Source organism: Flavobacterium sp. AED (assembly GCF_000812945.1).
Classification (GTDB): Bacteria; Bacteroidota; Bacteroidia; order Flavobacteriales; family Flavobacteriaceae; genus Flavobacterium.
In genome coordinates this window covers 288,358-403,700 of record NZ_JSYM01000002.1, presented here as the reverse complement: position 1 = coordinate 403,700, position 115,343 = coordinate 288,358, and the positions used below count along the sequence as shown (strand labels likewise).

The window sequence follows — 115,343 nt, the reverse complement described above, 5'->3', positions numbered from 1 at the left end:
GAAATTAGTCGCTACTGATTGCTCAATATTCTCCCCTGTAAAACGTTGTGCTTTTTTACCATTGTACACTTTTGCACCACTAGTACCGTAGCCATCAACAGAAAAATCAAAGTTTTTATAGTTTAACCCTAAGCTTACACCATAATTAGATGTAGGTAAAATAGAACCAACATATTTTTTATCAGCTGTAGCAGACAAAGCATCTTGAGTCACTTTGGCACCACTGGCATTATAATATAGCATTTTGCCGTTTGAAGGATCTATTCCAGCATATTGATATAAATAAAAACTACCTAACGGTTGACCTATAGAAGAATTATCAAGTAATTTAGTATCTTGACCATTCCCTAAGTTTCCACCTACTTCTGGAGAAAGATTTACACCTTTTAAGCGTGAAAGTTCATTTTTATTATTAGAGAAATTTCCACCTACCCAGTAACTTAAATTATCCGATATTTTATCATCCCAACGTATAGAAATTTCATATCCTTTATTTGAAACTTCACCTACATGCGCTGGTGTAGCTACACTGATACCTGATGTTGAATAAGGTCTTACATATAAAATAACATTATCTGTTTTTTTATTATATACATCAAAAGATCCTTTTAATTTGTTGTCCAATAATTCAAAATCAAGACCTAAAGAAGTTTCCTCTGTAACTTCCCAAGATAAACTTGGATCAATTTGTGAATTAATAGTCGTTCCTTCATTCAAGATAGAACCACCTAAATAACTGTTAAGTCCAGATGCATATGCTTGATTATTAAGAGGTACATTTTGATTTCCTAATTTACCCCAACCACCTCTTAATTTCAATACGTTGATTGTTTTAACATTAGCCATAAAATCCTCTTTGGTAATAACCCAACCTAAACCAAAAGCAGGAAAAGTACCCCAACGATAATCTTTAGCAAAATTAGATGAACCATCACGTCTAATTGTTCCTGTAAATAAGTATTTGTCCATTAATTTATATTGGAAACGACCAAAATAGGAAGCTAATTTCGTTTGATCATAAGTTACATCTAACAAACTAGTAATGTTTCCTACATAATCAACACCTTCAAGTGACCAATAATTAGAACTTGCATTAACATTTTTTCTAACAATGGTAAGTTTTTCTCTTGGTCCTTTTACAGATGTTTCCATACCAGCAGTTAACTCAATATCATGAATTTCACCAAATATTTTGTTGTAAGTAAAATAGTTTGATAAATTCCAATTGAAATATTGCTCTCTACCTCTAGTCAATAAATTGATATTTGTTGGTAAAGTATTTCCTGGGCTTGGATCTCCAGCGATATCAATCGCTCTTGTATCTTCAAAATTATATTGTTTCCAAGAATAAAATTCACCATTAAACTGTGAAGTAAATTTTAATCCTTTCAGAATTTCATAATCTAATTTCAAACCACCTTGCAAAGTTACACTGCGTTGTTGCTCATTGTAAAAATCCAATTGAGCTACAGGATTCCCAACGTTATTAAATGAAGAACCGCTTGTACTTGCAACTCCATTAGCATCAACAAAAGGAACACCATATTGTCCTGATGCAAAACGAACTGGAACAATTGGAGACTGCTTGTACGCATTTGTAAAAGCACCTAATGGTTTTGGGGATGAATTAGCTGATGTAAAACTAAGGTTTTGATTTAATGTTAATTTTTTAGAAATTTTATATTCATTGTTATTTCTAAAAGTAAAACGACTATAATCAAGACCATTCAAAATTGCTTTTTCTTCATAGTTACCTACACTAAAAAAGTATTTTATATTCTCCGTTGCCCCAGAAATAGAAACATTATTTTGAGTATAAGATCCTGTTCTTGTAATTGCATCAAGCCAGTTCGTATTCACTGGTTGATTTTCAGAAAAAGTCGAAGTCCCTAAAGCAGCATTAGAATAACGTGCATACGCATCACTTCCCGCCATTTTAACTGTTCGTAATGGCTTTCTAAAACCAGCAAAACTCTCTACTTCAACAGTCACTCTATCGCCTTTCCCTTTTTTAGTAGTAACGATAATTACCCCATTGGCAGCTCTAGTACCGTAAATAGCTAATGCAGAAGCATCCTTCAAAATCTCGTAAGAGGTAATATCATTAGTATTAATGTTATTGATATTCTCAGTAGGCATACCATCAACAATATACAAAGGAGATCTACCACCAATAGCAGTACCTAAACCTCTAATAACTACAGAAGGTGAACTTCCTGGTAAATCAGAAGAAATTACTTGAACCCCCGCTGCTTTACCTTGGATAGCTTGAGAAGCATTTAAAACTTTAGTTTTAGATATTTCCTCCGCTTTCAATGAAGTAATTGAAGTGGTATTATCAATCTTTTTTCTCGATCCATAACCTATGACAACTACTTCTTTCAGTTCAGTGTCTTTAGATTCATTTAAAGTGATGCTCATAGTTCCAGAAGTTACTTTTACTGATAAAGCATCAAAACCTACCATACTTATTTTTAATACCTCTCCTATTTTGGCATTGATATTAAAATTACCGTCAAAATCAGTATCTGCTGAAGTTTTAGAATCGGCAGCAACAATCATTGCAGCAGGAATTCCAATTCCATTCTTATCCGATACTTTTCCTTTAATTACTTGACCAGACATATATGCCGGAAGTAGAATGAGTGCTAAAAAGCTAAAAATAAAATTTCTCATATATTAATAATTTGTTAAAGTTAGTGGGACCAAATTAGATAATTACAACGTTATAGTATCCATAATGGAGTTACTACATAAATACATCAAAATATTAAAACACAACAAGAAATCTATGTTTTAAAGCGGCTATGAGAGGTACACGAGTACCTTACTACATCGGTATGATGTAGTAATGATGTATTGTAATTTCGTAAAAAATTGATTGAAATAATATAGTATCTATAAAAATAGAACTTATTTTATATCGTTAATAAAAATTTAGAAAGGTTTTCGTCCTGAACTAGGTTCAATTTCTTTCTTAATCGATAGCGATGCAGTTCAACACCTCTGAATGAAATATTCATCATTGGTGCAATTTCTTTGGAAGAAAGATTCATTTTTAAGTAAATGCAAAGCTTAATATCCTTTGAAGTAAGGTTTGGATATTTTTTAGAAAGATTAATTATGAATTCATTATGAATTTGATTCAAATTTGTTTCAAATGTTTCCCATTCATGCTTGTTAACTGCATTGATTTTTATAGCTTTTTTTATCTCACTTTTTAGTTTATTGAAATCGGTTTCAGAATCTAAAATTCCTTGGATATTCTCTATCATTTCACTTTGCTTGGCAATAGAAAGTGATTTACCCGCAACTTCTGATGATTTAGATTGCAATTCCAATTCAAGAATGTGTTTTTCATATTCCTGAATGTTCAACTCATTTTCGGCTTTTAATTCCATTTCCAGAATTTTCTTTTGATGCTTTAATTCTTCTTCCTGTAATTTCAGTTTCTGAATATATTTCATCTTATTCCATTTATAATAAAGGTATAATATCAAACCAATAACAATCAGGTACACCAAAATCATCCAAAAAGAAAAATACCATGCCTTTGCAACGATAAATTGAAAACTGGAAACTTTATTATAATGCAATCCATCGTTACCATAAATAGTCAACTCATGAGAACCACTAATGAGGTTATTCAAAATAATCAATCCTTCATTTATAGGAATGAATTCTTTGGTACCATTAATTTTATAAAATAAATCCGGTTTTGTGGCTCCATAAATTCCAGATATCACATGTATTCTAAGCTCTGAATTATGCTTGATTTTTGATGTATTTTCTACTAAAACACCATCATTAAAAGCTTCAATCTTTATATTAGTTGTTTGCTTATTTTTGGATTTTAATTGAAGTGAAATAAAACCATCATCTAGATTTAACAGATAACTGTCATTATTTTTAAATACTTTTAAATTATCATTGATGATTTTTCCTTTATAATATTTCTCCTGAATACTATTTTTAATAAATTGATTATCATTAGCATAAACATGGTACAAAAGTCCTCCTTGAAGCACCATAAAGTTATTTTCATCAATGGTAACAATATCTGAGACGTTTTTGAAATTGCTGTTAAACAATTCATTTCCTTCTAATTGATTCGTTATTGAATTGTAGGTATACCACGATTTATTAATCAAAAAAAGAATTTCATTTCTGAACTCAAATATTTTTACACCAAAATCATTACTTATTTTACTGCGCTGGGTAATATTATCAACACGTACTGTTTCATAGGCATCATTATAAAGAATTCGATACAAACCCCTATTATTATCCGCTGCCCAAATTTCATTTTTCCTGTTTTGAGCAACATATTTTATAGGTTTCAAAATCTTTTTTAAAACAATATTTTGCTTTAAGTCATTAGCATTATTATAGATAATTACACCGCTGTATGTTGCTTGCAAATAGGAATTATTAATACTGCTTTTTGCTAAATTCCAACCTCCATTTACCGTACTTAATTTATAAAATAATCCATCATCATAAACAAAAGTTCCTTCGTTATGACCTATAAGATATTTGTTATTTATTTTACTGATATTCCAGGCTTGTCCTTGTGTATTTGGAATCAATGAAAGTTGTTTGTCTTCATATTTAAAAACACCATGATTTGAAGCCATTAAATAACCTTTTGGAGTGCTGGCAACAGAATAAACAGAACCTAAAATACCGGAACTGTCATAAAAAATTGAAGTAGGAGAATTGACTTCAATATGAGCAATTCCATTATCGAGTCCCAACCATAAATCATTCTCTTTGTCCTGACCGATACTTAAAATAGAATTGTTCATCAAGACATTATTTCTATTGATGTTTTTATAAGAACCGTCATTCAAATCTAGGATATAAACTCCTTTATTTGCAGTTCCTATTACTAGTTTATTGCTTTTTATAAACTGGGCAACATTGATGTTTGCAGCTTTCAAAATGTCATTTAATGGATTTCCCCAAGGAATCAAAGTGCCGTTTTCCAAAACATAAACCCCATTTTTTTTAGTAAAAAAATACGTTTTATCTTGGTATTTTTGAATGGCATGAATAACATTGTTTTCTAAAACCGCCCATTCCTTTACTTTTTCGATATTTGAATTCTTTATTTTATAAATTCCTTTCTCAACTGAAGCAACTAGCAATTCATTGCCAACAGGGAAACAGTAAGAGATGAGAAAATCAAATTTGAATTCCTTAATTAGTTTTCCATCATACAGAAAAAGCCCATTAAAGGACTGAAAGTAAATTTTGTTATTAAACTTAAATATCTTCCAAATTTCTTCATTGTTGTTTTCATCAAAAACCTTATTGCCTTTGGAAATAGAAACATAATGCATCTTTCCATCTTTTCGAAACCAATACCCAAATTCTTTATACGAACCCGAATAAATCTTGTCTCCATCGACCATTATGGAACGAATGATTGTTTTGTTAGGCAACGTATATTTCTCCCATTTTACGCCATCATATCGCAACAAATAATAATTATTTGCAAAATACATGGCATCATCATTTCCTTGTGCTACGTTCCAAATCTGGTTATCGCCCTGATAATTAGACTTGCTGTAATTTTCGACAAAAGGAAGTAACTCTTGAGAATAAAGTTGGAACGAAAAAAAATATAATAGGATTATTACTGTAATTCTTGCTTTCAAAATGTGGCGTTTTATGCCCAAATATAAACAGATTTCTTAAATAAAAAGTATAAAAAAAGCTTCCCTGATGAGAAGCTTTTTTAGAAAAGGACATTTTTTAATTGGTAAGTAATTCAAATACCTGATTTGCAATTTCAATTTCTTCATTAGTTGGAATAACCAATATTTTAGTTTTCGAATCAGGAGTGCTAATTTCTCGAATTTCCTTCGAACGGATTTCATTTTTGGAATCATCTAATTCAATTCCGAAATAATCCATATCCGTACAGACTAATTTTCGAATATAAGAGGAATTCTCCCCGATTCCTGCCGTAAAAACTATCGCATCAAGTCCATTTAAAACTGCTGTATAAGAACCAATATATTTTTTAATTCGATACGCATTCATATCTAAAGCCAGCTGACAATCAACATTTCCGTTCTCCGCATTCGCTTCAATATCCCTCAAATCGCTGTAACCGGTAAGACCTAGCATTCCGCTTTGCTTTTGCAACATCGTATTCACCGCCTCAAGCGAATAGCCTAATGAATTAACCAGATAAAAAATCACAGATTGATCTACATCTCCGCTTCGGGTTCCCATAATCAAGCCATTCATTGGACCGAAACCTAACGTATGATCGATACTTTTTCCATCTTTTATAGCAGTCATACTACACCCATTCCCTAAATGTATCGTAATAATTTTCGAGGCTTTATTTATAGAATTCTGTTTCAAATAATGAATCGCATTTTCCGAAACGTATTTGTGACTCGTTCCATGAAAACCATATACGCGTATTTTATTTTCTGTCAAAAGGTAATTTGGCAACGCATATTTGTGCGCCACGACAGGAATCGTTTGATGAAAAGCCGTATCAAAAACAGCCACTTGTTTTGCCAAATTGAAAATTTCCTCGGCAACATTTATTCCTTCTAAATTCGCAGGATTATGCAAAGGTGCCAAATCAAAAAGCTGCCTGATTTTATCTTTTACCTCACTGGTAATAATTACCGTATTCGAAAAAGCACTGCCGCCATGCACCACGCGATGCCCGACAGCTTCAATCTCATCTGTACTTTTAATCACTCCAACTGTCTCGTCCATCAGTAATTTGGCAATTTTTTCCAAACCAATTTTATGGTTTGCAATAGGCAACGTTTCTTCTAATTTAGTGTTATTGGTTACGTAGCTTAAATTTGAAGTTTCCAATCCTATTCTGTCAATCATCCCCGAACAAATGACTTCATTAGTCGGCATATTGATTAATTGGTATTTTATGGATGAACTCCCCGAGTTTATAATTACTATTTTCATTTTATAATCCTTGAGCTTGAATAGCCGTAATCACGACTGTATTTATAATATCATCTACTGTACAACCTCGGCTTAAATCATTTACGGGTTTGTTTAATCCTTGTAACATCGGACCAATTGCCAGTGCTCCAGTTTCTCTTTGCACTGCTTTATAGGTGTTATTTCCCGTGTTTAAATCTGGGAAAATCAGAACACTGGCTTGTCCTGCCACTTCTGAATTTGGCATTTTACTTTTTCCAACAGCCATATCGACTGCTGCATCATATTGAATGGGTCCTTCAATTTTTAAATCAGGACGTTTTTTCCTAACTATCTCGGTTGCAGTTCTCACTTTATCTACTTCATCTCCTTTTCCGGAAGAACCGGACGAATAGGAAAGCATGGCAATTTTTGGTTCTATTCCAAAAGCTAAACTGGAATCAGCAGAGGAAATGGCTATTTCTGCCAGTTGTTCCGCTGTTGGATTTGGATTGATGGCACAATCCCCAAAAACAGAAACCCTATCTTCCAAACACATGAAAAATATTGAGGAAACTACTGATGAATTGGGTTTCGTTTTAATGAATTGCAAAGCCGGTAAAATAGTGTGTTGTGTCGTGTGTGCCGCTCCTGAAACCATTCCGTCAGCATCGCCTTTATAGACCATCATTGTTCCAAAATATGAAACATCTTCCATTAAATCTTTGGCCATTCCTAAAGTTACGTTTTTAGCTTTTCGTAACTCATAATAGGTATTTACATAATCTTCATAATGCTCCGATTCTATTGGATTGATAATTTTTATTTTAGAAAAATCAAAATCTAATCCCAATTCCGAAACTTTACTTTCTATTTGCTTTTTGTTTCCAATAATCGAAATATCAACCACATCCATCGCTAATAATCGCGAAGCTGCAATAATAATTCTTTCATCATTTCCTTCTGGTAAAACAATGTGTTTTCTATGTTTTTTAGCTCTTTTTACCAAATTGTATTGGAACATTTTTGGCGTCATTCCTTCCGCTTCAAAAGTAATTAGCTTTTCAGCCAAATTATCCAAGTCGACATACTTTTCGAAAGTGTTTATAGAAGTTTCAATCTTCTGTTTGTTATTGGCGTAAATTTTGGATTTAATAGAACCTATTTTATTGGTAATATAATACGTCCCTTCCTCTACTGCAAAAATGGGAACAACAGGAGAAAGTCCTTCAATTAATTTTAGAATACTCTGTTCAGGCAATATATTTCCTGTAAGCAGTATTCCTGAAATTGTTGGATAATTCACCGATTCATTCGCCTGAAGAGCGCCAAGAATAATATCAGCTCTATCTCCTGGAGTTATCACCAGACTATTTTCTTTCAAATGCAAAAGATAATTACAGAGTTGCATCGCGCCCACGCTAAAATTACCCGTTTGATTGTTTAAATAGGCGGCTCCAAATAACACTTTAGCATCTAATTTGTTTACAATTTCCTGAATTGTGGGATTGTTCAAATTAGAGATTAAAGGAATTGAATTCACTAATATACTGTCAGGCAGACTTTTTTTCAAACCGGTAGTTACTAATTCAATGTTTTGAGGTTGCACTTTATTGGCGATTACAGCCAAAACTTCCACTTCTTTTACTTTGAATGAATCATAGGCAAGATAAAGGCTATCAATTAATTCTTCTAATGTTTTCCCTACACCGGAACCCACAATAATAGTTGGAATCCCTAGATTTTTGGCAATCAAAACATTCATATCTAATTCGATAACAGTTCCTTCTCCCGTAAAACTGGTTCCTTCAACTAAAACAAAATCGAAACGTTCTTCTAATTTCTTGTATTTTTCAATGATTAAATCGAGGACCTCCCCTATTTTTCCTTTGTTCTTCTTTTTGATTAATTTACTTTTTGTAATGGCAAAAGCATCCTCAAATTGAATATCCATTCCAAAATGACCAATCACCGTTTCAATGTGATTGTCAAATCCACCTTCTTCAAAATCTTCTACAATGGGTCTAAAATAGCCAACTTTGGCAGTTTTACCAATAAGCATACTCATCAACCCTAAAGTTATAATAGACTTGCCGCTATTTTGTTCGCTTGTTGCTATATATATGGCCTTGTTCATCTTTTTATTTTTATATTTAATTCCAATATTAATTGGATTTACAGCATCTTAATTCTTAAAACCAACGGCGTTTTTTAAAATAAAAAATCATTCCAATTACAATTAAAATCATAATTCCGATGATTGAATAATACCCATTACGATAATGCAATTCAGGCATAAACTCAAAATTCATTCCGTAAACTCCAACAATAAATGTAAGTGGAATAAATATGGCTGATACGATGGTCAGGGTTTTCATAATCTCATTCATCTTGTGCGTTTGTGCCGAAAAAAAGAAATTAGAAGCACTTTCCAGTGAACCCATATCGGATTCAATTTGTTCTAAAAGTTCCAAACTCTTTTGATGTAATCGAGTAAAAAAACTAAAATTCTCCATTTCCATTGCATTAAATACATTATCGTCTTTGATGCTTTTTATATCATACAAAGAATCCCGTAGCGGAATAATAGATCGTTTCAGAAAATTGAAATTATCGCGATGCTTTTCAATTCTTTCTAAAATTATGGGATCGGCACTTTTCTTCGAAAGATTAATTAATTCTTCTACTTTATCTTCTTCATTTTCAATGGTAACATAAAAATTTTCCATGATAGCGTCCAAAAGTATGTACAACAAATAATCTACTTTTTTTGTTCTAACAATTCCTGAATGTGTACGAATACGCTCCCGAATATGGGTGAAGAAATCACTACGTTTCTCCTGAAATGAAATCAAAATACCATCTTTTATCAGAAAACTAATTTGCTCCACACTAATATTATCTGAATCTCCAGCTGGCAAAAGTGATTTTATATTAAAGAATAAAATATCCGATAGTTCCTCCAGTTTTGTTCTCCTAGTAGTATTTAAAATATCGGCAAGCATGAAATTGTCTATTTCAAAATAATTGCCAATTGATTTTATTAATTCAATATTATTTAAACCATGAATATTCAGCCAATTCGTTTTTTGAGTATTGATGTATTTATCCAGATCCGAAACTTTAAAATCTTCAAACTCTATCAAATCAAAATTATCATAAACGAACAACTGCATTTCTGACTCATGACTTCTATGAATCCCTGTATATTCAAGATTATAAGGTTGCAGTTTCCTGCCTTTCTTGTATTTAATTTTTCTCATTCCAACTCATTTATATAGTAATATTACGAAAAACTTTCACAAAAAAATGGGTTCTCCTTGCTTTTGATATTTCTAAAAATAAAACTCTCTTTTTTATTTATTATTTTGAAAAAACAAAGATAAGCCGAAATAATAATCCTTATTATGAGATTAATCATGTTTCATTTATAAAATTCCACAAAAAAACCGAGCTATCACTAACTCGGTTTATTAATTTAAAAATTATATTTTTTATTTACCATCAACATAATCCTGTAAATAACTGAATCTTGGAGTCAATTTTCCTTTTTCGGTAATTTTGGCTCTTTGTAAAATCCCATCTTTGTCTCCGTTGAAAAATGCAGGAATTACATGTTCCATAAACATTTCGCCAAAACCTTCGCTGGCATCCTTTGGCAATTCACAAGGTAAATTATCCACAGCCATAACTACAATTGCTGCAGGATGAAAAACATCTACTTCTTTATTTTCATTTGGCCAGTATCCGTATAAAGGCTCCGCAATTGTTGATGATTTCAAAGTACATGCTATTGGACCATTGACATCACAAGAAATATCTGCAACAACTTTTATTTTACAATCTTTCGACTGAAGCATTTCGGACGTAAGAATTACCGGAGCTTCATTGGCATGAAAATGTCCTGTGACATAGATGTCTGAAAATTTAGTAAATCGTTCAAAATTAGATACATAATCTTGTGGATTTTTATAAAAATCAGTAAAATCCAGTACTTGTCCGTCTTTGCGTTTATTGTATTCCAAAACATCGATTTGAGTATAAACGGGTTGTGCATAGTTCTTCGTCAAATAATTTTCGACAGAAACTTCCTTTACTTTAATAGCATCCAAAATTTCTTTAGCACCATTACCCACTTTACCGGTACCGGTAATTACAAATTTTAAAGGAGGTAATACCAATCTTTTTAGATGCGCAATCAAGGCCTCTTTTCCTGAAAGTGTTTCTGCTTTTGGTAATTTGAATAATTCGAATTTTATTCCAAAAGCACGGATACTATTATAAGTCCCTACAATTCCCGCATATTTCCCAAAACCAATTAACCTGCGATTATGAGAATCTACAATAGTTTCATGATCGTATAAATCAATATTTTTTTCTAAAATTGCTTGTAATAATTTTCTATTATAAGGCTGTTTTTTAATCGTGTGCGAAAAAAAGAAATACGCTTTATTAGGAATTAAATCTTCTGCAGGAACTTCTTTCACACCAAATAAAACATCACAATCGCTAATGTCATTTGTAACTTCGATTCCTGAATTTTTATATTGTTCATCAGTAAAAATTCGAATATCGGAGCTTTCTACTTTAATAGAAGCATCTTGATACAATTGTTTTACTCTTGCTAATTCATCTGGAGAAAAAACAACTCTTCTATCTGGCGGGTTTTTTCTTTCTTTTATAATTCCGAACTTCATTTTCTATATTTTTATACCTATTTAATATAACTTTTTATGTATTATTTGTTACAAATATAACAATTTTAAACAAACTGACTTAATTTTTAAAATAAATTTACAAGCCTAAAACCAATTAAAAGCTGATGTCCAAAATGATACAAAACTGCAACTTCAAAACGTTGATAAAATAGTGTTAAGGTTTCGAAAAAAAGAAGAATCAAAAGGGATTGATTCTATATATTTGTCGTTCTAGTACAATGAAAATGATATTTATAAAAAAAGCAAATATACTACAATTACTCTTCCTACTATTCGTTTTGAGTTCTTGTACCAAAGAGAAAAAGAAAATAGAATTAAGTGATGCTCAACTCCCAAAGAGTACATTGCCTAAAATGAAACCTTTAACGAATGAAAGCCCTAAACTAACTGCTGCCTATATTGAGTCTAAAAAAAGATCAATCGAGGCTTTTTATAATAGAACTTGGCCTAATCATAGTGCAAACGGAAGTTTTCTTGTAGCTCAAAATGGACAAATCATTTATGAGAATTATGAAGGTTATGCCAATTTTAGAGAGAAACGATTAATAACAAGCACTACTCCACTTCATTTAGCCTCAGTGAGCAAAGTATTAACTGCAACTGCAGTCTTGAAGTTAATAAATGCCAAAAGAATAGATTTGGACCAAAAGGTTAATACCATTCTAAAAGAATTCCCTTTTCCTGATGTTACTATAAAAACATTGCTAAACCATAGAAGTGGCATGCGTAATTATGCTTATTTTACAGATCGTGACAAAACGGTGTGGGACAGGCATAACAGGTTAACCAATCAAGATATTTTAACCATTATGGCTACTAAGAATATTGGATTAGAATCTAAAACGGACACCCGATTTAGCTATTGCAATACTAATTATGCCATGTTGGCATTGATAATTGAAAAAATAACTAAGCTTTCCTATAAAGAAGCAATGAAACAAATTATTTTCAAGCCACTTGGAATGAAAAATACTTTTGTTTTTGACTATGAAGAAGATAAAGATTCTATTGCTCCATCTTATAAAGGGAATGGTGTTGAAATAGGTAAAGATTATTTGGATGCCGTTTATGGTGACAAAAATATTTATTCTACACCGCGAGATTTATTAAAATTTGACCGAGCTAGAAATTCTCCTGCTTTCTTATCCCCAAAACTGTTTAAACAAGTATTTACAGGGTATAGCAATGAACGCAAAGGAGAAAAAAATTATGGACTTGGTATTCGAATGATCAATTGGGAAACCGGACAAAATTTCTATTTCCACAATGGTTGGTGGCATGGTAATACTTCATCCTATGTCACTTTGCAAAAAGAAAAGGTCACTATAATTGCTTTGTCTAATAAATTTACAACAAGAACCTACAAAGTCAGAAAATTGGCTATGCTATTTGGGGATTATCCATTTCATCTAGACAAAGGTGAAAAAGAGGAATGATTTTTGTAATAGAGTTAAAAGTTTTGCAATAGTAATTCAGGTTTTAAATTGTATCTTTGCAAACTCAAAATAAAAGGGGTCGACTGGTTTTGACAGCAAGTCGAATTGAAAAGTAAGCACGTCGAGAACTGGGACAATTCTCGTTAATAAAAGGTTTCAAAACACATACACGGCGAAGGAAACTACGCTCTTGCTGCATAATCTGAATCATAGTAAGATTAGCCTCGTTCCTATCAGATAGGAAAGCAGGATTTACCTCGAAAGCTTTGGTTTATAGCGGTCGATAAAGGTGAATCGTAAATTTAAACCTAGATTTCCATGAGCTTCGGGTGGATTTCGAAATTAAGAAGATAAGTCTTGTGCGACTGTTTCTGGTCAAACACAAGATCGAAAATCTAATCAGGAAATAAGCGTGTAGAAAGCCTTTTAGTTGCTTGTTTGGACCCGGGTTCGATTCCCGGCGACTCCACTAATTCATTTTCAATTGAAACCAAAAGCCTGTAAATCATAAGATTTACAGGCTTTCTCGTTTTTATTAATTTCAAAAATCATCATTAAATCACTAGAAAAACATTTTTTATTTCGGTAGAATTTCTTCTCAATTTCACAACAAAATTCACTCCACTACCTTGTACCTCCTGCTTTTAGGAAAACCAAAATAGCTTCTGTAAACTAATATTTACTCTATTTTGCTTTATGCATAAACTCTTCTACTTTCTCAACCATGTTATAGCTACCACAAAAGAAAGGAGTCCTCTCATGTAAGGCAGTTGGCAAAATTTCCATTACTCTAGAAAATCCATCAGAAGCTTTTCCTCCTGCCTGTTCTACAATAAATGCCATAGGGTTACATTCATATAACAATCGTAATTTACCTTTGGATGCCTTAAAACTCGTTGGGTACAGATAAATTCCTCCTTTGATCATATTCCTATGGATATCAGAAACAAGACTGCCGATATATCTCGAAGTGTAAGGCCGATCCTCTTCTTCTGATTGGCAATATTTAATATAGTCCTTAACACCTTGTGGGAAATGAATATAATTACCCTCATTTACCGAATAAATAGTACCATCAACCGGGAATTTCATATTGGGATGAGAAAGATAAAAAGTACCAATAGCAGGATTTAATGTAAATCCGTTTACGCCATGACCCGTAGTATATACAAGCATAGTTGAAGTCCCGTAAATCACATAACCGGCTGCAACCTGATTGATTCCAGGTTGCAAAAAATCTTCTAAGGTTACTGGTGTTCCATTTGGTGTTATTCTCCTATAAACAGAAAAAATGGTACCTACAGAAACATTAACATCAATATTTGATGAACCGTCAAGCGGATCTATTAATACGATATATTTATTGTTGTGATCATTATCTACACCTCCAACAGTAATGAAATCATCGTTTTCTTCAGAAGCAATCCCGCAAACAATCTCTCTGTTTATTAGCGTTTGAATAAAAGTCTCATTAGCATAAACGTCTAATTTCTGCTGGTCTTCACCTTGTATGTTTTTCTCCCCTACAGCTCCAACGATATCTACCAGCCCCGCTTTATTAACTTTATAACTAACCACTTTTGCGGCCAGTCGAATAGAATTAAAAATTCGCGATAATTCACCCGACGAATATTTAAAATCATTTTGATTTTCAATAATAAATTCTCCTAAAGTTTTGTTGCTTTCGTTCATTTTATAAGTCTTTATGACCTTTTTTATTAACAATTAGTAGTCTGGCTTTTCTATATTAGGTCTAACCGTAAAAAATAAAAGCGGCTTAAAAAACCGCTTTTATACTAACAAAACATAAAACCAAACCAAACATCAATTTTAACCTTTCTATTAGTTTAACCTATTTATACAAACCTTATTCTTATTCTCAAACCTATTTAATGACGGGTATAAATTTTCATTTTCTAATAATACAAAGATTAATACCCTAACCCTTCATTAAACTTAAATAATGCGTAACCATTTGGTTTTAAATATCCTGGGACATCAGATTGATTATCCAATACAGCCTGACGCGATATTGGAGTAGTAAAAGGCATTTTTCCGGTTGGATTATATTTCCCCGTTAAAACATCCAATAAGGCATCTGAAGAAGTTCCAAAAGTAGCCAATACAGTTTGTAAATTTTTAGTGTCGATTTCATCAATCACCCATGGATTCGAATAATTTATAACGACTACTGTAGGTTTGCTGGAAGAAACTTCATTGATATACGGGACATCAATTTTATTATCTGATAATTGTAATTTTATTTCACCACCAGTACTACTAAAAAGACTGCCAGCAGTAGGTGTAAGCCATAGGACAACCAAATCAGCATCTTTTTTATCTTTGACAAATTCAATACCCAATTCATTAGCCAGACTAGCTAAAACAGGAATGTTTGTTTTACTATTATTATATAGTGATTCTAAATATACTTTAGTGTCTTTTTTAATTGGCAGTAATTTTGCATTATTTCTTAATAATACAATAGACTTTCTAAAGGCAAGATCTCCTTTCTTCTGAAATTCACTGTTTCCAACGGTTTTTTCGGCATAAGAAACATCAACATACGGATTTTCAAATAAACCCAATTCAAATTTTTCAGTTAAAAGCCTTTCTATTGATTGATTGATTCTTGATTCAGTAACCATACCCTTTTTAACAGTCTCTAACAATAAAGTAGGATCTCCCGTACCTGAAAATAGATCTACACCACAATCAATTGCTTTTTGATAACGCTCTAAAACACTTAAATTCTCCACACCCCAAGGCATCATTTCTATAGGTCCAGTATCCGAATTGATAATCCCTTTGAAGCCCATTTTAACTCTTAAAAGATTACTAATAATAGCTTTATTATAAGCAAAAGCAACCGCTTCATATTTTGTATTGATAGGCTTTGCATAATAAGGCATAATCGCGGAAGTACCCGCATCAATAGCCGCCTGAAAAGGTTTTAAATGATATTCAAACATATTCCCCGGATAATGTTGATCTTGCCCCCAAACAAAATGAGGGTCTTGGCCGTCTACTTGTGGGCCTCCTCCTGGAAAATGCTTTATCGTCAAGGCTACAGAACCTGTTTCTAATTTATTCTTTTGAAAACCTAACGTTATTTCTCGTATCATTGAAGCTGCCAAATCAGCATTTTCACCAAAGGTTCCTTCTACTCTTTGCCAGCGTGGCTCAGTAGCAAGATCAGCCATATACATATATCCTTTACGAAGACCAACCGCAGCCCATTCTTGTCTCGCAATATCTGCAAACTCTCTTGTCAATTCTAAATCCCGCATGGCAGCAAGTCCCAATTCTCCAGGCCATTTTGAAAAAATTGTGGTTCCTACACTTAGACCTACAGAGGCATCCACAGTAATGTTGTTTCTTGGATTTGAAGCAACTATAGCCGGAATTCCCAATCTTGAAGATTCACATAGTCGTTGCAGATTATTACTCCATTCCGCCATGTTTTTTGCGCTAGTATTAGCTCTAAGAATAAAATGCCTAAGGTTATATTGCGTTACTGCCTTGGTAGTCCCTACAGCTGACATTACTGGCACTGGTAATGGTTTTTTGGAAAACATATTAATGTTTTGAACCAAGTCCTCTTCATTAAATCCACTTTTTATTTCTGCTTTTGGAGCATCTTGTTGAAATGCGTAATCACCTTCCATTCTTGTGGTACTGATTAGCATAAAACCAATTTTTTCTTCCAAAGTCATTTGAGAAATCAAATCTTTAACTCTGGTTTCATTTGGTAAACGCCAATCTTCATATTTATCCAGTTTCCCGTTTTTATTCAAATCTTTAAATTCATACCCTTGTGATTTAATGATTTGAACCCCTTGGTTTCCTAATTTTGGTTGCACAGGACTTTGAGCAAAAGTGACAAAAGAAACCAAAGTAAAGGATAAAATTCTCGTAATGTTTGTGTGATAATTAGTCATAATCGTATTTTATGAAATTAATGTCTTTAACAAAATTGAAATACTGTTTTAATTTCAATCTTTTAATATAATGGTTCTACCGGAAATGATGTGAAACATTTTTAGTGTAGTATCTTTTTTTTAACATGTTAGGAATTTATAGGCATGTGTTATTAAAGCATAAAAATGATTTTATTTTCACAAAAAAACCAGAAGAACCAATATAATATTAAGGGTTACAGGGCATATTTTATAAGATCGTTTTTAAATTTATTGCTTGTCCGCAATAACACCTATTTTTTTTTAGCCACGAATTATCACCAATTTTAAATAAAAATAATCAAAAAAATTTGTGCTAATTCGTTTAATCTGTATAATCTGTGTGCTATTTTTTATTGCTAGGTAACATTGCGGATAAGCATATTAAATTTACATCCCTGTTATTTTTTATCTTCCGGCTTTTTAGTCCATCTTTCTCTTAAATAATGAGCTGCCATTTTGGGTTTTCTGTCTCTTGTGAACACTCCTTTATAATTCATCCCTCCAAATCGTATAACCGATTGTCCTGTTTTAAAATCAGCAAAAGCCCATACATGCATACCTGCCACAAAATCTTTTGTATCGGCTACATCAAGATAAGCCTTAATAAATTGTACTTGATATTCCTCGGTAAACATCTCTGCCTGATCTGCATGCATTCCTGGAAAGGTGTCTGCTCCAAACTCAGTAATAACGATTGGTTTTTTCAATTTACTGTATAAATCATCTAACTCGTCGCTAAGCATTTTAGCTCCGGTTTTAATATCACCTTGATTCGTATACCAGCCCCAATAGCGATTAATACATACTACATCTGATAATGCCAACCATTCTACTGGTCCACCCATTACTCCAACAAGTGTTTTTAGTCTCGTAGGATCTAATTTTTTTACAAGGTCAAACAATTCTTTAAACAAAACTACTGATTGTGGATCTGCTTTTTTTACATCGTTAGGAGATAAATTAATACCTTCTGGAAAAGGTTCATTAGCAACACTCCACATCACTACTGACGGATGATTTTTGTCTCTGGTAATCAATTCCTCAATATACTTTTTACAGGCAATTTGTCTCAATTTTAATTCTTCCTTGTCCCCATGGAAATATAAACCAACTGCTGGAATTTCATTGATGATTAATATCCCTTCTCTATCGGCCATATTCATATATTCTTCATCGTATGGATAATGTGATGTTCTGTAAGAGTTAGCGCCTACCCATTTCAACAAAGAATAATCTTTTATAATTACTGGGTTTGCCGTAGCTCTTCCAAAAACAGGAAAATCTTCATGTTTTCCAAATCCTTTTAGGAATACTGGTTTTCCATTTAAAAGTATTTGTTTATCATTCGTCGAAATAGTTCTTACCCCTGTTTCCAATTCATAAGTATCTATTATACGACTGGCATCACTGATACTAACGGAGACTTTATAAAGAAATGGATCTTCTATTGACCATAGTCTCACCTCAGGAATTTTAACAAGCACATTTGCAGTGTTGCCTTTTAAATCAAATTCTGATTCGTATACTTTGTTATTTCCAGAAATAGTAACTTTTCCTTTGGTCGCTTTTCCTTCAGTCTCTACTTTTAGATTAACGGAACCAGTAGTGTTTTCAAATCCAGTTACTACCGTTAAATCTTTAATATTAGCAGCAGACTGAACGCTATATAACAATACATCACGCTGTAAACCTGCATACGGGAAGAAGTCAAAATTAGCTTTTGGATTACTCGAGAACATTCCTCCAGCTACACCCCCACCAGTGGGAACACGCGTTGGTTTTAGTATGTTTTCCAATTGAATTGTTATTCTGTTGGCTACATTCCAATTTATAAGTGCAGATATGTCAAAAGCAAAGGGCAAATTTCCTCCTTCATGTGCGCCTACCGGTTTTCCATTGAGATACACTTTAGAAGCATAATTAGCAGAACCAATTCTAACATAAATTTTTTGACCTTTCCAAGAACTAGGTATAAATATTTCTTTTTCGTACCAAGCAGTCCCTAGATAATCTCTACTATCCGTAAACTGATCATTCCAGCTTCCCGGAACCGCTATCGAACGGGTATTAGGCAAACCATTCTTCCAATTTTGAGCTTCACCAACATCGAGTGAATCTTTCTGAAATTTCCAAATACCGGAAAGATTCTCTTTATTTCTGAACTCATTTTGTTGCGGAAATAAAGCAATATCTTTAGTTTCTGCTGTTTTAAAATCCTGGCCTACCGCCTTAATGAACGAGACAAACAGAATCGCTGCTATCAAAATTTTATTTTTCATAAATAATTTAATTTTTATTAATTTAATAATTGTTCATTTTATTGTTTTACACACCGCTATTAATTGTAAATCCTCCGTCAACACCAATATCCATTCCGGTTACGAATTTAGAGGCATCACTTAACAACCATACCAAAGCTCCAGATAATTCTTCCGGTTTCCCAAAACGCTTAAATGGTGTTTGCCTTAAAATTGAATCCGCTCTACTGGTATAAGACCCATCAGGATTAGTTAGTAAGGAACGATTTTGTTCCGACAAAAAGAATCCCGGCGCTATGGAATTTATCCTGATAGTATCTCCATATCTATTAGCCATCTCAACCGCAAACCATTTCGTATAGTAATCTATAGATGCCTTACCCATACTATATCCCAAAACCCTAGTTAAAGCTCTTTTAGAACCTACTGAGGATATATTGACAATAGCGCCATTTCCAGTCTTAGCCAGAGCAGGTCCAAAAACTTGATTCGGTATAATAGTGCCCCACAAATTAAGTTCCATAGCTTCCTTCATCCCATCAATATTCAAATTGAAAACATCATCGTCTGGATTTAGGATCCCTTCCGGGACATTACCTCCTGCTGCGTTAACTAGACCGTCAATCTTACCGTATTTTTGAATTATTCTTTCTTTTGCTCTCACTAGTTGCCATTCGTCTAACACATTAACCTTTAAAAATATAGCTTCTCCACCATTTAGCTTTATTTCTTCAGCTTGAGCATTTCCTCTTTCTTCATTTAATCCCAATATAATTACTATACCTCCGGCTTGAACAATTGCATTTACAAAGTGCCCTCCCAAAACTCCCGTACCTCCTGTAACAACAATCACTTTATTGTCAAGCGAAAAAATATTTTTTTTAATCATTTTATTAGATTTTTGATAATTAAAACGAAACAGCTATAAACTGTTTCGTTTTAATTAAATAACTTTTAGTATCCAGAATTTTGATCTAAAACGGCATCTTTATTCAAATCAATTTCCGTTTGAGGAATCGGCAATAATAAATTAGTGGCACTAATTCCCGTAATTTTTTGACCTCTCCCACTTACTCTATTTACAAGTTGACCGGTACGCATCAAAGTCATTCTACGATTTTCTTCAGCCAGAAGTTCTCGTGCTCTTTCATCAAGAATAAAATCTATCGTAATATCGGCAGCAGTAACTGGAGCGGCATTCGCACGGCTTCTCAAAATATTGATTGTTGTGGCTGCTTCAGGAAGTTTTCCTTGTTTAAACTGAGCTTCTGCTTTTAGCAAGTAAGTCTCTCCCAATCGCATGATAATGATATCTTTTATCATAGCTGATCCAAAAGGATCCTTAGGATCAAATTGATTCCACTTATTTGTTTGAGGCACAATTAATCGCTCTGTATTCACTGATGGATCATTGATATCTACTTTTTGTCCAAACTTTGCAAATGTCGGGTCGTTATAATAATAATCTCTTCTTAGATTGTATTTTGAATTTCTCATATCACCAGGTGCATAAAGACTGTTCAATACCCAATCCGTCAAGGCAATCCTGCTGATTCCTCTTCCTCCTAAAGAATCACAAAGCAACATCCCTTTTTGTTGGTGGTAACGAGATCCCCAAACTCTTCGGTGTTGTGGAGATCCTATTTCATCGACTGCTCCTACAGGCAAATTTGATCCTGTACCCCCTACTACTGACGATGGGTTTTCAATCTCTAATACCCAGATTGCTTCTTTGTTTCCTTGAGATCTTCTTTGGTTACCATAGATAAACATATCGGCAAATGCATCTCCAGGCTGATTTGCTTTGCTACCATATCTTTGGTTTATCAAACTAAAATCACCACTATTTATAATCGCATCACAGGCTGCCTCAGCAAGATCATTTTTTCCCATCCTAAGATAAGCTTCTGCTAATACTTGGGAAGCCATTGCTGAATGAGCTCTTGAATACATTTTTCCTTTTACATTACTGCTAACATTATTGACAGTAGGTAAATTTGTTTTTGCAAATACTAAATCATCTACAATGAGTTTGTTCAAATCAGTTAGCTCTGCTCGTACAAAATCAGTCTTTGGTCCACTAACCGGAACGGTAATCAACGGTACTTTCCCAAAAAGAGTTACCAGCGTATTATAAGCCAATCCTCTGTAAAACTTAGCCTCTGCTGCTATTTTATCTTTAGTAGGCTGGGCCAAAATAGTTTTAGGATTATCAACAGCTGCAATAATTGAATTTGAATTATTAATAATTTTATAAGCCCATTTCCATGCATACAATACTGCCGGATCTGTAGAAGTAAGATTCGCATAATTAGTAAAAGGAACAGCCCATGGGTCCATATCAGCAGGAGCTTTATTATAAGCAACATCAGTACCTATTTGCCAGCAGGCTAACCAGCCTTGACCGGTTGCATTAGGTAGAGATATAAATGTGTGCCAGGCAGAATATTGGTTTTGCAAACCAACCAGAGCCGCATTTAATCCCAACTCATCATTGAGTTCTGCAGGATTATAACTTGAATATAATTTTTCATCTAAATAATCATTCTGACAAGAGCTAACTCCCATTACAATCAGAAGACTAACCATATATATTTTATTTTTCATTTTAAAAGTTATTAAAAGTTATTACTTATTTTAGAGTGATATTAGTACCAATTGTAAACACAGAAGTCAAAGGATAACTATTCGTGTCTAATGCTTGACCTTTATCAAAATCAGCCTCTGGATCCCATCCAAACCATTTGGTCCAGGTTACCAAGTTTCTGCCACTCATATATATCGTTAACCCTCCTAAATGTAATTTATCAAGTACTTTGGCATTGGCTACATAACTTAGCGTTACATCTTTTAGCCTGGTATAACTGGCATCTTTTGGATAATTATAGTCTCTTGAATTGGTATAAGCAAGTGAAGGTCTTGTATTATTTTGATTTGCTGCTGTCCAATATCCAACTCCCGCAGGTAAATTTTGTCTGCCTCCATAATCTCTGTAATCCAACACGTTATTGCTTTTAGTCATTCCTTGTGCTGTTTGTATGAAAACATTTAAATGGAAATCTTTATAATGGAACGTATTGGTAATCCCTCCTGTCCATTTTGGAGCAGTCTGGCCTAAAACAACTCTATCCGCCGGAGTAATCGTTCCGCTTTTATCTGTATCCGCAAATTTTAAATCTCCCGGTTTAGCTGAAGGATCTACTCCTGATGGGTCTTCTCCTACCTGCCATACTCCTACTTGTTTGTAATCATACACCACACCTATTGGTTTACCTATGAACCATCTATTACCAATGTCATCTTTTTTATCGCCGTATAAATCAACAATTTTGTTTTTATTAGTCGCAAAATTGGCGCTGGCTTCCCATCTAAAATTTCCTTTATTAAGAACCGTAGTTTTTAGCGAAATCTCCAACCCTTTATTAGATACCTCTCCCAAATTTTGTAATACCTGACTATAACCTGTTATAACTGGTATAGCACGTAACAACAATAAATCTTTGGTATCTGTACTGTAGGCATCAATAGTACCGGAAATCCTTTTGTTGAACAATTCAAAATCTACCCCAACATTAGTCCCAAGGGTACTTTCCCAAGTAAGATCTTTATTACCCAATACATTAGCCACAACACCTACAGTACTAACACCATTGAAAGGCAATCTCACAGTACTGGCAGTTGATGAAGTCACGTTTGGATTAATTGCCTGATTTCCTGAAAGTCCATAAGAAGCTCTTAATTTCAAATTACTAACGAAATCCGAATTTTCTAAAAACTTTTCTTTCGAGATATTCCAACCCAATGCTACCGAAGGGAACAAACCATATTTTGAAGAATTAGATCCAAAAGCGGAGTAACCATCTCTCCTTGCTGTAGCCGTAAAAAGATACTTACTGGCATAGGAGTAATTTAATCGTAACATTTGTGACAATAGATTTGACTTATATCCCTGAGAACTTGCAGACGTAGAAGAAGCTGTCGAAAGGTTATTGAAAGACAACTGGTCATTAATAAATCCTGACGCAGATGTAGTAGACGAAAAGAAATCAGTTTGTTGTGCACTATAAAGTCCAGTTACCCCTACAGTATGATTTTTCCAGCTTTTGTTGTAATTAAATATATTCTCAACAGTCATACTTCTGGTTTCGCTATTTGCTACAAGAGCAGTACCTAATAAATCTCCTGTATCTCTGCCTAAATAACTTTGAAACTGAGACGGAACCAAAGTATAACCTACATTTAATTTGTATTTAAAACCCGGTAAAAAATCCGGAGTTAAATCAAAAAAAGCATTCGCTGTAATATTTTGATTTCTGTCGTTACGTGGGCTATTCAACCTAGCCATTGGGCTTCTGAATACCAATTCTCCAAACATTGGATACACTTCATAATCTCCATTTGCATCATAAAGACTACCATAAGGACTCATTCTGCCTGCCAACGTTAAATTAGTATGACCTCCATCATAATTATTATTTGTCAAAAATAAATTTACTCCTCCATCTAAATAAGGGGTTATTTTTGCATTAATATTTGATCGAAGACTTCCACGTTGAAAATTATACCCTTTCAAAACTCCTTTTTGCTCCAATAAATCCCCTGAAATATAGTACTTAACACTTTCGCTACCTCCAGAGATACTTACATTATAATTTTGGATTTTCCCTAGTTGATCCACCTGATCAATCCAATCAGTAACTACACCATTTGCATAGTTTTGTTGCTCAAAAAGATTCGGTAAAACATTCGTATCCCTAGATCCTGACTGTGTCTTCCAGTCTGCATATTTTTGCACATATTCAGCAGGCCCCATAGGATTTATTCGATTAGAGAACTGTTCAATACCTGTATAAGTGTTGAATTTTATTACTGGTTTTCCTGATTTTCCTTTTTTAGTAGTAATCAAAATAACACCATTTGCACCTCTGGTTCCATAAATTGCTACTGCCGAAGCATCTTTCAATATTTCCAATGATTCAATATCATTAGGATTAATATCATTTAAAGATCCACCTGTAGTACTAAATGGCATACCATCCAAAACGATAAAAGGCCCTGTAGAAGCACTAATTGAACTCGCCCCACGAATTTGAGCAGAAGTTCCACTTCCAGGAGCAGATGAACTCTGTGTTACAGTTACTCCGGCAACTGCCCCTTGTACAGATTGTAGCACATTAGTAACGGGAAGTTGAGAAAGTCGCTCTTTTGATAAAGAAGTAACAGACCCTGTCACATCCGATTTTTTCTGTGTACCATACCCTACAACAACTACTTCATTTAAAGTGTTATTAGTAGGAGTTAGTTTTACATTAACAGTAGTTTGATTACCCACTGCAATTTCTTTTTGGTCGTAACCAATATAGGTAAAAGTCAGCGTGGAACTTGCATTACCCACAAGTATAGAATATGACCCCTCAAAGTCGGTAACGGCTCCACTATTTGTACCTTTTACAAGTACAGAGGCCCCAGGCAGTGGTTGATTATTCTCATCTACTAATTTCCCTGAAATTTTTATTTTTTCAGATTGTCCATAAATAATAGACGAGAAAACTAGGAACAACATTAAAATTGTTTTTTTCATAATTTTTTGGGTTTAATATTTTTTTTGGTTTTTTGTGGAATTAAATTTATTTTTTTAACTTTTCGTGTGGGCACACGAAATTTTTTAAAAAAAAGTAAAATCAAAACCGTGTGCGCAAACATAAGTCTAATTTTTTGATATAAAAAATAAAAACATTAATTATTCAAAAAATAAAAACAAAAAATTAATTATATTTAATTTTACGTACAATTATATAGATATAAGTCATTTTTATATCTTAAAAAAGATATTTAGTACCAATATCACAACAAAAAACACTTTTTTACTTTCTTAAAAAGTGTTAATTTTTAAGAATTAATTCTTAAAATGATAATTTTATAGTCATAAACTTATATTTTTTACATTGAAAATTAATATTCAAACTTTATTTTCTACTAAACAATTACGACTCAATAAAAAGGAGGCATTTTAACTCCAAATTCAAAAAGAAAGAGGGTCAAATATCTTCCCCTAAAATCTAATATTAAGGAATAAACAAACATAATATTGTTGTTATTTCTAAAAAGAAAACCTTAAAACTACCATCTAGATATATATCTGAAAATAGAACAACGATTGAAAAGATTTGATGATAATATAATAGGACTGTCCGCTAAGCGGACTAAATTTATAAAAGAGAAATATTTCTAAAAAAGTTAGCCACGAATTACACTAATTTTCACTAATTTTCACTAATTTTTTAAAAATTAAAATAGAAATTCGGGGTAATTCGTGTAATTCGTGGCTGGAATAATTGATTGGTATTAGTTACAGACAGTCATCTAATATAAAAAGACAGCCACGAATTTCATTAATTTTCACGAAACAATTCGAGTAAATTAGTGAAATTCGTGGCTAAAATTTCGTCTGAATATTATATCCAGACGATAGCCTTTTAAGGGCTTCTTTTTTTATTAAAATCAATAATTATAAAATTATAAATTCTGTATAGGAGCATATTTAGGAACCAACATCTTCATTATTGACCAAGCCAACAGATAAGCTATTGCACAAAAAACAAACACAAGGGTATAACCTGTTTTAATTTCTCCTAAAACCTCATAATGATCAATTAATGCACCTGCCGTTTTGGTAACTAGAACCCCTCCGATTCCACCAGCCATTCCTCCAATTCCAACTACAGAACCTATCGTTTTTTTAGGAAACATGTCAGATACTGTAGTATAAACATTTGCTGACCAAGCCTGATGAGCCGAAGCTCCAAAACCTATCAGAATTACTGGGATCCAATAACTAATATAACCTAACGGCTGTGCCAATAATACCACCAGCGGCATTAAGGCAATGATTAACATCGCTTTCATTCTTCCATCATAAGGCGTAAAACCTTTTTTTATAAAATAAACAGGAAACCAACCTCCACCAATGCTACCAACCATTGTCATACTGTATAGAACCGCTAAAGGCAAAACGATAGCAGTACCCTCCATATTAAACTCAGCTTGAAGATATTTAGGTAACCAAAATAAAAAGAACCACCAAACACCATCTGTCAAAAATTTTCCAGCTACAAAAGCCCAAGTTTGACGGTACCCTAATAATTTAATCCAAGCAACCTTTTCCTCTGTTTCGACTATCTGAATGATAGTAGCGTCATTTTCACTAGTTATATAATCATATTCTTCTTTGGACAACTTCTTTTGATTTTCAGGTTTTTCATACAAAGCATTCCAAAATAAAATCCACATAAAACCTATTGCGCCAACTGCCATAAAGGCACTTTGCCAACCCCAATGCACCGCAATCCACGGAACCGTTAGTGGTGCTAATATAGCACCAACATTTGAACCTGAATTGAATATACCTGTTGCCAAAGCACGTTCTTTTTTTGGAAAATATTCAGCTGTTACTTTAATTGCCGCAGGAAAATTTCCCGATTCACCAAAACCTAAAACCGCTCTGGAAACCATAAATCCCGCAATCGATATAGGAACTGCGCTTAGTCCAACCCAAGCCAAAACATTGGTAAAAACACCTCCAATAGCGATTGAATACGCATGCATTATAGCTCCGATTGACCAAATAGAAATTGCCAAAATATAACCCCATTTTGTTCCTAATTTATCGATAATCCTACCTGCAAAAAGCATGGATATGGCATAAACAAATTGAAATACTGCGGTAATATTAGCATAATCAGTATTAGACCAATTGAATTCTTTCGATAAGGCTGGAGCCAATAAACTAAGTACTTGCCTGTCTAAATAATTGACTGTCGTAGCAAAAAATAAGAGTCCACAAATTGTCCAACGATAATTTTTAATTTTAGTGTTCATTTGTGGTTATTTTTAAATAGTTTAAAGCATTATTAAAACAAATATTTTCAACCATTTTACCAATAAAAACAGCGTCATCCGGAAGCAATCCTTTTTCCATTTCATCCCCAAGCATATTACATACAATGCGACGGAAATAATCATGACGAGAAAAGGACATAAAACTTCTTGAATCAGTAACCATTCCGACAAATCGGCTCAGTAACCCAAAATTAGATAACACATTTAACTGATTTTCCATTCCTTGCTTTTGATCTAAAAACCACCAAGCAGCTCCATATTGCATTTTTCCGGGAATTGGTCCCTCATTGAAGTTAGCCACCATTGCGGCCACCATCTCGCTTTCACTCGAATTGAGATTGTAAACAATAGTTTTTGTTAATCCATTAGCCAGATTAAGTGTATCGAAAAATCGAGACATTTTTTCGGCAGTATTTGGAGATCCAACAGAATCAAAACCGTTATCAGGACCTAATTCCTGATTCATCCTACTATTATTATTTCGAATAGCACCTACGTGAAACTGTTGTGTCCAGGATTTTTCATTATTCATTAATGCCAGTTTCAAAAGCATAGCTGATTTGTATTTGTCTATTTCTAAATCATTAAGCTTTTTCCCTTCCCTTGCTTTATCAAAAATTACTGCAACCTCATCTGCTGTAAAATCTTCGGCATAATAAGTTCCATGTCCGTGATCAGATATACGACCTCCCATTTCGTGAAAGAAATCATGACGAAGCTGGATAGCATTCACAAAAGATTCAAAATTATTGATAACATAGCCTACGCTTTTTTCAAGTTTAGCAATCCATCCCAAAAATTCTGTTCTATTTTCAATATTAACAGCTTTATCAGGTCTAAAAGTAGGAACAACCGTTATCTCAAATTTATCGTCCTGAATTTTTTTATGATAGCGTAAATCATCTGTGGGATCATCAGTTGTTCCTACTACTTTTACATTCATTTTACGCAATAAGTTTTTGACGCTAAAATTTGGAGTCTGCAATAAGGCTGAACAGGTATTAAAAATAGTTTCGGCATTTTCACCATTTAAAAGTTCCTCAATTCCAAAATAAATTTTTAACTCCATATGTGTCCAATGGTACAAAGGATTTCTTAAAGTATATGGAACTGTTTCTGCCCACTTTTTAAATTTCTCCAAATCAGTAGCATCTCCTGTAATGTATTTTTCATCAATTCCGTTTGCCCGCATGGCTCTCCATTTGTAATGATCCCCTTCAATCCACATCTGGGTGATATTTTCAAACTGGCGGTCTTCTGCTATGTCTTTTGGAGACAAATGATTATGAAAGTCTAAAATAGGTTGCGTTTTAGCATACTCTTTATAAAGCGTAATTGCTGTCGGACTATTTAACAAAAAATCGTCTGAAATAAATGGTTTTTTAGACATAATTATTTTAATTAAATAGACTTTTTTCAATTCCCATTTCTAGACCTCGCAACTCGGCAAGACCTCTCAAACGACCAATTCCTGAATAGCCCGGATTTGTTTTTTTATTTAAATCATCCAACATTTGATGTCCATGGTCAGGACGCATTGGAATTACTCTTTTTGTTTCTTTTTGTTTTTTTAGAATAGATTTTACCACTTCGTACATATCTACATCACCTTCTAAATGATTGGCTTCATAGAAATTTCCTTCTGCATCACGTTGGGTACTTCTAAGATGAATAAAATTCATTTTATCTCCATGACGATCTATAATACCCGGCAAATCATTTTTAGCAATAACTCCGTAAGAACCCGTACACATACAAAATCCATTTGATGGTGAATCAATTGAATTTAGTAATTGTATCAAATCTGCTTCGGTACTTACTACTCGAGGCAAACCTAAAATTGGATAAGGAGGATCATCCGGATGAATAGCCATTAAAACGCCAACACTCTCTGCTACTGGAATGATTTCACGCAAGAAATAATATAAATTTTCTTTCAATTTATTGGCATCAATACCATCATACCCTTGTAGTACTTTTAAGAAATCTTCAACAGTATAGGATTCTTCTGCACCTGGCAAACCCGCAATAATGTTTTGTTGTAATTTTACTTTATCAGCATCGGTTAACTTTTCGAAAGTAGCTTTCGCTTTTACTTGCTGTGCTTCAGAATAAGTAGTTTCTGCTCCAGGTCTTTTTAAAATAAACAACTCAAAAGCAGCAAATTCATTAATGTCAAAACGCAAGGCTTTAGAGCCGTCTGGCATTTCATAAGATAAATCGGTTCTAGACCAATCTAAAACGGGCATAAAATTATAACAAACTATATTAATTCCACATACCGCTAAGTTTTTAATACTTTGCTTGTAGTTTTCTATATATTTCAAATAATCACCCGATTGTTTTTTGATATCCTCGTGAACTGGAATACTTTCTACCACTGAAAAAGTTAATCCTGCAGCTTCCACTTCATTTTTTCTTTTCATGATTTCATCCACTTCCCACACTTGTCCATTTTTAATATGGTGTAAGGCAGTAACAATTCCGGTTGCACCGGCTTGTCTAGCGTCAGATAATTTCACAGGATCATTTGGTCCGTACCATCTCCATGTTTGTTCCATAACTTATAACGTTTTAATTTTATTAAATACTTGTAGCTGCAAAACCACCATCAACATGAACAACGATTCCAGTTACGAATTTGGACATGTCACTACATAAAAACAATAGAACTCCATCTAAATCTTCTGGAACACCAAATCTTCCCATTGGAGTGTGTTCTATTATTTTTTCTCCTCTTGGTGTCAAATCACCCTCTGGAGAAAGTAATAATGCCCTGTTTTGTTCACCAATAAAAAATCCTGGCGCAATGGCATTTACACGAAGTCCTTCGCCGTATTTTCCTGCTAATTCAACTGACATCCATTTAGTAAAGTTATCAATGGCTGCTTTTGAAGCCGAATAACCCACCACTCTAGACAAAGGTCTTTGAGCAGATGCAGATGAAATATTGATGATAATTCCTGATTTTTGTTTAGCAAAAATTTCTGAAAACACTTGAGAAGGCAGCATGGTTCCAATGATATTCAAATCCAATACCTTTTGCAAATGAGCCAATTGCATATCATAAATCGCTTGATCTGGACCAATCGTTGCTCCAGGCATATTTCCCCCTGCTGCATTAATTAAAATATCCAAACGACCGTATTTTTTCATAACAAAATCTCTTGTTGCTTCCAGGTCTTCTTTGTTCAGCACATTAGATTTTACTGCAAAGGCTTCACCTCCTAGTGCAACTACTCTAGCAACGGTAGCTTCAGCTTCTTCTAATGTGAGCCCCATGATCCCTGTTATAACCCCTTGTTTAGCTAATACAATAGCCATATTACTTCCTAGAACACCACCACCACCGGTGATAAGTGCCACTTTTCCTTTTAGATTAAATAAATCATTCATGCTTATATTATTTATTTGTTTTTTATTGTTTGAATTAAATTCAAAACTACAATGGTATTATTTTCAATAGATTGATAATCCTTTCTATCCATTAATGTTTTACTGATTAGTTTACTACCCATGCCCACCGCACAAACTCCTGCCTCATACCAAGCTCCAATACTTTCTCTAGTTGCATCAACTCCTCCTGTAGGCATGAATAAAAGATTTGGAAAAACATCTTTGACACTATTCAAAAACTCTATTCCTAGTATGTTGCCAGGAAATAATTTAACGAATCGTATTCCTGCATTTTCAGCGGCAATTATATCCGAAGGTGTCATACAACCTGGCCCATAAAAAATATCATTACTTAGTGTATAGCTTGCAATTTCATAAACAAAACCTGGGCTTATTATAAAATCAGCTCCTGCTTGAAGATATTCTTTAGCTTGGTTTAAATTTTTGATTGTACCAATACCAAGTAACAAATCAGGCATTTCTAAATTTCTTAATTGAACAAGTGCTTTAAAGTTATTTAAGGCTGTATCTCCTCTGTGCGTATATTCGACTGCTTTTATTCCTGCTCTATAGATTGCTTTAAGCACTTCTATACTTACTGTTTCATCTGCATTAAAATACAAAGGCAGTACTCCCTGTTGAATAATAGTATCTGTTACTTGTTGGATAGTTTTCATTTCCTTCTGTTTATATCTTAATTTTTAGTACTAATTTTTTAATTTCTCCTTCTCCAATCATGGGAGCGTGAACATCCTCTGGAAAAAAAACGACAAATTGACCCTCAGTTAGTTCGAAAAACAGATCAGGTGCATCACTAAAAAATCGTACATCTTTTTCCGGATTATAATCGCCATTAGGCAGTACACATTTCTGTCTGGGCTTCCAGCCAAAAGTTTCTTTTCCTTTGATACAATACTGAATATCAATATTCTTATCATGACATTCAACCTTTGACAAAGCAGTTTCTTTAGACACTCCTTGGAATGTTGCCACAAATGCTTTTAGGTTTTCAAAATCACCAACTGTACCATCTTCTGCTTTTTCAAGATTACTTTGGCCCATGATAAATTCAAATGCTTCCCTAAAACAAGGATGTACATTAAAATATTTTGAAGCATTTTCTAAAGTATCTATAATCATAAAATGTATTTTTTATCGTTGAACCCTAACACTTCCTTCTCCTCTCATTAAATCTAACACTTCATTTAAAGATGCGTGATTAAAATCCCCGGGAATAGTATGTTTAATTACGCTAGCAGCAACTGCAAACTCAGCAGTATCCTGCGTTGACATACCCGTTACCAGACCATAAATTAAACCGCTTGCAAAAGAGTCTCCTGTACCCACGCGATCTACAATTCTGACATCATATTTCTTGGTCTCGTAAAACTCCGTACCATCATAAACCAAAGCACTAAAACTATTATCACTCGCGCTATGGCTTTCTCTCAATGAAGTGGCTATAAATTTGAATCCAAACTTTTCTTTCATTTGTTTGAAAATATCCTTAAAACCGGCAATGGTTATTCTACCCTCTATGATATCGCTTTCTTTTGGTTCTAAACCCAAAGTTGTATCAGCTCCAATGCAAACATCCACATATTGGCAAATTCTTCCCAATACCTCAGCAGCTTTTTCTTTACTCCATATTTTTTTTCTATAATTAATATCGATGCTAGTCGTAATTCCCTTTGCTTTTGCAGCTTTCAAAACAGCTTCGGTTAATGCTGCAGTCTTATCACTCAAGGCGGGAGTAATCCCACTGGTATGAAACCATTCGGCACCTTCTAAAACAGCATCAATGTCAAACTCTTCTATATTAAAATCAGTAATGGAAGATCCAGCACGATCATAAATAACCTGGGAGGCTCGCAAAGAAGCGCCTGGTTCCAAAAAATAAATTCCCAAACGATTTCCTCCTTTAACTATAAATTGAGTGTCTACACCAAAACGTCGTAAATGATTAATTGCCGATTGACCAATAGCGTTATCAGGCACTTTTGTAATAAAAGTCCCTTGCAGCCCATAATTACACATAGCAGCTGCAACATTAGCTTCTGCTCCACCATAAGTGGCATCAAATGTTTCCGATTGAACAAAACGTTTATGATCTTGTGTTGACAATCTCAACATAATTTCACCTAGAGTTACAACTTTCTTAATCATCTTATTTAATTTTTTATTTGATCTGTAAAGCGATTATTTTAAATTACATTTAAACCTATTATGACTAAAAAACTATAGAAATAATTAAATACGTGTCCGTACACGTATTTTTAATATATTTGTCTACTTTTAAAAGAGAAAAATAAAAGTATTCTCTTTTAAATTAATCATCAAGAAGGTAAAATTAATTCGTGTACGGACACGGAACATGGCAAATATATAATAAAATTTCAATCATGCAAAAAAATATTATATTATGTTAAAGAAATAAAAAATATTTATGCATTGATAAGTATAGATTTTTTTGCTAACCAATGATACAATTAAGACTTTTGTAAATTACAAAAAAAACATTATTTTTGATTTCACTTATGAAAAGTGAAATTTTATCATAACCTTAAACTAAACGATTATTATTACAATTAAAAAAATTGCTCAACTTGCTGCTGTTTCTGAGGGAACAGTAGATAGGATTATACATAATCGAGGACAAGTTACACAAGAGAACATTGATAAAGTTAATGCCATTATAAAAGAATACGGCTATAAAAAAAATATATTTGCCAGCAGTCTCGCTTTTAACAAAAAATTCAAATTTGCAGTTTTCTTGCCTAAAAATGAAGGACTTGAATATTGGGAAATCCCAATTAATGGTATTGAAAGAGCAGAAAATGAATTTGAAAAATTTGGAGTTACTCTAGATTATTATTATTACAAATACAACTCAAATTCATTCAAAAAAATAGCTTCGAAATTATTAGAGCAAAAATATGATGGTATTTTATTAGCTCCTATCTTTCATGAGGAATCAATTCTATTTTTAAATCAATGTAAAAAGAAAAATATTCCGGTAGTCATGATTGACTCTAATATAAAAGAAGTTGACAGTTTTGCCTATATAGGTCAAGATGCTTTTCAAAGTGGGTATCTAGCAGGAAGACTCGTGTGTTATAATGCGACTTTGGAAAATAATGTTTTGATAATAAAAGTTACTCGCGAAATAGAAAGTACCTCCGTATATCTGCAACGAATTAAGGGATTCTATTCATTTTTTGAAGATCATAAAGAATTTGCAAACTTTAAGTTTTCAGAAATTAGATTGAAAGACTCCGGTCAAAAACAACTAAACCTAAAAATGTTTGAAGGAATTGATACCATTTTTATTCCAAATTCAAGATCTTATATTGTTGCTGAATTTTTGAGTAAAAACAAACTAAATCACATTAAATTAGTTGGTTATGATTTATTGCAGGAAAATGTAAAATACCTAAAAGATGGAGTTATTGATTTTTTAATAAATCAAAAACCAGAACAACAAGGTTATTTGGGTGTTGAATATTTATATAAAAAAATTATACTCAAAGAAAATGTTGAAAATACTTATTATATGCCTTTGGAAATAATTATAAAGGAAAATTTTTCCAAGAGCCATGAAACTATTTAAAAAAATCAATTTTAATAATCTATAAAGCCTCAAAATTTCAATAAACCCTTAAAGTCATCGTTTTTAAGGGTTTGTCTTTTAAAGAAATTTTATATTATAATAGCATTGATTTTCAAAAACATAAAGATTATTATTCCTTTCGATTACTTATCATTTTAATCATACTCCATCACATTTAAAATCAATACATAACTACTTAATTTTACCTATAAAACGTAATAGAATTCATTGGTCACTTCAAATTGGAATTAAATGATCAACGACATTGGAATTTGTAATAATTTGGATTATGACATGTTCAAAAAGGACTCTTTTGAAAAAAAATGAAAAAAATATCGATTCTGAAACGCTTGTTTCAAAAATAGTTTTACATTTGCACAGTAAAATTTAATCTTATGGCTCGCTGTATAGAATTTAACGAAGTTGAAAAAATTGAAAAAGCAATGAATGTCTTTTGGGAAAAAGGATATAATGCTACTTCAATGCAAGACCTCGTGGATGCAATGCAGATCAATAGAAGTAGTTTATATAATACAATTGGCGACAAACACCAATTATTCATGAAATGCATCAGCAATTATTTTGAAACAGCAATGTGCGAAGTAAAGCAAAAAGTGGCCAATGAAAAATCTGCCAAGCAAGCTCTTATCAACATTATTAATGATAAAGCATCTTGGATAGTAGATTGTGAAAAAGGTTGTCTTGGTATTAAAACTATTTTTGAATTAGCACCTGAAGACCTTGTAGTTCGCAACTTAATGAGTAAAAACAATGATATTTTTATTGATTTTTTAGCTGAAACGGTTCAAAAAGCAATGGATAATAAGGAAATGGATGACACCGAAGATGCTGCTTTAATGGCAGAGTATATTATGACATCATTTACTGGTTGGAAACAATCCTATATTCTCCATAGAAATCCAATCAAAATAAAAAAAATGTCAGAATTCCTGATTAAAAATATCTTTAAATAAAATCTTTTTTTTTATCTAAATTCTGGAACGTTTATTTCAGAAAATAATATACAATAAGCATACACATTTTTAAATTATAGCATTGATTCTGAAACGATTATTCCAGAATTATCGCTGCAATAAATTATTAACCTTTAAATAAAAAACAGCATGAATTCTGAAACGTTTATTCCAAAAACAACTGCAATATCTAAGACCAATTTAAATCCAATTTCAATCATGAAAAAAATTACAATTTTAAGTATAATGGCTGTGTTTTTAATCAGCTGTGCAGATAAATCGCAAGCACCTGCCGCTGCGCCAGCTCCGCTCCTGCCCGTTATGGCAATTAAAAATTCAAATGCTATTACTGATGCCGAATATCCTGCTTCCATACAAGGAACGGTTGATGTAGAAATCCGCCCACAAGTAAGCGGTAATCTAGACCGCGTTTTTATCGATGAAGGTGCTTACGTTTCAAAAGGACAATCTTTATTCAAAATAAACGAACGTCCTTTCCGTGAACAGCTTAACAATGCATTGGCAAACCTTCACGGTGCCGAAGCGGCATTAATAAACGCGCAATTAGAAATTGATAAATTGACTCCACTTGTACAAAACAAAGTAGTTTCTGACTATCAATTAAAAACGGCTAAAGCCTCTCACAGAATTGCAGCTTCGAATATAGAGCAAGCCAAAGCAATGGTAGAATCTGCAAGAATTAATTTGAGTTACACGACAATAAAAGCTCCAGTAAGCGGTTACATCGGAAGACTGCCAAAAAAACAAGGAAGTTTAGTATCTGCAAGCGATATTGAACCATTAACCAACCTTTCTGATGTTCACGAAGTATATGCTTATTTCTCATTAGGAGAAACGGATTTTATCAACTTCAAAAGTCAATATTCAGGGAATACAATTGGAGATAAAATCAAACAATTACCTCCTGTTTCTTTACTATTAGCCGATGGTAATGTCTATTCTCAATTAGGAAAAATCGATATGGTCGACGGACAATTCGATAAAAATACCGGTGCAATAACGCTTAGAGCAACTTTCCCTAATGCGAGCGGTACTTTACGCTCTGGAAATACAGGGAAAATTCGTTTAGGTATTCAACATAATGATGCCATTTTGGTTCCTCAATCAGCTACGATAGAAATGCAGGATAAAGTTTTCGTTTTCACCCTAAACAAAGGAAACAAGGTTAACAAAATGCCAATTACGGTTATCGGGAAAAGCGGGACTGACTATCTTATCAAAGACGGTGTAAAATCAGGTGACCAAATCGTATTAAGCGGTATCGACAAACTTCAAGAGGGACAAGTTATTCAGCCAGAGAAATCAACCGCTAAAGTTGCCCTAGTAATTAACAAAAAATAATTTTACGAAAATGTTCAAAATATTTATACAAAGACCCGTACTGGCAACTGTTATCTCCATATTATTGGTGATATTGGGTATACTTGGGCTTACGAAATTGCCTTTACAACAGTTCCCTGATATTGCACCGCCATCGGTTTTAGTAACGGCAGTTTATCCGGGAGCCAACGCAGAAACGGTTTTACGTTCCGTTGCACCATCACTGGAAGAATCTATAAACGGTGTGGAGAACATGACATACATGAGCTCAACAGCCAGTAACGACGGTACTTTAGCGATTACAGTTTTCTTTAAATTAGGAACGAATGCCGATCAGGCTGCAGTAAACGTGCAAAATAGAGTGGCGCAAGCTACAAGTCAATTGCCTGCAGAAGTTGTTCAACAAGGTGTAACCACCGCGAAGCAACAAAATAGTTTCATCATGGCGATTGGTATGTACACCGAGGATGAATCGAAATACGATCAGACTTTTATTGCTAATTACGCCCAAATCAATATCATCCCTGAAATCAAACGTATTCCAGGTGTAGGTTCAGCAAGTATTTTTGGAGGTGTCAAAGATTATTCGATGCGTGTTTGGTTAAATCCATCTCAAATGGCGACCTATAAAATTACGCCAAATGAGGTAATGTCAGCTATTCAAGATAAAAGTTTGGAAGCTGCTCCAGGGAAATTTGGAGAGCGAAGTAAAGAGGTTTTTGAATACGTTATCAAGTACAAAGGAAAACTAACCAAACCCGAAGAATATCAAAATATTGCGATACGTTCTAATGCCGATGGTTCTATACTTCGCTTAAAAGATGTTGCCAGAATCGAACTTGGGGCTTACTCCTATAACAGTTTAACGCGTTTGAACGGTAAAAAAGGAGTCGTAATCGGTATCATTCAGTTGGCGGGTTCAAATTCCAATGACATTCAGGTTGCGATTAACAAACTGATGGTAAAATCAGCTAAAGATTTTCCCGCAGGCATAAAACACAATATTTTTTATAGTACCAAAGTTTCTTTGGACCAATCGATAGAACAGGTTGAACATACTTTAATAGAAGCTTTTATATTGGTTTTCATTGTAGTATTTATCTTCTTACAGGATTTTAGATCAACTTTGATTCCGGCCATTGCAGTTCCAGTAGCTATTTTGGGTACGTTTTTCTTCATGCAGTTATTCGGATTTTCGATAAATCTGTTAACATTGTTTGCCTTAATTCTGGCAATTGGTATTGTTGTCGATGATGCGATCGTCGTCGTCGAGGCCGTGCATGCAAAAATGGAACACAAACATTTGTCTCCTAAAGTTGCTACGCACGAAGCGATGCACGAAATCACAGGTGCTATTATTTCCATCACGTTAGTAATGGCCGCGGTATTCTTGCCAGTTGGTTTCATGGAAGGTTCTACTGGAGTTTTCTATCGTCAGTTTGCTTTCACAATGGCAATTGCAATTGTAATTTCAGCAGTTAATGCTTTAACCTTAAGCCCTGCGCTAGCTGCTTTGTTCTTAAAAGACAATCATGCTGCAAACGGCGATACTCCATATGAGAAAAAAGGATTCAAGGAGAAATTCTTTAACGGATTCAATAATAGTTTCAATTCTTTAACAAACCGTTACGTGGGCAGTTTGAGATTTTTGGTTCGCCATAAATGGGTTAGTTTAGGAGGTTTAGCGGTAATTACTTTTGCTACGATTATAATGGTAAAAACTACGCCTTCAGGATTTATCCCAACTGAAGATCAAGGTTTTATTGCTATTGCAGTGAATACCCCATCGGGAACCTCTTTAGACGGAACTCAAAAAATAATGACTCAGGCAGAAAATACGTTGCGAGGTTTAGATGCATCCCGATTTGTAACTGCGATTTCAGGTTTCAACCTATTAACGAATTCGACAAGTCCATCTTCGGCAGTTGTTTTTGTTTTGCTTAAACCAAATGAAGAGCGCGGAAAAATAAAAAATATCGATGAAATAATGAACGAGGTTCGTGGTAAATTAGGCGCTATTTCTGGCGGTAGTTTCTTCGTATTTAGTTTCCCGACTGTTCCTGGTTTCAGTAACGTGGAAGCATTAGATTTGGTACTTCAGGATAAAACTGGCGGTAAACTGGATAAGTTTAGTGGCATTTCTCAAAACTTCATCGGAGAATTGATGAAACGACCTGAAATTGCGGTAGCCTTTACCAGTTTCAAAGCTGATTATCCTCAATTACAATTGGATATTGATGACGCAAAAGCCGATCAATTGGGTGTGAAAGTAAAAGACATTTTGCAAACCATGCAGGCTTATTTTGGTAGTGCACAAGCATCAGACTTTAATCGATTTGGTAAATACTACAGAGTGGTTGTTCAGGCAGATATTGCTGATAGAGCTGATCCGTCATCAATAGATCGTGTTTTTGTAAAAAACAAAAATGGCGAAATGGTTCCGTTAAATACTTTGGTAAAACTGACTCGTATTTATGGTTCTGAAACAGCTTCGAGATACAATTTATTTAATTCAATTTCGATTAATGCGATTCCGAAACCTGGTTTTAGTTCCGGTGACGCCATCAAAGCAATCGAGGAAGTGGCTGCTCAACAATTGCCAGCAGGTTATAGTTACGAATTTTCAGGACAAACACGTGAGGAGATTTCTTCCGGAGGTCAATCAGCAACAATTTTCCTTCTGTGTCTGATATTCATTTATTTTTTGCTTGCCGCACAATATGAGAGTTACATTTTGCCTTTAGCGGTAATTTTATCTATCCCTGCCGGAATATTTGGAGTGTTTGTAGCCATTGGCTTGACCGGAATCGAAAACAACATTTACGTACAAGTTGCTCTTGTCATGCTAATCGGATTGCTGGCCAAAAATGCCATCTTGATTGTCGAGTTTGCTTCGCAGAGAAGAAAAGCAGGAAAATCATTAGTAGCAGCATCAATCGAAGCTGCAAAATTGAGACTTCGTCCAATTATTATGACATCTCTAGCCTTTGTCGTGGGGTTAATCCCAATGATGAGTGCCACAGGACCATCAGCTCAAGGAAATCACTCAATTAGTATTGGTGCTGCCGGAGGAATGGTTTCAGGAGTAATCCTTGGGTTGTTAATCATCCCCGTTTTATTCATCGTATTCCAGCATTTACAAGAAAAGGTTACTGGAAAACCACTAGCCGTAATTCATAACGAAGAAAAATAAAAAATGGAAAATTATATAACCACAATTCTGATAACGGTTTTTGTTATTATCGCATACATATCCTATAGAGTTTCGAAAGATCTTGAAACTAGAAAAGATGCTTGTTCAGAAATTTAATGCCAAAAAAGTAAAATGAAAAATCATACAACCAAAATTGTTGCGATAGTAATTTTTATCACAACATTCCTATCCTGTAAAGTTTCGAAGGATATTGAAGTTCCAAAAGATGCATTTCCTGATAATTTCAGGAGTGCATCCGCTTCCGGCGATACCACAAGTATTGCCAATATAGAATGGAAAAATTTCTTTACTGAGAAAGACATCGTAAAACTGATAGACAGTGCTATTACAAAAAATAACGATTTGCAGATTGCAAGCAAAAATATTGAAATTGCACACTATCAATTAACGCAGGCAAAATGGGGAAATATTCCAGAAGCAAATCTTTTTGTGAATGTAAGTTCCAATCGTCCTTCTGAAAATAGTTTTAACGGAATTAACTTAAATCAGGCTTTAAATGAAAAGCATATTGAAGATTATTCGGCTGGAATAGGGCTTTCGTGGGAAGCAGATATCTGGGGTAAAATTCGCAGTCAGAAAAAAGGTGCTTATGCAGGATATCTTCAATCAGAAGAGGTAAAAAAAGCGTTACAAACTACTATTGTTTCAAATGTTTCCAAAGGATATTACAATCTTTTGATGCTGGACTCTCAATTAGAAATAGCAAAAAAGAACCTGCAACTAAATGATAGTACAACCAATATCATCAAATTAAAATACGATGCTGGTCAGGTTTCATCATTGGCCATTCAGCAATCGGAAGCACAAAAACTAACTGCGGCACAATTAATTCCGTTATTGGAACAAAATATTGCTATTCAAGAAAATGCGCTAAGTGTATTGACCGGTTCGTTTCCAAGTTCAAAAGAAAGAACAATTACACTAAATTCAATTCAGCTGAAAGAGAATATAACAACAGGAATTCCATCTTCATTAGTAAGACAAAGACCTGATGTAAAAAATGCAGAATTGTCTTTGCTTAAAGCTAATGCAAACGTAGGAATTACAAAAGCTAGCTTATATCCTTCCCTTAAAATTACGGCAAGCGGAGGTTTAAATTCTTTTGCAACAAGCAACTGGTTTAATATTCCTGCTTCGTTATTTGGAACTGCACTTGGCGGATTAACACAACCGTTGCTAAACAGCAAAAAGATAAGAACACAATACAATATTGCTAAAGCCGAAAGAGAAAAAGCAGTATTAAACTTCCGACAATCGGTTCTGGTTGCCGTTAGTGAAGTATCAGATGCTTTGATAAAAATCGAAAAGCTGGAAAGACAACATTTTTTTATTAAAGAACGTGTAAAAACGTTACAACAAGCGATAAAAAATTCGAATATGTTGTTTAAAAACGGAATGGCAGATTATCTCGAAGTAATTACAGCGCAAGCTAATATGTTACAAAGTGAGTTGGAACTAGCCAACATTAAAAGAGAACAATTATCAGCCAATACCGAATTATATCGCGCATTAGGTGGTGGTTGGAAATAAGATTATTTTAAAACCAATGTCATGGAGTTCTACTATAGTCCCAGTAACTCTACAAAAAGGATGATTAGCAAATCATCCTTTTTTTTTTATAAATCAGATGTCATTTACCCTTTATTTACAAGTAATTAGAATAAAACATATTTGACATAGTAGGTGTTTGTACAAGATTTCATTTAGGAAACTTCCATTACTTAATTGAGATTCTTATATTTCTGTTGTAGTAGTTTTGTCAAAGCAGTTTCGGTTTTGGAATCCAATTGTTGTGAAGCAAAATGTTTCCACATTCCATCGATATAAATCAGTAGCAATTCAGCTTCTAAAGTTGGATTTTCATACTTCAATTTCGAAAAAGCTACTGTTAATTTTTCGTAACAAGGCTTCATAAAAATGTCGTGGTATCTTTGAGAAAGAGAATTTAATGCAATGATTTTATGTTGCATTTTCCAAAAATCGGGATGCGAATCTACCAAAATTCTTGGAACCTCAACGATTTTTAAAATATATTGCAATCCGTTTTCGCTATTCAAATAATTGGAAATTATTTTTGCTGCCTCTTGATAGCCATGCTTGATTATATCCTCCAATAATTTTTCTTTCGTACCAAAATGTCTAAAAATCAATGCTTCTGAAGTTTCCGCCTCAGAAGCTATCGATTTTGTAGATGTGGCTCGCTCCCCATTTTCTGTGAACAGTTTGAGAGCAGCGTCAAGTATATCCTTTTTTTTGCTCATCTGGAAATTATTTAGATTGCGAGCGTTTTATAATTTAAACCCGTTCAATGATTACCGCATACCCTTGTCCAACACCAATGCACATGGTCGCCAAAGCATATCGTTTTTGTAAACGTTGCAACGATAAAGCAGCACTGTAAACGATTCTGGTTCCTGACATTCCCAATGGATGTCCCAAGGCAATTGCGCCTCCATTGACATTAACTCTGGAATCATTGTCTTGAAGTCCCATAGCTCTGGTACAGGCCAAACTTTGCGCTGCAAAGGCTTCGTTCAATTCAATAATATCAATATCATTCAATGTTAATCCGGCTTTCGCCAATGCTTTTTGCGTTGCCGTAACAGGACCAATTCCCATAATTCGAGGTTCAACACCTACAACCGCTGAACTCACGATTCGGGCTAACGGTTTTAAATTGTACTTTTTTACTGCCTTCGCAGAAGCAATAAAAGTGGCCGCTGCACCATCATTCAATCCCGAAGCATTTCCTGCAGTAACCGTTCCATCTGCTTTGAAAGCCGGTTTTAATTTGGCCAAAGTTTCCAATGTTGTACTGGCTCTGACGAATTCATCTTCGGAAAAAACAATTGGTTCGCCTTTTCGCTGTGGAATGCTAACGGGAATAATTTCTTGCGCCAACACTCCATTTTCTTGTGCTTTTGCCGCTTTCATTTGTGAATTATAAGCGAAAAAATCTTGGTCTTCCCGACTGATATCGTACAAATCCACTAAATTTTCAGCTGTGATTCCCATAGGATCTACGCCATACATTTGCTTCATTTTTGGATTTACAAAACGCCATCCAAAACTGGAATCTTCCATTTTAGAATCGGTTCCAAATGCTTTTGATGCTTTCGAAATCACCAATGGACCGTGAGTCATATGCTCTACTCCACCGGCAATAAAAATATCGCCATCCCCAGCTTTAATTGCACGTGATGCTCCTATAATTGCAGACATTCCTGATGCACACAATCTATTAACCGTTTCTCCGGGAACTATAACCGGCAATCCCGCCAGCAACGACGCCATTCGAGCCACGTTGCGATTGTCTTCTCCAGCTTGATTGTGACACCCTAAGATGACATCATCAATTGCAGCGGGTGGAATATTTGGATTTCTATTTACTAATGCTGCAATGACAATTGCCGCCAAATCATCTGCTCTAACAGCAGAAAGTGTTCCTCCAAAGCTTCCTATTGGCGTTCTGATTCCATCAATTATATATGCTTCTGTATTCATTTTTATTCCTTTTAAATTATAATTCTTCCTGTGGAAGGTTTGCTTTTTTTCTCCAATAATTAATTACTGCCGATGTGATAATGGTAATAGATAATCCAATGAAACATCCGGTAGTCACTGATATAAACCGTTCCACAGCTCCTATCCATGACATTTGCGTCTGTTCATGAATCAATACAATGATGAGTGCTACAATTGCGGTTCGCGCCACATTCATCAGATTAAACAAATAACAAGTGGCTATTGAAAGTATAATACCTGATACTAACATATAAACATTTGGCGCATGAATAAAAAAACAAAGCAATCCTATTCCAGAACCAATTAAATTTGATTTAAACCGTTCAATAGACAAACGACGCGCATCTTTTGCTTCGGGCGAAATAACCAAAATAATAGAAAGCAGTGTCCAATACAGTTCATATTCGGGAAAGCTCAGATACAATTGATAGCCGATTAAAAACCCAATGATGCATTTGAACCCATAAATAATTAAATCAGATCCGATACTGTATCGTATTAATTTGTTTACCATTCGATTAGTATTAAAATTAAAAGACTAAGATAATCCTATTCTAACTGTCTTTTTATGATAATTGTTCTACGAATTTTGCTTCCGTTTTTTCTCGAACTTCTTCTAATGTCGCTCCCGGCATTAATTCTATTAAAGTCAATTTGCCATCAATATATTTGAAAACAGCCAATTCCGTAATCACCATATCAACAGACCCTAAAGTTGTTAAAGGCAATGTGCAAGTAGGTACAATTTTAGAACTTCCGTCTCTATTATTATGATTCATTGTAATAATCAGCGTTTTGGCACCCGAAGCTAAATCCATTGCTCCGCCAACTCCTAATAAAGGTTGACCCGGCACAGCCCAATTCGCCAGATTTGCATGTTCATCCACTTCTAAACCGCCCATTACAGCAATATCAACATGTTTTCCACGAATCATGGCAAAAGAATCTGCACTGTCAAAATAACTGCTTCCCGGTACTGCCGTAACTGGAATTTTTCCAGCGTTAACCGGGTAATTCATTGCTCCTCCTCCATCTACAGGTTCTGGACCAACGCCTAACATTCCGTTTTCAGTGTGTAAAATAACACCGTGTTTGGGTGTAATTAAATCTGCAACTAAGGTTGGAATTCCGATTCCTAAATTGACTACATCTCCTTTTTTTAATTCCTGTAACGCGCGTTTGGCCATATTCATGCGGTCTTCACTCACTTTTTTCCCTTTGCTAACTGATGCCGATGAACCTAAGTCTTCCAGAGTAAGTGTCGCTTGAACTAAGTAATCAACGTAACATCCCGGTGTGTGAATGTAATTAGGATCTAAACTGCCTTCCGGTACTATTTCTTCTACTTCAGCAATAACCAAATCAGCTGCTGTTGCCATAGCGCGATTAAAATTTTGCTCTGTCATACGATAGATTAAATTTCCTGCCGTATCCGCTTTCCACGCTCTGATAAAAGCTACGTTTCCACGAATTCCTTTCACAAAAACCTGTTCAACACCATCAATTATTTTAGTCTCTTTTCCTTCTGCAATAGGCGTTCCAGCGGCAGTTGGCGTGTAAAAACCTCCTATTCCTGCCCCTCCGGCTCTTAAGGCTTCCGCCAAAGTTCCTTGTGGTACTAATTCATATGCTACAATTCCATCTTGAGCAGCTTTCACCGCTTCGGGATTACTGGTAAAAAAAGAACCAATCATTTTTTTCAATTGTCCGTTTCGCAACAAACGTCCGCCCCCAATTCCCGCTTCGCCAACATTATTTCCAATAAAAGTGATGTTTTTAGTTTCCGTTTTCGATAAAGCATCCATTAAATGAACTGGATTTCCCGTCATCCCAAAACCTCCTTGCAATAAGGTATCACCATCTTTTACGAATGCTGCGGCTTGTTCGGTTGTTATTTGTGGAACTGTTTTCATAGTTTAATTTTTAATAAATTCAATAAGTAGTTTTGTAAAATCATCAGCCTTTTCAATATTTGAAATATGAGCCGTTTTTAAGGCCGCCAAAATCGAATTTGGGATTTTTTCCATTAGAAAATCACCGTCTTTTATGGTTGTCACCAAATCCTCTGTGCCGGAAATAATTAAGGTTGGCGCTAAAATTTTGGAAACTTCATCTGTAAAATCAGCATCCCGAACGGCAGCACAACAAGAAATATATCCTGCTAATGGGGTTTGTACAAACTTTGCTAAAACCGAATCAACCTTCACTTTATTTTCTCTGACAAATTCAGGAGTAAACCAGCGTTCTTGCGTTCCTGAAACGATACTGTTCAAACCATTCTTTTGAACGGTTTCAATACGGCTATTCCAGCCTTCAGCGTTTCCAATTTTTACGGCAGTATTACAAAGTATTAGTTTAATCAACCGTTCCGGCGCATGTATTCCCAGCCATTGTCCGGTCAATCCACCAATAGATAATCCACAGAAATTTACTTTTTCGATTTTCAGATAATCCAATAAATCCAATACATCGTTCCCTAACATTTCAATGGAATATTCCCCTTCGGCAACTTCGCTTTTTCCATGACCACGAGTGTCGTACCGCAGGATATTAAATTCCTGTCCAAGCAACTCTATTTGTTTATCCCACATCGTCAAATCAGTTCCTAATGAATTAGAAAAAACCAATGTTTGTTCTTTCTTGAAATCATCAAACACATAATTTAATGTTGTATGCTGCATTTTTATTTTTGACATTATTTCATTTTTTTATTAACCCAAATCGCCACCGGCTACCGGAATGGTAACTCCTGTGATATAGGAAGCTTCATCGGATGCCAGAAAAAGTATGGCCGAGGCTTGCTCTTCAATGGTTCCGTAGCGTTTCATTAAACTCGATTCGGTGGTTTGATCTGCCACTTCTTGTCTCCATTTTTTTTCCTGTTCCGAATCTGGAGTTTCATTACGGGGAATCAAACGTTCGGGAGCTTCGGTTCCGCCTGGTGCAACCGCATTCACCCGAATATTTTTTTCAGCATATTCGAAAGCCATGGCGGCTGTAAGGGCATTTACTCCCCCTTTTGCAGCAGCATAAGGAACACGATTAATTCCTCTGGTTGCAACCGAGGAAACATTCACGATTACACCTCCTTTTTGATCCAACATCACCGGAAGAACTGCACGACAGCCCCATAAAGTTGGAAAAAGTGAACGACGGATTTCTTTTTCTATTTGATCTTCTTCATAGGTTGCAAAAGGTTTCATCCAGATGGTTCCTCCCACGTTGTTAATCAAAATGTCTATTCTGCCAAACTTTGCAACAGCTTGTTCTACTACCGACTGAAAGCCTGAAAACTGTTCCAAATCGGCAATAACTGCGAGTGCTTTATTTTTTTGGTCTTCACTCAATTGTGAAGCTATTTCGTTTACTATTGGAGAACGATCAATTAATACAACCGAACCGCCTTCGGCTAAAAGCTGCAATGCAACCGTTTTTCCTATTCCTTGAGCGGCACCAGTAACAAGGACCACTTTTCCTAAAAATCTATTGGGGTGAAGCATTTTTACTGTTTAAAAATTATAATTGTACATTTTCCTGACCCGTTGGAACAAATTTTTCCATGTAAAAATTAACATGTTGAATCGCCTCTTTGTCAAGCGTCGTTTTTACCGCTTCCACCATCGCATTTGGTCCGCAGATATAAATATCATAGGCTTTATCGCCAAGAAGTCCTTTGTTAATCCATTGGGTAACAAATCCTTTATCATGCCCTTCGGCTTGTTCGTCAGACGTACAGGTGAATATGTTCAATGGCATAATTTCACTAAACGCTTTCAAACGTTCCAATTCCACTACATTCTCACCAGTAGTTGCTCCGTAAAACAAATGAATCGGTGTGGTATTATTTTCTGCTTTTAGTTTTTCTAGCATGGCCATAAAAGGAGCAATCCCAGTACCGCCTGCAATAAAAATTAATTCGCGTTGTACATCTCTCAGATAAAAACTTCCCAAAGGAGTTACAATATTTAGTTCAGTTCCCTCGGTTGCCAAATCTTTCAGATAACTACTCATCAATCCTCCTGGCACTAATTTGATTAAAAACTCTCCTTCTGAAGCATCAGGTTGTGAACTAAACGAATACGATCTGGTTTGTGAAGTTCCCGGAACCTCAATATTTACATATTGTCCCGGAAGAAATTGAAAAGAACTCCCGTCAGCAGCACGCAATTTTAATTGATAGATTTCTGAAGACAAGCGATTCAATTCCTTAATTTCAGTAGTGATAGCCGTAGATTTAACTTTACAGGCAGCAGAACTCGCCAAAATATCAACCACAAGGTCAGTTTTTGGCCTCACTTGACAAGCAAGCGCAAAACCTGCCGCGGCTTCTTCATCTGATAAGGCTTCTTCGATATAGTCTCCTGCATCGAAATTTCCTGATCTCATTTTACATTTACAAGTACCACAAGCGCCATCAGCGCAATCTAACGGAATGTTTATCCCAACACGATATGCAGTTTCTGCTACAGTTTCATTGGGTAAACTATCTATAAATCGGGTAACTCCATCCTCAAAGTTTAATGCTATTTTTGCCATAACTTTTTGTATTAAATATGATAAATGTCAAGAATCTGACGAATGTAATCGTTCTTCAGTATGACTTTTTTATTAGTGATTAAAAATGAGTCTGCTGTTTTTTTCAAAGTGTAGAAGGAAACGCCAAAAAACTGATCCAATTTATTGTATCGAAAGCTTAATGTATTCCAGTTAAAACGTATTTTAACTTCATCATCATTTTCTTCCAGAATTTCAATATTTGAAATCATGTGACCTGTTCTGGTATCTGGTAAAGTAGCACTGGAACGTTCGGTTCTAATTCTAAAAATACGGTCTTCCAGACCATAACGATTCGGGTAGTAAATCAGTGAAACTTCCGTTTCGTGATTGGTCGTTAACTTATCCTCATCATCCCAACATGGCATCCAAAATTCTACTTTTTCATCATATAACTGAAGCCATTCATCCCATTGTTTGTCATCTAAGTATCTCGCTTCCTGATAAACAAATGCTTGTATTTTATCGAAATTAGTCATCTTACAAATTGTTTTCTAGGTTAATCAATTCCTCACTATTCAAGGCTTTTTTCATCTCATCCGCCCAATATTCATGTTGCATCAGGAATAATCCTTCATCTTCACTTCTATTTCCACTTAATTTTGGATTGATTCCCATGGCCGTAGCATGTTCATCTGGACCATAAACCCAATGCTCTGCACCACGGCTAACATCGTTCCAAGCCATTCCTTTTGACAAATAACTTTCCTGACACGATCTGAATTCTTCCAAATCATCAGGGGTTCCCATTCCGGTCACATTGAAGAAGTCTTCATATTGACGAAGACGTAAAGCTCGATCTGCCGCAGGTTCGTTTTTGGGTGCAAAACAATAAATAGTTACTTCTGTTTTATCGACAGCAATAGGACGAAGTACACGAATTTGAGTCGAGAACTGATCCATCAAATACACATTTGGATAAATAGCCAAATTGCGGGTTTCGTTTATAATAAAATTTGTTTTTTCTTCACCAAGTGTAGTATTCAATCGATCCAACTGACTGTAAAGAGGGCGCACTTCCGGATTCAGCATTTTGGTCCAAAGTAACATGTGACCGTTTTCAAAACCATAAACACCGCCTACACTTTTTGACCATCCGTTTGGATCTACAGCTTGTACTCCCTCTTCTTTACGGTTCCCCATTGTAGCCACATAGTTCCAGTGCACGGAGCTTACGTGGTATCCATCGGCACCGTTTTCCATTTGCAATTTCCAGTTGGCGTCGTAAGTATACGTAGAACTTCCATTGAGTACTTCCAATCCAAATTCAGACTGGTCTACCATCTGATCTATAATCTTAACGGTGTCACCAAGATATTCTTCCAACGAAGAAGAATCTGGATTTAAGCTACCGAATAAGAATCCCTTATAAGATTCAAATCGTGCCACTTTTTTCAAATCATGCGAACCATTAGTATTGAACTGCTCTGGATATCCTGCCCCTTTTCCGTCTTTTACTTTTAATAATTTTCCCGAATTATTAAAAGTCCAACCGTGAAACGGACATGTATAAGTAGATTTATTTCCTTTTTTATAACGACAAAGCTGCGCTCCTCTATGACTGCATGCATTGATAAAAGCATTCAGTTCGCCTTCTTTATTACGTGAAATAAAGATAGATTGTCTACCAATGTAGGTGGTGAAATAATCGTTCAATTCTGTTATTTGACTTTCATGTGCCAAATAAATCCAATTCTTTTCGAAAATATATTTCATTTCCAATTCGAACAACTCCGGATTGGTAAAGGATTCTCTTTTATGACGATACAAACCTTCTGCAACATCATGCTGAAGTAGGCTTTCTACATATTCTTTATTTAATTTTTCCATTAGTGTTGTTGTTTAGTAGTCATAATCCACCCGCTCCGGAGTTATTTTTGGGTAAAACCATCATGAGAATAGTTAAGAAAATCGATTCGATTTGTTCCTTCTCACAGAGATTATACATGTCCAAAAGATTTCGGAAAATAGTAATAGACCGTTCTTTTTTATATTATGCTATAGATTCAGCTCTCAATCGTTCTACATCTGCATCGTGAATTCCTTCCACTTCTTTGTGCAAAGTGAAGTCGAAATCGATTGAGGAAAAAGGCTTGTCTAATCCTTTTTCTTTGATTTTTTCCACATCAGTAATTACAGTAAGATCCGGAATCAAACCTTCACGTGTTGCGAAAGCAAAATCATCCCATAAGTATGGATCACCAGCAAAGTTAATTTGTGTCGTTAATTTTCTGCAGCCTGGCGTTGAAACAAAGAAATGAACGTGAGATGGACGATTTCCGTGACGACCAACGGCATTTAAAAGTTCTTCTGTTGATCCACCTGGAGGAACTCCGTAGCCAGAAGGAAGGATACTGCGGAATTGATAGTTTCCGTTTTCATCCGTTTCTATCGTTCCGCGTAAATTGAAATCACTTTGTGATTGATCAAAATAAGAATAATTCCCTTTTAAATTAGCATGCCAAACTTCAACAATTGCATTTGGAATTGGATTGTTTTTATCATCCAAAACTTTTCCCTGCATGAAAAAAATCTCTCCTTGTTCTACTTCAGTTCCGTCGTCAATACGCGCAAATCCTTTTGATTTTGGTGCTCCTGTAACATAAAGTGGTCCTTCAATAGTTCTTGGTGTCCCACCAGTCATTCCTGCTTTTTCTTCTTCTTCATCCATACGCAAGTCTAAGAAATGTTCTATTCCTAAACCTGCAGCAATCAAACCGTATTCTTCATTTTGACCTGCTTGTGTCAAGTAATTTACTGCCGTCCAAACTTCATCCGGTTGGATATCTAAATCTTCGATCGTGTAAAACAAATCGCGAAGGATTCTGTTTACAATTGCTTTTGCTCTTTCGCTTCCAGCTTCTATTTTTTCAGTACTTTCAATTTTTTGAAGTAATCCGTCTATTTGTGCTCTTGTCATGATATTGATTTTTTTGATTAATTATAGTTTTTTTTTGATTATTTAAAAGAGTTACAATTCTCCTTCTTTAATGGAAGAATAATGTTTGCATAATGATTTTACTTCGATTTCCATAAAAGGAAAAAGGGGTAAATTGCTCAGGATGTCATGAAGTTCAGCTGGACTTTCTACATTGAAAATACTGATGTTCGAATACTTCCCGACGATTCTCCAAATGTCAACCCATTTTCCGCTGCGTTGCAAATCTTGGGACATTGCTTTTTCTTTTGCTTTTAATTCGTTTACAAAATTCACATCGGAATCATGTGGAATTTTTACGGTCATTTCTACGTGGAATAACATAATGCTAATTTTTATTTACGTTTATAATGGTTGAATTTATCTAAATCTAATTCCAAGCCTAAACCCGGACCTTGTGGGATTTTCATCGAAGCATTCGAAAATGCTACTTTGGTTTTAACAATATCATCCGTTAATAATAATGGTCCGAAAAGTTCCGTTCCCCATGACATTGTTTTCAGCGTACTAAAAGCATGAGCCGAAGCCACTGAACCAATTGTTCCTTCCAATAAGGTACCTCCATACAAACTGATATCAGCAGCTTCTGCAATCGCAGCTACTTTTAAAACATTATACAATCCGCCTGATTTTCCGATTTTTAAAGCAAAAACATCACCACCTCTTATTTTCGCTAATTTGAAAGCATCTGTACTATCGTTCAATGCTTCATCTGCCATAATTGGTACGGTAAACATTTTGGTTAAACGAGCCAAACCTTCAAAATTTTCTTTAACTATCGGTTGCTCAATCAAATCAATTCCTGCATCCTGAAGTTTTGCAATACTTATTTTTGCGGTACTTTCATCCCAAGCCTGATTCACATCCACCGTTATTTTTGCTCTGTCTCCCATTGCTTTTTTAATAGCGGCAACGTGAGCGATTGAAATTTCCGGCGCTTGCCATCCAATTTTTAATTTAAAAGTATTGTGTCTTCCAATAGCTAAAAGATGCTCCGCTTCTTCAATATCTTGTTGTGTATTTCCGCTTGCCAAGGTCCATAAAACAGGCAAAGTTTCAGTTATCGCTCCTCCAAATAAAGTAGCGACAGAAACACCTAATCTTTTTCCATGCGCATCTAGAAGTGCTGTTTCAATTCCTGATTTTGCAATTCGGTTGCCTTTGATGTTTTTTTCTATCCAAAACATGGCTTTGTGAATATTGGTCGCATCCTGACCCACTAACAAAGGAGCAAAATAAGTGTCAATATTGAGTTTCATACTTTCCGGAGATTCCTCCCCATAACTCAATCCACCGATTGTTGTCGCTTCTCCGATTCCTTCAATTCCATCACTGCAAAACAAACGAATGATAACCATAGTTTGTTTTTTCATTACGGTCATTGAGAGATGATGCGGGCGAATTGTTGGCAAATCAACCAGAATAGCTTCAATTTTTTCAATAATAGGATTATTCATTTCTTAGTATCTAAATTTATTTGATTTCGACAGGAGTGAGTACTCACTCACAAATAATTGAGTGCTCACTTACTGTTTGCTTATCACAAATTTATAGCTAAAAGCAGGGTCTAAAATTGGATTAATTTGCTATTAATGAGACAAATCAAACAAATCGATAAAAACATAACCATTTGTTTGTAATACCTTTAAATGGAATAACAGATAGAAAAATCTTTAATTTCCTCTAAAAAGCAGGACAAACCATACTTTCTGCAGTAAAATTGGAAATAAGGGAGTAATAAACGCCTATTTAATAAGGTTGACGGCTATCGCATTTTTATAATTGGAATGGTAAAAGACGAATGGAGTGATTACTTACGTCCTAATTGACTTCTGAATTCTTTGGGAGTGAGTCCGGTTTTTTTCTTAAACAAACGCGTAAAATAAGCGGGATCTTCAATATCTAATTCATAGGATATTTCGGCAATTGACATATCAAAATTGCGCAAGTAAATTTTAGCTTCGTCAATAAAAAAATTAATCACAACATCTTTTGGCGACAAGCCGGAAACATCTTTACAAATTCGGTTGAGATGTCCGCTAGAAATAGCTAAACGGGCCGCATAATCTTCAACGCTTACTTTAAAAGATTTTTGTTCCTTAATTAATTGAATAAAACGCCTGTAATACATTTTATTCTTATTATCGGAAAAAGGAACAGCAGCAGAAGTTACAAATACCCTGTATAAACGCAACAACATCATTCCCACTAGGTACTGTAAAGCATGCTGTTTACCCGGTAATTCAGAGTAATATTCATCTATGCATTTACGAATCGTTGTCAAAGCATCATTGATTAATTTATCATCTTCGGATAATTTTGAAATGTGTATTTCGTCTATCTTATTGATGATGTCGGTATCAAGCTTCAACATATTCTCCAAGGATTTGTCATAAAGCGAGATTACCCATCCTTTAGTATCCGGATTCATGCGCAGACCATGACTCATATTTTTTGGAATAGAAAAAAAAGAGACACTATCCACAACTTGACTTTCGCCATTAATTATCAATTCAAGATATCCGCTTTCTACGACAAAAATTTGAAAAAGATCACTATGTGCATGAGGTTTAATATACCATTCGTGGCGTTTACCGGTCATTTCCATTGGAGTAATATGAATAATATCCCTAACCATATCAATAGAGTTATCACCATAAATCCCCTTAAAAAATAATTTACTTCTCATGTATTATTTAGCTCAAAAACTATTTTGAAACCTATCAAAGATACTACAAATACAACTATATCGTTTGAGTACTATTTGCATTTTTTAGATAAAAGAAAAAGTTTTTATACTATTCTAAAACACTTCCCCTGTGACTTAAAAGACACAAAATCCCAAAAGATAAGAACTGATGGTTTCCTTCCTATTCACAAAAAAATTGGGTGTAGCTATCTTTCGATAATCACACCCAATCCATTAAAAAAATTAAAATTTTAGCACTGTAGCAAATACAACTCTCCAAGTTCCTATCAAATTCAGATTACTTACTGCTCTTCCGCTGTTATCCGCATTCCCCCATTCGGCAGCTGAATATTCCGCTTCCAAACCAAATTTTAAATTTTTAATAGGCACTTCAATTCGTGGTGCCAATCGATAAATATAATTAATAGTTCTGGTCGTTGCATTTCCTGAAGCCGCTATACCTCCTACCATGTTTGAAAATCCATAAGCTACTGCTTTTCCAGAAATTGGATTAGTAGCGCCATCGTTTTGGCTAAAGCCTGCAAAAAATCCAGGAATTATTTTTTTAGTTTTTCCGGTTAAGTCAATCCAAAAAGATTGTGTCGCCATTGTCGAATAGGTTTCTAAACCTGAACCAGTAGTTGGTGTATATCCTACATATCCTCCGAGCATTATGAATGAAGTGGCGTTTTCACCATACATTGCTTCAGCTTTTATAGTCATAGGTTTCGTTTCAAAACGGCCATATGCCATAACGGAAACACTATTGAGTCTTTCATTTGAAAAATCATTGGTCAATCCAGAACCTGTTTTAGGACGAATTTGCTCAAAATGACCCGCCAAACCTACAAGAACATCTTTGTTTTTATAATTTACCTGAACATGTCCGGAAGGAATTGAACTGTTTCTGTACGGAGCCGTATTCGAAGTAAAATCCCTTTGTGAAACAGCTGCTATCATAAGATTAAAATGAGTATTCAACTTTTGGGTAAACCGAATCTGGGGATTTCTGTTGTACGGCATATAAGGCGCGCCTCCACTAAAATTAACTACTCCGGGAAACATTTCCGGAATGGTTAGCGGATGCCAAAATTGACCTATTCCCAACTGGCTTTTTCTCCAGTCTAATGTAATCCAAGCATGTCTCAAACGAAATTCATTGATTCCTCCTTCGGCATTACCAAAAAAATCACCTTCAAGGAATCCGAAAGTTTTTGCACCCAAAACATCCGGTGCATTTACTTTGACTCCGGCTCTGGATAATACATCCAGCATTTGAAACTTGGAAGCAGAGTTTCTATCTTTCCCCTTGGAATCAAAATCAGCATCTTTTCCCCAAAGTACCACTGCCGCTTCTCTTACATCAACAGTCTGGCGGGAATCAAACACCGCATCATGTCGAATAAATCCAAAAAACTTAACATCAAAAAGCGGTTCTTTTTTCTCTGGTTTCATAACAACAATACTATCCTTTTTTTTAATGGTTTCTTGAGCATTAAGTAATACTGTCGTAAGTAATAAACCAGTTATTGCAACTATTTTTTTTAACTTCATTTCGTTATTTTTTCTGTTCTATAAATCCTAACTATTTAGGAATAATCTTGATTTTACTTGTCTATTCTTCGGCAACAATAGTATTTAGTGCAGCCGTTTCCTGTTGCTGTACTTGTGCTTTTTTCTCTTGACTGTGCTTTACATTAATAAAACAAACAGCCAAAGCGCCTATAGCTCCCGGAATAGCAAATGCTACAAAATTGAATTGGAAAGGCAATTCTAAACCCATTAAAGCCCCACCTAAAATAGGCCCAAGTATAGCACCCAATCTCCCTATTCCGGATGCCCAGCCAATACCGGAAGATCTAATGTTTATAGGATAAAACTGTGCGACATACGTGTAACACAATATTTGTGTACCAATAGTAGTTGCTCCTGCAATAGCGATTAAAACATACAATACCAGAGTAGAATTTTTGAAACCAAGCAAGCTTAAAGAGATTGCAGCGACGGCAAAAAATGAAATCAACACTGTTTTCAAATTAAATTTATCACCAAGCCAGCCTCCGCCAATAGCCCCTGCCATGGCACCAACATTTAAAACCAATAAAAAAGTAAGGCTAGAACCTAATTCGTAACCTGCTTTAGTCATTAATTTAGGCAACCAAGAATTTAATCCATAAACCATCAAAAGACAGGTGAAAAAAGCAACCCAAAACATAATTGTACTTACGGTTCTGTTCTGTTTAAATAGTTGGTTGACACTCGCTCCGGCAGCTTTTGCTTCTCCAGAGTCTAAAATATCGCCTTGTTTAGGAACGTAAGTTGGCTCAATAAGCGAAAGTATTTTTTTAGCCTCATCTGTTCTTTTTTGCTTCGCTAAAAACCCAACAGAATCCGGTAAAAATTTAATAATCAAAGGCAATAAAAGTATGGGCACTAATCCGACATAAAATACGGATTGCCATCCAAAATTAGGGATCAAAAATATTCCCAATCCGGCAGAAAGCATCCCTCCTACAGAATAGCCGCTAAACATCAATGTTACTAAAGTACTTCTGACTTTTTTTGGAGCATATTCAGTCATTAAAGCCACTGCATTTGGCATTACCCCACCAATTCCAAGTCCTGCAAGAAAACGCAAAATTCCAAATTGTAACGGTGTTTGTGCAAATCCATTGATAAAAGTGAATCCGCTGAATAAGAAAATACAAAAAATAATTGCTTTTTTTCGTCCAATACGATCCGAAAGTGTTCCAAATATCAGTGCTCCAAACATCATCCCAAAAAGTGCGTAACTCCCCAATGTGCCCGCTTCTAATGGAGTTAAATGCCATTTATCCATCAATAAAGGCAAAACTACCCCATAAATAACCAAGTCGTAACCATCAAAAATGATGATTAGTGCACACCAGAATATCACCGTCCAATGAAATCGGTTCAGCTTTGCGTTGTCTATCAAATTATGAATATCTATTTTTCGCATAATTTTTTGTTTTTTAGTTAAAAATTTAATGGTTATTGGTTAATAGGTATTACAGGCTGTTATATGGTTGAGCCCGTTTTAACAAATTTCTCCATATAAAAATTTGTATGTTTAATAGGATTTATACCAAGGTTTATTTTGGTCCATTCCTTATAGGTGATGCAATCATTTATAGATGCCGTTTCTCATTGTAAGCACAATTTAATTGGTATTCATTTAAGAATATAGTGGTCAATCACTATAATCTATTATGTAATACATTTACACAATTATTGACTTATTAGTGATTAAAATCAATTTAAATTAAATAAAACACAATTATTAGTTGATTTTTATATTGATATGCAAATATTGAAATTATTCAAGGTGAAAAATTGTTCTTTTAAATCAAAAACAGGACAAATCAAATGTTTAAAAGAAATTGAAGATGAAAAAAGAATATTTAAATCCTTTTTTTACCAATAACGAAAAGGTAGAATGCAAAAAATAGGAATTTGTAAATCAGACTTATAAGTATAATCTAAACCAGTTTCCCATGATTGTGGCAGCAAAAGGAATACCATTACAAATTGAAAGCAAGTGGAGTATTTATGCCTCTTTATAAATACAAAGATTGTAGCGTAAGATACAGTATTAAAGGTGGAATAATATTTAAAGACTAACATGCATCGCTATCTTAGGATGTGACAAGACCCCAATAAAAAAGAGCCAGTCAAAATTGACTGGCTCTCTAAATTTGAAATATTTCTTATTTCCAACCTCCTCCTAAATCCCTGTAAACATGGACTACGGCATTGAGTTGTTCTTTTTTGGTTTCAATCAGTTCGAGGTTGGATTCCAATGCATCTCGTTGCGTCATCAGAACTTCAAAATAGTCAACTCTGGCAGACTTAAACAAGTCATTAGAAACATCTATCGAACGGTTCAATGCAGCTACTTGTTGCGATTTCAAGTCATAGCTTTTTCCAATATTAGTGATCTTAGAAAGCTGGTTAGAAACTTCGAGATAGGCATTTAAAATGGTACGTTCATAGTTATACAAAGCCTGAAGTTGTCGTGCATTGGCAGAACTATACTCAGCTTTGATTGCATTTCTGTTAATCAGTGGCCCAGCAATATCTCCAGCCAGCGAATACATTATCGATTCTGGAAGCGTAAACAAGTAGGATGGTTTAAAAGCATTTAATCCTATTGCTGCTGAAATATCTAATGAAGGATAAAACTCGGCTCTAGCCACTTTTACATCCAGCTTTGCAGCAGCCAGTTCTAATTCTGCTTGTTTGATATCGGGACGATTCGACAATAATTGCGAAGGAATTCCGGAATTGACAGCAGAAGGAAGTAAACTTAAAAAATTACTTTTATCCCTCGCTATTTCCTGCGGATAACGCCCGAGTAAAAAGTTGATTTTATTCTCCGTTTCTTTTATATTTTGAAGAATATCAAACTCCATACTTTTGGAAGCCATTACCTCTGCCTGAAACTTTTGAACGGCCAATTCTGTTGCTCTAGCAGCTTCTTTCTGAATTTTTACGATTTCTAAAGCGTTGGATTGCAATGTGATGTTCTGTCTTACAATATCCAATTGGCTATCTAAAGCCCGCAATTCATAATAAGAATCGGCAACTTCAGCAATAAGGTTCGTAATCACGAAGTTTTTACCCTCAACAGTCGATAAATACCGGCTCACTGCTGCTTTCTTAGAATTGCGCAGTTTTTTCCAAATATCAACTTCCCAATGGGCATAGGCTGCCAGTTTATAATCTTGTAATACTTCTGGAACAATAAGACCTGATGTAATCTCCGCAGATGCATCCCCAGCTCCTTGACTGGTATACTTTCCTACTTTTTCAACTCCTGCACCCGCTCCTATACCAACTGATGGTAAGAGCAATCCCTTTTTTACACGAATCTCATTCTTTGCAATCTCAATTTCCTGCAAAGTAATCATCAATTCCTGATTGTTTTTTAAGGCTACATCGATCAAATTTACCAGATTCTGATCCTTAAAATAGGTACGCCAAGGAGTCGCTGAAATATTGGTCGTATCAGTACTTTTATCGAATGATTCAGGAACAGGTTTACTTGCTGTCAACGGTGCGATAGCCGGAGTACAACTTACCACCGCCAGGCAAATGCCCAGCGGGATAATATATTTATGCAACTTGATTTTATACATGGTTATTATCAATTTCTTCGGTTAATGGATTGTTATTTTGTTTTTTTACCATCTTGATTTTTGCAGCTATACTTCCGAAGATATAATACAATCCCGGAATAAGCAATACTCCAATAACAGTTCCTAAAAGCATTCCTCCAAGTGCAGCAGAACCAATAGTTCTATTACCAATTTTACCTGGACCACTTGCAAATACCAATGGAACTAATCCCGCAATAAAAGCAAATGAAGTCATCAAAATAGGACGAAATCTTACTTTGGCACCTTCCATGGCGGCTTCTAAAATGGTGGCTCCAGCTTCGTGTTTTTGAACAGCAAACTCGACAATCAAAACCGCATTTTTACCTAGCAAACCTATAAGCATAACAAAGGCAACCTGAGCATAAATGTTGTTTTCTAAACCGCATATTGAAAGCAATAAAAACGATCCAAAAATCCCTGCCGGAAGTGATAAAATCACAGCAAAAGGCAACACAAAACTTTCGTATTGAGCGGCTAAAACCAAATAAACAAAGAGCAAACAGATTAAAAAGATGTAAATCGCCTCGTTACCACGACCCACTTCATCTTTGGAAATACCAGCCCAGTCTATACCAAATCCTCTTGGTAAAGTTTTTTCGGCAACTTCTTGAATGGCTTTGATAGATTCTCCACTACTAAATCCTGCTGCTGATTGTCCACTGATCTCAGAGGCATTGTACATATTATGTCTTGTGATTTCAGACAATCCATATACTTTTTCCATTTTCATAAAAGCCGAAAAAGGCACCATTTCGTCACGATCGTTTTTGACATACAATTTCATAATATCTTCTGGCAAAGCTCTGTATTCTGGCGATGTTTGAACGATTACCTTGTATTGTCGGTCGTATTTGATAAAACTAATTTCATAATTACTACCTACCAATGTCGAAAGTGTATTCATGGCATTATCAATCGAAACTCCTTTTTGTTGGGCAATATCATTGTCAATTTTCATCATATACTGCGGAAAACTGGCACTATAAAAACTAAATACTGATGATAATTCTGGTCGTTTATTCAATTCTTTTACAAAATCGTTATTTACGGTTTCCATTTTTTTATAATCACCAGAACCTGCTTTGTCCAGCAAACGCAATTCAAATCCACCTGCTGCACCATAACCGGGCACGGCTGGCGGTTGGAAAAACTCAATTGTAGCTCCCGTAATATCTTTGGATTTTTCCTCGAGCTCTTTCATAATCTCATTAGCTGAATGCTCACGATCTTCCCAACTTTTTAGGTTAACCAAACAAGTTCCAGAATTAGAACCTGTTCCTTCTGTCAAGATTTCAAATCCAGCCAAAGCCGATACCGATTGCACTCCTTCGATTTTTTCTGCAATTTTTTGCAATTTTAAAGCCACATCATTGGTTCTTTCTAATGAAGAGCCCGGAGGAGTTTGTATAATGGCATAGAACATTCCTTGGTCTTCGTTTGGAATAAATCCTGTTGGAAGACTGTTGTTCAAGAAAAAGATTCCGATACAAAAGGAGATGAAGGCAATAAAGGTGATAGACCTTTTGTTAACGATTTTCCCAAGTATTCCTTGATATTTCCCTGTAAGTTGGTTGAATTTGTTATTAAAACCGTCCAAGAAATTGTTCAAAGGCGTTTTCTTTCTAGGTACACCGTGAGCGTTTTTGAGCATCATAGCACAAAGTGCAGGTGTCAGTGTAAGTGCCACAACACCAGACAATATAATACCTGTTGCCATTGTGATAGAAAACTGACGGTAAAAAATACCTACTGGTCCCGACATAAAAGCAACTGGAATAAACACTGCTGCCATCAAAAACGTAATGGCTATAATGGCACCACTAATTTCGTGCATTGCTTTTTTTGTAGCCTTCAGTGGGCCTATATGATCTTCTTCCATCTTGGCGTGTACTGCCTCGATGACCACAATAGCATCATCGACAACGACACCAATAGCCAAAACAAGGGCGAATAACGTAACTAAATTGATGGTGATCCCAAAAAACTGCATGAAAGCAAATGTTCCAATAAGCGAAACAGGTACTGCAATGGCAGGAATAATTGTAGAACGCCAATCTCCTAAAAATAAGAAAACTACCAATCCTACCAGAATAAAGGCTTCCACCAAGGTATGAATTACTTTTTCGATAGAAGCATCAAGAAATTTAGAAGCGTCATAACTTATTTCATAATCAACTCCTTTAGGAAATGATGATTTCTTGATTTCGGCTAATTTTGCTTTTACATCTTTAATAACCTGACTTGCATTACTTCCGTACGATTGTTTTATTGTAATTGCCGCTGATGGACTTCCATTCAGGTTCGAATAAATATCGTACATCGAACTTCCAAATTCTATATTGGCAACATCTTTCAGACGAAGTATTTCTCCGTTTGGATTCGATTTTAGAATAATATTTCCGTACTGTTCCTGAGTAGTAAAACGTCCTGAATATTTCAGCACATATTCAAAGGCTTGTGAGCGTTTTCCAGAACTTTCTCCTGTTTTTCCTGGCGATGCTTCCAAACTTTGTTCTTCTAAAGCCTTCATGACCTCATCAGCAGAAATTTTGTAAGCCAGCATTCTGTCTGGTTTCAACCAAACTCGCATCGCATAATCTCTATTACCTACAATATCTGCATCACCAACGCCATCGACTCTTTTAAGTTCCGAAAGAATGTTGATATCTGCAAAGTTGTATAAGAACTTTTGATCCATCTTTGGATCTTTGCTATACAAGTTAACATACATTAAATTATTCGATTCTTCTCTAGTAATTTTCACCCCTTCTCGAACTACAAGCGGTGGCAGTTTATTTACAACAGATGCAACTCTATTCTGAATGTTTATAGAGGCTTGATTAGGATCTGTTCCTAAATTAAATACTACTTGTATAGATGCCTCTCCGTCATTACCAGCATCCGATGCAATATATTTCATTCCAGGAACACCATTAATGGCTCTTTCTAAAGGAATCACAACAGATTTAATCAATAACTCATTATTTGCTCCAGGATATTCTGCTGTTACATTTACTTTTGGGGGCGAAATAGAAGGCAATTGGGTAACGGGCAAATGGGTCATTGCCAAAATACCAAGCAAGACAATCATCAGCGATATTACTATCGACAGTACGGGTCTTTCTATAAATTTATTAAACATTTTTTATGATTTAAGATTACGTCTATTCTGCTTTTAATTTCAAATGATTCAGCACTTCTTCTGGTTTCTCAAAATCGTATTTGATTTTGTCATCATCCTTCACTTTCTGAACGCCTTCAAGTAATATCTTATCAGTTGCTGCAAGACCACTTTTTACTACATATAAATCGGGCATTTCGCCAGTAATGGTAATTTCTCTTGATCTCACAACATTCTTTTTATCCACCACAAAAACGTATTTTTTATCTTGAATTTCGTAAGTTGTTTTTTGAGGAATTACCAAAGCATTCTTAACAGGAACGGTCATCAAAACTTTACCAGTTTCTCCGTTTTTCAATAATTTATCAGGATTTGGGAAGCTGGATCTAAAAGCAACATTACCAGTTTCGCTATCGAACTCGCTTTCTATAAGTTCTACTTTTCCTTTGTATTTCAAAGGTTTTCCGTTTGCCAAAAGCAAGCTTACATGACTATCGCCACGACCTTTTATATTGTCTTGATATTCTAAATACTCGGGTTCAGAAACGTTGAAATAAGCAAACATCTTGCTATTGTCAGAAAGGCTAGTCAATAATTCTCCTTCTTCAACTAAACTTCCTATTTTTTTTGGGAGTCTATCGATAATTCCTGCAAATGGTGCCCTGATTTCGGTAAATGATAAATGGAGCTTTGCCATGGCTACTTCGGCTCTCGCTTGTGCGAGCTTAGCTTGTGCAATAGCTTGTTCATTTTTGGAAATTACATTTTTGTCGGCAAGTGTTTTAGCATTTAAAAGTTCTATTTCGGCACTTTTTGCCTCGGCTTGTGCTTTTAGTAATTCGGCCTCATACATTTTGGGCATAATTCGGAACAATAACTGCCCTGCTTTTACAGCTTGCCCTTCGTCAACATAAATGTTTTGCAGAAACCCTTTTTCTTGTGTTCGGATTTCAATATTTCGTACAGATTTTATCTGCGAAACATATTCTTTGGTAAACGAAGTGTCGATTACGGCAGGATTGGTTACCGTGAATTTAACTGTTTCTTCTTTTTCTTCTTTTTTAGTTGTACAGCTTATTAAGCACAACAGGGCGATAAAGCCTGTAAAAAGGGCATTTTTCTTCATGGTTTTAAATAAAATTGGTGCGATTTAACGCAGTGAATTCGGAAATTTATTTGGATGGAAAAAGGCATCAGTTGTCAGGGCGAGACCTAAACTGTCGTGCAAAAGGTAATTTGGTTACTATACATCCACATTTAGGTATTCATAAACATACCTTTTGTAACCGATGTATGATATATCAAATTCTTAAAACGCTGTTTATAATATAAATAGCAGATGAATTGCCGCAAAAAGGCATGAAGATTTTAAAACGCTTGAAGTAATAATTTGAAATAAAACATTGAGAGACCGGCAAATACCAGCTATGAAGCAAACTGTCTTTTTCAGCAAAAAATTTATTCGCAACTCCGTCTTTAATATCATTACCGCTGGAGTATTCCTCATCTAAATCTAAATCAGTATACTCAATTACGAGACTACCTTGATTTTTATTTGTAAGTTTTGCTTGCTGATTTTGTACAAGATTCGGAGTTGAAAAATGGCTGATATGGCTATGATTTGTATCTGCATGAAGATAACTCCCTCCGCCTAGCAGATGGAAACACAGATATACAAAAAATACAACTACTCTCATTTGGGAGCCAAAAGTAATAAAAGAATTGAAAAAATTGAAAGGAAAGGAAGAAATTGTGTTGGATTTAACAAGTAAAAGTAACGAAAACGTTTTCAGTAATTAATCTGAAATACATTTTCTCTGAAATAAATAATTGAGCACAAAACAATTAATAAATTTAAACCTATTAAACTCTTCAGAACATTAAACTCCTTTTCTGGATTTTTAAAATACTTTGTATATCAATATTTTAAAAATGGGCTAGTTTATTCAAATCTTACTTAAAATGGTTTGAAAAACACCAAAATAAAACTCTAAAATCATGATTTTCAAAATAGTTTTTCTAGACTAAACGATTAGTTGGCGAAAATGTTCATTGGTGCTATCTCTTAAAAATATCCTAAATAAACTTCTTTAAATAGATATATCGGGAAAAGTCGATATATTTGCAACATGGATCACATAGAAATATTTAAAGCCTTATCAAACAAGTCCAGATTACAAATGCTGGAATGGCTAAAAGAACCTGAAATAAATTTTCCGGAACAACTGGCTGCAGGTTTTGAGCATGGTGTTTGCGTAGGACAAATTCAGGCCAAAGCAGGACTAACCCAATCGACGGTTTCAGAATATTTAGCAATACTACAACGTGCCGGGTTCATCGAGTCTACTCGTGTTGGGCAATGGACATATTACAAACGCAACGAGAAAGCATTCACAGCACTCAGCAAAATAATCGAATCTAATCTATAAATAATTATGAATACAAATAGTTTGTTTAAGCCCTTCCATTTGAAGACGCTAAATCTTAAAAATAGAATTGTAATGGCGCCTATGACGCGCTCTTTTTCTCCAAATGGAGTACCTACAAATGAAGTCGCAGCTTATTATCAAAAAAGAGCTGAAGGCGAAGTAGGTTTGATATTATCTGAAGGAACGGTTATCAATAGACCTTCTTCATCAAACGATGCTAATGTGCCTCACTTTTATGGTGATAAATCCTTGGCAGGATGGAAACAAGTAATTGATAGCGTTCATTCAGCAGGTGGACAGATGGGACCGCAGATATGGCACATGGGCATCATGGATAATCATCATTCCGGTTGGGTTCCTCCAGTCCCTTTTGAAGGGCCATCTGGATTAAACAGACCTGATTTTAATAACGGTAATACTATGTCTGAAAAAGATATTGAAGATACCATTATTGCTTTCGGAAAAGCAGCTGCTGATGCCAAAAGATTAGGTTTTGATACTATAGAAATTCACGGTGCTCACGGTTACTTAATTGACCAGTTCTTTAGAGCTGAAACTAATTTGCGTACTGATATTTATGGTGGAAAAACAGTATCGGAACGTAATCGTTTTGCTATTGAAGTCGTGAAAGAAATAAGAAAACAAGTAGGAAACGATTTTGCTGTGATTATGAGATTTTCTCAATTTAAACCTTCTGATTACAATTATAAATTGGCAAAAAATCCTCAAGAATTAGAAGCTTGGCTTACGCCTCTTGTTGATGCCGGAGTTGATCTTTTGCATTGTTCACAACGTCGTTTCTGGGAACCTGAATTCGAAAATTCTGATTTGAATTTTGCCGGATGGGCGAAAAAAGTAACTGGAGCTCCAACTATTACTGTAGGTTCTGTTGGGCTTTCCGGAGATTTCTTTGGTGCTTTTGCAGGAGAAAGTTCACAGCCTACTTCGTTAGAAGAATTAAACAGACGTTTCGACAGAGGAGATTTTGACCTCGTAGCGGTTGGAAGACCACTTTTATCAGATCCGAATTGGGTTGCCAAAATAAAAGAAGGAAAAAATGACCAATTAAAAGGCTTTAGCAAAGAAGCTTTGGGTGAATTAGTATTGGAATAAACATTTAAAAATACAAATCAGTTTATAAAAAAGTTATCTTATAATAGTCAAACCAAAAAGAGAGAAATTCCTAAAATTTCTCTCTTTTTTTATAAAATTATTTAATTTTTCAATCGATCAGACAATTCTCTTTTATACGTAATGCCAATAGGCAATCTTTCTTTTTTAATGATGACAAAATCTTTTTCGGTAGATTCAATTTTGTCCAATGCCACGATATACGATTTATGAATACGCATGAAATTCTTTTCGGGAAGGCATTTCTCGAATTCGGTGGTAGTAATCGAAGCTAAATAGGTCTTTTTTAAGGTGTGCAATTTCACATAATTACCAAAACTTTGTGCAAATAAAAGCTGGTCTAATTCGATTTCCATAAAATAACCATCTATTTTCACGTTTACCGAATTGACTATTACTTCCTCTGTTTTGATTTTATTGTTTTCTGTAGTAAAAAAACGTTCAACAGCTTTTAAAAAACGAGGGAAATAAATGGGTTTCAACAAATAATCAATAACGCCATAATCATAACTTTCAAGAGCAAATTCAGAATAAGCTGTCGTTAAAATCGTTTTAGGATGTGTTGGAATAATCTTTAGCAATTCCATTCCGGTAATTTCAGGCATATTAATATCTAAAAACATCAAATCGACTTTATTCTCTCGAAGATAATCCATGGCTTCAATACCATTATACCCTTGGAAAACCAATTCTAATTGTGGATTCTGTTTGATATAATTCACCAAAACATAATGTGCTGCTGGCTCATCATCAACAATAATGCATTTTTTGGTTTCTTTCATTATACAAACTTTTTCAGCTGCAATTTCAAATCTACAATATACGTATTTTTATCATCTTGAATATCTAGTTTATAGTCTTTTCCATAAATTAGGTTCAACCGCTCAATAGTATTTTTTAAGCCAATTTTAGTCGAAACAACCCCAGTTTTTTTCTTTGGAATTGAATTGACTACATGTAAGTGTAACAACCCATTTTCGACAGTAATAATAATCCGAACGAAACATTTCTCTATAGCACAAGTTCCGTGTTTGAATGCATTTTCAATAAAGGCAATCAATAACATTGGAGATACTTTGTAAGCATTTTCATTATCTATCTTACAATCATACGTAATGTCGCAACGGTAACCAACTCGTTCTTTTTCAAGTTGTATGTAACTGTTGATAAAATCAAGTTCGTCTTCAAGAGAGACACATTGTTTGCTATTACTTTCGAGTTGATACCGCATTAATTGTGACACTTTCATAATCAAATCAGGCGTTCTTTCAGGAAATTCTAAGCTAATTCCGTAGAGTGTATTGAATGTATTAAACAAAAAATGAGGATTCAATTGCCCTTTAAGGGCATTCAATTGCATTTGATTAAACAGCAAAGTTTCGTCAGTTTGTTTTTTATGAATTCTATAGAATTTAAAAACAATAATCGGACTCAAAATACAAACTAATGTTCCTAAAATACTGGCCAATTGGTAGACATAACTTCTTTGATGCGAGGTTTGATACAAATACGAATTATTAAATATCTCGAAAGTGGAAAATTCATATAAAAGGACTGAAAAAACAAACACTGTTAGGGCCGATACCAGTAAATATGCTAAAGGACGTTGCGCCTTAAATAATATTGGCAGAAGAAAAAAACGGTTGAATTGCGCGTGAAAATATAAGATGAAATAGTAAAAAACACCCAAAGAAATAGAGCTCAACGAGCTGAATAACATCCAATCATTTTTTAAGGTAAAAAGTGTAAATGAAAAGGCAACAACAGCAATTTCTTGCCACCATTGGTTATCCATTATGTTATCAATTTTTTTACTCATTTTTAATACTTAAATAGTATGCAAATTAAGCACAAATATTTAATTTATATTTGCAATAAATGACCAATTGAATTGGTCATTTATTATTGCATTACATCATTTAACAAGACATATATCGACTCAAGAGAAATAATTTTGTTAATAATTTTATACTTTAAAATTTATGCATTTGAAAAAAATTACATTATTATTTTTATTGATTTTTGCCAACATTAGTTTTGCACAAACCTTGTCTTTAAAAGAAGCAATAAAAACAGGTTTAGAAAACTATGGTTCAATAAAAGCAAAAAGCAACTACGCCAATGCTTCGCGAGAGACTCTCAAACAATCACAGCGTGATTACTTGCCCAATCTTAATCTGTCCGCACAACAAGATTACGGAACAATTAATGGGCAAAATGGTGCTTTATACGGATTTAATGGATTAGGAACCGCTTCTTCCGGACCTGCATTACCGGAACAAAACTGGAATGCTGCCTTTGGCGCTCTATATTTGGTCAACATGAACTGGGACTTTTTTACTTTTGGAAGAACACAGCAAAAAATTAATCTGGCCAAAATTGATGTTCAGAGTCGTGAAAACGATTTGCAACAGGAAAAATTTCAACAAGAAATCAAAATCTCAGCGGCTTATCTGAATTTATTAGCGAGTCAAAGATTATTGATTTCACAGCGAAAGAATTTAGATCGTGCTAACGTTTTCAAAAGAACAGCTGCTGCAAGGGTGAAAAACGGTTTACTCGCCGGAGTGGATTCTACTTTAGCAACTGCCGAAGTTTCGAAAGCCAAAATTGCTTTGAATCTGGCTAAAAATTTTGTAAAGGAACAAAACAATAAATTAGTTGATTTGATGGGAGTTGCCCCGCAAGATTTTGTTGTGGATACTCTTTTTGTAAATCAAATTCCGAAAGAATTATTAACTGGAATTGCTTCTGATAGCTTGCATCCGCTACTTCAATATTATAAAACGAAGATTGATTACAGCAACCAACAAGTTAAATTGTACAAACGTTTTTACTACCCAACCATGAGTATGTTTGGCGTTTTACAAACAAGAGCTTCTGGATTTAATTCGGATTACGGAACTAATCAAGCGTCTTTTAACAGAAATTATTTAGATGGTGTAAGTCCAGATCGTACTAATTATTTAGTTGGAGTCGGGATTAGCTGGAATTTAACTACTCCGCTCCGAATGAGCAAACAAGTTAGCGCCCAAAAGTTTGTTTCGCAAGGTTTGCAAGAAGAGTACAACCAGATTGATCGAGAACTAAAATCACAATTGAGTTTAGCCGATGATAAAATAAAAATTACGTTAGACAATTATGCAGAAGCACCAGTTCAAGTCAATGCTGCCGCACAAGCTTATTTGCAAAAATCGACTTTATATAAAAACGGATTAACCACTTTGACCGATTTGACGCAAACTATATACACTTTGAACCGTGCCGAAATTGATCGTGATATCGTCAATAATAATGTTTGGCAATCCTTTTTGCTTAAAGCAGCAGCCACAGGCAATTTTGACTTATTTATAAATGAATTTTAATTAAAGATCCTAATGAATTTAATACGTTTTGCACTCCGCAAACCCATTTCGATACTGGTATTGGTTGCAGGTTTATTTTTCTTCGGAATTGGCGCCATCAAAGACATTAAGGTAGATATTCTTCCTAAAATGAATTTGCCAGTAATTTATATTGCACATCCATTTGGTGGATACACTCCAGACCAAATGGAGGCTTATTTTGCTAAAAATTATGTCAACATCCTTCCTTTTGCCAATGGCGTAAAATCAGTCGAAACCAAGAATATTCAGGGTTTGATGATCATGAAATTGACCTATTATGAAAACACCAATATGGCGCAAGCAGCTGCCGAATTGAGTGCACTATCCAATAGAATTCAAGCGGCATTTCCTCCGGGTACACAACCGCCTTTCATCATTCGTTTTGATGCTTCTTCTTTGCCAATCGGACAATTGGTTTTAAGCAGTAAAATTAGGTCTAACAACGAATTACAGGATTTGGCCAATGTGTATGTGCGTGCTTCCTTTACTTCAATTCCAGGTTTATTATCTCCGGCTCCCTTTGGCGGAAGCCCAAGAACAATTGAGGTCAACGTAGATCCAGATTTATTGCGTTCGCATAATATGACACCAGATCAAATTGTGGAAGCTATAAAATTGAACAACCAAACAGCTCCTTCCGGAAACGTAAGAATTGGTGATAAAAACTACATTACCCCTACTAATAATACGATTAAAGAAGTTAAGGATTTTGAGAAAATTCCGTTGTTTAAAGGTAGCGTTCAAAACTTGACATTAGGCGATGTCGCGACCGTAAAAGATGGAGCTGATATTACGGCAGGATATGCTTTAGTAAACGGAAAACGTTCGGTTTACATTAGTATTGCCAAAGCGGGAGATGCTTCGACTTGGGATGTAGTTCAAAAATTAAAATCTGAATTGCCAAAAATTCAAAGTACATTACCTGAAGATGTAAAATTATCGTACGAATTTGACCAATCGGTTTATGTTATCAATTCGGTTAAAAGTTTAGTTACTGAGGGAATTATAGGAGCTGTCTTGACTGGATTAATGGTTTTATTATTCTTGGGAGACAGACGCGCCGCATTAATCGTAATTTTAACGATTCCAATATCCATTATTGCTGGTGTTTTATTTTTGAAATTATTCGGACAAACCATCAACTTGATGTCCTTGAGCGGACTGGCTTTGGCTATAGGAATTTTAGTGGATGAAAGTACGGTAACCATTGAAAACATTCACCAACATCTCGATATGGGAAAACCCAAGGCACTCGCCATTTGGGATGCTTGTAAAGAAATTGCATTGCCAAAATTGCTGATTCTACTTTGTATTTTAGCCGTTTTTGCTCCTGCTTTTACCATGGTTGGAATTCCTGGCGCTTTGTTTTTACCTTTAGCATTAGCGATTGGGTTTTCAATGATTATTTCGTTTTTACTGTCCCAAACTTTTGTGCCCGTTATGGCGAATTGGTTGATGAAAGAACATCCAAAAACAGAACATGCCCCGAATATTACTGATGATGAAGCCGAGTTTAATGCTTGTGGATTAACACCTGAATCTGAAAGGGATCTTATCGGTCAGAAAAAAGTAATGGTTGAAAGAGAGGATTTTGATAAAGATGGAAAAATAAGTCGTTTTGAAAGATTCAGAACCCGATTTATGAAAACCTTAGATCGTCTTTTTCCACACAAAAAGGCAACCAGTCTGGTATATCTTTTCGGAATTACACTTCTAGCTGTTGTGTTCCTTACTTATATTGGAAAAGATGTTTTCCCAAAGGTAAATTCGAGTCAGTTTCAGCTTAGAATGAGAGCTCCTACAGGAACACGCTTAGAACGCACCGAAGAAAAAGCAGTTTTAGTCCTCAAAGAATTAAAGAAAATGGTAGGCCAAGAACATATCGGAATTTCATCCGTATATGTGGGACAACACCCATCGTTGTTCTCTATTAATCCCATTTATTTATTTATGGCTGGCTCGCACGAGGCCGTTTTTCAAGTTAGTTTGAAAGATTACAATGCAGATATGGATGATTTTAAAGATGATTTCAGAGCTCGAATTAAAAAGATTCTTCCTGATGTAAAAATTTCGTTTGAACCCATCGAGCTTACCGATAAAGTTTTGAGTCAAGGTTCCCCTACTCCAATTGAAGTTAGAATTGCCGGAAAAGACAAAAAACGAAATGAAGCTTACGCCAATAAAATCGTCGAAAAGCTACAGCACATTGCTTATTTAAGAGATGTACAAATTGGGCAACCGATTCATTATCCTGCAATGAATATTACTATCGATAGAACACGCGCCGCTGAATTAGGTGTGGATATGAACGACATTTCGCGCTCGTTAATTGCTTCGACATCCTCTTCGAGGTATACGGAGAAAAATACTTGGGTGGATGAAAAAGCGGGATTATCCTATAATGTTCAAGTGCAAGTGCCTTTAAATAAAATGAAAAGCAAAACAGATATTGGTGAAATTCCAGTATTAAAAAATTCGTTACGTCCTGTTTTAAGCGATGTAGCCTCCATTACACCTTCATTTGTAAGTGGTGAAAATGACAATTTAGGAGCTATGCCCTACATTACCGTTACAGCAAACATTTACCAAACTGATTTAGGGACGGCAACAAAAGATGTGGCTGCAACAATAAACTCATTTGGCGAGTTGCCTCGTGGTTTATTCATCGAACCTATTGGTATGAGTAAAGTATTGAGCGAAACATTAAGCAGTTTACAAGTCGGATTATTGATTGCCATATTTGTAATCTTCTTAATGCTAGCTGCTAATTTTCAATCGTTCAAAGTTTCTTTGGTAATTTTAACAACGGTTCCTGCAGTAGTTTTAGGCTCGTTATTAATGTTATCGATTACAGGTTCTACCCTAAATTTACAATCGTATATGGGAATCATCATGTCCGTTGGGGTTTCGATAGCCAATGCCGTTTTACTGGTTACCAATGCCGAGCAATTGCGTAAAATAAATGGTAACGCTTTAGAATCGGCACGAGAAGCAGCCGCTTTACGACTTCGACCAATTATTATGACCAGTGTGGCTATGATTGCAGGAATGTTACCTATGGCTATTGGTGAAGGTGAAGGTGGCGGTCAAGTTTCGCCATTAGGAAGAGCCGTTATTGGAGGGTTATTATTTTCGACCTTTGCCGTTTTACTAATATTGCCTTTAATTTTTGCCTGGGCACAAGAAAAAACAACCACACAATCTATTTCTTTAGATCCTGAAGATGAAGAAAGTGTACATTATATATCCTCATTAAAATCAGAAAATGAAAAGTAAAATACTACAATCGACCACGCTATTTTTTGTAGCACTATTTTTTTTAAACAGTTGTAATTCGAATAAAAAAGAAGAACCAGTTGTGGAAATAGAACCTAAAACGGAAACCTTTCTTTTAGAAAAAGAAAAACTAAGCACCGAGTTGCGTTTACCAGCTGAATTGTCTGGTTTTCAACAAGTAGATTTGTACGCTAAAGTGAGTAGTTTTGTTAAAATTTTAAAAGTAGACATTGGATCAAAAGTAACCAAAGGACAACTTTTGATTGTTTTAGAAGCTCCTGAAATTAGCTCTCAATTGGCTGCAGCCGAATCGAAATTAAAATCGATGGAAGCTATTTATGCAACGAGTAAAAGTACCTACAACCGTTTGTATGAAACGAGTAAAGTAGAAGGAACGATTTCTAAAAATGATTTAGAATTGGCTAACGGAAAGAAAAATTCGGATTATGCCCAATACCAAGCTGCAATTGCAGGACATAAAGAAGTTGCGATTATGAGAGGTTATCTTGAAATTCGCGCTCCTTTTGATGGAATTGTAACTGCCAGAAACGTCAATTTAGGAACTTATGTAGGCCCATCAGGAAAAGGCTCAGATTTGCCTTTGTTGACGATTCAACAACAAAATAAATTGCGTTTAGCAGTTTCTATTCCAGAACTGTACACGGGTTATTTGCACCAAGGTGATGAAATGAGTTTTAGTGTAAAATCGTTACCGGATACCTTTAAAGCCACGATTCAAAGAATGTCTGGTGCTTTAGATTTAAAACTGCGTTCCGAACGTGTTGAAATGGACGTAAACAACACTCATGGTAATTTATTACCTGGAATGGTTGCTGAAGTTTTATTGCCGCTGAATGCAAAAGACAGCACTTTTGTAGTACCAAAATCGGCTGTGATTAATGCTGCCGAAGGTACTTTTGTTATTAAAGTAATAAACCATAAAGCATCAAGAATTACCATTAAAAAAGGAAGAGAAATTGATGATAAAATTGAAATTTTTGGTGATTTAAACCTAAAAGACAAACTGGTTAAAATTGCTAGTGAAGAGACTAAAGAAGGTGATGTTATAAATGAATAGCCACTGATATTTGGTGCACTGTTAGATTCCTGCCTCTTCTGCTCCTCACTTATAAAAAAATCCATTTTGCATCCTGTAAAGTGGATTTTTTTATAGGTACTATACCCTTATTTTCCATTCATTACAAATTTAAAAAATATTCAGTTCCATTAGCAGTTTAATTGTACTTTTTGGTTTGAATTTTGTAAATTTGTTTTATGAGTAAAGGGGAATCAATACAAGAATTTTACGAGAATAAATACGATTTTATGCCCGATAATCTGCGTAAGGAAATTGGTCATTTCAATGTGTTTAAACTAGAACCTTATGTAGGAAAGGGAGCCAAACCCGCACCTTACAAACGAAGAGATTATTTTAAAATAACACTTGTTAAAGGAAATGGAAAATTTCATTATGCCGATAAAGTTGTTGAAGTACAAAAGAGTGCAATCGTATTTTCTAATCCTCAAATACCATATAGTTGGGAACAAAGAGATCGAATAATCGGTGGATACTTTTGCATTTTTGATCAAGCCTTTTTTCATCACTATGGAAACCTCAATCAGTATTCCCTTTTTCAGCCGGATGGCAACCACGTTTTTGAAATAACAGATGAGCAATTAAAAACGTTAAGCGCAACCTATGAACGTATGTTTGAGGAAATTAATTCTGATTACATCCATAAATATGATGTACTTAGAACCATTGTTTTTGAAATAGTTCACTTTGCTTTGAAAATGGCTCCTTCAGATAATTTAACTAAACATCCACTCAATGCTGCCCAACGCATTTCTACATTATTTTTAGAATTGTTAGAACGTCAATTCCCTATTGATGATCCGCACCAAATAATATCCCTTCGCTCTGCTTCAGATTATGCCGAAAAGTTGAACGTACACGTTAATCATTTAAATAGGGCTATAAAAGAAACCACCGATAAAACAACTTCACAGATTATTGGGGAACGTATCGTACAGGAAGCAAAAATCCTATTGAGAGAAACTGCATGGTCAGTATCCGAAATCGCTTATGCATTAGGTTTTACCGAAGTAACCCACTTTAATAATTTTTTTAAAAAGCATATTCAGCTAAGTCCTATGAAGTTCAGGAATATTTGATTTTCGTAATTTATCGTTTCTTTTTCGTTATTCTATGCCCTAACCCTATTCTACCTTTGTAATGTAATTTATTAATTTAATTATTAAGAATATGGAAATGCAAAAAAGAAAACTTGGAAACAGTGGTTTAGAAGTCTCTGCTTTAGGAATGGGCTGTATGAATCTAAGTTTCGGTACTGGTAAAGCAGTTGACATCAATGATGGTATTCGTATCATCCGTACAGCGTTTGAAAAAGGCATCACCTTTTTTGACACTGCCGAAGCCTATGGTCCACTGAGTAATGAACTTTTGGTTGGACAAGCTTTGGAACCCATTAGAAAACAAGTAATCATCGCTACTAAATTTGGGATGATTTCAGACACAGGAATCAATAGCCGCCCGGAACATATCCGCAAAGTAGCTGATGAATCTTTGAAAAGACTGAAAACAGATTATATTGATTTATTTTACCAACACCGTGTTGATCCTAACGTGCCTATTGAAGATGTTGCAGGTACGCTAAAAGATTTAATACAGGAGGGCAAAATCAGACATTACGGACTTTCGGAAGTGGGTGCTGAGACCATTCGTCGTGCACACGCTATACATCCAGTAGCGGCTGTTCAAAATCAGTATTCTATCTGGACGAGAGAACCGGAAACATTAGTATTGCCAGTCTGCGAAGAACTTGGTATTGGCATCGTGCCTTGGGGGCCACTTGGAACAGGATTTCTTGCAGGCAATATAACAACCGAAACCAAATTTGACAGTGCCACCGACTTACGTGCCAGTTTTCCACGCTTTACATCAGAAGCCATAAAAGCCAATATGCCTGTTGTTGAATTGTTGCGAAATATAGCGAGCAAAAAAGATGCGACACCTGTTCAGATTGCTTTGGCTTGGTTACTGGCACAAAAACCTTGGATTGTTCCCATTCCAGGAATGGACAAAGTGGAATACATCGAGGACAACTTAAAATCTGTAAACGTTGAATTAACCAAAGAAGATCTTCTGGAAATTGATACTGAAATGTCAAAAATCAATGTGCAGGGTGCAAGACTTAGCGAAGGTCTGCTTTCTATGTCGGAAGATTAAAAAGTAAAAAGGCTTCCCTAAAAATCAGGATAAGCCTTTTTAGAATTTCACATTAAATAACAAAACTCCGAGAATTAAACCTAAATAAAAATTAACCAGACATTCAAATTATTATGAAAAATATACTAACGATTGCCTTTTTTTTGCTCGCAAGTAATGTATTTGCACAATCCCAGACAGAAGCCGAGATTCTCAAATTGTCTAACCAAATATTTAAATGGGAAGTTGAAAATAAAATAGATTCTCTTGAAAACCTGTTTGATGATAAATTTATGGTTGTTAGCAGTAATGGTGAGTTTAAAACTAAAGAACAATACATAAACACCTTAAAAAGCGGAGATTTTATACATAACCGTATTGATGTAGAAGAAAATACTGCAACAGTTATAAACAATACAGCCACAGTTGTAGGGAAAGTGAGTTTTACAGTTACCATTTCTGGAAAAGTTGTCACCCTACATCTTTCCTACATGGAAGTGTTTACAAGACCTAATCCTAAAAAATCATGGAAAATAATGGCAATGCACGCTAGCGTACTACCTAATTAATTCATCCTATATACCCTTGGAGAAATATGAAACTCCTCATCAAATTATTTATTCTAATCTCAATTTTTACATAAATGAACGCATTGGCACAATCTAAAGTTGAAACTGAAATCCTCTATTTATCTCTGGACAAATTTCGTTGGAAAACAGAAGGAAGAATAGACTTAGTCAAAGATTTGTTTGATGATGACTTGGTTTTCATTCACATCACAGGACATATCACGACCAAAGCCGAATGGATCAAACAATTGAAATCAGGAAGTTTTGTTTATAACAAAATTGAACAAAAAGAAGCCGCTGTCAAAGTGTATGGAGATACTGCAGTTTTGGTGGGAAAAGCCTACTTCACGGTCAATGGTGGCAGCTTATATAAACTGGTTTATACCGAAGTGTACACCAAGAAAAACGAAAAGTGGAAATTAGTTAATCTCCACACTACATCAGGGAATTTTTAATTTAAAATAAAAGAAATCATGCAAAAAAGAAAACTAGGAAATGACGGATTAGAAGTTTCCGCACTTGGATTAGGTTGTATGGGACTCAGTTTTGGATATGGTCCGGCAACTAATAAAGAAGAAGCAATACAATTAATTAGAGCAGCGTATGAGCAAGGGGTTACTTTTTTTGATACCGCAGAAGCCTATGGTGCTGATAACGAAAAATTGCTGGGAGAAGCCTTAGCTCCCTTTCGTAAAGAAGTAGTTATAGCGACTAAATTCGGATTTAGAGAAGGTGATTCCAGTAAAGGTCAAGACAGTAGACCAGAACGAATTAGAGCCGTAGCTGAAAAATCATTACAATACTTAAAAACTGATGTAATCGACTTGTTTTACCAACACCGTGTTGATACAAATGTACCTATCGAAGAGGTTGCAGGCACCATACAAGATTTAATCAAAGAAGGTAAAATTAAGCATTGGGGACTTTCGGAAGCGGGTGCAGCGACTATTCGTAAAGCACATGCCGTTCAGCCAGTTGCGGCACTGCAAAGTGAATACTCTTTATGGTGGAGAGAACCGGAACTAGAAATCATTCCGACTCTTGAAGAATTAGGTATTGGTTTTGTTCCGTTTAGTCCGTTAGGAAAAGGTTTCTTGACTGGAAAAATCGACGAAAACACTACATTCGACAGTACTGATTTTAGAAATATCGTACCTCGTTTTTCTCCAGATGCCCGTAAAGCCAATCAGATAATGGTTGATTTACTAAACACTATAGCGACACAAAAAAATGCAACACCTGCCCAAATAGCATTGGCTTGGTTGTTAGCACAAAAGCCATGGATTGTTCCAATTCCTGGTACTACAAAACTACACCGATTGACAGAAAATATCGGAGCGGCAAATGTAGTGCTTACCTCTTCTGATTTACAAAAAATAGAAGCAGCAGCTAGCCAAATACAAATAGAAGGAGCGCGCTATCCGGAACACTTGCAAAAAAGAGTAGGCAAATAATTTGTTTGAAATTAGCACTATTAAAAAGATGAACGACGTAGAAACCATAGCCGATTTTTATAAGCGAAAATACGATTGGTTGCCCGAAAATATCAGCAATGAAATAGGGCATTTCAATGTATTTAAGTTAGAAAACTATCTAGGCAAACAGGCAAAGCCCGTACCTTATAAACGCAGAGACTATTTTAAAATAACGTTGCTCATTGGTGAAAGTAAAATTGAGTATGCCGATAAAGCAATTGAACTAAAAAAACAGGCTTTGGTATTTTCCAATCCGCAAATTCCTTACCGTTGGGAACATACTGAAGGCATTCGTAGTGGTTTCTTTTGTGTGTTCGATCAGGCATTTTTTCATCAATACGGCAATCTGAACCAGTATTCCATTTTTCAGCCCGATGGCAATCATGTTTTTGAACTCAACGATGAACAGGTAAAACTATTGAACGAAGTATATCTTCGTATGTTTGATGAAATCGATTCTGATTATATTCATAAGTATGATGTACTTCGTACGGTTATAAGCGAAATCATTCATTTTGCAATGAAAATGCAGCCTGCTTCACCACTCAATAAACAGTCCTTTAATGCTTCGCAAAGGATTTTGACATTGTTTTTGGAACTCTTGGAACGACAATTTCCTATCGATGAAACCCATCAAAGTGTAAACCTGCGTTCGGCTTCTGATTTTGCAGAAAAACTGAATGTACACGTTAATCATTTGAACCGTGCCATAAAAGAAACTACCGACAAAACTACTTCGCGAATTATTGCCGAACGTCTATTGCAGGAAGCCAAAATTCTTTTGAAACAAACTTCATGGACAGTAACCGAAGTTGCTTTTGCCTTAGGTTTCAATGAAGTAACCCACTTCAATAATTTTTTTAAAAAACACGTTCAAGCAAGCCCCATAAAATTTAGAAATGTTTGATTTTTAGCAACTAAATTTCACAATTAACACATTAATAACCAATTATTTAATACATTTATTCCATAATCGAGTCAAACAAAAAATTAAACATATTTTAATTAAAACAGCTATAAAATGAATACAAATACAACAACAAATGTAAAAGCTTACGGTACAGTAGCAGCTGATGTTCCTTTAAAACAAATGGATATCCAACGCAGAAACATTACGGCAAAAGATATTGAAATCGAAATTTTGTATTGCGGTGTTTGTCACTCTGACTTACACACTGCCAGAAATGATTGGGGATTTACGACTTATCCTGCTGTTCCTGGCCACGAAATTGTGGGGAAAGTAACCCAAGTAGGAAGTGACGTTACCAAACTGAAAGTGGGAGATTTTGCTGCAGTAGGCTGTTTGGTAGATTCTTGCCACACCTGCGATAACTGCAAAAAAGACTTGGAACAATATTGTACAACCGGGTGGATTGGGACCTACGGCAGCCCTGACAAGCATTTGGGTGGAATGACTCTTGGAGGTTATTCGGAAAAAATTGTGGTAGATGAACACTTCGTTTTAAAAGTACCTGCTAATCTTGATTTGGCTGCTACAGCACCTTTGCTATGTGCAGGAATTACCACTTGGTCACCACTTCGCCACTGGAAAGTTGGGAAAGGGAGTAAAGTTGCCGTTATTGGTTTAGGCGGATTGGGACACATGGCCATAAAACTAGCTAAAGGTTTGGGTGCTGAAGTTACCCTTTTCTCCAGATCACTTGATAAAGAAAAAGACGCTTTGGAATTGGGTGCAGATGCCGTAATTATCTCAACTGACGAAACTCAAATGAGTGCTGTAAACGGAAAATTTGATTTAATTATTGACACTGTTCCATATGTTCATGATGTAAATCCTTATGTAGGAACTTTAAATACTAACGGAACTTTAGTTTTGGTAGGTTATTTGGGTGGTTTGGAACCTATTTTAAATACGGTACCGATGATAATGGGAAGGAAATCAGTTGCAGGCTCTTTAATTGGTGGAATTGCCGAAACACAGGAAATGTTAGATTTTTGTGGGGAGCACAATATTGTATCCGAAATTGAAATAATTAAAATGCAGGATATTAATGAAGCGTATGAAAGAATGCTAAAAAGTGATGTTCGGTACCGTTTTGTAATTGATATGGCGTCGCTTAAAAGCTAAAAAATATGAACACAACAGATGATAACGAACAAAAACCAATTTTCGCTCAAGGTGATAAAGCAAATCCTGATTATTTTACGGGAAATGCCTGGGTTAAATTATTAGTAAATGAAAATGAGTTTAATAGCGTAATTGGTAACGTAACTTTTGATGCGGGAGCCAGAAACAATTGGCACACTCATCCGGGAGGTCAAATTCTCATAGTAACCGATGGAACTGGTTATTATCAGGAAAAAGGCAAACCGATACAATTGATTCAAAGAGGTGATGTTATTAAAATACCAGCCGATGTTAAACATTGGCATGGTGCTGCAACTGATAGTGCATTAACTCATATCGCTATTACCGCTGTTACTCCAAAAGGAGCTGTAGACTGGTTGGAAAGAGTAACCGATGAAGAATACAATAGTTACAAACAGTAAGGATGACTTTTAAGGAAAGGTATTCGATTGCTGTCCCAGTGACTACATAATTCTTTTCAATTGAAAATAAAACCCTGTAAATCGTATTATTTACAGGGTTTTTAGTTTTTACTAATCCCATTTTTACCTTTAACCTGAGTTCGATTATTAACTGCTTGATTTTTAATACCTATTATCCCGTAGGGATTTTATATTGGTAGAAAAAATAAAGTTTATTGATTTTGTCCCGTTAGGGACTATACATTTTTCTCTAAATCCGTTTAGTCCCTCCGGGACAAATGACTACAACACATTGATTTTACTACCAATATAAAATCCCTACGGGATAAAATAATAATCGAACTCAGGTTTTTAGGAAAATCCAAATTAAACCCAACTTATGAGATACTAATTATTGTAAAATGATTACCTATTTAATACTGAGATAAGATTTAAATCATTGTGTAAAAAAAATTATAGTAAGTTTGTAAATGAATCCCATTGAATTTTTTTAAAAAATAACAATAATGAGTTTAAAAGATTTATTAGACAGTAGTAAAGACAAAAGCCTTTCTGGACAAAAGTGGCATATGCTAAGACAAGCTATCGTAAAACGATTATTGTCTGCCGGTAATGCTACAATAGCAGAATTAAGTTCTGAGCTACAATCTAGTGTTCCAACGGTAACTAAAGCCGTTAACGAATTATTGCCAGAAGGCTATGTGGTAGATCTGGGGAAAATCACCAATAGTGGCGGAAGACGACCTTCACTCTATAGTATCAATCCAACTTGTGCTTACTTTTTAGGGGTCGAAGTGAGTATAGCCAATATGTCTATAGGCTTACAAAACATTAAAAACGAATTTGTCAGTATTGAATTAGGAACTTCCTTTATTTTAGAAAACACACAAGAGTCACTTTTGAAATTTTGTAATCTGATCAATTCATTTATAGAAGACAGCTCTGTCGAAAAAAAGATGATTGTGGGTGTTTGCATCAACTTTTCAGGTCGTATTAATTCGATGGAAGGATTTAGCTATAATTATTTCTTTAGCGAAAACAGACCTTTAACAGAAATTATTTCAGAACAATTGGACATGCCGGTTCATTTGGAAAATGATACCAGAGCAATGACATTTGGTGAATATTGTGAAGGTGTTGTTGATGACGAACAGAATATAATATTTCTTAATTACAGTTGGGGTGTAGCCATAGGAATGATTACTGACGGTAAACTGTATTATGGAAAATCCGGTTACTCAGGGGAATTTGGTCATAGTACCATCTTTGATAACGGAATTATGTGTCAGTGTGGTAAACTTGGATGTCTGGAGACTGAAATTTCAGGTTGGTCCTTAGTAAACCAATTCAAGGCAGCCCTAAAAGAGGGAAAACAATCAAAAGTAGTTCTTGATGAGAGTTCTCCTGCTTTGCAACACCATGCTATTATTTCTGGAGCTTTTAAATTAGAAGATAGTTTGTGTGTCGATTTAGTGACAAAACAGAGCGAGAAAATGGGACGCTATTTGTCTATTCTACTCAATATCTTTAATCCTGATTTACTGGTAATTGGTGGGGATTTTGCTCAACTAGGGGATTACACCCTATTACCTATTCAATCCGCATTAAAAAAATACTCTTTAGGTTTAGTGAACCGGGATATGAAACTTAAAAAATCGACTTTAGGTCGTCGCGCTGGTGTTATTGGGGCTTGTTGCGTTATAAAAGAAAAGATGTTATCCCCATTAATAAATAACTAAAATTACTTCTAAATTTTAATTATTAAAATAATTTAATAACTACATTGTATTTATTAAATTTATTTATATATTTACACCGTGATAATAAATAACGCGGAAATAATTCTATTTTAAAATTGTTTTTTTACACTAATTTTCTACTTTCTCTTTTACAAGGAATCAAGAAAAAGCTTTAGTTCGAAACAAAACTCCGCACAAAATTACTATTACAAAAAGGAGATTCAATCTTTTAAGATTACTAATCGCTACACATATTTTGACTGTGAAGTTTTCCATTGAAATGATTTTTTCTAATGGTAAAGATTGCCTCCTAAAAAATAAAGAAAAAGTTCATATTCTTAAAATACAAAGAAAGATTTTAAGATTGCTAACATATAAAAACAACAAAATTGGGAATGCCCTTTTTTATAAAATATTCATTTGTTATCCATAAAAAAAGCCAGCACATGCTGGAAACATTGCTGGCTGGTTCTTTATAAAAGAACTGTGGTTGGAAAACAAATAAATAAACCAAGAAGGAAGAATTATTATTAACCTAACCATTACAAAAGTATGTATTTATTACCAAAAAGCAAGCCGAAAAATTATTGGCTGACCCCTAACTTCGGGAAAGCTATGAAATTAACATCCTTATTTCTAGTAGCTTTTACCGTACAAGCATCAGCTTCAGTATCGACACCGACGGTTATTTTTTTAGAAAAAAATATTCCCGTTGCAAAAGAAACGATCAAATTAGGCCTAATCCAAAAGAAAATTACAGGAAAGGTAACCAATGAAAAAGGAGAATCTTTACCTGGAGTAAATATTATTGCCAAAGGCACTACTATTTCAACACAGACCGATTTTGACGGAAATTTTACATTTGAAGTACCAGACAATATTACAACATTAGTTGTTTCTTACATAGGTCTTCAAGAGCAAGAAGTAACGATTGGAAATGCACCACTTACTATAGTTTTAAAAGAGGTGGGACAACAAATGAATGAAGTTATTGTAGTAGGTTATGGTTCGCAAAATAGAAGAACCTTAAGTACTTCAGTTTCTAAATTAGACAAAAAAGTGTTAGAAAATGTTCCTTACTCAAACGTAACTCAAGCATTACAAGGAAACGTAACTGGTTTAGTGGTACGTACCGCATCAGGACAACCTGGTAAAGCATCTAATATTTTAGTGCGTGGAGGTACATCAATTGATAATCCGGCAGGTGCAACTCCTATGTATATTGTTGACGGAGTTATTCGTACTCAAATTGATGATATTAACTCTGCTGACATTGCTTCATTACAAGTATTAAAAGATGCTGCAGCAACATCAATCTATGGAGCCCGTGCTTCTAATGGTGTAATTATTATTACAACATCAACCGGTAAAGCAGGTAAAACTAAAATCACTTATAATGTATCTACTCAAAATAGCCGAGTAGGCAAGAAATATGATTTCTTAGACGGAGGAGACTACATTAGACTGCAACGTTTAGGTTTGTATAATGCTGCCGAAATCGCCGGACTTTCAACAACAACCGGTATTGCAAGATTAGGACAATTAACAGGAGCTACTCCTGCCGGTACTGGAAATAATTTATTGAATAACACGCCTTTTGCTACCTTATTGAAATCAAATTTGGACGCACCCACTATTCAAGGTTTACAAGCTAAAGGTTGGCAAGAAATGGCAGATCCTCTAAATGCTAACAATACTATTATGTATAAAAGCACGAATTGGAATGACATTTTATTTCAAAATGCAATCACACAAAATCATACTTTAGGTTTTAGCGGTGGTGGTGATGCCGGTACTTTTGATTTAAGCTTAGGTTATCTAAAAGGAGATGGTGTTACTATATTTACTGGATACCAACGTTTTACAAGTAAATTAAATGCTTCTTTGAAATTAGCGGATAACTTTACTATAAATGGTAGAGTATTATACTCAAAATCAAGTAACAATCAAGTAGTAGCCAATAGTGTTGTTTTCAACAGATATTTAGGAAACTCCCCTACTACAAAATTATATTTAGAAGATGGTACTTTGGCTCCAGGCCAAAATAACATCAACGGAAATCCATTATACCAAATGGGTAAAGTGAAAGGAATTAATGAGAACAATAAATTGCAGATGGGTGTTGATGGTGATTTAAAACTTACTAAAGACTTAACTTTTACACCTTCATTATCACTTTATAACGAAAGTGAAAATGATAATACTTTTCAACAGGCATTTTTAAGTGGTAGCAATGGTTTAGTTGATAATACGCGTACTGCTACCAGATTAAGCAATCAAATCGCTCAATTACAATACGAAGGGGTTTTTACTTATGCTAAATCTTTGGATAATGTAGGTGATTTTCAAGCAAAATTGGGAGCGTCTAAATTCGACAGAACCATAAAAGCATTTAATGCTTCAGGGAAAGGAAGTCCTTCTGATCTTGCTCAAACGCTGGATTCATCACCAATACCGGTTTCTGTATACAGCAACAATACAAGATTAGTGTTGAACAGTGTTTTTGGTCGTGTGAATTACGATTACAAAAGCAGGTATTTTGCAACAGCTTCTTTCCGTTATGATGGCTCTTCCAGTTTAGGTCCGGATAATAAATATGGTTTTTTTCCAGGATTATCTGTAGGTTGGAATGCACATGAAGAGAAGTTTTGGAAAGTAATGCCAGAAGTTGTTTCTTCTTTCAAACTACGTGGAAGTTATGGAGTAAACGGTAATTTAGGTACTTTGGGGGATTTTCAATCCGGTGGATTATATTCAGGTACAACAAACGGATTTGCTAATAGCTACAACGGTCAATCTGCAATTGTAAATTCACAAATTGCAAACCCAGGTTTGAAATGGGAACAATCACAAACTATAAATGGAGGTTTTGATTTAGGTTTTAATCATGATAAAATTAGAGTAATTGGAGACTTTTATAACAAATTAACTTCTGATTTATTAACGAATTTAACGCTTCCTTCTAATAGTGGTTTCTCTACTGTTCTGACAAACTTAGGAGGATTAAGAAGCAAAGGTTTTGAATTAGAATTGAATGCTAATGTGTACAATCAAAATGATTGGAAAATTAGTGTAGGTGCTAATGTTTCACACAATACTAACGTAATTGAGAAACTTCCTTTCAATGGAAATGCAAACAATAGAATTGGTGGAACTGAAATTTGGGATAAAGCAAGCGGTTCTTACAAATATGTAGGTGGTTTACAGGAAGGTCAAAAAATTGGTGATTTTTATGCTCACAAACAATTATATATCCTTTCTACACAAGCACAAGCAGATGCTTATAACGCAACTACACATGATACTTATGTAACTAAAACAGCTGCAGCCGGTGGTAATCCAACTGGTAAGAAATTTGCTGGAGATGCAGTATTTGAAGATACAGATGCAAACGGCATTATTGATAGCAAAGACAGAACTTTTATGGGTAATATGTTCCCAAAATTTGTGGGAGGTTTCAATTTTAATGCGGACTATAAAGGATTCTCATTAACCGTAAGAACAGATTACTCTTTAGGAGCTACTATTTACAATGAAGCCAGAGCGCGTTTTGTAGGTCAATTTCAAGGAAATTACGGATTGTTAGCCGAAAGTTTACAGTCTTGGCAAAAAGAAGGTGACATTACGGATGTACCACGTTACCGTTGGGCAGATCAAACGAACCAAAATAACTTATTCCGTTCTGAAGCAAGTGGTGCAGCTTATAATACCAATATGTTCCAAGGAAATAGTCGCTACTACGAAAGTGGAGATTACTTATGTATAAGAGAAGTTACATTTAGTTATACCGTTCCAAAATCGATAGTTGAGAAAGCTAGATTGGCATCAGTACGTGTCTATGTAACAGGAAGTAACTTATACTATTTCACTAAATACAGTGGTTTAAGCCCCGAAGTTCAAGGGATTGATGGTGGTTCCAGTTTAGGGTTAAATTCAGCTGGATCTACAGGTACTTATCCTGTTCCAAAAAACTTTATCCTTGGTTTAAACATTGGTTTGTAAATTTTAATACTAAATATCATGAAAAAGAAAATTCTTTTATATTCTATACTTTTTACCGGTTTTTCATTATTGAACTCGTGTCAGGATGACTTAAACCTTAAATCTGAAAGCGTAATTACTTCTGCCAGTTTTTGGAAAACAGAAGACGATGCAAAAGCAGGTGTAAATGGTATGTACTTCAATTTTAGAACCCAAACCCAACAAAATTACTATTTATTGGGAGGAGCAAGAAGTGCAGAAATTACAAATGGAGTTCAATCTCCGCTAAGCTTGGCTAATTATTATAATAACAACCTGACTGCACAGAATATTGATGTGGATTGGGCTGGTTTGTATACCGTAATTCATCAAGCGAATTTGGTTTTAAAATATGTTCCGACTATTCAATTTAGTCCAACAACTGTAAATGAGCAAAAGAGATATATTGCGCAAGCGTATTCGATGCGTGCTTTGGCTTATTTTATCATGGCTCGTTCTTGGGGTGGTGTGCCAATAGTAACAACACCAACAGAAAACACCAATCAATCCGAATATATTATTCCGCGTAATACGATTGAAGAAACTTTTGCATTCATTAAGTCTGATATTGAATCAGCTATAGCTAATTATCCAGATGCAACAAACAATAAAACGCAATTATCCTTGTCATCAACTTATGCTTTAAAAGCTGATGTGAATTTGTGGACAGCAAAACAATTAGGTGGTGGAAGTACTGATTTAAACACAGCTTTGACTGCAATTAACGCTATTCCTACAGCACCATCTTTATTACCAAATTTCAAAGACGTATTTGGTTACACCAATAAAGGAAATACTGAAGTGCTTTTTGCAGTTCGTTATTCTTTAGCAGATGTGCCTTCCGCTTTATCTGATAATTGGAATTCTTTTATGTTTGTTGGACCAAGTGATTTTGCACCGCTAACAGCAGCGACAGCAACAGCAACTTTTGGAACCTTGGGAGTTGGTACAGGAAATGCAGGTATTTCAAGAGTACAACCAGATATTACACATTTCAACTTTAGCAGTACTGATACCAGAAAAACAGCTACTTATCTAACTTTATACAATGGATCGACTCCGGTAGTAACAGGTTTAGTAAAATACAATGGGACAGTCGATGGTGCTACCAGAAGATTTGTAAGCGATATCATTATTTACCGTTGGGCTGACATCTTGTTAATGAAAGCCGAAATTAAAAATGCTTTAGGTCAAGATCCATCTTCAGAAATGAATCTGGTAATGCAAAGAGCTGATGCTTCTTCCTCATTTACAAATGGTTCTCAAGCAGCTAATGACGATGTTATTTTGAATGAACGTTTGAAAGAATTAGCTTTTGAAGGGAAAGCATGGTGGGATTTAGTTCGTTTCAACAAAACGAATCTTGTGCCTTCTATGGCCGGTAAAAAGATATTGTTTCCAATATCTCAAAATACCATTAACTTTAATCCTAAAATCACTCAGAATCCATAGTAAAAAACTGGATTTAAGAAGTATAGTTTAAATAATAAGCCGGGAATATTTAAGTTCCCGGTCTATTTAAACAACATAAATAAAAGACAATTTAAAAAAATACCTCATGAAAATTGAACATTTACAAGGGCTTATCTCAGCTCCATTTACACCCTTTAACAGCAATGGAAAATTAGATGTTAGTCTAATTCCGGCTTACTATACTTTTCTAAAACAAAACGGAATAACTGGTGCTTTTATTAACGGCTCAACCGGAGAAGGTGTTTCTATAACATTAGAAGAGAAAAAAGCGGTTGCTCAAGCTTGGGCAGATTGTTCCAATCACGATGCTGATTTTAAAGTAATGGTATTCTTAGGAGGAACTTGCCTCACCGATTGCATTGACTTAGCAAAACATGCTTATGAAATAGGATTGTATGCTGTTTCTATGACTGCTCCATTTTATTTCAAGCCTGCTAATGTTGATATGTTGGCTCAATCCTGTATCGATGTTGGTAAAAATGTTCCTAACATGCCTTTCTATTATTACCACATCCCTGTATTGACAGGCGTTAACTTACCAATGTTTGATTTAGTACAAGCCTTAGACGGAAAGCTTCCTAATTTTGCAGGAGTGAAATATACGCATGAAGATTTCATGGATTTCCAAAGTTGTATGAGTTATGAAAATGGGAAATTCGATATGCTTTGGGGACGTGACGAGAATATGTTATCCGCATTAGTATTAGGTGCCAAAGGCGCTGTAGGAAGTACTTTCAATTATGCTGCTCCATTGTATTACGATTTGATTGCGGCTTTTAATGCCAATGATTTAGTTACAGCGCGTGCTTTACAGCAAAAATCAATCAACATGATTCGTTTATTGGGTAAATACGGCGGAATTTCAGTAGGTAAAGCCTACATGAAAGTCGTAGGATTGGATTTAGGTGAATTTAGATTGCCGGTCAAAAACATGAGTGCTGACCAATTTGAATTATTTAAAAAAGATGTAGCAAGTCTAAATTTTGAAGATTTCAAATCAAAATAGTTTCGTTCGTTTTATTTTAAAACAAGCACTATGAATAAATATATTTTTCCTCTAATTCTTTCCTTACTTATTATGCCGACAACTGACGCCCTTTCTCAAAAAAAAGCTGTAAACCATGTCGAATGGAAAATGGCAGCGCAACTACAAAATACAGATGGAAGTATATCATTAGGTTTTGCGGGTGCTATTAATGGTATTAGTAACGATGTTTTAATAGTTACTGGAGGTGCCAATTTCCAAGATAAAATGCCTTGGGAAGGTGGAAAAAAACACTATTCAAAAGAAATTCATGTATTGCAGAAGTGTAACGATACCTATAGCTGGAATAAAAAAGTACAAAGCACATTACCGGAACCTATCGCCTATTGTGGTGCTACTTCAACTGATTTAGGAGTGGTATATGTGGGTGGTGAAAATGAAAATGGACTTTCAAATAAAGCTTTTATTCTAAAATGGAATGCTGCTGCAACTGAGGTTGAAGCCACTTCCCTACCTGTTTTTCCAGTACATATTACCAATATAGCACTAACACATATTAAAAATGTAGTTTATGCCATTGGCGGTGATGAAACTACTAAATCTTCTGATTTATTTTTAAGTCTTGATTTAAACAGTTCTAATCCGGAGTGGAAAACATTACCAAAATTACCCATCGCTTTGGCTAATTCGGTGGTGGTGGTTCAGAAAGACAAGGATGAAACCAGTATTTATGTGATTGGTGGGAGAACCAAAACTCCTTCAGGAATAAGTGATTTGCACAATACTACTTTTGCTTTTAATATAAAAAAACAAATCTGGGAAAGTCGTGCTACCATTTCCGATGGAGAAAACACAACTAACTTTTCAGCGGGTGCAGGTGTGGCTGTGGGAAATCATTCCATTTTAATCGTTGGTGGTGATAATGGTATCGTTTTTCATAAAATAGAAACGTATTTATCCCAAATTGCACAAACCAATTCTCCTGAGGAAAAGGCTAAACTAGCTGCTGAGAAGAATCTATTAAACACTAATCATGACGGTTTTTATAAAGGAATCTTATTATACGATACCGGTACCAACTCCTGGTCTACCATTGGCGAACTGCCCTTTCTTGCTCATGTGACGACTACTGCTACGATGTGGAATGATAAAATTGTTTTGTCTAATGGGGAAATAAAACCAGGTATTCGTAGCCCTGATGTCATGTTAGGAACTATAAAGTAATTACACTCAAAATAGGTTTTAACCCCCATTTTTTCATGTCGAAAAATGAAGATAAAATCACAAATGAAATTTTAAAGCATATCAAAATATGAAAAATACAAAGTATTATCCTTGGGTAGTAGTAGGCTTGTTATGGCTTGTAGCCTTGCTAAACTATATGGACAGACAAATGCTGGCAACGATGCGTCCTTCAATGGAAACAGATATTCCTGAATTAGTATCCGGTGAGAACTTTGGACGTTTGATGGCTATTTTTCTTTGGATTTATGCTTTAATGAGTCCTATATCCGGAATTATAGCAGACAAACTAAACAGGAAATGGCTTATTGTAGGGAGCTTATTTGTTTGGTCAGCAGTAACGTATGCTATGGGATATGCAACAACTTACAATCAGGTGTATTGGTTAAGAGCCCTGATGGGAGTAAGTGAAGCTTTATATATTCCTGCCGGTTTATCACTAATAGCCGATTACCATCAGCAAAAAACAAGATCACTTGCGATTGGTATTCATATGACGGGGCTTTATGTGGGTTCAGCATTAGGAGGTTTTGGAGCTACTATTGCCGCTGCCTACTCTTGGCATACTACTTTTCATTATTTTGGAATAGTTGGTGTTTTTTATGCTTTCGTTTTGGTTTTCTTTTTAAGAGAGAAAAAAGTTGTTGAAGTAAAAACTATTGATTCTGATTTGATGCCAATAAAAGAAAAAAGTTCGCTCTTCAAAGGCATGGCTTTGTTATTCACGAACATCTCTTTTTGGGTTATCTTATTTTATTTTGCCATAATCAGCTTACCGGGCTGGGCTACAAAAAACTGGTTGCCTACCCTATTTTCAGAAAACTTAGGAATCCCTATGGAAGAAGCAGGTCCGCTAGCAACCATTGCCATTTCATTTTCATCCTTATTGGGCGTAATTTTTGGTGGTATTCTATCTGATAAATGGGTACAAAAAAATATAAAAGGCAGGGTTTACACCAGTGCGATTGGTCTGAGTTTAACAATTCCTGCTTTGTTGTTAATCGGTTTTGGACATTCATTATTCAATGTTGTAGGTGCCGCGCTTTGTTTCGGTATCGGTTACGGAATGTTTGATGCCAATAACATGCCAATTATATGTCAATTTGTTTCTTCAAAACACCGGGCGACGGCCTATGGTGTCCTCAATATGACTGGAGTTGGTTGTGGTGCATTAGTAACTTCCCTTTTAGGCAAATCCTCGGATAGCGGAACTTTAGGCTCTGGATTCGCTTTGATGGCAGGGGTTGTTATAATTGCATTAGTAGTCCAAATCAGTTTTCTGCGTCCAAAAGTGAATGATTTTGTCGATGCTTAAAATCCATTAGTATCGTTTACTAAGTTCAAATAATTGTTTTAAGTTGGGTTTGTTTTTTATCTTTTAAGGCGGAGCCTTGTGTTCCGCCTTGGGGATAATTTACGCCTATTTGTAATAATTTCTGAAAAAATAAAAACATGAATACGATAAAAAAGAATCTATTTTTAGTAGTCTTTTTCATTTCAATAGCCTTTCATTTTGAATCAGTTGCGCAAAAATCAACTCTCAAAGTGGCTTGTATTGGAGATTCCGTTACAGCGGGTTATCTCTTATCTGATGCTGCAAATGAATCCTATCCTTCGCAGCTTCAAATCTTGATGGGTGGACAATATGAGGTAAAGAATTTCGGGCATAGCGGAGCAACACTTTTGAAAAAAGGAAGCACACCCTATTTTAATACAAAGGAATGTGCCGATGCCATTGTATACAGACCTGATATAGCCATTATTCATTTGGGTTTAAATGATACAGATCCTAGAAATTGGCCGAATTATAATACGGAATTTGATGCAGATTACAGTTGGTTAATAGACACCTTAAAAAAACAAAATCCGGCTGTAAAAATTTACATCTGTCGATTGACACCCATATTTAATGAGCATCCCCGTTTTAAATCGGGAACCAGAGATTGGTTTTGGCAAATTCAATCTCATATACCCAACATTGCAAAAGCAAATCAAGTGGGTTTAATTGATTTACATGGAAAGTTATACCATCGTCCCGATCTTTTTCCTGATGCTTTACATCCAACGAAAGAAGGAGCGACTATTCTGGCCAAAACCGTTTATGAAAACATCACTCAAGATTTTGGTGGATTAAAATTAGCTGCTGTTTTCACTGACAATATGGTTTTGCAACGCAATAAACCCGTTCCGGTTTATGGAACCGCTAATGGAGGTGATACAATAGAAGTGACTTTTAAACAACAAAAAAAGAACGTCATTGCCGACGAATATGGAAAATGGAAAATTACTTTTCCCGCTATGACACAAGGTGGACCTTATGAAATGACTATTCAATCTAAGGATACAAAAATTGTTTTAAAGAACATTCTGGTTGGAGATGTTTGGTTTTGTTCCGGACAGTCAAATATGGCATTTCAACTTCAAAACTCAGAAAATGGTTCGGCAGAAGTAAAAAAAGCAATCGCAAATACTACTATTCGGTTATTCAATGCCAAAGCAATCCGTGATACTGATGAAACGGCTTGGGATTCTATAACATTAGTTAAAACCAATCAGCTGCAATTCTTTTCCGGAAGTTGGTCAGTATGTGATTCGATAAGTGCCAAAGATTTCTCTGCCATTGCCTATTACTTTGGTAAAAACATCGCCCACGAAGAAAATGTACCTGTGGGTTTAATTCAAGTTGCCGTTGGCGGATCACCGATAGAATCCTGGATTGACAGATACACCTTGGAACACGACGATAAAGTAGTTGATGTATTAACCAACTGGCGTAAATCAGATTTCATCATGCCATGGGTCAGAGAACGTGCCAATGTAAATTTGAAAAATGCTACAAATGTAAAACAACGTCATCCATATGATCCTTGTTACAATTTTGAAGCTGGAGTTGAAGCCTTTACAAAATTCCCGATAAAAGGTGTGATTTGGTACCAAGGCGAAAGCAATGCACATAATGTTGAATTGTATGAACATCTCATGCCTACATTAGTAGAAAGTTGGCGCAACGCCTGGGGGGCTAGCCTACCCTTCTATTATGTACAATTATCAAGTATTGATCGACCATCTTGGCCAGCATTCAGAGATATGCAAAATAGATTGCAAAATAAAATACCTAACAGCGGGATGGCTATTAGTATGGATTATGGAGATGCTCTCAATGTACATCCCATTAAGAAAAAAGAAGTGGCTGATCGTTTGGCGCTTTTGGCCTTGCGGTATACCTATGGAAAAGCTGTAATTGCGAATGGTCCTTACGCTTTGAAAGCCATAAAAAAAGGCGACAACATTCTAGTTTCATTTGCATTTGCAAAACAATTAACTACTTCGGACAAAAAAGAATTAATTGGTTTTGAATTGGTAAATGACAAGGGAATCCACATTCAAAGCAATGCAACTATCGTGAAAAATCAAGTATTAATTACGGTCCCAAAAAGAGAAAAAATAAAAACCGTTTTATATGCATGGAAACCGTTTACTACAGCCAATTTAGTGAATGAAGCAGGACTTCCATGTTCCACTTTCAAACTAGAATTAAATCCTGCTACTGAAAACTAAAAAAAGTCAAATCCTTTATTTACTGACTAAACGAGACAAAAAAATAACATCTAGTACACATAAAAAATACTAGTTACAAAACATATATTAAAAAATGAGCTATTCAAAAACAGATCTTCTCAGCTTAAAAGATTTTTATCAGAATCAATTATTAAATGATACTGTGCCCTTTTGGTTTCCACGTTCAATCGATACCGAGTTTGGAGGTTATTTATTAATGCGTGATCAAGATGGAAGTTTGATTGATGATGACAAAGCAGTATGGATACAAGGGCGCGCCGCTTGGTTATTGGCTACGCTTTACAATACAGTCGAACCAAAACAAGAATGGTTAGAAGGTTCTAAAACAGGCATCGATTTTTTAAACAACCACTGCTTTGATACCGATGGACGAATGTTTTTTCACGTAACACGCGACGGACAACCCATACGCAAACGCCGTTATTATTTTTCGGAAACCTTTGCGGTTATTGCGATGTCAGCTTACGCAAAAGCAAGCGGTGATGAGGCTGCTGCCGAAAAAGCACGTTTTTTATTTGGAAAATGCATCGAATATTCAACTACATCTAATTTATTAGAACCTAAATTCACTGCTACTCGACCGTCAAAAGGAATTGGCACTCCTATGATTATGATAAACACGGCCCAACAATTACGGGAAAATATAGGCGACCCACGTTGTGATGAATGGATTGATACTTGGATTACTGAAATTGAAACCGATTTTGTAAAAGATGATATTAAATGTGTGATGGAACAAGTAGCGCCAGATGGTTCTATTATAGACCACATTGATGGGCGCACGTTGAATCCCGGTCACGCTATTGAAGGAGCTTGGTTCATCTTGCATGAAGCTAAATATCGCAACAATGATCCTCATTTAATTGAATTGGGCTGCAAAATGCTCGATTATATGTGGGAACGCGGATGGGATAAAGAACATGGAGGTATTCTATATTACCGTGATGTATATGACAAACCTGTTCAGGAATACTGGCAGGATATGAAGTTTTGGTGGCCTCATAACGAAGTGATTATTGCAACGCTACTGGCCTACACCATGACAGGCGATGAAAAATATGCAACTTGGCACAAAATGGTACATGATTATGCGTACAGCAAATTCCATGATGCAGCAAATGGAGAATGGTTTGGCTATTTACATAAAGACGGAACTATTGCCCAAACGGCAAAAGGAAATATGTTTAAAGGACCGTTTCATTTGCCAAGACAGGAATGGTATTGTTTGCAACTACTTAATGAGTATTTAAAAGACAATAAGAATGTTGCCAGTAGTAAACTAGATGTAACACATTTAAATTATAAAAAATGAAACAAGCCATTGTTAACGGAATTGTACATACTGGCGATGAAATAAATAATGATGTCATTATAATAGAAAATGGAATAATTATTTCTGTTCAAAAAGAAATTCCCAATACTATTCCCCTAATTGATTTGAAAGGAGAACACATTTCTGCTGGTTTCATAGACATCCAAATAAATGGTGGAGAGCAACTTTATTTTAGCCAAACTCCAACAGAAGAAACCATTCAAGATATTTATGAAACCAGTTTGAAATATGGTACCACTCATGTACTTCCATGCCTGATATCGTCTTCCAAAGAAACCATTCTTGAAGGAATTGAAGCCATTCGCAGTTATAAAGCTAAATACAATAACGGAGTACTAGGAATGCATCTGGAAGGTCCTTTTTTGAATCCTTTAAAACGTGGTGCACATAGTATTAATCAGGTTCGTAAACCTACCAATTCCGAATTAGAAGAAATTATCCGTCACGGTAAAGATGTGATAAAAGTAATCACAATTGCTCCGGAATGTTTTACAGACGAGCAATTGGATATGCTATTAGAAAGCGACATCGTCATTTCGGCGGGGCATTCTACCATGACCTACAAAGAAGCGCAATATTACTTTTCTAAAGGGATTAAATTGGTTACCCATTTGTTTAATGCGATGACTCAATTTGGGCATCGGGAACCCGGTTTAGTTGGTGCAACATTCGAAAATGAATCTGTTTATGCACCTGTTATTTTAGATGGTGCGCATTGTGATTATGCCGCTGCTAGATTAGCATATAAACTAAAGAAAGACAAATTCTTTTTAATCAGTGATGCTGCTTTTTTAGGACGTAAAGTTTCCAGTTTTAAATGGGAAAATTTTGATGCCCATCTCGATAATGGCTTTTACAGAAATGATGAAGGTAATCTAGCCGGGGCCAGTATTTCGATGAAAGAAGCCGTTCAGAATGCATTCAATCATTTGAACGTATCAGCTGATGAAGCGATTAAAATGGCGACTTGCCGAGTAGCAGCCGCTATTAACATGGAACATCAATTGGGTAAAATAAAACCGGGATTCCCGGCAAGTTTTGTCACTTTCAATGATAATCTGTCAAGAATAGAAACCAGAAACTATAATCCGATTTAAACACTATATTTTGAATACTGCAACTAAAACTATAGCAATTTCAGGTACAACTAAATCCAAAGAATGGAAACTCATTTTTATTGGAATAGTGTTTGCTTTTTTATGGGCATCAGCATCAACTGCCACTAAAATAGGGCTGGATTCTGCGCAACCCTTTGTGATTTCTATTTTTAGATTTCTAATTGCCGGGACAATCATGTTGTTTGTAACGCACCTAGTGATGCGTAATCGAATGCCTTCAAAAAAAGAATGGGTACAGATTAGTATTTATGGAGTATTGAATATTTCATTTTACCTTGGTTTGTACGTAATCGCCATGCAACAAGTATCGGCGGGTTTGGGAAGTTTGGCTGTAGCCACCAATCCAGTTTTTATTGCATTGATGTCAGCAGTTTGGTTATCCCACAAAATCAGGTTCCAAAATATTCTTAGTTTGATACTTTGTTTTGTCGGCGTAATTTTAGCAGCCTATCCCCTTTTGCAAAACAGTTTTGCAACTCTTAACGGAATACTTATTTTATTGGCAAGCATGATTGCTTATTCGTTAGGAACCATTTACTATTCCCGTGCCAATTGGAAAGGATTGCATATTTTAACTATTAATGGCTGGCAGACTATTATTGGCGGTATTTTTTTGTTGCCTGTTTTAGCGGCAACCTACCAACCCGATCAAAATATTTTTGATGCTAAATTTTGGGCTTCCGTTTCTTGGTTAGCAATTCCGGTATCTATAGGAGCAGTTCAATTTTGGTTATACCTGTTGAAAAACAATCCAATCAAAGCTTCCTATTGGCTTTTTTTATGTCCAATATTTGGTTTTATAATTGCTCATTTCATGATGAATGAACCTATTAGTTTATATACTTTTTTGGGTGTTGCCTTTGTAATAAGCGGATTATATATCAGTATGTCTTTAAAAAATAAATAATAAAAACGTAAGTAATTAACTCAAATAGAAAATAAAATGAAAAGTGTTTTAGAAATTAAACCTGACATCAGCTATAAAAGTGCCGGTAAATTTGAAGAAACGAGATTTGAAAAAATTCACAATGCCATTTTTAAAAATTCGGTTGAAGCTTCAAAAATTGTTGCACAAGAAATAGCAGCATTAATTAGATCCAAGCAAGCCGTAAACAAATCTTGCGTACTTGGTTTAGCTACTGGCTCTTCTCCTATAAAGGTTTATGAAGAATTAGTGCGAATGCATAAAGAAGAAGGACTAAGCTTTAGTAATGTAGTGACTTTCAATTTGGATGAATACTATCCAATGACGAAAGAAAACAACCAAAGCTATCATTATTTCATGCATCAGCATCTTTTTAATCATATCGATATTAAACCGGAAAATGTAAATGTTCCTGACGGAACGGTAGCGATTGATGAACTGAATCAATATTGCGTTGATTATGAAATAAAAATAAAAGATGCCGGAGGACTTGATTTCCAATTATTGGGAATTGGTCGTACGGGACACGTAGGTTTCAATGAACCGGGATCCCACATCAATTCAGGAACCCGAATCATTACTTTGGATCATATCACTAGAATAGATGCATCGTCAGATTTTAATGGTATTGATAACGTTCCAAAAAGAGCCATTACCATGGGAGTTTCTACTATTTTGAGATCCAAAAGAATTGTATTAATGGCTTGGGGCCAAAATAAAGCGTCCATCATAAAGAGAACCATTCAAGGAGAAATAAGCTCTGAGGTTCCTGCTACATTTTTGCAAAATCATACCAATACCACTTTCGTTTTAGACCAATCGGCAGCTTCCGAATTAACTCGATTTGAAACACCGTGGTTGGTAGGAGAATGCATTTGGACAACAGAATTAAAAAACAAAGCCATTGTTTGGCTCTGCCAAGAAACAAAACAATCGATATTAAAACTGACCGATAGGGATTACAACAATAACGGAATGTCGGATCTTTTGGCGCAAGAAGGTTCTGCGTATGATTTGAATATTAATATGTTCAATGTATTGCAGCATACCATAACAGGATGGCCGGGAGGAAAACCCAATACGGATGATTCCCACAGACCCGAAAGAGCCAATCCTGCCAAAAAAAGAATCATTCTTTTTAGTCCGCATCCGGATGATGACGTGATTTCTATGGGAGGAACTTTTTCTAAATTGATAAAACAAGGTCATGATGTTCATGTAGTGTATCAAACTTCTGGAAATATTGCTGTTACAGATGATGAAGCATTGAAATTTGCTGAAGTTTGCAATGATTTTATTGGAGAAACCGATTGTAATATTGATTTTCCTGCGGTAATCAATTTCATTAATAACAAAACCGAAAATCAAATTGATTCTCTTGAAGTTCGAAAATTAAAAGGCTTAATCAGACGTCGTGAATCGTATGCCGCAACAAGATACATTGGGTTAAAAGATGAAAACACACACTTTTTAGACCTTCCTTTTTATGAAACCGGCCGAGTGAAGAAAAACCCATTGGGTCCTGAAGATGTTGCCATAGTTGCAGCGATTATTGCAAAAATAAAACCGCATCAGGTTTTTGCTGCTGGTGATTTGGCAGATCCACACGGTACTCATGAAGTTTGCTTGAATGCCATATTTTCCGCCATGAAACAACTCAAATCAAAACCTTACATGAGTGATTGTTGGTTATGGTTGTACAGAGGTGCTTGGCATGAATGGGATATCCATGAAATAGACATGGCCGTTCCCTTAAGTCCTGATGAAGTTTTGCTAAAAAGACATGCTATTTTGTATCATCAATCCCAAAAAGACAGGGTAATGTTTCAAGGAAACGACTCTAGAGAATTTTGGGTTAGAGCCGAAGATCGCAACAAAAATACCGCAAAGATTTACGACGATTTAGGTCTTGCTGAATATGAGGCTATTGAAGCTTTTAAACGTTTTGATTATTAAAAAACAACCGTAAATTCAAATAACAAAACTCAGTTTGAGAACCATGATAAATGGGTTCTAAACTGAGTTTTTTCTATTTTTACTCTACATCTATTTAAATTATAAATTTTGTAGTTTTACTCCCTATATTTGAATCTTTACATGAAAAATAAATTAATTAACATTCCTCCTATACCTGCAGTACTCTTCGCAATAATAAGTGTGCAATCAGGAGCGGCTATTGCTAAAGGTCTTTTTCCTGTTATAGGTGCTGCTGGAACTGCTTCTTTGAGAATTGGTATTTCAGCATTGCTATTACTGGCTGTTTACAGGCCAAACCTAAAAAAAATTACTGCCAACCAATGGAAATTAGTAATTCCTTACGGTTTGTCTTTGGGTGCGATGAATTTGGTTTTTTACCTTGCAATAGAAAGAATTCCAATTGGACTTGCTGTTACACTAGAATTCATAGGTCCGTTATTGGTAGCCGTTTTGGGTTCAAAACGGATGATTGATTTTTTCTGGGTCTTGCTGGCAGCCGCAGGAATTGTTTTGATCGCTCCATGGTCAAGTAATGGTATAGACCTCTTAGGGGTAGTATTTGCGCTTTTAGCGGGTGCACTATGGGCCGCTTATATCGTATTAGGAGGAAAAATTTCTAAAATAATGAAAGGCGGAGAGGCTGTAGCAACAGGAATGCTCTTTGCTGCAATACTAATTGTACCCTTTGGAATTCTAGGAAATGGGTTAAACAGCCTTACTCCAAAACTTTTCTCCTTAGGTATAGCACTCGCTCTTTTGTCAAGTGCGATTCCTTTTACACTGGAAATGAAAGCACTCGGTCAGCTTCCTGCCCGTACATTCAGTATTTTAATGAGTTTAGAACCTGCTGCTGCATCAATTTGTGGGCTTATATTTTTACAAGAATACCTTACTTTTAATGAAGTTTTAGCAGTACTTTTTGTGGTAATAGCTTCTGCTGGATCAACAATTACTTCCAGAAGACAAGAAAATTAATACGGACTTCACTTAAACAAAAAGCCTGTAAATTCTAAGATTTACAGGCTTTTTTAATTTTTAAAATCAGTATCGTTTTAATTGCCCGTTTCTTTTTTAGAATCCTGAACCATTTTATCATTTGCGGTAATTGCAAATTCTACACGGCGGTTTTGACTTCTGCCTTCCGGTGTATCATTAGTAGCAATTGGATCCGCAATTCCAAAACCAGACGTTTTGAATCTACTTGTTTTTAACCCTTTTAAAACCAAATAATCCTTAACTGATACTGCTCTTTTTTGAGAAAGTGTCAAATTATATTCTGGTTTACCTGTATTATCAGTATAACCAAAAATCTCAATATTTGTATCCGCATAACTATTAAATACAGGAATCAATTTATCTAAATTAGCTTTAGCTTGAATGGTTAAAGTCGTTTTATTAGTATCAAAGCGAACAGCATCCTCTTTCAAAGTCAAGTGAATTCCTTCACCTACTCTTTCTACATCGGCACCTGGCAAAGCTTGATCAATTTCTCTGGCTTGCTTATCCATTTTATTTCCAATAAGAGCGCCTGTTCCTCCACCAACTGCAGCACCAATAGCCGCTCCCAAAGCAGCATTACCACCTTTTCCTAAATTATTACCTAGAATCCCACCGATTAATGCTCCTGCTGCAACACCAATTCCAGTACCTTTTTGAGTATTATTAGCATTTTTAACCGCATCGCAACTTGTAAAAAGGCTGCTTACAACAAACAAGACACTTAAACTTAGAATGGCTATTTTTTTCATAATACGTATGTTTTTTTATTAGTTAATTTTTTTAAATTGATAAACAACATCAGTGAGTTTTTCTCCAACAGCTATTTTATCAATTAACTGAAAAGAGTTTTCAGACTGATTAGCAATACCTAAAACAAATCCAGTTCTCACTTTTTTTGATTTTAAACCTTCATCTAAAATCTTCATAACAAACTGTCCTTCTTTATTTACAAACCAAGTTATAGCTGAACTATAAGCGGTACAATTAGGGCTATTCAATGTCATATTCCCTTTGTTGTTATTCGAAATAAATTTCCATTGGCTTCCTTCAAAGCATTTTGAATCAGCAAGATCAAACGAATTAACTTTAATATAGTCTGAGCCGGGATAAATAACATTAGTGATTTCCCAATTCCCTTTCATTGCAACTTGAGAAGGTCTGTCTAATTTTGCATTTGTAACTGAGGTTGACTTACATGCAACTATCAAAAAAGAGACAGCACATAATAAAATGATTTTCTTCATGCATTTAAAATTTAATAAATTAAAATTCAACAAAACATAGCATTGCTTTATTGAAAATAGATATGTTAGTACACAAATCAAGAATTGAAATGTGCTTTTTCATTATTTGATTAATTTGTCCTGTCATCAATAATTGCTTCAGGAGCATTCGTTTTTACGGATGCAATTCCATTATCACGTGAAGCTTCGCTCTCATATAGCTGACTTGTGCCGATTATTTGACCATTGGTAGCTTTCAGATTAAAATAAGGCTTACCATTTGAAGCTATTTTGCAATCAAACTTTGAATCATCCTGTGAATTACGCTTCACAGATTCAATTCCTTTTTCACAATTAGGTTTTGTCGTGTAACCTTCACTGCTAAGAATTGTTTGACCATTATTGGCTGTTAAATTGAACTGAAACTCCCCGTTTGTTCTTTTGGTAATTACAAATTTTCCCATTTTTAAATTGATTGTTTTAAGTTTTTTATGTTTTTACTATTTTGAATTTGTTTATGTGGAGATGTGGTTCGGTAAAAAAAATGACGCAATTCCTTTACCATTTCTAATTTTGTTATTGAGATATCAAATAAAATTATATTACTTACATTTTTCATTTTGTTCAATATTTCTTTATTATAAGTACATACTAAGATTTGAACTCCCATTTTATACACTTCAACAAAATCAAATAAATCTGCTTCTGAATACACCACAAAAACAACGATTGAAAACTTCTTTTCTATGTCATTTAAGTTCTCATTCTTTTTAAACTTTTGAAAATCAAAATTTTTATTAAATTCATATTTTAAAAATCTGGCAAAATAATGTTGTTTATCATAAACCAAAATTTGCTCTAACGTCCTATTTATCATGATCGAATTTATTTAATTTGGTATAAATTCTACCTTAACCTCTTTTTACAATTATCCCCGAATAATTTGATTAAAATCAATTTATACTCCGTTTCATTATAATAAATTTCATTGGATAATGATCACTTTGATTGATCTTCAATGGGTGCATCTAGCGCTTTACTTTTTAGGGATTCAATACTGTTATCTCGCGAAGATTTATCTTCAAAGATTTGACTTATTCCTAGAATTTTTCCGTTGAAGGATTTCAGGTTAAAATAAGGTTCGTCATTTGGAGATCTTTTGCGATTAAACTTTGAGTTATCCTGTGAGTTGCGTTTTACGGATTCGATACCGTTTATACACATCGTTTTTCTTGTGTAACTTCCACTCCTAAGAAGTATATTTCCTTTCTTATCTATAAAATCAAATTGAAACTCGCCAGTTGCTTTTTTGCTAATTACAAATTTTTCCATTTTAACATTAATCGTTTTTATGTTATTTATTTCTGATTTAATTATTATTCAGTCACTAAAAATAATTTTAAAAGTAGTTCCTACTCCTACTTTACTCTCTACACTTACTTTGCCATTCATAGATTCAATTTGGTTTTTTGCAATATATAAACCTATTCCATGGGCCTTTTCATGGGTATGAAATGTTTTGTACATCCCAAATAATAAATCCCCATATTTTTCTAAATCAATCCCTAAACCGTTATCCGTTATGGTTAATACTTTCTTTTCATTTTCTACAAAAAAATTAAACTCAATTATCGGAAATCTATCGGGATGTGCATATTTTATTGCATTTGTACTAAAATTCAACAAAACACTTTCCAGATAAGCAGGATTAAAAGTGACAATAGCTCCCTTAGCAACATTATTTATAATTCTCGCTTTATTTTCATGGTTATAACCACTAATTATGTTGCTGTTTTTTTTCAAATACAGATTCAAATCCAAAGGCTCTTTTATGACATTCAAATTATTCTGAATATTCACTATTTGGGATAAATTAGCTATTGTTTCATTCAAATCATCAGAAACAGTTCTTAAATACCCTAAAGTTTCTGTATTCTCAAGAGAATTTTCTTCTAAATCAATCATGTCCAGCAGCAATTTAATATTTCCAGCATGTGAATTTAAATTATGGGAAACGGTATGGGAAAAATTCAATAACCGACTATTGTGTTCGCTGTATAATTCCATTGCGCTGATTAATTCTAATTCTTTTTCCTTCTGCGAAGAAATATCTGTATGGGTCCCTATTACTCTTAAGGGCTTCCCATCAGGGCTTCTTTCTATGACTTTTCCTCTGTCAAGAATCCATTTGTATTTTCCACTTGACGTTAAAACACGATGCAAATTTTCATAAAATGGAGTTTTATTTTCAAAATGATTTTGAATCGTAGCATAATATTTTTTTAAATCATCCGGATGTACAATCTGATCCCATCGTTCCGGATTATCAAAAATATCTGTAGATTCTTGTTCTAATATTTTTAAAGATTGTGAGGAATAAAAAACGCTATTTGTTTGCAAGTCCCAATCCCAAACACCTGATGTTGAAGCTTCCATTGCAAAACGAAAACGTCTATCCGAGATTTCAAGTTGCAACTGTTGCACTTTAAAATCTGTTATATCTAAAACATTCCCCAAAAAAACAATACTCCCATCTGAATGCAATTCTGTTTTAAAAAACACCTTAAACCAACACAATCCTCTTTTAGGTAATACACTTCTAAATTCTAAATCTCCTTTTTTTTCAATCTTTCTGGAACCGATAAGAAAACGCAGTACTTTAATTTTATCGTCCTTATAGATACTATTATAAAAAAAAGACATAATAGTATCTGAAATAATATTATTTGACAATTCGAACATCTCACATATCGATTCACTCACTAATGGACTATGAAAATGATTGTCTGAAGAAACCGTAAACACGAAAATTTTTTCAGATAATTCTTTAAATAATTTTTTATAAAAATCACTTGTATGCATAGAATCATCTGTATTATAAAAATCAGATTTCATATTTTTTTAGTTTTAAAAAGTTCCAATCACCACAAAAAAATTACAATCAATCTTTTTAAAATGAAATATTTTAATAGCTCCGATTAAATGGAAAAATTTTCTCCTCTACTTAATCTTTTTCCGAAAGACACCCAATAAAACCCCACCTATCCCTGCTAGTATATTAACGCAATTTATTTTCAATGAAAAATCAGCAAAAAAAAACAAATTTATAAAGTTGGCCATAGCTAACCCTATCAGCGGAAGAAACATAAAATCGGTTTTGAACCTAAACTTAAAATCCAACGGATAAACTACAATTCCTAATCCCAAAAAAAATAGAGACAGTAAATAATACGTAAAACCCATTACAAATAAATCAGAAACAAAATCAATACAAAGTATTCCAACTAGGCAAAAAAACAATCCAAAAATTACTTTTTGATACATTTATTATTTTGAATTAAACAACGTAAATTATAATTATCCAAAACAAAAGACACTAACCAACGGATTATTAGAATATAACTTCCAATAGTTTTTTCATTCATTTTTTTGTATTTTTTTAGACTTTATAAATTACCACCACTTCATGCTTTCTGTAATTGTATGAATTAAAATCTGCTAATAAACTTGCTAATTATTATTTCAAAACACCTCAATAAAATCAGAGGTTACTGCAACTACCACTTCTGATATTGCAAATGTAACCCCAACAAAATCAATAGTTCGTAGAATATCTAACAATGCCGTGTAGAATTATTTCTACAAAAAAAATACCTGGTAGTAAGAATAATTTTATGTAGTAAATAAAAAATTCAATAACTACTATTGGATAAAATAAGTAGTTATTGAATTATGGTAATAAAAAAAGCAGATTTTGAAAAACAGCAACTATAAACTATTTACTATCCTCAAAGTATAAGTGAAAAAGTTCTATTAAAGCAGGTAAATTATCAATTTCCAGCTTTTCAAAAACTCTGTTTTTAAACGTACTAACGGTGGTCTTTTTAATTTTCAATAGCTCTGATATTTCTAAATTTCCATATCCTTTAATCAATAATCTGGCAACCTCTACTTCTCTATTAGACAATTGTTCTAATGGATTAATGGGTGTTTTTGAAATATAAGAGTCTAGAATTCTATCTTTAATATTTTGCGTTATATATTTTCCTGATAAAATCATGCTGGTTAATGCTTGCTTCATCTCTTCTTCTGAGCTGCCTTTATTTAAATATCCCGAAGCACCTGCATTCAAGTATCGCATGGCATAAATGTCTTCATCGTAGGCCGAAAATATTAAAATTTTAATATCCGGTTGAATATTTTTAATCTCAGTAATAATATTCAAACTATTACCGTCCGGAAAATTGATATCTAAAACCAGTAAATCAATCTTAGTATCTTTTAATACTTCAAAAGTATCTTTAAAAGTCCCGGACTGACTAATTTTAGCATTTAAAAACAACTCTTTAATTAGCAATGCAACACCTTGCCTAACAACACTATGGTCATCCGCAATTAAAAAAGAATAGTTATTTGATAATTTCATTTTTTATTAAATAAATTAAAATCGTTATGCATAAGTGCGGTAATAAATTATCAAATAGTTTACCATTACTACTTAAAATAAAAAATAAAATTTTCGTGTTTCTATTTTAAATGTGACTTAATATCAAATTAAATGTGATCTTAGTACCTTTACCTTCTTGACTTTCAACACTAATATCCCCATCAAATAATTCAACTATTTCTTTGCAAAGATTTAGTCCTAAACCAACACCTAAATCATTAACTTTTTCAGAGACTGTTCCTTGATAATAGGATTCGAATATATTTTTCAAATCATTTTCTGCAATACCAATTCCATTATCCTGAACTTCAACTTTTAAATTCATTTCGTAATCCGAAATAGGCTCTAAATCAATAGTAATCGCTATTAATCCCTTTGTGGTAAACTTATTAGCATTCCCGATTATATTGTAAAAGAGTTGATGAATTTTTGTCGCATCTGAATATACTTCCGAATCTGAATTTAAATTAGAATTTACTTTTATTTTATTTTCTTTAGTCTTCACTAATGAAGTCATAGCGGAGATTATTTGATCTATTTCTGTTTTTAAATGAAAATTTTTATTTTTTAATTTAGGTTTATGATTTTCATCTTTAGAATATTCTAAGATTTGATTCGCCAAAAGAAGTAATGAATTTGTAGTAAACTGAATTGATTTAAAAGTATCTTTTATCTCAATATCTTTAACTGAAGCACTTACTTTTTTGCTATAAATAGATATTATATTTAACGGTGACCTAATTTCATGGCTTATCATACCCATAATCCTATTTTTAAAATTCAAACTTTGACGTATTTGATTTTGGGCAATGGTTAATCTTTTTTCATACTCAAACGCCAAGCGTGTAAAACTCAAAAGTATAATTGAGATAATAAACATTAATACTATCAGTATTATTATGGTATAATTTCTAACTGTTTTATTTGATTGATATTGATTTAATAAATCCTTTTGGCCATCTGTTTGAAGTAAATTTGCAGAATTACTGTAATTTGGCAATACATTTTGACCTAAATTTAATAATTCATTATTAAGTGCAATTAAATTCAAGTCTTTATTTCTTAGACTTAAAAACGACTTTTTCAAGTTATTAAATTCATTTTCGTAATATTTGTTGGTTGTCAAAAATGCATTTGCTATTTGCTCTTCTATACTACCAGATAAAACTTTATCCTTATATTGCATAGTGACAACCGTATTTAACTGCTCTTTTTGCACCCTATATCTTCCCGTAAACGCATCTCCTAATCTTGAAATCAATCCTTTTCGAGAAACACTATCCACCTTCATGTAAGTGTCCGTTTTAATACTATCCAATATTTTTTTGAATCCGAACTTATTAAATTTAAAAAGCTTGGAAACATCGTCGTGATTTGGGCTAATTTGTTTGTCAATAATGGAATCAATTGACATTTTTAAAGCAAAAATATCTGTCTCAGCATTATTTTTTTTAATCAATATCTTTTTAAAGTCCTTATTATCTTTAGCAACCATATTAAGGCTGTCAATCAAGGAACTCATTTCATGCAATGAAACCAAATATTTTTTTAACGAAACCTCATCTTTATAATTAATGTAATTATTGAAGTGTTCTTGAGAGTTAAGAAGAGAATTATTTACCTTATTTGTAAATTTTGCTATTTTATTTGAAGACGATATATCATCAAAAGCTTTTGAAACTTTAGTTTCATTTGCTGTTTCATTATACCAAATTATAACGACTATAACCTGCAAAAAAATAACGCATGTCAACAAGGTGTAATGAGCAACTTTCCTATGTTCAAATTTTAATCTTTTCGATAAAAAGGTATTCGATATAAAGTATTTTCTAATCAAAATTTATTGTTTATTTAAATAAAAAAATGAGTTAAGATAAAATCCCAACTCAGAAATTATATTTAGTGTTTTTAAGATAGAGATTACATAAATATAATATTTTTAATTAATAAAAACACAAAAAACATATTTCAATACCATTCATTTTACGCTGAAATTTGTATTTATTTTTTCCTTTATACAAAATAATTGACTACAAAAATAACTAGCTTAAAAATAACATACTGTAGAACATTAGAAAACTTCATGTAGAATTTGTTCTACATGAAGTTTTCTAATATTCTTAAAATTTGAATTATTTAATTGAAATTTAATGCCGTAAATGAATTGTGAAAAGGTAAATGAGAATTTGGCACAATCTTTCAAAACATTTTTTTTATCTGCCGAAGTCATCTTGCAAACGAACAATATCCTCTTCATCAGAAGGATTTTCAGGGTCAGTATGTTGCCAAATCTCGGCTACTATTCCCCACGAATCTAGACCTATCAAGCGATGACGTTCTCCTTTGTCCATTTGGATAAAAGTACCCGGAGCCAGTTTTTTAAGTTCACCTTCTTCATCTGTCAAACTAGTTTTTACCCCAACAATTCCAGAGAGTATTTTCCATATTTCTGCTCTGCGATGGTGAAATTGCCATGACAACCGTTTATTTGGGGCAACTACCAAAATTTTCGGACTTAGCTTATTGGTAATTTTAATTGTTTCCATTTCAAGTTGTGGAAAAAATTTAGCGGCAAAGGCTGGCGCCTGACTTTCGTCAATCACAAAAAAACCTCCCCAAGGACGCGTTTCATCTTGTTTTATAACGGTAAAATTTTCTTGTTTTAGAGCTGCTGCAATTTGTTCAAAAACAGCACTTTTTTCTAAAGTATCAGGTATGTTCAGATTCATTTTTATTGTTTTAAAAAGTAATTATTCGGTTGATCTAATTGATGCTACTGCAGGTTTCTATATATAATAAAATCATTGGATTTCAATTTTGGATTTCCCATCAGGATTTTTGCTCCTTTTGGAAGCCTGATTTCTTTTGCTAAGCCAAAGTTAATGATTACAGTGATTTTGTCTCCTTCAAAAGATCGGGTAAACAAAATTTGATTATCATGATGCTCTAATAGGTCATATTTTCCATATTGTAACACTTTTTCATTATTCCGTAACGCAATCAATTTTTTGTAGTTGTTTAGAATAGAATTTTCTTTGTTCATTAAATCATGAACATTGACTTGACTATAATCCGGATTAATTTTTATCCAAGTTTTTTCAGTTGAAAATCCTGCAAAAGCATTGCCATTCCATTGCATTGGACTTCGAGATTTATCACGGTTGTGCTCATTCCCTTCAACAAGTGCTTCATCAGGATTTTTACCTTTGGCTAAAGCCAAATCATAATGGGTTCTTCCTTGGATATCTACTATTTCTTTCCAGTTCTTGGCAATACTATTATGCATACCAATTTCTTCTCCGTAATACACAAACGGAACTCCTTTTGCGGTAAGCATCAAGGCCGCTAATGCCAACCCTTTATCAGGATTCCCATTGGCTAATCGGTCCATCATTCTGGGCATATCATGACTTCCAAAAAACAAAGTGGGATAATTGCTCATGTTTTTTTCCATACTTTGCAATTCCTCAAAAATACGCTGCGAAGAAAATGTTTTGATGCTTCCAAAGTTGAAATTAAAAACAACATCCAATAAATCTTGCGATTGGTATTGCTTCAAGACTTCAATTTTGTCACTTCCTATTTCGCCAACAATGAAACGATTATCATACTCGTTTACGGTCGATTTTATAATTCGCATGGCATTTTTCACACCTTCTTGATCAATGTCATTGCTATGTACTTGCAGTCCGTCTTTGACAGGATTATCAGCTGTAATCCCGTTGGTGTTTAAAAAATTAATCACATCCAATCGAAATCCATCCACACCTGTATCCAACCAAAATCGAAGCACTTTTTGAACCTCAGCAACCACTTTAGGATTGGACCAGTTGAGATCAGCCATTTTTTTATCAAACTTATGATAGTAGTATTGGTTGGTTACAGTGTCTTTTTGCCAGGCTGTTCCGCCAAAGAAAGATTCCCAATTGTTGGGTTTATCTTTCCAGATGTAATAATCCCGATACGGATTGTCAATTGATTTCCGGGATTCCTGAAACCATTTGCATTCCGTAGAAGTATGATTCAGCACCATATCCATAATTACTTTGATTCCTCTTTTATGGGCTTCCTTCAAAAAAGTATCAAAATCCTCTTTACTGCCGTAAGTGGGATCTACCTCGTAATAATTAGCAATATCATAACCGTTATCTACTTTTGGAGAAGTAAGAAATGGCGTGAGCCAGACTCCTTTTATTCCCAATGATTTCAAATAATCCAACTTATCAGTCATTCCTTTAAAATCGCCATATCCATCCCCATTGCTATCCGCATAACTGGGCATATAGATTTGATAAAAGACCGATTCTTTCCACCATTTTTGTGAGTTCTGGGTATTTTGTGCGGCCATTGAGCTACTATTCAACATAAAAAAAGAAAGTAGCGCAATAATCATTATGCTCGATTTCATAAGCAAATCCTTTTATTTTTTCTGTTGAAACTTATAATCCACCACAATACCATTCACCAACATTTTAGTGCCTTGCTGCGTGATTTTACCGCCTGATGGGACACAAACAATTACTGCTGCACTTTCTGGTGCAATCTTTATTTTAGCAGCAGCAGCAACATTTCGGGCTACAAAACGTCCCGATACCGTATTATACAAATCTACTTTTTTTCCTTTTTCGACAGTTATAGAAACTGTTTTATCAGTGGTATACGGATTATAGTATAAAAAAGACGGGTAGGCTTTATCATGATAAAAATCAGTCGCCAATAAATTCAATTGTAATATTCCTGTAACATCAGTTGCACGGATAATACTTCCAAAAATACCTGCGTGTCCGCTTCCATAAACACTGAATTGAGATTCCTTTGGATTTTCTCCAAGTACCCAAAGTGGTCCGTCACCTTGTGCCACGGGACCTTTTAAATGTTCATGCTCTTTATAACTGGATTGACGAATCATGCCTTCGTAACCGATTACTCCTTTTGAAACTTCAGCCAGTTCAGGATTCGTTTCATGCTCATCCGGCATGTATTGCGGGTAAAAAAAACGGGAGGCATTTGCTGCATTCAACATCCATTTACCAATTGCCGTGGCATACGATTGATCGTATCGAACCATAGGAACTAATGGCCATGCCGCATCATAAGTGTTCATTAAAAATCCGTAACCACCATGATCTACCGTGCTGCCCACAATTCCTGAAATATCAATTCCATTCCAGTTCCCTACTAATACGCCCCATCCTTCTCGACATACAGCGGTTCCGTCAAAGCTCCAACCCAACATTTTATTAGTGTCATACTGCTTCCCTTGCTCCGCATTTATTCTTGCCGATAAATAAGCTCCAAAAGGCATTAATAATTCGTAGGTAGGATTTATGGGTTGCGATTCTAGTGCAGTTAATGCACTCATCGCTCCTTTTAAATATCTTGGATCACCAAACTTTTTATACGCTGCATACAAAACCCAGGCATGACCGGCTGCTGCATCCGGCTGCGCACAGATGTTATTTTTCATGGGTTTCATTTTGCCATAATCAAAATAGGAATAATCATAATTCCCATTCAATATAGAATCCGCCTTGAAAAATTTTTCTGCGATACTTTTAGCGATTTCCTTAAAACCCGGTTCTTTAGGATATTTGTCATAAACGGCATAAAACAAGAGATTCGGATATACATCGTACCACCAGTCACGTCCATAACCACCGCCTAATAAAGCAACTTCCGGACACGTATTATTCATCATAATATCCCAACCCGCTTCTTTATTATAATAGTTTTTAAGCATTCCAACATAGTCCAGATTTTGTTGTTTGCTTTTGTCTATTCCCACCAAACTAGCTCCTAATGTGGCTCCCATAGTTGCCAAAGCTTCATGAAACATCCCTTTATTATTTTTTCCTTGTCTTACATCTCCAACTGCAGTGTACATTCCTACAACATCTTGAGGAAAATTCTTTTTACTACTGTCTATCCATACCATAGGCCAAAATTTTCCTTTGGCATTGAAATCAAATACGGTACTATCAAAACGGAGCGCCAGTTTTTTATAATCGATGATTTGCAATGGTTTTGGCAAGTTGGGCATTTGATCCACACGAGCTATTTTTTGTTGTTTAACTTGGGCTGTTCCATTTATTCCGAAAAGGATAAAAAACAGGCCTGCGAAAGTGATTTTGAAAATAGTATTCATTTCTTATTTTTATTTAGTTGTCACTATATTTTAAATAATAACCGTTTTATTACACCAATTTTTCTGCTACTTCATTCAGTACTTTGACATCAATTTCTGTTTCCTCCGGTGAAAGCAATTTTCCTTCTGCAATAATTTTTTTGGCAACATAAATAGAACTTAACTGCAATACGGCAACAATTACAATAGCGTATCGCAACGCAATTTCAGTAGAGATGGCATAAGCCAAAACAAGAAATGTTCCAGCACCCAAAAATCGACCTACAAACAAACCCGCTTCATGATTTAGAATATAAGCAAACTCACCTCTCTTTTCTATTTTTGAAACAATATCAATTACTTTAAATTGGATTGGAAAATACGCCAAATCCATTAATGGTTTTGCAATCAGTAACAATAAGATAAATAAAATTACGCCTGTTTGATTGAATAAAAAAGCATTGATTACAGCTCCTAAAGCAAATAAAGACAAACCGGCAGTAAATATTTTTATACGATCTGATGGTTTAGAAAGCCTTCCTAAAACATACATAATTACCGCTGCAATTATTGCTCCAATAGACTGTGCCGTTCCTAATGCTCCTTCTTTACCTAACAACAACATAATAAGCATTGCTGGCGCTGTTACCAAAAAACCTTGTACCAATCCTTTCAACAAAGATAAGGACAGCAGTTTATACCATAACTGATGAAATTTAAAAAACACATATTGTTTCTGTTCCGGGTTTTTAAATGTTCCTCTAAAACAAACTATAGATGCCGCAACAGTCACTAAAAACACGATTCCCGTAATGATTAAATAGGCTGTATGTATCTGTGCTTCGTCTCCACTTGATTCAATAAACCAACCAATAGTAATAGGAATGATAACTGCTATAATGGTATAGAAAAAAGTTTCTAAACCATAATAATAATTTCGATTCGTATCATTGGTAATGGCTAATGCCAAATAATCTCGGTTAGACCAATAAAAACCAAAAGACAGTCCCATAGTAATTCCAGCAAATCCAATCCCTACTAAATCGAGTGTTTTCAACGACATCATAATCATCATGGAAACTCCGCTGAGCATCATTCCCGCCGAATATAATTTTCTAATGTTAAAATGCTTCAACAAATAGCCATTCAATAAAAAAGTAAGCGGAATTCCTGTGTAAATAGTAAGCTGATAAATCACCACTTTTACGGGATCATTGGAACTTCTCATCACATAAGCAGCCACAAAAATATCTATAACAGGCAAAACGATGGCATAGACCAGATTTGTAAGCACCAGTATTTGAAAATTGTGGGTCTGACTTTTAAAATGACCAATTTCTGTTTTTAGTTTCTTGAACATTAGTTAAATTTTAAAAGTGAATAAATGTCTTTGATAGAAAACTCCGCACCACAAACAAACTCATCCGAAGCACCGTAATAAATGGTAACAGTATCGCCATCAGGATGTATTACATGCCCGTTAGTAAATACTACATTTCCAAAAAATCCAGTCAACTCATAGGTTGCGGTAGGTACCATAATAGGGTCTTCTGTTCGAGCAATTACTTTTGTTGGATTTTCTAAATCCATTAAAAAAGCCCCTAAGCAATATTGATGTGCTGCATTCGCTCCATGATAAATAGACAACCAGCCTTTTTCTGTTTTTATGGGAGCAGCTCCTGCACCCACTCTTTTACTATCCCATAAACCGGCCCTTGTTTTAATAATACAATGATGATTTCCCCAGTGAAGTCCATCTGGAGAGGAAGTGATCCAAATATAATTTCCTCCAATATCAACACTACTCGGGCGGTGTAAAGCGTAATACAGACCATTAATTTTTTCGTCAAAAATGGCACAATCCTTATTGTGAGGAGGCAGCATCATTCCGTGTGATTCAAAATTTTTCCAATCCGTTGTGGTGCGTAAACCTACTCCTACTCCATTATCGGAAACTGCGGTATAGGTAAGGTAATATTTATTTTCAAGAAAAGTTACCCTACAATCTTCAACTCCAAATGTTTCCAACATTCCTTCACCAACTAAAGACGGATAATTCTCCGGTTCATAGAAATGGTGCCCATCATCGCTACACAATAATCGCAGGTGAGATAAAGTAGTTAAATAATCAACTCCTTTATAATTAATGACTCTGGCATCACTTGCGTCTAATTCCGGGTCATCCGTAGAAATTTCGATGATTTTAATAGCTCCTGTTTCCGTTAAAATAGGAAAAGAAATGATATTCTCTTTTTGTTCCGGTCTTTCGGCTACGCGAACAATCAACCATGTTTTCCCTTTAAATTGAAATACACCCGGATTAAGAAGACAGGTAATTTGTAAACCTTCTCTACTGGCTGGTAAATCTGCTGGAGATAATAATGGATTTTGTATAAAACGTTTTGCAATATCTTTCATGCTATTCTATTTTTAGTTTTTTAGTTTTTTTTTTAAGTCCAAATCCATTTCTACATACGGAAAGGAGTAGTTTAACAGTAAATTTATTCATAAAATTTACAACTATTCTATTTATTTACAGATATATATAATGAAAATCAATTTCCATTAGACTTAAAAAAATGGTACAGATTTATGAAATTCGTGTGTATGCGTTATGAGTTTAGATTTTACTTTTAATTATCAGAAATTAATTCAAAATATAAAAATAGAGAAGTAGCAATCTTTTTTAAATTCAACTGCTACTTCTCAGGGGGATATTAATTAAACCAAACCACTTTAATTAAAACATTAATACCCTGGATTTTGTGTCAAAGTACCTGCTGAAGCATCAATTTCTGATTGAGGGATTGGATACAACATGTGTTTGTCTTGGAAACTTTTTCCATGAGCTGTCATAACTGCTTTAGCAATTCCCCATCTTTTTAAATCCAACATTCTTTGATTTTCGAAACCAAGTTCCGCTCTTCTTTCTGAAATTAACCAACCTTTTATAGTCGCTTTATCTGTAGAAGCTACTCTGTCTGGCAAAGTTCCTACTGGAGGAATTGTTCCTAATGCCGTTACAGTAGTTCTTGCTCTGGCTCTAATTTGATTGATAATAGCAATCGCTCCTGAATAATTTCCTGTTTCATTAAGTGCTTCAGCTTTCCAAAGCAGGGCATCTGCATAGCGCATATATACTTTATTTGTAGGCGCATCATCATTCCCTTTATTGGCACCATCTAAACTACCTAACATTTTATTCACATTCTGATTGGCTGCATCTACTGTGTATAATTTTCTTGGATCATTTGGTTCAAATGAATTTAAGAAATTAGTACTTGGAGCAAAGAATCCCCATCCCAAAGGAGCACAAATTCCATTACCTTTTCTTGGCGTTGCATTGGATTGATGATCGTAAGAAAAAATAACTTCATTATCAGTATATTCTTTAGAGGTACTGAAACTATCGAAATAATTAGCATTCAAACTGAACCCAAGTCCAGCTAACTCATCAACTAAAGTAGGAACCTCAGTCCATTTTTCCGTATACAAAGCCGCTTTTGCCTGAAGTGCAATAACAGCACCTTTAGAAACTCTCCATTTTTCTGTTGGAGAAGAATATTTAGAATTTGGTAACAATGCTTTTGCTAAAACCAAATCTGATTTTATTTTATCCCAAACCAATCCTTTATCAGCTCTCACTGCAACATCAAAAGCTTCCTGATATGTTTTTACCGGTGCCAGAATTAAAGGCACATCACCAAAATTAGTTACCAAAGAAAAATAGTAGTATGATCTTAAGAAATAAGCTTCACCCAACAATTGGTTTTTTCTTGCAGCAGTGATTCCGGTAACCGTTTCAATATCCGCTTTTGTCAATAATTCTATTGCGGCATTAATTCTTTTAATTCCTTCGTAATCATATTTCCACAAACCGTTTGGTCCTCCATTAGTAGACGTAAATGTGAAATTATTAATTTCGTCTATCCAAGGTTGATCCCCATCAGAAGACCATTTTTTCTCCATATCATCCGATGCGATGTCTTGCATGATGTAATCATTTTGAAAAACTAGACCTCCACCCCAATCCCATTCGGCCAAAATATTCAATCTGTTGGAAAGCAATTGGTACGATGAACTCACCGATTTTTCCAATGTGTTTAATGTTGGAGTCGTATTTGCCTGCTCCAACGTTGTTAATCCAATTGGGTCTTGCGTAAGTTCGTCTTGACAACTCGCCAATGACAACAAGCCCAATAGAATACCCGTTTTAAATAAATTTTTCATAATTTATATTTTTTAATTTTTTATTTAAAGTTTAACTTTTATTCCTAAAATAAATGATTTAGACTGAGGATAGGTTCCTTTGTCAATCAATGAAGTAGATTCTGGATCTAAGCCTGTGTATTTAGTTACTGTAAATAAGTTTTGACCTGATGCGTACAAACGCAGGTATTTAATCCCAGCTATTTCAGTA

Annotated in this window: 86 protein-coding genes and 1 other RNA gene (2 of these 87 only partly in view); 32 read left to right on the top strand and 55 right to left on the bottom strand. The window is 34.7% G+C overall.

Features of this window, described 5'->3' with window-relative positions; translation table 11 throughout:
* The 6 genes from OA85_RS10885 to OA85_RS10860 form a co-directional block, all read right to left on the bottom strand.
* Window positions 1-2,676, bottom strand: the 5' portion of a protein-coding gene (locus OA85_RS10885; protein WP_039109775.1) for a SusC/RagA family TonB-linked outer membrane protein. It extends 321 nt beyond the left edge of the window; the window shows 2,676 of its 2,997 coding nt (coding positions 1-2,676); its start codon is at window positions 2,674-2,676; its stop codon lies beyond the left edge, outside the window.
* A gap of 242 nt (window positions 2,677-2,918) precedes the next feature.
* On the bottom strand, window positions 2,919-5,663 hold the full coding sequence (locus tag OA85_RS10880; RefSeq protein ID WP_039109774.1) for a histidine kinase: 2,745 nt from the start codon (window positions 5,661-5,663) through the stop codon (window positions 2,919-2,921).
* A gap of 97 nt (window positions 5,664-5,760) precedes the next feature.
* Entirely contained in the window at window positions 5,761-6,960 is a 1,200-nt protein-coding gene (locus OA85_RS10875; protein ID WP_039109773.1) for an acetate/propionate family kinase, read from the bottom strand.
* A gap of 1 nt (window position 6,961) precedes the next feature.
* On the bottom strand, window positions 6,962-9,055 hold the full coding sequence (gene pta / locus OA85_RS10870; RefSeq protein WP_039109772.1) for a phosphate acetyltransferase: 2,094 nt from the start codon (window positions 9,053-9,055) through the stop codon (window positions 6,962-6,964).
* A gap of 55 nt (window positions 9,056-9,110) precedes the next feature.
* Window positions 9,111-10,181, bottom strand: a complete 1,071-nt coding sequence (gene corA, locus OA85_RS10865; protein ID WP_039109771.1) for a magnesium/cobalt transporter CorA — start codon at window positions 10,179-10,181, stop codon at window positions 9,111-9,113.
* A gap of 231 nt (window positions 10,182-10,412) precedes the next feature.
* Entirely contained in the window at window positions 10,413-11,615 is a 1,203-nt protein-coding gene (locus tag OA85_RS10860; RefSeq protein ID WP_039109770.1) for an NAD(P)-dependent oxidoreductase, read from the bottom strand.
* Between the two features lie 239 nt (window positions 11,616-11,854).
* On the opposite strand from OA85_RS10860, the gene OA85_RS10855 reads away from it, so the two are divergent.
* Window positions 11,855-13,072, top strand: coding sequence for a serine hydrolase (locus tag OA85_RS10855; RefSeq protein WP_039109769.1), 1,218 nt, complete (start codon window positions 11,855-11,857; stop codon window positions 13,070-13,072).
* 75 nt (window positions 13,073-13,147) lie between these two features.
* Window positions 13,148-13,544: a transfer-messenger RNA gene (gene ssrA, locus OA85_RS17225) on the top strand.
* A 212-nt stretch (window positions 13,545-13,756) separates the two neighbouring features.
* On the opposite strand, the gene fbp is transcribed toward ssrA, so the two are convergent.
* The 13 genes from fbp to OA85_RS10790 form a co-directional block, all read right to left on the bottom strand.
* Window positions 13,757-14,764 carry a class 1 fructose-bisphosphatase gene (gene fbp, locus OA85_RS10850; protein ID WP_039109768.1) on the bottom strand — a complete coding sequence of 336 codons (1,008 nt, stop codon included), beginning with the start codon at window positions 14,762-14,764 and terminating at the stop codon, window positions 13,757-13,759.
* A 239-nt stretch (window positions 14,765-15,003) separates the two neighbouring features.
* Complete coding sequence (locus OA85_RS10845) at window positions 15,004-17,013, bottom strand: glycoside hydrolase family 3 protein (RefSeq protein ID WP_039109767.1); 2,010 nt, start codon at window positions 17,011-17,013, stop codon at window positions 15,004-15,006.
* Between the two features lie 419 nt (window positions 17,014-17,432).
* Window positions 17,433-19,313 carry a beta-glucuronidase gene (uidA, locus tag OA85_RS10840; protein WP_052257220.1) on the bottom strand — a complete coding sequence of 627 codons (1,881 nt, stop codon included), beginning with the start codon at window positions 19,311-19,313 and terminating at the stop codon, window positions 17,433-17,435.
* Window positions 19,314-19,359: 46 nt separating this feature from the next.
* Window positions 19,360-20,181: an SDR family oxidoreductase gene (locus OA85_RS10835; RefSeq protein ID WP_039109766.1), complete on the bottom strand. Its 822-nt coding sequence runs from the start codon at window positions 20,179-20,181 to the stop codon at window positions 19,360-19,362.
* A 65-nt stretch (window positions 20,182-20,246) separates the two neighbouring features.
* Entirely contained in the window at window positions 20,247-21,899 is a 1,653-nt protein-coding gene (locus tag OA85_RS10830; protein ID WP_052257219.1) for a RagB/SusD family nutrient uptake outer membrane protein, read from the bottom strand.
* 25 nt (window positions 21,900-21,924) lie between these two features.
* Window positions 21,925-24,873, bottom strand: coding sequence for a TonB-dependent receptor (locus tag OA85_RS10825; protein WP_039109765.1), 2,949 nt, complete (start codon window positions 24,871-24,873; stop codon window positions 21,925-21,927).
* Between the two features lie 935 nt (window positions 24,874-25,808).
* Window positions 25,809-27,170 carry an MFS transporter gene (locus tag OA85_RS10820; protein ID WP_039109764.1) on the bottom strand — a complete coding sequence of 454 codons (1,362 nt, stop codon included), beginning with the start codon at window positions 27,168-27,170 and terminating at the stop codon, window positions 25,809-25,811.
* A complete protein-coding gene (uxaC, locus tag OA85_RS10815) occupies window positions 27,160-28,581 on the bottom strand; it encodes a glucuronate isomerase (protein WP_039109943.1) in 1,422 nt (473 codons plus the stop codon). The genes OA85_RS10820 and uxaC overlap by 11 nt, the downstream gene beginning before the upstream one ends.
* 7 nt (window positions 28,582-28,588) lie before the next feature.
* Window positions 28,589-29,752, bottom strand: a complete 1,164-nt coding sequence (gene uxuA, locus OA85_RS10810; protein WP_039109763.1) for a mannonate dehydratase — start codon at window positions 29,750-29,752, stop codon at window positions 28,589-28,591.
* A gap of 22 nt (window positions 29,753-29,774) precedes the next feature.
* Entirely contained in the window at window positions 29,775-30,587 is an 813-nt protein-coding gene (locus OA85_RS10805) for an SDR family oxidoreductase (protein WP_039109762.1), read from the bottom strand.
* A gap of 11 nt (window positions 30,588-30,598) precedes the next feature.
* Complete coding sequence (locus tag OA85_RS10800) at window positions 30,599-31,264, bottom strand: ketohydroxyglutarate aldolase (protein ID WP_039109761.1); 666 nt, start codon at window positions 31,262-31,264, stop codon at window positions 30,599-30,601.
* 10 nt (window positions 31,265-31,274) lie between these two features.
* Window positions 31,275-31,727, bottom strand: coding sequence for a YhcH/YjgK/YiaL family protein (locus OA85_RS10795; RefSeq protein ID WP_039109760.1), 453 nt, complete (start codon window positions 31,725-31,727; stop codon window positions 31,275-31,277).
* 12 nt (window positions 31,728-31,739) lie between these two features.
* Window positions 31,740-32,753 (bottom strand): sugar kinase, encoded by a 1,014-nt coding sequence (locus tag OA85_RS10790; protein ID WP_039109759.1) that lies wholly within the window; start codon window positions 32,751-32,753, stop codon window positions 31,740-31,742.
* A 409-nt stretch (window positions 32,754-33,162) separates the two neighbouring features.
* Here OA85_RS10790 and OA85_RS10785 point away from each other — a divergent pair, with 409 nt between their 5' ends.
* The 5 genes from OA85_RS10785 to OA85_RS10765 all read left to right on the top strand — a co-directional run bounded on the left by OA85_RS10785 (window position 33,163) and on the right by OA85_RS10765 (window position 41,256).
* A complete protein-coding gene (locus OA85_RS10785) occupies window positions 33,163-34,197 on the top strand; it encodes a substrate-binding domain-containing protein (protein ID WP_039109758.1) in 1,035 nt (344 codons plus the stop codon).
* Window positions 34,198-34,592: 395 nt separating this feature from the next.
* Window positions 34,593-35,171 (top strand): TetR/AcrR family transcriptional regulator, encoded by a 579-nt coding sequence (locus tag OA85_RS10780; protein ID WP_039109757.1) that lies wholly within the window; start codon window positions 34,593-34,595, stop codon window positions 35,169-35,171.
* Between the two features lie 219 nt (window positions 35,172-35,390).
* The gene (locus OA85_RS10775) at window positions 35,391-36,533 is read left to right on the top strand and encodes an efflux RND transporter periplasmic adaptor subunit (protein ID WP_156129449.1); all 1,143 of its coding nucleotides are present in this window, start codon (window positions 35,391-35,393) and stop codon (window positions 36,531-36,533) included.
* Between the two features lie 10 nt (window positions 36,534-36,543).
* A complete protein-coding gene (locus OA85_RS10770; RefSeq protein WP_039109755.1) occupies window positions 36,544-39,705 on the top strand; it encodes an efflux RND transporter permease subunit in 3,162 nt (1,053 codons plus the stop codon).
* A gap of 132 nt (window positions 39,706-39,837) precedes the next feature.
* On the top strand, window positions 39,838-41,256 hold the full coding sequence (locus OA85_RS10765; protein WP_039109754.1) for a TolC family protein: 1,419 nt from the start codon (window positions 39,838-39,840) through the stop codon (window positions 41,254-41,256).
* Window positions 41,257-41,447: 191 nt separating this feature from the next.
* Here OA85_RS10765 and OA85_RS10760 read toward each other — a convergent pair whose 3' ends face one another.
* The 19 genes from OA85_RS10760 to OA85_RS10670 all read right to left on the bottom strand — a co-directional run bounded on the left by OA85_RS10760 (window position 41,448) and on the right by OA85_RS10670 (window position 63,430).
* Window positions 41,448-41,987 (bottom strand): TetR/AcrR family transcriptional regulator, encoded by a 540-nt coding sequence (locus tag OA85_RS10760; protein WP_039109753.1) that lies wholly within the window; start codon window positions 41,985-41,987, stop codon window positions 41,448-41,450.
* A gap of 34 nt (window positions 41,988-42,021) precedes the next feature.
* The gene (gene pcaF / locus OA85_RS10755) at window positions 42,022-43,230 is read right to left on the bottom strand and encodes a 3-oxoadipyl-CoA thiolase (RefSeq protein ID WP_039109752.1); all 1,209 of its coding nucleotides are present in this window, start codon (window positions 43,228-43,230) and stop codon (window positions 42,022-42,024) included.
* A gap of 16 nt (window positions 43,231-43,246) precedes the next feature.
* Window positions 43,247-43,765, bottom strand: coding sequence for an aromatic acid exporter family protein (locus tag OA85_RS10750; protein ID WP_039109751.1), 519 nt, complete (start codon window positions 43,763-43,765; stop codon window positions 43,247-43,249).
* A 52-nt stretch (window positions 43,766-43,817) separates the two neighbouring features.
* A complete protein-coding gene (locus OA85_RS17220; protein WP_082014156.1) occupies window positions 43,818-45,164 on the bottom strand; it encodes a 3-oxoacid CoA-transferase in 1,347 nt (448 codons plus the stop codon).
* A gap of 3 nt (window positions 45,165-45,167) precedes the next feature.
* Window positions 45,168-45,947 carry a 3-oxoadipate enol-lactonase gene (gene pcaD, locus OA85_RS10740; RefSeq protein WP_039109750.1) on the bottom strand — a complete coding sequence of 260 codons (780 nt, stop codon included), beginning with the start codon at window positions 45,945-45,947 and terminating at the stop codon, window positions 45,168-45,170.
* Between the two features lie 15 nt (window positions 45,948-45,962).
* Window positions 45,963-46,751 carry a benzoate diol dehydrogenase BenD gene (gene benD / locus OA85_RS10735; protein WP_039109749.1) on the bottom strand — a complete coding sequence of 263 codons (789 nt, stop codon included), beginning with the start codon at window positions 46,749-46,751 and terminating at the stop codon, window positions 45,963-45,965.
* Window positions 46,752-46,767: 16 nt separating this feature from the next.
* The gene (gene benC / locus OA85_RS10730; protein ID WP_039109748.1) at window positions 46,768-47,787 is read right to left on the bottom strand and encodes a benzoate 1,2-dioxygenase electron transfer component BenC; all 1,020 of its coding nucleotides are present in this window, start codon (window positions 47,785-47,787) and stop codon (window positions 46,768-46,770) included.
* Between the two features lie 11 nt (window positions 47,788-47,798).
* Window positions 47,799-48,284: a benzoate 1,2-dioxygenase small subunit gene (gene benB, locus OA85_RS10725; protein WP_039109747.1), complete on the bottom strand. Its 486-nt coding sequence runs from the start codon at window positions 48,282-48,284 to the stop codon at window positions 47,799-47,801.
* 1 nt (window position 48,285) lies between these two features.
* Window positions 48,286-49,635 (bottom strand): Rieske 2Fe-2S domain-containing protein, encoded by a 1,350-nt coding sequence (locus OA85_RS10720; RefSeq protein ID WP_039109746.1) that lies wholly within the window; start codon window positions 49,633-49,635, stop codon window positions 48,286-48,288.
* 163 nt (window positions 49,636-49,798) lie between these two features.
* Window positions 49,799-50,725, bottom strand: a complete 927-nt coding sequence (gene catA, locus OA85_RS10715) for a catechol 1,2-dioxygenase (protein WP_039109745.1) — start codon at window positions 50,723-50,725, stop codon at window positions 49,799-49,801.
* A 51-nt stretch (window positions 50,726-50,776) separates the two neighbouring features.
* Window positions 50,777-51,067: a muconolactone Delta-isomerase gene (catC, locus tag OA85_RS10710; RefSeq protein WP_039109744.1), complete on the bottom strand. Its 291-nt coding sequence runs from the start codon at window positions 51,065-51,067 to the stop codon at window positions 50,777-50,779.
* A gap of 11 nt (window positions 51,068-51,078) precedes the next feature.
* Entirely contained in the window at window positions 51,079-52,200 is a 1,122-nt protein-coding gene (locus tag OA85_RS10705; protein WP_039109743.1) for a muconate/chloromuconate family cycloisomerase, read from the bottom strand.
* A gap of 353 nt (window positions 52,201-52,553) precedes the next feature.
* A complete protein-coding gene (locus tag OA85_RS10700; protein WP_039109742.1) occupies window positions 52,554-53,432 on the bottom strand; it encodes an AraC family transcriptional regulator in 879 nt (292 codons plus the stop codon).
* Between the two features lie 243 nt (window positions 53,433-53,675).
* The gene (locus tag OA85_RS10695; protein ID WP_052257217.1) at window positions 53,676-54,986 is read right to left on the bottom strand and encodes a DcaP family trimeric outer membrane transporter; all 1,311 of its coding nucleotides are present in this window, start codon (window positions 54,984-54,986) and stop codon (window positions 53,676-53,678) included.
* A 61-nt stretch (window positions 54,987-55,047) separates the two neighbouring features.
* A complete protein-coding gene (locus OA85_RS10690) occupies window positions 55,048-56,412 on the bottom strand; it encodes an aromatic acid/H+ symport family MFS transporter (protein ID WP_052257216.1) in 1,365 nt (454 codons plus the stop codon).
* 748 nt (window positions 56,413-57,160) lie between these two features.
* Window positions 57,161-58,591 (bottom strand): TolC family protein, encoded by a 1,431-nt coding sequence (locus OA85_RS10685; RefSeq protein ID WP_039109741.1) that lies wholly within the window; start codon window positions 58,589-58,591, stop codon window positions 57,161-57,163.
* Complete coding sequence (locus tag OA85_RS10680) at window positions 58,584-61,754, bottom strand: efflux RND transporter permease subunit (protein WP_039109740.1); 3,171 nt, start codon at window positions 61,752-61,754, stop codon at window positions 58,584-58,586. The genes OA85_RS10685 and OA85_RS10680 overlap by 8 nt, the downstream gene beginning before the upstream one ends.
* Before the next feature lie 22 nt (window positions 61,755-61,776).
* A complete protein-coding gene (locus OA85_RS10675) occupies window positions 61,777-62,859 on the bottom strand; it encodes an efflux RND transporter periplasmic adaptor subunit (protein ID WP_039109739.1) in 1,083 nt (360 codons plus the stop codon).
* A gap of 175 nt (window positions 62,860-63,034) precedes the next feature.
* The gene (locus OA85_RS10670) at window positions 63,035-63,430 is read right to left on the bottom strand and encodes a hypothetical protein (RefSeq protein WP_039109738.1); all 396 of its coding nucleotides are present in this window, start codon (window positions 63,428-63,430) and stop codon (window positions 63,035-63,037) included.
* A gap of 432 nt (window positions 63,431-63,862) precedes the next feature.
* Between OA85_RS10670 and OA85_RS10665 the strand changes: the two genes are divergently transcribed.
* On the top strand, window positions 63,863-64,162 hold the full coding sequence (locus tag OA85_RS10665; protein ID WP_039109737.1) for a helix-turn-helix transcriptional regulator: 300 nt from the start codon (window positions 63,863-63,865) through the stop codon (window positions 64,160-64,162).
* Between the two features lie 6 nt (window positions 64,163-64,168).
* Window positions 64,169-65,275, top strand: coding sequence for an NADH:flavin oxidoreductase (locus OA85_RS10660; RefSeq protein ID WP_039109736.1), 1,107 nt, complete (start codon window positions 64,169-64,171; stop codon window positions 65,273-65,275).
* A gap of 101 nt (window positions 65,276-65,376) precedes the next feature.
* On the opposite strand, the gene OA85_RS10655 is transcribed toward OA85_RS10660, so the two are convergent.
* On the bottom strand, window positions 65,377-66,075 hold the full coding sequence (locus OA85_RS10655) for a LytTR family DNA-binding domain-containing protein (RefSeq protein ID WP_039109735.1): 699 nt from the start codon (window positions 66,073-66,075) through the stop codon (window positions 65,377-65,379).
* Complete coding sequence (locus tag OA85_RS10650) at window positions 66,075-67,112, bottom strand: sensor histidine kinase (RefSeq protein ID WP_039109734.1); 1,038 nt, start codon at window positions 67,110-67,112, stop codon at window positions 66,075-66,077. The genes OA85_RS10655 and OA85_RS10650 overlap by 1 nt, the downstream gene beginning before the upstream one ends.
* A gap of 163 nt (window positions 67,113-67,275) precedes the next feature.
* Between OA85_RS10650 and OA85_RS10645 the strand changes: the two genes are divergently transcribed.
* The 23 genes from OA85_RS10645 to OA85_RS10535 all read left to right on the top strand — a co-directional run bounded on the left by OA85_RS10645 (window position 67,276) and on the right by OA85_RS10535 (window position 99,105).
* Window positions 67,276-68,658: a TolC family protein gene (locus OA85_RS10645; protein WP_039109733.1), complete on the top strand. Its 1,383-nt coding sequence runs from the start codon at window positions 67,276-67,278 to the stop codon at window positions 68,656-68,658.
* 12 nt (window positions 68,659-68,670) lie between these two features.
* Window positions 68,671-71,955 (top strand): efflux RND transporter permease subunit, encoded by a 3,285-nt coding sequence (locus OA85_RS10640; RefSeq protein WP_039109732.1) that lies wholly within the window; start codon window positions 68,671-68,673, stop codon window positions 71,953-71,955.
* Window positions 71,945-73,033: an efflux RND transporter periplasmic adaptor subunit gene (locus OA85_RS10635; protein WP_039109731.1), complete on the top strand. Its 1,089-nt coding sequence runs from the start codon at window positions 71,945-71,947 to the stop codon at window positions 73,031-73,033. Before OA85_RS10640 ends, OA85_RS10635 begins: the two co-directional genes overlap by 11 nt.
* A gap of 197 nt (window positions 73,034-73,230) precedes the next feature.
* Complete coding sequence (locus OA85_RS10630; RefSeq protein ID WP_039109730.1) at window positions 73,231-74,130, top strand: AraC family transcriptional regulator; 900 nt, start codon at window positions 73,231-73,233, stop codon at window positions 74,128-74,130.
* 97 nt (window positions 74,131-74,227) lie between these two features.
* Window positions 74,228-75,205 carry an aldo/keto reductase gene (locus tag OA85_RS10625; RefSeq protein ID WP_039109939.1) on the top strand — a complete coding sequence of 326 codons (978 nt, stop codon included), beginning with the start codon at window positions 74,228-74,230 and terminating at the stop codon, window positions 75,203-75,205.
* Between the two features lie 113 nt (window positions 75,206-75,318).
* Window positions 75,319-75,753: a nuclear transport factor 2 family protein gene (locus OA85_RS10620; protein ID WP_039109729.1), complete on the top strand. Its 435-nt coding sequence runs from the start codon at window positions 75,319-75,321 to the stop codon at window positions 75,751-75,753.
* 74 nt (window positions 75,754-75,827) lie between these two features.
* A complete protein-coding gene (locus tag OA85_RS10615; RefSeq protein WP_039109728.1) occupies window positions 75,828-76,208 on the top strand; it encodes a nuclear transport factor 2 family protein in 381 nt (126 codons plus the stop codon).
* An 18-nt stretch (window positions 76,209-76,226) separates the two neighbouring features.
* Entirely contained in the window at window positions 76,227-77,207 is a 981-nt protein-coding gene (locus OA85_RS10610) for an aldo/keto reductase (RefSeq protein ID WP_039109727.1), read from the top strand.
* Window positions 77,208-77,235: 28 nt separating this feature from the next.
* The gene (locus tag OA85_RS10605; protein WP_039109726.1) at window positions 77,236-78,135 is read left to right on the top strand and encodes an AraC family transcriptional regulator; all 900 of its coding nucleotides are present in this window, start codon (window positions 77,236-77,238) and stop codon (window positions 78,133-78,135) included.
* Window positions 78,136-78,249: 114 nt separating this feature from the next.
* Window positions 78,250-79,317 (top strand): NAD(P)-dependent alcohol dehydrogenase, encoded by a 1,068-nt coding sequence (locus OA85_RS10600; protein ID WP_039109725.1) that lies wholly within the window; start codon window positions 78,250-78,252, stop codon window positions 79,315-79,317.
* Between the two features lie 5 nt (window positions 79,318-79,322).
* On the top strand, window positions 79,323-79,739 hold the full coding sequence (locus tag OA85_RS10595) for a cupin domain-containing protein (protein WP_039109724.1): 417 nt from the start codon (window positions 79,323-79,325) through the stop codon (window positions 79,737-79,739).
* A 506-nt stretch (window positions 79,740-80,245) separates the two neighbouring features.
* On the top strand, window positions 80,246-81,478 hold the full coding sequence (locus OA85_RS10590) for an ROK family transcriptional regulator (protein ID WP_039109723.1): 1,233 nt from the start codon (window positions 80,246-80,248) through the stop codon (window positions 81,476-81,478).
* A gap of 615 nt (window positions 81,479-82,093) precedes the next feature.
* Window positions 82,094-85,480 (top strand): TonB-dependent receptor, encoded by a 3,387-nt coding sequence (locus OA85_RS10585; protein ID WP_197056075.1) that lies wholly within the window; start codon window positions 82,094-82,096, stop codon window positions 85,478-85,480.
* 18 nt (window positions 85,481-85,498) lie between these two features.
* Entirely contained in the window at window positions 85,499-86,950 is a 1,452-nt protein-coding gene (locus tag OA85_RS10580; RefSeq protein WP_052257214.1) for a RagB/SusD family nutrient uptake outer membrane protein, read from the top strand.
* Window positions 86,951-87,056: 106 nt separating this feature from the next.
* The gene (locus OA85_RS10575) at window positions 87,057-87,977 is read left to right on the top strand and encodes a dihydrodipicolinate synthase family protein (protein ID WP_039109721.1); all 921 of its coding nucleotides are present in this window, start codon (window positions 87,057-87,059) and stop codon (window positions 87,975-87,977) included.
* 30 nt (window positions 87,978-88,007) lie between these two features.
* Complete coding sequence (locus OA85_RS10570; RefSeq protein WP_039109720.1) at window positions 88,008-89,180, top strand: galactose oxidase; 1,173 nt, start codon at window positions 88,008-88,010, stop codon at window positions 89,178-89,180.
* Between the two features lie 88 nt (window positions 89,181-89,268).
* Entirely contained in the window at window positions 89,269-90,513 is a 1,245-nt protein-coding gene (locus OA85_RS10565) for an MFS transporter (RefSeq protein WP_039109719.1), read from the top strand.
* A 137-nt stretch (window positions 90,514-90,650) separates the two neighbouring features.
* Window positions 90,651-92,756: a GDSL-type esterase/lipase family protein gene (locus OA85_RS10560; protein WP_231557098.1), complete on the top strand. Its 2,106-nt coding sequence runs from the start codon at window positions 90,651-90,653 to the stop codon at window positions 92,754-92,756.
* A 94-nt stretch (window positions 92,757-92,850) separates the two neighbouring features.
* Window positions 92,851-94,089, top strand: coding sequence for an AGE family epimerase/isomerase (locus OA85_RS10555; protein ID WP_039109718.1), 1,239 nt, complete (start codon window positions 92,851-92,853; stop codon window positions 94,087-94,089).
* Window positions 94,086-95,207 carry an N-acetylglucosamine-6-phosphate deacetylase gene (gene nagA / locus OA85_RS10550; RefSeq protein WP_039109717.1) on the top strand — a complete coding sequence of 374 codons (1,122 nt, stop codon included), beginning with the start codon at window positions 94,086-94,088 and terminating at the stop codon, window positions 95,205-95,207. The genes OA85_RS10555 and nagA overlap by 4 nt, the downstream gene beginning before the upstream one ends.
* A 10-nt stretch (window positions 95,208-95,217) precedes the next feature.
* Complete coding sequence (locus tag OA85_RS10545; protein WP_197056074.1) at window positions 95,218-96,135, top strand: DMT family transporter; 918 nt, start codon at window positions 95,218-95,220, stop codon at window positions 96,133-96,135.
* Between the two features lie 36 nt (window positions 96,136-96,171).
* Complete coding sequence (gene nagB, locus OA85_RS10540; protein ID WP_039109716.1) at window positions 96,172-98,109, top strand: glucosamine-6-phosphate deaminase; 1,938 nt, start codon at window positions 96,172-96,174, stop codon at window positions 98,107-98,109.
* A 141-nt stretch (window positions 98,110-98,250) separates the two neighbouring features.
* The gene (locus OA85_RS10535; protein ID WP_039109715.1) at window positions 98,251-99,105 is read left to right on the top strand and encodes a DMT family transporter; all 855 of its coding nucleotides are present in this window, start codon (window positions 98,251-98,253) and stop codon (window positions 99,103-99,105) included.
* A 77-nt stretch (window positions 99,106-99,182) separates the two neighbouring features.
* On the opposite strand, the gene OA85_RS10530 is transcribed toward OA85_RS10535, so the two are convergent.
* From OA85_RS10530 to OA85_RS10455, 15 genes are all read right to left on the bottom strand, one after another.
* Complete coding sequence (locus OA85_RS10530; protein ID WP_039109714.1) at window positions 99,183-99,878, bottom strand: OmpA family protein; 696 nt, start codon at window positions 99,876-99,878, stop codon at window positions 99,183-99,185.
* A gap of 18 nt (window positions 99,879-99,896) precedes the next feature.
* Entirely contained in the window at window positions 99,897-100,373 is a 477-nt protein-coding gene (locus OA85_RS10525; RefSeq protein WP_039109713.1) for a lipocalin family protein, read from the bottom strand.
* 110 nt (window positions 100,374-100,483) lie between these two features.
* Complete coding sequence (locus tag OA85_RS10520) at window positions 100,484-100,816, bottom strand: YegP family protein (protein ID WP_039109712.1); 333 nt, start codon at window positions 100,814-100,816, stop codon at window positions 100,484-100,486.
* A gap of 2 nt (window positions 100,817-100,818) precedes the next feature.
* Window positions 100,819-101,229 (bottom strand): hypothetical protein, encoded by a 411-nt coding sequence (locus tag OA85_RS10515; protein ID WP_039109711.1) that lies wholly within the window; start codon window positions 101,227-101,229, stop codon window positions 100,819-100,821.
* A gap of 122 nt (window positions 101,230-101,351) precedes the next feature.
* Window positions 101,352-101,684 carry a YegP family protein gene (locus OA85_RS10510; protein WP_039109710.1) on the bottom strand — a complete coding sequence of 111 codons (333 nt, stop codon included), beginning with the start codon at window positions 101,682-101,684 and terminating at the stop codon, window positions 101,352-101,354.
* A 48-nt stretch (window positions 101,685-101,732) separates the two neighbouring features.
* Window positions 101,733-103,247 (bottom strand): PAS domain-containing protein, encoded by a 1,515-nt coding sequence (locus OA85_RS10505; RefSeq protein WP_039109709.1) that lies wholly within the window; start codon window positions 103,245-103,247, stop codon window positions 101,733-101,735.
* 880 nt (window positions 103,248-104,127) lie between these two features.
* Complete coding sequence (locus OA85_RS10495) at window positions 104,128-104,778, bottom strand: response regulator transcription factor (RefSeq protein WP_039109707.1); 651 nt, start codon at window positions 104,776-104,778, stop codon at window positions 104,128-104,130.
* Between the two features lie 106 nt (window positions 104,779-104,884).
* Window positions 104,885-106,636, bottom strand: a complete 1,752-nt coding sequence (locus OA85_RS10490) for a HAMP domain-containing sensor histidine kinase (RefSeq protein ID WP_156129448.1) — start codon at window positions 106,634-106,636, stop codon at window positions 104,885-104,887.
* A gap of 376 nt (window positions 106,637-107,012) precedes the next feature.
* A complete protein-coding gene (locus tag OA85_RS10485) occupies window positions 107,013-107,528 on the bottom strand; it encodes a phosphoheptose isomerase (protein WP_039109705.1) in 516 nt (171 codons plus the stop codon).
* A 44-nt stretch (window positions 107,529-107,572) separates the two neighbouring features.
* Window positions 107,573-109,207, bottom strand: a complete 1,635-nt coding sequence (locus OA85_RS10480; RefSeq protein WP_156129447.1) for an alpha-amylase family glycosyl hydrolase — start codon at window positions 109,205-109,207, stop codon at window positions 107,573-107,575.
* A 12-nt stretch (window positions 109,208-109,219) separates the two neighbouring features.
* Window positions 109,220-110,944 (bottom strand): hypothetical protein, encoded by a 1,725-nt coding sequence (locus OA85_RS10475; protein ID WP_052257213.1) that lies wholly within the window; start codon window positions 110,942-110,944, stop codon window positions 109,220-109,222.
* A 49-nt stretch (window positions 110,945-110,993) separates the two neighbouring features.
* Window positions 110,994-112,283 (bottom strand): MFS transporter, encoded by a 1,290-nt coding sequence (locus OA85_RS10470; protein ID WP_039109704.1) that lies wholly within the window; start codon window positions 112,281-112,283, stop codon window positions 110,994-110,996.
* Window positions 112,283-113,341, bottom strand: a complete 1,059-nt coding sequence (locus tag OA85_RS10465) for a glycoside hydrolase family 130 protein (RefSeq protein ID WP_039109703.1) — start codon at window positions 113,339-113,341, stop codon at window positions 112,283-112,285. The genes OA85_RS10470 and OA85_RS10465 overlap by 1 nt, the downstream gene beginning before the upstream one ends.
* 330 nt (window positions 113,342-113,671) lie before the next feature.
* Window positions 113,672-115,153 (bottom strand): RagB/SusD family nutrient uptake outer membrane protein, encoded by a 1,482-nt coding sequence (locus tag OA85_RS10460; protein ID WP_039109702.1) that lies wholly within the window; start codon window positions 115,151-115,153, stop codon window positions 113,672-113,674.
* A 24-nt stretch (window positions 115,154-115,177) separates the two neighbouring features.
* A protein-coding gene (locus tag OA85_RS10455; protein ID WP_197056073.1) for a TonB-dependent receptor crosses the window boundary here: on the bottom strand, window positions 115,178-115,343 show its final stretch. 2,900 nt of this gene lie beyond the right edge of the window; 166 of the gene's 3,066 nt are visible here — the last part of the coding sequence; its start codon lies off the right edge, out of view; its stop codon occupies window positions 115,178-115,180.

What these genes read in the sequence shown, in the direction of transcription:
- OA85_RS10875 (WP_039109773.1), bottom strand. Translation starts at nt 6,960, where the DNA reads ATGAAAATAGTAATTATAAACTCGGGGAGTTCATCCATAAAATACCAA.
- pta (WP_039109772.1), bottom strand. Translation starts at nt 9,055, where the DNA reads ATGAACAAGGCCATATATATAGCAACAAGCGAACAAAATAGCGGCAAG.
- corA (WP_039109771.1), bottom strand. Translation starts at nt 10,181, where the DNA reads ATGAGAAAAATTAAATACAAGAAAGGCAGGAAACTGCAACCTTATAAT.
- OA85_RS10860 (WP_039109770.1), bottom strand. Translation starts at nt 11,615, where the DNA reads ATGAAGTTCGGAATTATAAAAGAAAGAAAAAACCCGCCAGATAGAAGA.
- OA85_RS10855 (WP_039109769.1), top strand. Translation starts at nt 11,855, where the DNA reads ATGAAAATGATATTTATAAAAAAAGCAAATATACTACAATTACTCTTC.
- fbp (WP_039109768.1), bottom strand. Translation starts at nt 14,764, where the DNA reads ATGAACGAAAGCAACAAAACTTTAGGAGAATTTATTATTGAAAATCAA.
- OA85_RS10845 (WP_039109767.1), bottom strand. Translation starts at nt 17,013, where the DNA reads ATGACTAATTATCACACAAACATTACGAGAATTTTATCCTTTACTTTG.
- uidA (WP_052257220.1), bottom strand. Translation starts at nt 19,313, where the DNA reads ATGAAAAATAAAATTTTGATAGCAGCGATTCTGTTTGTCTCGTTCATT.
- OA85_RS10835 (WP_039109766.1), bottom strand. Translation starts at nt 20,181, where the DNA reads ATGATTAAAAAAAATATTTTTTCGCTTGACAATAAAGTGATTGTTGTT.
- OA85_RS10830 (WP_052257219.1), bottom strand. Translation starts at nt 21,899, where the DNA reads ATGAAAAATAAAATATATATGGTTAGTCTTCTGATTGTAATGGGAGTT.
- OA85_RS10825 (WP_039109765.1), bottom strand. Translation starts at nt 24,873, where the DNA reads ATGAAAAAAACAATTTTAATGTTGTTCCTAGTTTTCTCGTCTATTATT.
- OA85_RS10820 (WP_039109764.1), bottom strand. Translation starts at nt 27,170, where the DNA reads ATGAACACTAAAATTAAAAATTATCGTTGGACAATTTGTGGACTCTTA.
- uxaC (WP_039109943.1), bottom strand. Translation starts at nt 28,581, where the DNA reads ATGTCTAAAAAACCATTTATTTCAGACGATTTTTTGTTAAATAGTCCG.
- uxuA (WP_039109763.1), bottom strand. Translation starts at nt 29,752, where the DNA reads ATGGAACAAACATGGAGATGGTACGGACCAAATGATCCTGTGAAATTA.
- OA85_RS10805 (WP_039109762.1), bottom strand. Translation starts at nt 30,587, where the DNA reads ATGAATGATTTATTTAATCTAAAAGGAAAAGTGGCACTTATCACCGGT.
- OA85_RS10800 (WP_039109761.1), bottom strand. Translation starts at nt 31,264, where the DNA reads ATGAAAACTATCCAACAAGTAACAGATACTATTATTCAACAGGGAGTA.
- OA85_RS10795 (WP_039109760.1), bottom strand. Translation starts at nt 31,727, where the DNA reads ATGATTATAGATACTTTAGAAAATGCTTCAAAATATTTTAATGTACAT.
- OA85_RS10790 (WP_039109759.1), bottom strand. Translation starts at nt 32,753, where the DNA reads ATGATTAAGAAAGTTGTAACTCTAGGTGAAATTATGTTGAGATTGTCA.
- OA85_RS10780 (WP_039109757.1), top strand. Translation starts at nt 34,593, where the DNA reads ATGGCTCGCTGTATAGAATTTAACGAAGTTGAAAAAATTGAAAAAGCA.
- OA85_RS10775 (WP_156129449.1), top strand. Translation starts at nt 35,391, where the DNA reads ATGAAAAAAATTACAATTTTAAGTATAATGGCTGTGTTTTTAATCAGC.
- OA85_RS10770 (WP_039109755.1), top strand. Translation starts at nt 36,544, where the DNA reads ATGTTCAAAATATTTATACAAAGACCCGTACTGGCAACTGTTATCTCC.
- OA85_RS10765 (WP_039109754.1), top strand. Translation starts at nt 39,838, where the DNA reads ATGAAAAATCATACAACCAAAATTGTTGCGATAGTAATTTTTATCACA.
- OA85_RS10760 (WP_039109753.1), bottom strand. Translation starts at nt 41,987, where the DNA reads ATGAGCAAAAAAAAGGATATACTTGACGCTGCTCTCAAACTGTTCACA.
- pcaF (WP_039109752.1), bottom strand. Translation starts at nt 43,230, where the DNA reads ATGAATACAGAAGCATATATAATTGATGGAATCAGAACGCCAATAGGA.
- OA85_RS10750 (WP_039109751.1), bottom strand. Translation starts at nt 43,765, where the DNA reads ATGGTAAACAAATTAATACGATACAGTATCGGATCTGATTTAATTATT.
- OA85_RS17220 (WP_082014156.1), bottom strand. Translation starts at nt 45,164, where the DNA reads ATGAAAACAGTTCCACAAATAACAACCGAACAAGCCGCAGCATTCGTA.
- pcaD (WP_039109750.1), bottom strand. Translation starts at nt 45,947, where the DNA reads ATGTCAAAAATAAAAATGCAGCATACAACATTAAATTATGTGTTTGAT.
- benD (WP_039109749.1), bottom strand. Translation starts at nt 46,751, where the DNA reads ATGCTTCACCCCAATAGATTTTTAGGAAAAGTGGTCCTTGTTACTGGT.
- benC (WP_039109748.1), bottom strand. Translation starts at nt 47,787, where the DNA reads ATGGCAAAAATAGCATTAAACTTTGAGGATGGAGTTACCCGATTTATA.
- benB (WP_039109747.1), bottom strand. Translation starts at nt 48,284, where the DNA reads ATGACTAATTTCGATAAAATACAAGCATTTGTTTATCAGGAAGCGAGA.
- OA85_RS10720 (WP_039109746.1), bottom strand. Translation starts at nt 49,635, where the DNA reads ATGGAAAAATTAAATAAAGAATATGTAGAAAGCCTACTTCAGCATGAT.
- catA (WP_039109745.1), bottom strand. Translation starts at nt 50,725, where the DNA reads ATGACAAGAGCACAAATAGACGGATTACTTCAAAAAATTGAAAGTACT.
- catC (WP_039109744.1), bottom strand. Translation starts at nt 51,067, where the DNA reads ATGTTATTCCACGTAGAAATGACCGTAAAAATTCCACATGATTCCGAT.
- OA85_RS10705 (WP_039109743.1), bottom strand. Translation starts at nt 52,200, where the DNA reads ATGAATAATCCTATTATTGAAAAAATTGAAGCTATTCTGGTTGATTTG.
- OA85_RS10700 (WP_039109742.1), bottom strand. Translation starts at nt 53,432, where the DNA reads ATGAGAAGTAAATTATTTTTTAAGGGGATTTATGGTGATAACTCTATT.
- OA85_RS10695 (WP_052257217.1), bottom strand. Translation starts at nt 54,986, where the DNA reads ATGAAGTTAAAAAAAATAGTTGCAATAACTGGTTTATTACTTACGACA.
- OA85_RS10690 (WP_052257216.1), bottom strand. Translation starts at nt 56,412, where the DNA reads ATGCGAAAAATAGATATTCATAATTTGATAGACAACGCAAAGCTGAAC.
- OA85_RS10685 (WP_039109741.1), bottom strand. Translation starts at nt 58,591, where the DNA reads ATGTATAAAATCAAGTTGCATAAATATATTATCCCGCTGGGCATTTGC.
- OA85_RS10680 (WP_039109740.1), bottom strand. Translation starts at nt 61,754, where the DNA reads ATGTTTAATAAATTTATAGAAAGACCCGTACTGTCGATAGTAATATCG.
- OA85_RS10675 (WP_039109739.1), bottom strand. Translation starts at nt 62,859, where the DNA reads ATGAAGAAAAATGCCCTTTTTACAGGCTTTATCGCCCTGTTGTGCTTA.
- OA85_RS10670 (WP_039109738.1), bottom strand. Translation starts at nt 63,430, where the DNA reads ATGAGAGTAGTTGTATTTTTTGTATATCTGTGTTTCCATCTGCTAGGC.
- OA85_RS10665 (WP_039109737.1), top strand. Translation starts at nt 63,863, where the DNA reads ATGGATCACATAGAAATATTTAAAGCCTTATCAAACAAGTCCAGATTA.
- OA85_RS10660 (WP_039109736.1), top strand. Translation starts at nt 64,169, where the DNA reads ATGAATACAAATAGTTTGTTTAAGCCCTTCCATTTGAAGACGCTAAAT.
- OA85_RS10655 (WP_039109735.1), bottom strand. Translation starts at nt 66,075, where the DNA reads ATGAAAGAAACCAAAAAATGCATTATTGTTGATGATGAGCCAGCAGCA.
- OA85_RS10650 (WP_039109734.1), bottom strand. Translation starts at nt 67,112, where the DNA reads ATGAGTAAAAAAATTGATAACATAATGGATAACCAATGGTGGCAAGAA.
- OA85_RS10645 (WP_039109733.1), top strand. Translation starts at nt 67,276, where the DNA reads ATGCATTTGAAAAAAATTACATTATTATTTTTATTGATTTTTGCCAAC.
- OA85_RS10640 (WP_039109732.1), top strand. Translation starts at nt 68,671, where the DNA reads ATGAATTTAATACGTTTTGCACTCCGCAAACCCATTTCGATACTGGTA.
- OA85_RS10635 (WP_039109731.1), top strand. Translation starts at nt 71,945, where the DNA reads ATGAAAAGTAAAATACTACAATCGACCACGCTATTTTTTGTAGCACTA.
- OA85_RS10630 (WP_039109730.1), top strand. Translation starts at nt 73,231, where the DNA reads ATGAGTAAAGGGGAATCAATACAAGAATTTTACGAGAATAAATACGAT.
- OA85_RS10625 (WP_039109939.1), top strand. Translation starts at nt 74,228, where the DNA reads ATGCAAAAAAGAAAACTTGGAAACAGTGGTTTAGAAGTCTCTGCTTTA.
- OA85_RS10620 (WP_039109729.1), top strand. Translation starts at nt 75,319, where the DNA reads ATGAAAAATATACTAACGATTGCCTTTTTTTTGCTCGCAAGTAATGTA.
- OA85_RS10615 (WP_039109728.1), top strand. Translation starts at nt 75,828, where the DNA reads ATGAACGCATTGGCACAATCTAAAGTTGAAACTGAAATCCTCTATTTA.
- OA85_RS10610 (WP_039109727.1), top strand. Translation starts at nt 76,227, where the DNA reads ATGCAAAAAAGAAAACTAGGAAATGACGGATTAGAAGTTTCCGCACTT.
- OA85_RS10605 (WP_039109726.1), top strand. Translation starts at nt 77,236, where the DNA reads ATGAACGACGTAGAAACCATAGCCGATTTTTATAAGCGAAAATACGAT.
- OA85_RS10600 (WP_039109725.1), top strand. Translation starts at nt 78,250, where the DNA reads ATGAATACAAATACAACAACAAATGTAAAAGCTTACGGTACAGTAGCA.
- OA85_RS10595 (WP_039109724.1), top strand. Translation starts at nt 79,323, where the DNA reads ATGAACACAACAGATGATAACGAACAAAAACCAATTTTCGCTCAAGGT.
- OA85_RS10590 (WP_039109723.1), top strand. Translation starts at nt 80,246, where the DNA reads ATGAGTTTAAAAGATTTATTAGACAGTAGTAAAGACAAAAGCCTTTCT.
- OA85_RS10585 (WP_197056075.1), top strand. Translation starts at nt 82,094, where the DNA reads ATGAAATTAACATCCTTATTTCTAGTAGCTTTTACCGTACAAGCATCA.
- OA85_RS10580 (WP_052257214.1), top strand. Translation starts at nt 85,499, where the DNA reads ATGAAAAAGAAAATTCTTTTATATTCTATACTTTTTACCGGTTTTTCA.
- OA85_RS10575 (WP_039109721.1), top strand. Translation starts at nt 87,057, where the DNA reads ATGAAAATTGAACATTTACAAGGGCTTATCTCAGCTCCATTTACACCC.
- OA85_RS10570 (WP_039109720.1), top strand. Translation starts at nt 88,008, where the DNA reads ATGAATAAATATATTTTTCCTCTAATTCTTTCCTTACTTATTATGCCG.
- OA85_RS10565 (WP_039109719.1), top strand. Translation starts at nt 89,269, where the DNA reads ATGAAAAATACAAAGTATTATCCTTGGGTAGTAGTAGGCTTGTTATGG.
- OA85_RS10560 (WP_231557098.1), top strand. Translation starts at nt 90,651, where the DNA reads ATGAATACGATAAAAAAGAATCTATTTTTAGTAGTCTTTTTCATTTCA.
- OA85_RS10555 (WP_039109718.1), top strand. Translation starts at nt 92,851, where the DNA reads ATGAGCTATTCAAAAACAGATCTTCTCAGCTTAAAAGATTTTTATCAG.
- nagA (WP_039109717.1), top strand. Translation starts at nt 94,086, where the DNA reads ATGAAACAAGCCATTGTTAACGGAATTGTACATACTGGCGATGAAATA.
- nagB (WP_039109716.1), top strand. Translation starts at nt 96,172, where the DNA reads ATGAAAAGTGTTTTAGAAATTAAACCTGACATCAGCTATAAAAGTGCC.
- OA85_RS10535 (WP_039109715.1), top strand. Translation starts at nt 98,251, where the DNA reads ATGAAAAATAAATTAATTAACATTCCTCCTATACCTGCAGTACTCTTC.
- OA85_RS10530 (WP_039109714.1), bottom strand. Translation starts at nt 99,878, where the DNA reads ATGAAAAAAATAGCCATTCTAAGTTTAAGTGTCTTGTTTGTTGTAAGC.
- OA85_RS10525 (WP_039109713.1), bottom strand. Translation starts at nt 100,373, where the DNA reads ATGAAGAAAATCATTTTATTATGTGCTGTCTCTTTTTTGATAGTTGCA.
- OA85_RS10520 (WP_039109712.1), bottom strand. Translation starts at nt 100,816, where the DNA reads ATGGGAAAATTTGTAATTACCAAAAGAACAAACGGGGAGTTTCAGTTC.
- OA85_RS10515 (WP_039109711.1), bottom strand. Translation starts at nt 101,229, where the DNA reads ATGATAAATAGGACGTTAGAGCAAATTTTGGTTTATGATAAACAACAT.
- OA85_RS10510 (WP_039109710.1), bottom strand. Translation starts at nt 101,684, where the DNA reads ATGGAAAAATTTGTAATTAGCAAAAAAGCAACTGGCGAGTTTCAATTT.
- OA85_RS10505 (WP_039109709.1), bottom strand. Translation starts at nt 103,247, where the DNA reads ATGAAATCTGATTTTTATAATACAGATGATTCTATGCATACAAGTGAT.
- OA85_RS10495 (WP_039109707.1), bottom strand. Translation starts at nt 104,778, where the DNA reads ATGAAATTATCAAATAACTATTCTTTTTTAATTGCGGATGACCATAGT.
- OA85_RS10485 (WP_039109705.1), bottom strand. Translation starts at nt 107,528, where the DNA reads ATGAATCTGAACATACCTGATACTTTAGAAAAAAGTGCTGTTTTTGAA.
- OA85_RS10480 (WP_156129447.1), bottom strand. Translation starts at nt 109,207, where the DNA reads ATGAAATCGAGCATAATGATTATTGCGCTACTTTCTTTTTTTATGTTG.
- OA85_RS10475 (WP_052257213.1), bottom strand. Translation starts at nt 110,944, where the DNA reads ATGAATACTATTTTCAAAATCACTTTCGCAGGCCTGTTTTTTATCCTT.
- OA85_RS10470 (WP_039109704.1), bottom strand. Translation starts at nt 112,283, where the DNA reads ATGTTCAAGAAACTAAAAACAGAAATTGGTCATTTTAAAAGTCAGACC.
- OA85_RS10465 (WP_039109703.1), bottom strand. Translation starts at nt 113,341, where the DNA reads ATGAAAGATATTGCAAAACGTTTTATACAAAATCCATTATTATCTCCA.
- OA85_RS10460 (WP_039109702.1), bottom strand. Translation starts at nt 115,153, where the DNA reads ATGAAAAATTTATTTAAAACGGGTATTCTATTGGGCTTGTTGTCATTG.